The sequence below is a fragment of the Nonomuraea sp. NPDC049419 genome (assembly GCF_040676995.1).
Lineage (GTDB): Bacteria > Actinomycetota > Actinomycetes > Streptosporangiales > Streptosporangiaceae > Nonomuraea > Nonomuraea salmonea.
Genome location: NZ_JBFAQB010000015.1, coordinates 112,127 through 203,961 on the forward strand (window position 1 = coordinate 112,127; position 91,835 = coordinate 203,961).

The window sequence follows — 91,835 nt, forward strand, 5'->3', positions numbered from 1 at the left end:
CTCGGCGGCGCGGCGCAGCACCAGCGGCCACAGCTCGTCCGCCAGGCCGGGCACGCCGGGACGGACGAACACCTCGACGTCCAGGAGGTCGCTGTCACCCATGCGGCAGACCCAGGCGTAGCCGTCGGCCCGTCCGTCCCGCGTGAGCGCGAGCCAGCCGTCCTTGTCGCGATCGAAGCCGGGCTCGACCAGCTCGTCCTCGATGTCGGCGAGCGTGGTGTCGGGCTCGCCGATGACCTCCGTGTTGTACGCGCAGACGAGCTCGAAGATGCCGGCGGCGTCGTCCAGCCGGGGCCGCCTGATGGTGTGCATGGTGCCGATTGTCCCGAACCCGCTCCCGAACCGCCTCTCCTTTTCCGCGCGGCGGCCGGAGGCGGACCGGGCCGCCCGTAGAATGAGGCGAACTTACCGGCCGTCAAGTCGAAAAGGTGCAGAGGTGCGCGAAGACACCCGATCCCGGATCCAGGAGATCGCCCTGCGGCGCTTCGCGGAGCAAGGGTACGAGGCGACCTCGCTGCGCGAGATCGCCGAGGAGCTCGGGGTGACGAAGGCCGCACTCTACTACCACTTCAAGACCAAGGACGACATCGTCGCCAGCCTGGTCGAGCAGCGGCTGAGCGAGCTGGAGGAGCTGCTCGCCTGGGTGCGGAGCCGGCCGAAGACGGCGCGGACGCGCCGCGAGTTCGTCGAGCGGTACGCCGCCGGCGTGCGCGCCACCCGCCACCACGGCATCGCCCACTTCCTTGAGCGCAACCAGACCGCGCTGCGCGACCACCCGACCCTGATCGAGATCCGCGAGCGGCTGATGGAGCTGGCGTCGGAGTTCACCGAGCCCGGTGCGACCGCCACCCAGCGTGTCAGTCACTCGCTGGCGCTGTTCGCACTGCACTCCGGCAAGTGGCTGATGAACGAGGACGAGCTGTCGGAGGAGGAGATCCACCAGGCGACGGTCGAGGTGGCGCTCCGGCTGCTGGAGACCTGAGCGGTTTCCGGCCTGACTCCGCCTATACGGACGATTGGGGCGGGATTTTCGGGGCAGTGGCTCGTCACGCATCCATATGGGGAGGAGACGTGGTGGAGGCTACGATAGCGCTCCGATTGCCCAGGGATGCGGCGAGCGTGCCGCTGATCAGGCAGCTGCTGGACGGCACGCTGCGCTCGCTCGGCGTCGAGCCACAGGTACGCGACGACATCGAGCTGATGCTCACCGAGGCGTGCTCGAACGTCATCAAGCACGCGGGGCCGAGCGACGACTACACGGTCAGCGCGTCCGTCCACGACCACCTGTGCGTGATCAAGGTGGTCGACACCGGCAACGGCTTCGACCCGCGCAAGCTGCTCGACCCCGATCAGAACTCCGAGCACGGGCGCGGCATGCAGATCATGCGCGCCCTCGCCGACGACGTCCGCTTCACCAACCGGCGCGAGCACGGCGCGGTCGTCTGCCTGGAGAAGCGCCTGCGCTACGCCCCCGGCGCGGCCGGCCAGCACCTGACCGCCACCTGACCCCCTCACCTCCGGCCGGACACGCTCTTCTCAGACGCCCCGAGATGGAGACGGCGGCGGATCCTGGGCGCGTGCCGGCTGAGCGTGGCCCGCCTGCGCTCCGGCACCCCCTCACCGCACAACTTCAGCTCCAGCCCGGCCCCCGCACGCGGATGACCCGCCGCGACCGGCTTCACCTCCCGGCCGGGCCCCGCATCCGGCCTCGATGGAGACGCCGTTTCCGGCCCCGCGTCCGAGCCCGCCGCCGGCTCGGATGGGGGCGCCGTAGCCGTCGCCGGGCCCTCCTCTGCGGAGGGCTCTGCGGAGGGCTCCTCTGCGGAGGGCTCCTCTGTGGAGGGCTGGGGCTGCGGCGTGCGGGCAGGGCGGGCTGTGGGGCGGGCTGTTGGGCGGGCTGCGGGCTGGGAGTGGAGCAGGCGGTGGAGGCGGAGGCGGGCCGTGCGCCAGCGGGCCATCGAGGCGGCCAGCCCGAGCAGCACGAGCATGGCGACCGCCGAGATGAGCAGCACCGCGAGGACGATGAGGATGAGGACGACCGTCAGGGTCCCGATCAAGCCGAGCACTGTCATCATTTGCCGGACAATGCCCGCCCACCAGCGCTTTATGCCAAGAATTGAAGATAGATCGGGCTTACTTCGACCCGCCGTCGAGCTGCTCGGGCCACCCCGGCAGGAGATCGAGCCGCCGCAGGATCACGCCCTCGCGCAACGCCCACGGGCACACGTCGAGCCGGTCCACCTCGAACAGGTCCATCGCCGCGTCCGCCACCAGCGCCCCCGCGGCGAGCTGCGCGGCCCGCCCCTGCGACACCCCCGACAGGCGGGCTCGCGCGGCCGCCTCCATGGTGGTGAGCTTGGCCGCCCAGTCGGCCATGTCCTGGCGGGACAGCGAGCGGGTGACGTAAAGGCCCTCGCCGGAGGGCGCCGCGCCGGCGATCCTGGCGAGCTGCTTGAAGGTCTTGGAGGTGGCGACGGCACGGTCGGGGCGGCCGTACCGCATGACGTCGCCGACCGTGCGGGCGATCTCGGCGCGTACGTGCTTGCGCAGGCTCCGCACCTCCTCGGCGGAGGGCGGGTCGGCGGTGAACCAGTCGCGGGTCAGCCGCCCGGCGCCGAGCGGCAGCGAGACGGCGGCGTCGGGCTCCTCGTCCACGCCCGCGGCGATCTCCAGCGAGCCGCCGCCGATGTCGAGGGCCAGCAGCCGCCCCGACGACCAGCCGAACCACCGCCGCACGGCCAGGAACGTCAGCCTGGCCTCGTCGGGCCCCGACAGCACCGCGATGTGCACGCCGCAGCGCCGCTCGACCTCCGCCAGCACCTGCTCGCCGTTGGCGGCCTCGCGTACGGCGGAGGTGGCGAAGCACAGCAGGTCCTCCACGCCCTTGTCCTCGGCGATGCGCACGGCCTCCTCGACGAAGCCGCCGAGCCGCTCGACGCCCTCGGGGCCCAGGTTCTGGTCCTGGTCGAGGTGCTCGGTCAGGCGCAGCTCGTCCTTGTGGGAGTAGGCGGGCAGGGGCCTGGCGCCGCGGTGGGCGTCCACGACCAGTAAATGGACGGTGTTCGAGCCGATGTCCAGCACGCCGAGTCGCATGGGAGAACGCTACCGTCCTGCGGCTTTCGCGAGGTGACCCGGCGGGCGACCAGGACGGCCGCGTGATCGCGGGCACGCTCCAGGCACTACCCTTCCTGATGGCATGACACGTTTGGGGGGACCTTTGAGCGCTTGTTGTGGCCCGAGCAGGGAGGGCACCGCCGGGCCGTATCAGGAAGCCGTCCAGATCACCCGCAGGAAGCCCGTGCTGCGCGGGATGGTACGCATTCCCGGCGGAACGTTCCTCATGGGCGGCGACGATCCGGACGGCCGGCCCGAGGACGGCGAGGGGCCGGTGCGCGAGGTACGCGTCGATCCGTTCCTCATCGACCCGGTCTGCGTGACGAACGCGCAGTTCGCCACGTTCGTCAAGGACACCGGTTACGTGACGGAGGCCGAGCGGATCGGCTGGTCGTTCGTGTTCGCCCAGTTCGCCTCCGCCGGGGTGATGGACGCGAGCGTGCCCGGCGCGCCCTGGTGGGTCGGCGTCGAGGGCGCCACGTGGCGCTCCCCCGAGGGCCCCGGCTCGTCGATCGGCAACCGGCAGAACCACCCCGTCGTGCACGTGTCGTGGAACGACGCCGTCGTGTACGCCACCTGGGCCGGCAAGCGGCTGCCCACGGAGGCCGAGTGGGAGATGGCGGCCAGGGGCGGGCTGGAGCGCAGGCGTTACCCGTGGGGCGACGAGCTGGCCCCGAACGGCCGGCCGCGCTGCAACATCTGGCAGGGCCGCTTCCCGACCGCGCCGAGCAAGGGGACGATGCCGGTCAAGTCGTTCCAGCCGAACGGCTACGGGCTCTACAACGTCGCCGGCAACGTGTGGGAGTGGACGGCCGACTGGTGGGGCACCGAGTGGCAGCCGCACGCCGACAACCCGCTCGGCCCGGCCGACGGCACGGCGAAGGTGATCAGGGGCGGCTCGTACATGTGCCACGACTCCTACTGCAACCGCTACCGGGTGGCGGCGCGCACGTCGAACACGCCCGACTCGTCCACCGGGCACACCGGCTTCCGCTGCGCGGCCATAGTCTGAGCCCATGTCACGAACCCTGCGACTGTTGATCACCGGCGGCGGCACCGGTGGTCACACCTATCCGGCCCTGACGACCCTGTCGGCCGTCCAGCGACGTCAGGTGCCGCACGACGTGCTCTGGGTGGGCACCGCCAACGGCCTCGAGGCCCGCATCACGGCCGAGCACGGCATCCCGTTCAAGGCGATCACCACGGGCAAGCTGCGCCGCCGCCCCAACCTCAAGGAGCTGGGCACCAACATCGCCGACGTGTTCCGCATCCCGATCGGGGTTCTGCAGGCGGTCGCGCATGCCGCCCGCTACCTGCCCGACGTGGTGCTGTCGACGGGGGGTTACGTGGCGGTGCCGATCGGGGTGGCGGCCAAGCTGATCCGCAGGCCGCTGGTGATGCACGAGCAGACGACCGTGGTGGGCCTGGCCAACCGCATCCTGTCGCGGCTGGCGACGCGCATCGCGCTGTCGCACGAGTCGTCGCTGGACCATCTGCCCGCCTCGGCCCGCAAGAAGGCCGTGGTGACGGGCAACCCGATCAGGCCCGAGCTGCTGCAGGGCAGCAGGGCGGCGGCCTACGACCTGTTCGGGCTGACGTTCGAGGTGCCGCTGATCTACGTGACGGGCGGCGCGCAGGGCAGCAAGCAGATCAACACGCTGATCGCGGAGATCCTGCCGCGGCTGCTGCCGCACGCGCAGATCGTGCACCAGTGCGGGCCCGCCTGGATCGACCAGATGCGGGCCGTGCCGCTGCCGCCCGACCTGGCCGACCGCTACCACCCGGTGCCGTACGTCGGGAGCGAGCTGGCCGACCTGTTCGCCGCGGCCGACGTGGTGATCTCGCGCAGCGGGGCGGGCACGGTGTCGGAGCTGACCGCCATCGGCAAGCCGTCGGTGCTGATCCCGCTCATCCCGACCGGCGGCGACGAGCAGCGCAAGAACGCCGGCTACCTGGCCTCGGCGGGGGCGGCGCGGGCGCTGCTGGAGCCGCGTCCCACGGGTGAGATGCTGCTGGCCGAGCTGATGCCGCTGCTGGCCGACCCCGGGCTGCGGCAGACGATGGGGCAGGCGGCGGCCGAGCTGGGCCGCCTCGACGCCGCCGAGGTGCTGTGCGACCTGCTGCTGGAGACCGCCGGCCACGGCGCTCCCGAGGTCTACAGCCGGCGCTAGCGAGCCCGTGCGATCGGGCTCGGGCGTCCATGTCCGTGCGCACGCCCAGGGCCGGGCTCGCGGGTCACGGGTCGAGGGCGCGGAACGCCTCGCGGGCGGAGCTGACGCTCCGCCTCAGCGCCTGTTCCAGCCGGTCGGCGTCCGCGGCCAGGCGCTCCAGCTCCGGCACGGCGAACCCGTCGGCGCCCGTCTCGGCCACCAGTTCCTCGTACTGGTGCATGCGCCCGCGCAGCTCCTCGATCTGGTGGTGGGCCACGTACGCGCGCTCGGCCTCGGTCACGTTGGCGGCGTAGCGTTCGAGTGCCTCGACCCGGGCGAGCACGGCCTCCTCGCTGTTGTCGAGCGCGCGGGCGAGCGGCTCGGCCACGGCCGCCACCTCGGGGGTGAGGCCCTGCGAGACGGTCTCCCTGTGCTTGGTGCGCAGGGCCGACAGCTTGGCCAGCAGCCGGGCGATCTCCCACTCCTGGGCGGGCAGCATGACGGCGTTGCGCACGTCGTCGAGCAGCCCGTCGGTGTTGACGCGGGAGCCGGTCACGGTGGCGATGGCGCGCTGGGCGCGTTCCAGCAGGCGGGCGGCCGACTCGTCGAGGTCGCCGGCGAGCACGTAGCGGCCCTCGTACCAGCGCAGCTGCTCGTAGACCTCGCGCTCGTAGTCGGCCTCCTCGTCGTCGGCCGGGTCGTTGCGCGCGAACAGCACGATGACCAGCGGGATGCCGAGCACGACGAGCAGCAGCAGGTTGACGCCGATGCGCAGGGCGCCGAGGCCCAGCATCAGGCCGAGGAGGACCACCGTGCCGACGGACATCGCGGTGCGGACCCGCCGGCTGGAGACGTGCGGCCGCGGCTCGGGCACCCAGCCGGCGCGCATCTTGAGCAGGACCCGGCGGCTTTCCCTGAGCAGCTGGGCGTCGTCGGGCGGCACACTCGGATCAATCACCATATCCGCCACAAATCCGGATCCTAAGCTACGTCAGTCATCAAGGTGGCGAAAAGCTTCATGCGCGGAGCTGACGCTGTCGCGTAACGCCTGCTCCAGGCGGTCGGCGTCGTCGGACAGCCGGCTCAGCTCCGGCACCCCGGCCCCGTCGGCGCCCGTCTCGGCGAGCAACTCCTCGTAGCGGTGCAGCTTGGCGCTGAGGCGTTCGATCTGGCTGCGGGCGCGGTAGGCGCGCTCGGCGTCGGCGACGTGGCCGGCGTACCGCTCCAGGGCCTCCACGCGCGCCAGCACCGCCTTCTCGCTGCTGTCGAGCGCCCGCGCCAGCGGCTCCGCCACGGCCGCCACCTCGGGGGTGACGCCCTCCGCGACGACCTCCTGGTGCTCGGCGCGCAGCTCCGACAGCTTGGCCACCAGCCGGGCGATCTCCCACTCCTGGGCGGGCAGCATCACGCCGTTGCGCACGCCGTCCAGCAGGCCCTCGGCGTGCACGTGGGAGGACATGACCTGGTCGATGGCCGTCTGGGCGCGCGACAGCAGGGCCCTGGCGGGCTCGTCGAGGCGGTCGCGCAGCACGTACCGGCCCTCGTGACGGCGGGCGATCTCGTAGACCTCGCGCTCCAGCGCGTTGCGCCGCTCCACCTGCACGTCGGGTCTGGGCTTGAGCAGGACGGCCACCATGAGCAGGGCCGACCCCGTCATGATCACTACGAAGGGGGTGTAACGCTCGGCGGTGAACAGCACGAGCCCGTACATCGCCGCGATGAGCGCCGTCACGGCCGCCGCCAGCCGGGCGGCGCGCGCCAGCGGGACGCGGCCGCGATCGGGAGGCGCCCAGCCGGCGCGCATCCGCAGCAGCAGCTTGCGGTTGTCGCGGAGCAGCGTCCCGACATCGTCGGGCACGGACGGATCGACGATCACCTTCGCATATCGTCCGGCCACGTTCTGAGTCCTTCGTACTGATCCTTGGTACGTCTTCCCGTCCGGTCGTCAGCTCTCCAGGTAGCGGAACGCCTCATGGGCGGACTTCACGCTGCGGCGTAAGGTGCGCTCCAGCACGTCGGCGTCCTGCGACAACCGGTCGATCTCCGGCACGGCCAGCTTGTCGGCGCCCGACTCGGCGAGCAGTTCCTCATAGCGCGGCAGCCGGGCGCGCAGCTCCTCGATCTGGCTGCGGGCGTGGTAGGCGCGCTCGGCCTCGGCGACGTGGCCGGCGTACCGCTCCAGCGCCTCCACCCTCGCCACCACCGCGGCCTCGCTGCCGGCCAGAGCGCGTTCGAGCGGCTCGATCACCGCCGCCACCTCCGGCGCGATGCCTCTGGCCAGCAGGTCGCGGTGCTCCAGCCGCAGCGCCGACAGCTTGGCGAGCAGCCGGGCGATCTCCCACTCCTGGGCGGGCAGCATCGTGGCGTTGCGGGCGTCGTCCAGCAGGCCCTCGGCGTTGACGTGGGAGCGCAGCACCGTGCCGATCGCGCGCTGCGCCCTGGCCAGGACGGCCGCCGCCTCCGGGTCGAAGTCCTCGGGGAGCAGGTAGCGGCCGTCGTACCAGCGGGCCTGCTCGTAGACCGCGCGCTCCTGGGGGCGGTGGTCGTCCTCGGCGACCTCGCTCATGGACGCGATCTTCACCAGGACGATGAAGACGTACGTGCCGAGCAGCACGAAACCGGCGGCGGCGTACCGGGAGGCCAGCAGCACCGCCATCAGGGCGATCACGACCGGCGTGGCGGCCAGCAGCAGCGCGCTCGACGGCGTGCGGCGGCGCGCCGGGGCCACCTCGGCGGGCGGCACCCATCCGGCCTTGATCCTGGACAGCAAGGGGGCGTTCGCGCGCAACATTCCGGCCACCTCCGGCGGAACCGCCGGATCTACGACCACACCCACGTTCTGTCCTGGCACCCTGGCGCCCCCAACGCTCGTGATATTGGGATATTACGTTCGTTTCTGCCCAGGTGTCAGCCTCCGGAAGGTCAGTCCAGCGAACCACCAGTTCCGATCATCCAGCACCTTCATCGCCGCGGGCACCAGCACCAGCCGCACCACCGTGGCGTCGACCAGCACCGCGACGGCCGGCCCCACCCCCATCACGCGCAGCGCGCGATCATCGAAGGCGCCGAACGCGGCGAACACGCAGAACATGATGGTGGCCACAGAGGTGATGACCGCCCGCGGTCCGCGCGAGCCCCGTCGGCGACCGCGCGGGGTCGTCCCGCACCACCAGACTCCTGAACACCGGCACGAGCAGCACGAAGGCCGCCGGCGACACGGCACCGACCACCCACGGCAGCCCCGCCCTTCCGCAGCGCTCCCCGGCGTCTCGTACCCGCCCGCGCTCCCCGACGCGGCCACCCGGCTCCAGCTTTCGTGGGGCTCCGGAGGTGGTGGGGTCAGATGCCTGGGCGGATCAGGCCGGTTTCGTAGGCGAGGACGACCAGCTGGGCGCGGTCGTGGACGGCCAGCTTGGTCATCATGCGGTTGACGTGGGTCTTGACCGTGTGCGGGCTCATGGCCAGCTCCTCGGCGATGCGCGCGTTGGTGAGGCCGCGGCCGACGCGGGCCAGGACCTCGCGTTCGCGGCCGGTCAGCGGGGCGAGGCGGCCGGTGTCCAGGGCGGCGGGGCGGGCGGTGAACTCCTCGATGAGCCGCCGGGTGACACCGGGCGACAGCAGGGCGTCCCCACGGGCGGCGACCCGTACGGCGTGGCGGATCTCGGCCGGCTCCGCGTCCTTGACCAGGAAGCCGCTGGCGCCGGAGCGCAGCGCCTCGTACACGTACTCGTCCAGGTCGAACGTGGTGACCACGACGACCCGCACGCCGCTCGCGGTGAGCGCGCGGGTGGCGGCCAGGCCGTCGAGCTCGGGCATGCGGATGTCCATCAGCACCACGTCGGGACGCAGCCGCCGCGCCTCGCGGACCGCCTCCGCGCCGTCGGCGGCCTCCCCCAGCACGCGCAGGTCGTCCTCGGTGTCGAGCAGCGCCCGGAGCCCGGCGCGGACGAGCGGCTGGTCGTCGGCCAGCAGGACGGTGATCATGTGGGCAGCCTGGCGGTGACGCGGAACCCGCCGCCGGGGGCGTTCCCGGTGGCCAGCCGGCCGCCCAGGGCGGCGACCCGCTCGGCCATGCCGGTGAGCCCGTGCCCGCGCCGCACCGGCCCGTCACCCGGGCCGTCGCCCGGCCCGTCATCCGGGCCATCCCCCGGCCCGTCCCCCGGGCCATCCGCCGGGCCGTCCTGGCCGGGCGGGCCGCACGCGGCGTCCTCTGAGGGGATGCCGCGGCCGTCGTCCTCCACCTGGACAGTCACCGCCCCCGGCTCGTACGTCAGCCGCACGGTGGCCGCACCGGCGCCGGCGTGCCGCATGGTGTTGGTCAGCGCCTCCTGAACCACCCGGTAGACGGTCAGGTCGGCGGCCGGAGGGAGCGGACGGCGCTCGCCCTCCACGTCGAAGGACACCGGCAACCCGGCCGTCTCCAGCAGCCGGGGCAACTGCGCGGACCCCGGCTGGGGCGCGTGCCCGGACGTGCCGGGACGCAGCACGCCGAGCACCGCCTTCATCTCGCCCAGCGCCTGCCTGCTGGAGGTGCGGATCACCTGGAGGGCGGCGGCGGCCTCGGGCGGGCCACCGGCTCGCTCGACGGCCTCGGCGGCGACGGCGGCGTGCAGGGCGATCACGGAGACGGTGTGGGAGGTGACGTCGTGCAGCTCCCTCGCCACCCGCAGCCGCTCCTCCTGGGCCCGGCGCAGCGCCTCCTCCTCCCGGCTGCGCTCGGCCTGGGCGGCGCGCCGCTCCACCTCCCGCGTGTACGCCCGCCGCGCCCGCGACACCTCCGCAGGCTGCGCCACCACCAGCACGAGCAGCAGCCACACGAGCACGGCGAGCGCGACGTCGGCCTCCATCCTGCCGAGCGCCGCCACCCCGGGCACGGCCACCAGGAACGCCGCCCCGGCCCACCCCGCGGCCCTGCGCCCGGCGGCGATGGCCGAGAACAGCGCGATCAGCGCGGGCACCGGCCAGAGCGCGATCGCGTACCCACGGGTGAAGATCACCGCCGCGGCGACCGCGCACACGGCGAGCGCCAGGCGGGGCCGCCTGGGCAGCAGCGCGAGCCCGAGCGCCGTGGCGGCGAGCAGCGCATGGCCGAGCAGGTCGAGTGGCCGGGCGTGCGGCTGGTTGCCGTAGGCCATGACGGTGGAGGCGTGCACGCTCACGGCCATGATGAGCACGAGGGCGGTGGTCCGCATACCGGCACCGTAATGCCCGCTTTCCGGCCCGCGCGATACCGCTGTCGCCGTACGAGCGGTACCGCGCATGACGTACGTCATACGCCCCTGGCTGACGCACGGCACTACCCGCGGCACCGCCCGCCCGGCGAAGGTGGGCGCATGAAGGGAAACGCGCTGGAGCTGAAGGCCGTGACCAGGACGTACGGCCAGGTCACCGCGCTCGGCGGCGTCGATCTGGACGTCGGGGAGGGCGAGACGGTGGCGGTGCTGGGCCCGAACGGAGCCGGCAAGAGCACGTTGCTGTCCGTCGCGCTGGGCCTGCGCGCCCCCGACGCGGGCACGGCCACGGTGCTCGGAGGAGCGCCGCCGGAGGCGCTGCGGGCGGGCCGGGTCGGGGTGCTGCCGCAGGAGTCGGGGCTGCTGGAGGACGTGCGGGTGGGCGAGCTGGTGTCGGCGGTCGCCGGGATGTACCCGGGGCGGCCCGATCCCGGGCGGGCGCTGCGCGCGGCGGGGATCGAGGAGCTGGCCCGGCGTCCCGTCGGCCGGTTGTCAGGGGGGCAGCGGCAGCGGGTGCGGTTCGCGCTGTGCGTGGCGGGCGATCCGGAGCTGCTCGTGCTGGACGAGCCGACCGTGGGGCTGGACGTCACGGGCCGCCGCGCCCTGTGGCAGGAGATCAGGGCGAGGACCGCGCGGGGGCGTACCGCCGTCTTCGCCACCCACTACCTGACCGAGGCCGACGACTACGCCGACCGGATCGTGCTGCTGGCCGGCGGCCGGGTCGTCGCCGACGGGACGCCGGCCGAGGTGAAGGCGCTGGTCGGCGGCAACGAGGTGCGGTTCGCGCTCGGCGACGCCGACCCCGCCGAGCTGGAGGGCCTGCCCGGCGTGCGGCACGTCAGCGTGGCGGGCCGCGACGTGCGGCTGCGGACCGGCGACTCCGACGCGACGCTGCGGGCCCTGTTCGCCGCCTACGCCGGCGTCAGGGACGTGCGGGTGGAGAGCGTGGACCTGGAGAGCGCGTTCGTGACGCTGACGGGAGGACGGGACTGATGGGGTCGTATCTCAAGCTGGAGCTGGTGCGCGGGCTGCGCAACCCGGTGTCGCTGCTCATGCTGACGCTCTTCCCGCTGGGCCTCTACCTGCTGTGGACCAAGGTGCTCACCGTGGTGCCGCAGAACCGGATGGACGAGTTCGCGGCGTACTCGATGGTGTCGATGGCCACGTACGGCGCCATGGGCGGCGCGCTGTTCATCGGCGGCGCCATCGCGCTGGAGCGCGGCAAGGGCTGGCTCGACCAGCTCGCGGTGACCCCGCTGCCCGCGTCGGGCTACGTGACGGCCAAGCTGCTGAGCGGCGCGGCGACGGTGCTGCCGAGCATCCTCACCGTGCTCGCCGCCGGGGCGTCGCTGTCGGGCGTGCGGCTGCCGGCCGGGACCTGGCCGCTGCTGGTGGTGCTGATCTGGGCGGGCGTGCTGCCGTTCGCGGCGCTCGGGGTCGCCTTCGGCTACATGCTGAAGGGGCAGGTCGCGACCTTGGCCCTGATGGTGGTCTATTTCGCCATGTCGGTGCTCGGCGGGCTGTGGCTGCCGGTCGAGGCCATGCCGGCCGGGATGCGGGCCGTGGCCGAGCTGAGCCCCGCCTACCAGGCCGGGTCGCTGGGCTGGCGGGCGCTCGACGGCCTCCCGCCGACCGGGACCTCGCTCGCCGTGCTGATCGGCTGGACGCTGCTCTTCTGCGCGCTGGCCGGATGGCGTTACCGTCGGGCACTGTGACCTCGGTGCGGGAGTTCGACTTCAGCAGGGGCCGGGCGGCGGCGAGGGCCGGGGCGTGCGCCTGGCTGCTGCTGATCGTCTGGCCGCTGTGGGTGTTCGCGGGGACGGGCCCTGACCTGCCACGGGTGGTGGCGGTGCTGGGCGGGGTCGCGGTGTTCGCGGCCTGCTGGGTGCAGATCATGTGGCGGATGCTGAGCCACCGGGCCACGACGCCGGACCCGCTCGCGCTGGCGGGGCTGGCCGGTGCGGGGCTGGCGCTGCTGCCGCTGTTCGGGGCGCCGTGGGCGTACGTGTCGTTCGTGTACGCGGTCAGCGCCTGCGCCGCGACCCTGCGCACCCCGGCCTTCGCCGCCTCCGTGGCCGCGATCGCCGGGGTGGAGGCGGCGGCGCTGCTGTCCTTCGGCGTGCCGTTCCCGGGGGTCTGGTGGGTGCCGCTGGTCATCGTCGTGCAGGCCGTCACCGTGCACGGCATCCGGAACATGGGCCTGCTGGTGGCCCGGCTGGACGCGGCCAGGGCGGAGGTCGCCCGGCTGGCCGTGGAGAACGAGCGGCTGCGCTTCGCCCGCGATCTGCACGACACGCTGGGGCACACCCTGACCGCGATCACGATCAGGAGCCAGCTCGCCGCCCGGCTCGCCCCGGCCGACCCGGTCCGGGCCGCCGCTGAGATGGGCGAGGTGGAGGGGGCCGCGCGGCGGGCGCTCGACGAGATGCGGCAGGCGGTCACGGGCTACCGGGCGGCGTCGCTGGCGCAGGAGCTGGAGGGGGCGACGCGCAACCTGGCGGTGGCCGGGATCGAGGTGACCGTCCTGCCCATGGCCACCGACACCGCCGACCGGCCGGTCCCCGCCGCCGCCGAGACCCTGCTCGCCTGGTCCGTACGCGAGGCCGCCACGAACGTCCTGCGCCACAGCCGCGCCCGCCGCTGCCGCATCACCCTGCGCGCGGACGAGACGTGCGCCGAGGTGGAGGTCGTGGACGACGGCCGCGCCCGCCAGAGCACCGGGGACGGCGCCCCGGGGACCGGGAACGGGCTGGCCGGGCTGGCCGAGCGGGTCGGGGCCGCGGGCGGGCGCGTGGAGGTCGGGCCGCTGCCCGGCGGCGGCTACCGGCTGCTGGTGCGCGTGCCGCTGGAGGCCGGGCCGGGGACGGGAACCGGCTCCGGGGTGGGGGCGGGCTCCGGGGCGGGGGCGGCGTGATCCGGGGCGGGGGCGGCGTGATCCGGGGCGGGGGCGGCGTGATCCGGGGCGGGGGCGGCGTGATCCGGGTGCTGCTCGCGGATGACCAGGAGCTGGTCAGGGGCGGCCTGGCCGCGCTGCTCTCGCTGGAGGACGACATCGAGGTGGTGGCCGAGGTCGGGCGGGGTGACGAGGTGCTCGCGGCGGCGCGGGAGCATGAGCCCGACGTGATCCTGCTCGACATCGAGATGCCGGGGATGTCCGGCCTGGAGGTGGCCGAGGAGTTGCGGGGGCATCGGGTGGTGATCGTCACGACGTTCGGCAGGCCCGGCTATCTCAGCAGGGCGCTCGACGCGGGCGTGGCCGGTTACGTGGTCAAGGACGCCCCCGCCGCCGAGCTGGCCGCCACCGTACGCCGGGTGATGGCCGGCGAGCGGGTCATCGACCCCAAGCTGGCCGTGACCGCGCTGACCACGGGCCCGAGCCCGCTCACCCAGCGGGAGGCGGAGGTGCTGCGGGTGGCGGCGGACGAGCCCACGGTGGCGGCCATCGCCCGGCGGCTGTTCCTCACCGAGGGCACCGTGCGCAACTACCTGTCGTCGGCGATCGGCAAGACCGGCGCCGCCAACCGCGCCGAGGCCGTCCGTGTCGCGGAGTCCCGCGGCTGGCTCTGACCCGCCGCGCCGCCCCGCACCGCCTGCACCGCTTTGCACCGTTCGCACCGCCTGCACCGCCGGAACCACCGCACCGACCCCGGGACCCCCAACAGGCGTCAGTCACCCTGTAAGAGGGCGTTCTGGTGGATCTCCCACAAAGCCGTCTCCGGGATGCCCGCCTTGACCAGTTGCTCCCACGTCGCCATCCGGTCGGCCGGGTCGTCGAGCAGGGTGCGCAGCAGGGGACGCAGGACGGCGCGGTCGCCGCCCTCCTCGTACCACATGGCGCCCAGGGCGCGGTACAGGGCGGGTGAGCGGACGCCGGCCGTCCGCATCAGCTCCTCCACGAGCGCGACCCGCTGGCGGAACGGCAGCGACTCGCCCGCCCCGAGCGCCCGCAGCAGCAGGTCGAGCAGCCGCCGGTGCTGCGGGTCGTGCCCGGTGGCGACCGCGGCGACGACGTCGCCCATGCCGGTGGGCTCGGCGCCGCCGCCGAGCACGACGTCCTCGCGGCCGTCCACGACGACGCGGCGGGCGGCGAGGGTGGTGACGAGCCCGGTCCAGCCCTCCTGGCCGAGCTGCCCCTTCCACAGGTGGGTGAGCGAGGACCAGCGTTCGAGCGCGTCGGGGCCGGGCAGCAGGGCCGAGACCGAGACGGGCTGCTCGGAGGCGGTGACGATGAGCAGGGTGAGGTTCGCCGAGTACGCCGCCAGGCGCCGGGTCAGCGGGTGACGGACAGGACGGAACCCGGTGAAGTGGCGGCGGGTCCGCTCGTGCAGGGCGCGCCGCAGCAGCCCGGTCAGCAGGTCGACGCAGCGGGCCCGCACCACGGACGGCACCTCGGCCAGCAACTCCAGGACGAACCCGACGGTCGGGCCGCGCTCGGCCAGGCAGGAGTGGGAGGTGACGGCGTACAGCAGGTCGTCGTCCACGGCCTGGACGATGGCGAGCGGCTCGTCCCCGGCCAGGCGGCGGCGCCGGTCGAGGTCGCGCAGCGCGTACATGGTGATCCAGGCGACGAGGAACTCGGCGAACGTGGAGTGCAGGAACGCGTGCCCGCCCCGGCGGACGAAGAAGAACCGCTCGGTGGCCTTGCGCGCCCAGCCGCCCGGCGCGTCCTCGTCGCGCGGGTCGTCCTCGCCGCCGTGGCAGAGGGCGGGCAGGTCGCGTTCGAGCTGCTCGTCGGTGATGACCTGGCTGCCGCGGGCCAGCATGGACAGCGCGACCGCGCCGAGCAGCACCAGCTCCTGGTCGATGGCCACCCGGTGGGCGCCGCCCGTCTCGCGCTCGGTGTAGTCGCGCAGCAGCACCTCGTAGAGGCGGGCGCGGCCGAGCGGGCCGTGGTCGCGCTGGAGCGCGTTGCCGCCGGCGTCGTAGAGGGCGAGCAGCAGCAGGAGCAGCGGCTGCCTGGCCATCTCGCCGTGGGCCAGCGCCGCCTCGGGAGGCAGCGGGGTCAGGTCGCGCCGGGCGAGCAGGGCGCGGTTGGCCTGGTCCCAGACGTCGAGCCACTGGCGTACCTGGTCGTCGTCGAACGGCCGCAGCTCCAGGGCGAGCAGCCCGTCGGGGAAGCGGACCCGGTCGGCCACCACCGTCCTGCTGGTGACGACGACCGCGACGGGCCGGCCCAGCCCGGCCTCCCTGACCTGGAACTCGCGTACGTGCTCCAGGTAGTCGTAGCGGGCGGCGGCGCCCTGCACCAGCTCGTCGAACCCGTCGAGCAGGATGACCGGCATGGCGCCGTCGGCGGCGGCGACGAGGTCGGCGTAGGCCACCTCCTCCCCCAGCACCCCGGCCATGGCCTGCTCGATCTGCTCGGTGATGCCCGCCCGCGCCCGCACCCCGCGCAGCTCGACCCTGATCGGCAGGAACTCCGAGCGGGCCAGCCGCGCGGCCAGCACCTCGGTCAGCTTGGTCTTGCCCGAGCCCGGCTCGCCGAGCACGAGCAGCGGCACCTGGGTGGCGCGCAGCGAGGTGAGGTGGCCGACCAGGAACGCCTCGGCGTCGGCCAGCAGCCGCTGCCCCTCCCACCAGCCGCGCAGCGCGGGCGTGGACTCCTGGGTCAGCTCGGCGACCCGGCAGCGCGGGCTCAGGTAGCCCTCGCCGAGCAGCGGCAGGTAGACGTCCTCGGGCAGCTTGCCGACCACGAGCAGCGGCTGGTCGAGGGCGTTGGCGGCCATCCTGACCCGGTGGATCATGGGACGGTCGCCCGCGCGGGGCGGCGCCAGCTCGGCCAGCAGCCAGGCCACCCTGGACAGCGCGGTGGCGGGCGGCGGCGGCTCGGTGACCAGGCTGCGCACCCCGAACTCGTGGCTCTCGAGCGCCAGCGACCGGTAGTCCTCGTCGTAGATGCGCAGCGCGTGCGCGGGCGGGCCCTCGGCGAGCAGGCGGGGCAGCTGGAGCTGGTCGTCCACGGGCAGCTCGTCCCACAGGGACAGGCCGCTCACGTACGCGGCCAGGCATTCCGACATGCGCAGGTAGGCACGTTCCACGGCGGCGCGGGTGTCGGCGTACGGGATGTGCGGCTCGGGGATGGGCAGGCGGACCAGCAGCAGCTCGGCGACCAGCCGGGCGAAGCGCTCCGCGGTGGGGACGCCGCGGGAGATCTGCTCGGGCCGGTCGAGCCGGTCGAGCGTGAACGGCAGCTTGGCCTCGCCGAGCGCCTCGAAGTAGGCGGAGACCACGACGGCGGCGTGCGCGGCGGCCAGGCGGCGGGTGCGGGTGTGCCGGTCGACGCCCGCCCTCAGCTCGGGCAGGCGGCGTACGACGTCCTCGCCGTAGGCCACGATGGCGTCGCGCAGGCCGCGTAATCCGGCCGCGAGCTGGGGCCCACCGGACAGGGCCCAGCCGGTGCGCTCGGCCGCCGACGCCAGCCCGATGACCTTGACGAGCCTGCCGTCCTTGCATCCGAGAATCCTCAGGGCGTCGGCGTAGCTCGGGGTTTCGATCATGGCCTTCTCCCGGGGGACTGGGGATGTCCCATCATGCGTTGTCCGCCCCGATCGTGCAGGCTGTTGGCCAGGATGGTCGGGACCTGCCCGTCATGTACCCTTCAACGCCGTCTCGATCTCAGGCAGCGCCGCGGGATCCTCGATGGTGGACGGGGCGGTGTACGGGCGGCCGTCGGCGATGTCGCGCATGGTGGCGCGCAGGATCTTGCCTGATCGGGTCTTCGGCAGCCGGGACACCACGACGGCGCGGCGGAAGGCGGCGACCGGGCCGATGCGCTCGCGTACGAGGGCGGTCAGCTCCCGCTCGACCTCCTCGGGGTCGCGGTCCGCGCCCGCCTTGAGCACCACGAACCCCATGGGGAGCTGGCCCTTCAGCTCGTCGGCGACGCCGATCACGGCGCACTCGGCGACGTCGGGGTGTGCGGCGATGACCTCCTCCATCGAGCCGGTGGACAGGCGGTGTCCTGCCACGTTGATGACGTCGTCGATGCGGCCCATGACGTAGAGGTGGCCGTCGTCGTCGAAGTGGCCGCCGTCGCCGGTGAGGTAGTGGCCGGGGTAGCGGTCGAGGTAGGAGCGGGCGAAGCGAACGGGGTCGCGGTAGAGGGTGGGCAGGGCGCCGGGCGGGAGCGGCAGCCTGACGGTGACCGCGCCTTCGACGCCGGGCGGGCAGTCGCGGCCGTCGGCGTCGAGGATGTGGACGTCCCAGCCCGGCACGGGCTTGGTGGGCGAGCCCGGCTTGATCGGCAGCGGCTCGATGCCGACGCAGTTCGCGGCGATGGGCCAGCCGGTCTCGGTCTGCCACCAGTGGTCGATGACGGGGATGCCGAGCAGGTCGGAGGCCCAGTGGTAGGTGTCGGGGTCGAGGCGCTCGCCGGCCAGGAAGAGGTGCCGCAATCCTGACAGGTCGTACTTCTTCGCGAAGGCGCCGGAGGGGTCCTCCTTCTTGATGGCGCGGATCGCGGTCGGGGCGGTGAACAGCGTGCGCACGCCATGCGCGGCCACCACCCGCCAGAACGCGCCGGGGTCGGGGGTGCCGACCGGTTTGCCCTCGTACAGCACCGTCGTGCAGCCCGCGAGCAGCGGCGCGTAGACGATGTAGGAGTGGCCGACCACCCAGCCGACGTCGGAGGCGGCCCAGTAGACCTCGCCCGGGGCGGCGCCGTACACGTTCGCCATGCTCCAGTGCAGCGCGACCACGTGGCCGCCGTTGTCGCGCACGACGCCCTTCGGCGCGCCCGTCGTGCCCGAGGTGTAGAGGATGTAGAGCGGGTCGGTCGCGGCCACGCTCACGCAGCCGGCCGGCTCGGCCGCCGCCACCGCCTGCGCCCAGTCGAGGTCGCGGCCCTCGGCCAGGTCGGCGCGGCACTGCGGCCGCTGCAGGATCACGCACCGCTCAGGCCGGTGCGCCGCCTGCTCCAGCGCGTCGTCGAGCAGCGGCTTGTACGCCACCACCCGGCTCGGCTCGATGCCGCACGACGCCGACAGCACCACCTTCGGCTGGGCGTGGTCGATGCGCACCGCCAGCTCCCTGGCCGCGAACCCGCCGAACACCACCGAGTGCACCGCGCCCAGCCGCGCGCAGGCCAGCATCGCCACCACGGCCTGCGGCACCATGGGCATGTAGATGACCACGGTGTCGCCGGCGGTGACGCCGAGGCCGCGCAGCATGCCCGCGGTCCTCGCCGTCTCCTCCAGCAGTTCCGCGTAGGTGTAGGCGCGGATGACGCCGGTGACGGGACTGTCGTACATGAGCGCGGGCTGATCGCCCCGGCCCGCCGCGACGTGCCGGTCGAGGGCGTTGTGGCAGGTGTTGAGCCGCCCGTCGGGATACCAGCGGCCGTCGGCGTACACGGTCCGCGGAGCCGTGTCCCAGTCGATGCCGCTTGCCGCCTCGCCCCAGAACGCCTCGGGCTGCTCGATGCTGCGCCGGTAGACCGCCTCGTAACCGCTCACCTGTCGATCAGAACAGCCGTGGGGCGATGGCGCAAGACGTGCCACGCGAGAGATCGGCGGACCGTCGTGGGCGGTCGGCAGGCGGTCGGTGGACGTCGCCGAGCCGCCGGTCCCGTCAGGTTCCCGTGGCGGGTGACAGCACCAGGCGGACGGCGAAGTCTCGGTAGCCGGCCCGCTCGAACGCGCGCGCCATCGGCACGTTGCCCACATCGGTGTCGGCGACGATCCGCTGGACGCCGCGCTCCGCGTGGGAGCGGGTGATCTCGCCGAGCAGGTCGTCCACGTAGCCCCGGCCGCGCCGCTCCGGCACCACGCCGATGTAGCCGACCACGGGTCCCGCGTCGTTGGCCGACGGCAGGGCCACCCCGACGAGGTCGCCGCCGTGGTCGTACGCCAGCCGCCACCACCTCCGGTCGCCGCGCATGGACCGGTTGTCGCGCACGTCCTCGCGGGCCTGCGTCTCCGGGTCGGTGACGGCCAGCGCCTGGCGGGTGTGGAAGTCGAGCGTGCCCACCGCCACCCGCCGGAACGCCGCCACGAACGCCTCGTCGTCGTCATCGGCGCGGAACACCAGCCGCTTCGACGGCTCGGGCACCGGGGCGTCGCCGTCGGTCCAGGCGTAGCGCAGGCGTTCGAGCTCCTCGGTCAGCCCGGCCCGGCCCGCCGCCTCCCAGCGCCAGCCGATCGCCGCCCGCGCCTTCGGGTCGTCGCGCCAGCCGTTGAGCAGGAACACGTGGTACGCCGGCGCCTGCCCGTACGCGTCGTGGGCCCGGCGCAGCAGCTCGGCCGCCAGGCCGCGGCGGTCGGCCACGGACGGATGGACGTACAGGCAGTCGAGCGCGAGCGGCCGGTCGCCGTCGGCGAAGCTCCACCAGACGGCGCGGGCCAGGATGTCGCCGGTGTGCTCGTCCTCGGCGAGCCAGATCCGGTCATAGCGGTAGTTGCCGCTCTCCAGGAACGACAGCAGCCGCTCCGGATGGGACCAGCTGATCGACTCGTCGACGACGCAGCCGAGCAGGCGGTCTAGATCGTCCTCGGTGGCGGGACGCAAACGCATGAATCCTCCGGCAAGCAGAAGCGGGCGCGGAGCGCGCCCATGAACGTGCTGGACACCTCTACGCCTCCTTTCTTCCGACTTTTCGGCATCGGAGGGCACTCTAGCTGAAATATCGCGACAGGATGTTCGGGTGAGCTCCTACGACGACGACACACTGCCCCTGCAGCCCCCGATCAGGCTGCCCGCAGCGGCCACGCTCGCATCCTCCGTACGATCCGCGCCCTTCTTCGAGGAAGCGGCCGGTGAGCTGAAGCCGGACGCCGAGGACGCCGAGGTGCTCGGCGTCTGGGCCGCGCACTGCCGCGAACGGCTGGCCGCCGACGAGGGGCTGCTCCTGGAGCTGATCAGGATGTTCCTGTCCAGGGAGCCCGTCACGGGCGAGCCGCCCGCCGCGCTGACGGGGCTCGGGCTGGTACGGCAGGAGGAGCCGTACACGCTGAGCTGGCTCGGCCTGTGGGTGGCGCGGCAGATCATCGCCGAGACCACCGGGCAGGAGATCCCCGTCATGGGCTCGCTCGCCGAGGCGGACGCGGCGACGCTGCTGCACGGGCTGCGCGCCTACCCGGAGGCCGAGCGGGGCGAGGAGCTGGCCGGGTGGCTCAAGGACCGCGACCCCGCCGAGGCGGCGGACGAGCTGGCCGCCGCGCTCGCCTCGGTGAGCCCGCTGGCCCGCGCGGTCGGCGTGGAGGTGCTGTCCACGGCGCTCGGCGACACCGGGCGGCTGGCGCTGACCCGGCTGCTCGACCAGCCCAGGCTGGGCGCGGTGATCGCGGCGAGGACCGGGCGCGACAACCGGCGTCCCGCGCCCGAGGAGATCGCCTGGGTGCTGGTGGACATGGCGGCGGCGCTGCTGGAGTTCGGCGGGGAGATCGGGGAGGTGATCGAGTCGATGGCGATGGGCATGAACGCCGACGAGCAGGCGGGCACGATCGCCATCCTCGCCTTCGGCGACCACCCGTGGACGAGCCAGGTGCTGCGCGTCCTCATCGACCACCACCCGGACGACAAGGTGCGGGCCTCCGCCCGCAAGGCTCTGCGCCGCCTCCGCGGCCTGGCCGACGCCCACCTCTGACCGCGCACGTGACGGGCGCGCCCGCGGGACGGGCGGGGCTGTGGGGTGTCGATCACCGGTAGAGTCGGCTCGGTGACCAAGCATGCGATCTCCCCACAGACCGGCATCCTGGGTGACACGTTCGCCTGCGACTGCGGCGCGCTGATGGTCGGCCGGATGACGGCCGAGGTGCACGCCGCCGAGAGCGGGCTGTGCTCGGCCTGTCTCGGCACGACGCGGGAGGAGGTGGCGCCCGGCCTGGTGCGCCCCTGCACCTCGTGCGCCGGCTCCGGCCGCCGCAAGGAGCAGGTGACCTGGCAGCTCGCCCACGCCGAAGCCGAGCACCTGATCACGATGACCATCGTGCGCGGCGTCGTCGCCGGGTTCGACGGCCCGTTCCACCTGTCGGAGGTGGCCGACACGGTCAGGAACGGCCTCGGCCTCCCCACGGGCCGGCTGCCCGTCGGCCCCCGCGTCCGCGACCTGCTGCTCCAGCTGCAGGCGGCGGGCGAGATCGCGATGGTGTCGGCCCCCGACGAGATGGTCGGCACGGACATGGTCCTCTACCGCGACCCCCAGTGGCAGCGCGTCCGCGCCGTCGGCCGCTAAATCCCCTCTCAGCACGGCGGCCCCGAGCGGGGAGCCCGGGGCCGCAGGCGGCGGAGGTCAGTAGACGCAGGTGCTGCTCGACAGGATCTCGATGCCGGCGATCTTGCGGGGCTGCGCGTACGTCATCGAGTCGCCCGGCTTCAGGCAGCTGACCGTGATCCCCTCGGCCGGGCGCACCCGTGCCGCGTAGGTGCTGAGGTTCTGGGCCCCCGTGACGGTCGCGCTGAGCGCCTTGAAGCCCGGCTCGCCGGGGACGCAGAGGCGGCCGGAGGGCGAGACCGTGGTCACGCACACCGAACCGGCGGCGGCCTGCCCCGACGCGGACCGCGCTGCCTGTGCCGGCACGGCCGACAGGGCTGTCAGCGACAGTGCGGCGACGATCGCTCCGGTGACGCCTCTGGCGAATGCGGACATCCTTGCCCCTTTCCCTGGACTTGCGCTGGATCCGCCGGAATGGCGGGCTGGTGTAGGGCGGGGAGAGGGAGGTCTCCCCGCCCGCTCAACCCTCCAATGGATCAGGCGTCTTGGCCAGGGCTGCGGCCGGGCATTGTGCGGTCATTACGCACCCGATGCCACACCTTCCATCCGGGGGCCATCCGGGGGCCATCCGGGGGCCGTCCGGGGGCCACCAGGGGCCCACCGCCCCACCGGCGCTCAGCCGGGCAGGCGGCAGATGACCTCGCCGTGCAGGATGGAGAACCAGCCGTCCTCGGCCGCCGCCCACTCCCGCCACCCCGCCGAGATGCGCCGCAGGTCGGACTCGGTGGCGGCCCCGGTGGCGAGTGCCTGCCGGGCCATGGCGGAGGACAGGATGCGATCGGCCCACATGCCGCCCCACCACTCCCGGTCGGCGGGGGTGGCGAAGCACCAGGTGGAGGAGGTGGAGGTGACGTCGTCGAAGCCGGCGGCGCGGGCCCAGGACAGCATCCGCCGCCCGGCGTCCGGCTCGCCGCCGTTGCCGCGGGCGACCTTCTGGTAGAGGGCCAGCCATTCGTCCAGCGCGGGCACCCGCGGCCACCAGGTGAAGGCGGCGTAGTCGCTGTCGCGGGCGGCGACGAACCCGCGCGGCTTGGTGACCCGGCCCATCTCGCGCAGCGCTTGTACGGGGTCGCCGACGTGCTGGAGCACCTGGTGGGCGTGCACGACGCAGAACGTGTCGTCGGGGAAGGGCAGGTCGTGCACGTCGGCCACGGCGAAGTCGACGTTGGTCAGCCCCCTGGCGGTGATCTCGCCTCTGGCGAGGGCGAGGGCGTCGTCGCTCACCTCGGACGCCGTCACGTGTCCCACGCGGCCCGCCAGGTCGGCGGTGATGGTGCCAGGCCCGCTGCCCACGTCGAGGAGCTTCATGTGCGGGAGCAGGTGGGGCAGCAGGTAGGCGGCCGAGTTCTCGGCGGTGCGCCAGCGGTGCGAGCGCAGCACGGACTCGTGGTGGCCATGCGTGTAGACGGCGTTCATCGGCGAACTCCCTCATATCGGCGTACGGCCACCCTAACTCTCATCTCATCATTCAAGAGAATATGTCTCAAATTTCAAGACATAGCGGGATGTCCGTAGACTTTGCGCGACGACGTACGACATCTCGTGGAAAGGCGGAGTCCGTGGCAGAGGTCCGGCCGATCACCCTCGTGGGCGACCCCGTGCTGCACAGCCCCTGCGAGCCGGTCACCCGGTTCGACGGCGAGCTGGCGACGCTGGTGGAGGAGATGTTCGCCAGCATGTACGCGGCCGAGGGCGTGGGCCTCGCCGCCAACCAGATCGGCGTGCCGCTGCGCGTGTTCATCTACGACTGCCCCGACGCGGAAGGCACCTCGCGCAAGGGCGTGGTCGTCAACCCGGAGCTGGAGCTGCCCAGCCTGGGCGCGCGGCGGCTCGACGCGGGCGACGAGGGCTGCCTGTCGGTGCCGGGACAGTACGCCCCGCTCCCCCGCCCCGACCGGGCCACCGTGCGCGGCTTCGACGTGACCGGCGCGCCCGTCACGGTCGAGGGCACCGGCCTGCTGGCGCGCTGCCTGCAGCACGAGACCGACCACCTCGACGGCTACCTCTACATCGACCGGCTGCCGGCCAAGCGGCGCAAGCAGGTGCTGGCGGCGTACCAGGCATCCCAGGCATCCCAGGCGTCCCAGCCATCCGACGCATCCGAGGCATCCGCTAAAGCGGACAAAGCATCGCTATAGTGGAGGAATGAGCGAAGGGGTCCTGTCCAGCGGCCTGTCCATGGCCGAGCTGGGCCTGCGGATCCGCGGTGAGCGGCGGGCGCGCGGGCTGTCCATCGAGCGGCTGGCCGAGCTGAGCGGCATCAGCAGGAGCATGGTGTCGGAGGTCGAGCGGGGCGCCAAGACGCCGACCGTGCTGGTGCTCGACCGGCTGGCCACGGCGCTCGGCACGTCCATCTCGCGGCTGCTCGACGAGCCCGCGCACGGCGGTGTGCGGGTGCTGCGGCACGCCGAGCAGCGGGTGCTGCGCGACCCGTCCGGCTGGGAGCGGCGGGTGCTGTCGCCGGTGCTGGGCGAGGTGGAGTTCGAGTTCATGCGGACGACCATCGGTCCCGGCGTGGACGCGGGCGAGTTCGCGCCGCACGCGCCGGGCTCGCGCGAGTACCTCGCCGTCGAGCAGGGCGTCCTGCTGCTGACGATCGACGGGCAGCCGTACGAGCTGGCGGCCGGCGACTCCGCGTACTACCCGGGCGACCGCCGCCACGCCTTCGCCGGCGACGCGGAGACGGGCTGCGTCCTCTACCTCGCCATGGAGCTGGCGCCTGGACACCACGGGAGGGAGGGGCACGATGGATGAGCTGCGGACGGTCGCCGATCTGGTCGCCGACCACCTCGACGGCATCGCCGGGAGGCCCGTGTGGCGGCCGGTGCCCGACGAGGAGCGGGCCTGGCTCACCGGGCAGGAGCTGCCCGAGACCGGCCGGCCGCTGGACGAGCTGCTGGCGGACACGCGGGAGCACATCCTGCCGTACCCGATGGGCAACGGCCACCCGCGCTTCTTCGGCTGGGTCAACCCACCGCCGAACCGCGCGGGCGTGCTGGTCGAGCCGCTGGCCGCGGCGTTCAACCCGAGCTGCGCGGGCGGCGACCACGCGGGCCCGCACCTGGAGCGCACGGTCGTGCGCTGGCTCGCGGAGCTGGCCGGCTTCCCGCATACGCCCGGCGGCGGGCTGCTGACCAGCGGCGCGTCCATGGCGACGGTGATCTGCCTGGCCGCCGCCCGGCAGCGCGCGGCGGTGGCCGACGGCTGGGACGTCCGCCGCGACGGGCTGTCCGGGCGGGCGCCGATGGTCCTATACGTCACCGGGGAGGGCCACAGCTGCCTGCACAAGGCGGCCGAGCTGCTCGGCCTGGGCGCGCGGCACGTCAGGACGGTGCCGGCGGACGAGGCGTACCGGATGGACGTGGCCGCGCTGCGCCGCATGATCGCCGAGGACCTCGACGCCGGGCTGCGGCCGTTCTGCGTGGCGGGCAGCGCGGGCACGGTGAACTCCGGCGCGGTCGACCCGCTCGACCAGATCGCCGACGTGGCGGCCTCGTACGGGATCTGGTTCCACGTGGACGGCGCCTACGGGGCGCTCGGCGTGCTGGCCGGCGAGGCGGCGCCGCACTACCGGGGTCTCGACCGGGCCGACTCGCTGGCCCTCGACCCGCACAAGTGGCTGGGCGTGCCGGTGGGCTGCGGGTGCGCGCTGCTGCGCGATCCTGGGGCGGCGCGGGCGGCGTTCAGCCTGGTGCCGTCGTACCTGGTGGACGACAACGCGGGTGACCTGGGGTGGTTCGCCGAGTACGGGCCGGAGCAGACCCGCCCGTTCCGTGCGCTGAAGACCTGGGCGACCCTGTCGCACCTGGGCCGCCGGGGCGTCAAGGACCTGGTCGAGCACACCTCGGGGCTGGCCCGCACGCTGGCCGCGATGGTCGAGGAGGCCCCCGACTTCGAACTGCTGGCCCCGGTCACCACCTCGATCACCGCCTTCCGGCACATTCCGCACACCGAAGGGCGCACCGAGGAGCGCACCGAGGAGCGCACTGAGGAGCGCACCGAGGGGCTCGACGCGCTCAACCGGGCGATCCCCTATGCGGTGCAGGCGCGCGGCAACGCGTTCATCACCGGCACCCGGCTGGGCGGGCGCGACGCGCTGCGTGCCTGCTTCCTGCACCCGGACACCACAGAGGCGGACCTCGCGGTGCTGCTGGAGGAGATCAGGCTGGCCGCCAAGGACCTGTAGCCTGGCGGGCGTGGTCACAGTCGAGGACGTCCGCCGGTTCGCGCTGACGCTGCCGCGCACGACCGAGCACCTCATCCGCGACCGGGTGAAGTTCCGGGTGGGCAGGATCGTCTACGTGGCGTTCTCGCGCGACGAGACGATCATGGGGTTCGGCTTCCCGAAGGAGGAACGCGCGGCGCTGGTGGCCGCCGGCCCCGGCACGTTCCTCCTGCCCCGCGAGTCGGACCTGCGCTACCACTGGGTGGAGGCGCGCATGGCGGCCCTGGAGCCCGACGAGATGCGCGAGCTGGTGCTGGAGGCGTGGCGGATGTGCGTACCGAAGAAGGTCCGCCTGGAGCAGGAGCGCGCCGCCGCCCCATAGCCGCCGCCCCGTAGCCGCCACCCCGTGGCGGCGCGGGTCAGCGCGAGACCGTGCGGTAGAGGTCGCGGGCGAGCGTGGTGACGCGCTTGACCGAGGCGTTCCACGTGCCGCCTGCCGGGTGCGCGGTGAGCAGCGCCATGACGTAGCGCTCGCCGCGGCCCACGAGCCCGGTCGTGTGCAGCACGGGGCGTCCGTAGTCGGGCACGCCCGAGCCGGTGGCGCGCTGCGCGATCCACGACAGGGGCGCCCCGATCGCGCCGCCCGCCGCGGCGGTGCCGGCGGCGTGGGTGGCGTTGCCCGAGCATCGCACGGGCGGCTTCGTGCCGAAGCCCGACCAGCCCTGCTTGACGGCGTGCGGCTTCGGCACGCCGTCGGGGATGCCGAAGGTCTGGTCGAAGCCGTCGGTGCCGCACGGCGTGGCCTTGCGCAGGTGGCCGAGGATGGTGTCCCTGACCCTGGGTTCGGCCCGGTCGAGCAGGTAGCGGTAGGTGCGCACGATGTCGTACGCGCTGAGCGAGACGTACCCCCAGAACCCGGGCTTGGACGCGGGCGGCGGGGTGGTGTCGGCGAGGCCCAGCCTGCGCGCCTGCCGCACGATGATCTGCCCCTTGCCGAGCCGGTCCCAGAAGGCGGAGGCGGCGTCGTCGTCGCTGGACCGCAGCATGATCTTCAACAACGTGGCGTCGGCCGGCGGCACGGTCCTGCGGCCTTCCAGGTAGTCGATCGCAATGAGGATCTTGACGACGGAGGCGGAGCGGAACTTGCGGTGCGCGTTGCGCACCGCGACGAACGTGCCGGCCTGGCGGTCGAAGACCACCCACGCGGCGGTCGTGCCCGCGGGCACGCGGGGTGCCGCGGCGGCCTGGGCGGGCGTCGCGAGCGCCAGCGTGAGGCTGCCGGCGAGGAGCAGGGGTGCCAGGGGCTTGGTTCGCATTCGCCTATAACTACCAGATTCCGGCAGTGGGCTCTTGACCCGCCAACGAAAGCGGGTATAAACACAGAGGAAACCAACTCGAAACGGCGGTGAATCAACATCATGTACGCCGAGGAGCGGCAGCAGGAGATCCTGCGACGTGCGCGGGCCGCGGGCCGCGTCGACGTGGTGACGCTGGCCGCCGAGCTCGACGTGACCACCGAGACGATCCGCCGCGACCTGACGTCGCTGGAGCGGGCCGGCGTGCTGCGCCGCGTGCACGGGGGCGCGATCCCCGTGGAGCGGCTCGGCTTCGAGCCCGCGCTCGCCACCCGCGACGAGGTCATGACGGCCGAGAAGGAGCGCATCGCCAAGGCCGCGCTGGCCGAGCTGCCCGAGGACGGCTCGATCATCATCGACGCGGGCACCACCACGGGCCGCCTGGTGAAGGTGCTGCCCGCCGACCGGGAGCTGACGGTGGTGGTCAACTCACCGCCGCTGGCGACCGCGCTGGCCGCCCGCCCCAACCTGCACGTGATCATGCTGGGCGGCCGGTTGCGCGGCAAGACGCTGGCCACCGTGGACGACTGGGCGCTGACCCCGCTGGCCACGCTCAACGTGGACGTCGCGTTCATGGCGACCAACGGCTGCTCGCTGACCCGCGGCCTGACCACCCCCGACCCCGCGGAGGCCGCGATCAAGCGTGCGATGGTCAAGGCCGCGCAGCGCAGCGTGCTGCTGGCCGACCACACCAAGTTCGGCAACACCTACCTGGCCACGTTCGCCGACCTGAGCGAGATCGACGTGGTGATCACCGACACCGGGCTGGACGTGACGCAGGCCGCCGACGTGGCGGCCGCCGGTCCGGAGGTGATCAGGGCGTGATCCTCACCCTGACGCTCAACCCCAGCCTCGACCGCACGATCGAGATCTCCTCACTCGACAGGGGCGCGGTCATCCGCGCCGCCGCCGCCCGCCTCGACCCCGGCGGCAAGGGGGTCAACGTCTCGCGCGCGCTGCTGGCCAACGCGGTGGCGAGCCGGGCGGTGGTGCCGTACGGCGGCGACGAGGGCAGGCAGCTCGTCCGCCTGCTGGCCGCCGAGGGCCTCGACATGGTGACCGTGCCGGTGGCCGGCGCGACCAGGTCCAACGTCACGCTGGCCGAGCCCGACGGCACCGTCACCAAGGTCAACGAGCCGGGCACGGCGCTGTCGCCGGCCGAGCTCGACACGATCGCCGAGGCCGTGCTGGACGCGGCGCACTCCGGCGGCCAGGGCGCCGACTGGGTGGTCGCCTCCGGCAGCCTGCCGCCCGAGGTGCCCGCCGACGTCTACGCGCTGCTGTGCCGCCGCTTCGCCGGGGCGGGCATCAACGTCGCGGTCGACACCAGCGGGCCCGCGCTGTCGTGCGCGCTGCCCGCCACTCCCACGCTGGTCAAGCCCAACCTGGAGGAGCTGTCGGCGGCCACCGGCCTGCCGATCAGGCGGCTCGGCGACGTGGTCGCGGCCGCGGGCGAGCTGCGTGCGGCGGGGGCCCGTACGGTGCTGGCCAGCCTCGGCGCCGACGGCGCCGTCCTCGTCGAGGAGTCCGGCGTCTGGTACGGCGAGGCGCCCGCCGCCGTGCCGCGCAGCTCGGTCGGCGCCGGCGACGCCATGCTCGCGGGGTTCCTCGCCGCGGGCGGCACCGGCCCCGGCGCACTCACGCAGGCGCTGGCCTGGGGAGCCGCCGCCGTCCAGCAGCCCGGCAGCCGCATGCCGGGCCCCGCCCACATCGACCTCAGCGCCGTCACCGTGTGCCGGCCCGACCCCGACCGTCCGCTCTCCACCGCTGTCCCCGCGGCACTCCCGCAACCCGGCTGATCTCCTGCTCATCCTCCAAAGGAGCACGTCCCATGGCCGACACCTACACTCCCCCGGTCACCGGAACCGGGGTCAAGGCCACCATCCAGCGCATCGGCGGCCATCTGGCCGGCATGATCATGCCGAACATCGGCGCGTTCATCGCCTGGGGTCTGATCACCGCGCTCTTCATCCCCACCGGCTGGCTGCCGAACGAGTCGCTCGCGCAGATGGTCGACCCGATCATCCGCATCCTGCTCCCGGTCCTCATCGCCTACACCGGCGGCCGGATGGTGCACGGTCAGCGCGGAGCCGTCGTCGGTGCGGTCGCGGTGATGGGCGTCGTGGTGGGCACGGAGTCGCCGATGTTCCTCGGCGCCATGATCATCGGCCCGCTCACCGCGCTGATCCTGAAATATGTGGACAAGTTCACGGAACAGCGGACCAAGGCCGGCTTCGAGATGCTGGTCGACAACTTCTCCGCCGGCATCGTCGGCGGCGCGATGGCCATCGTCGGCTACTACGCTATCGGCCCGATCGTGCAGGCCGTCACCACCGGCGCCGGCAACGCCGTCGAGTGGCTGATCACCAACAACCTGCTGCCGATCGCCTCGGTGCTGATCGAGCCGGCCAAGGTGCTGTTCCTCAACAACGCCATCAACCACGGCGTGCTCAGCCCGCTCGGCGTCGCCGAGGCCGCCGAGAGCGGCAAGTCGATCCTGTTCATGCTGGAGTCGAACCCCGGCCCCGGCCTCGGCCTGCTGCTGGCCTTCCTGCTCTTCGGCCCGCGCGCCATGCGGCCCACCACCCCCGCCGCCATGATCATCCACTTCTTCGGCGGCATCCACGAGATCTACTTCCCCTACGTGCTCATGAAGCCCCGCCTCATCCTGGCCGTCATCGCGGGCGGCGCGGCCGGCGTGTTCACCTTCATGATCACCGGCGCAGGGCTGGTCGCCACCCCCTCGCCCGGCAGCATCTTCGCCTACCTCGCGGTCACCCCCAAGGGCGGCTGGCTCAGCTCCAGCCTGGGGATCCTCGTGGCGACCGGCGTCTCGTTCGCCATCGCCGCCATCCTGCTCGGCTTCGGCAGGGGCGAGAAGGCCCAGCCCGAAGAGGCCGAGACCGCGCAAACCACCCAGAAAGAGAGCTGACCCATGGCCGGCATCGACAGCAAGGACATCCACAAGATCATCGTGGCCTGCGACGCGGGCATGGGCAGCAGCGTCATGCTCGCCTCCACGCTCAAGAAGCAGCTCAAGGACACGGGCGTGACCGTCGAGCACACCCCCGTCAACAACATCCCGGACGACGCCGACGTCATCGTCTGCCACTCCGGCCTGGCGGCCCGTGCCAAGGCCGCCGCCCCGGGTAAGGTGCTGATCCCGTTCCAGATCTTCCTCGGCGACCCGGCGGTGACCCGGCTGGTGAACACCATCAAGAACGGCGGCACGGTCGATGCGTGACGACCTGCTCGACCCCCGGGCCGTCCTGCTGCACGAGAGCGCCCCCGACCGCACCGCGGCCATCCGCCGGTGCGGGCGGGCGCTGGTCGAGGTGGGGGCCGTCGAGGAGCCGTACGTGGAGGCCATGCTCGAACGCGAGCGGACGATCTCCACGTACGTCGGCGAGGGCGTCGCCATCCCCCACGGCACCGCCGCCTCCAAGGGCACCGTCAAGCGCGACGCCATCTGCGTGGTGCGCTTCCCGGGCGGCGTCGACTGGGACGGCGAGCAGGTGACGCTCTGCGTGGGCATCGCGGCCAAGGACGACGGGCACGTGCCGCTGCTGGCGGCGCTGGCCGACATTCTGCTCGACCCGGAAAGGGCGCGGGCGTTGCGGGAGGCCACCGAGGTCTCCCAGGTGATGAAGGAGCTGAGATGAAGGTCGCGCGTTTCCACGCGCCAGGTGACATCCGGATCGAGGAGGCGCCCGAGCCGGTCGCCGGTCCGGGCGAGCTGAAGATCCGGGTACGCAACTGCTCCACGTGCGGCACCGACAACAAGATCTTCAAGTTCGGCCACCACCACATCGTGCCGCCGCGCGTCATGGGCCACGAGATCGCCGGCGAGGTCGTCGACACCGGCGCCCGCGTGCAGGTGATCGCCGCCATCCCGTGCGGCACCTGCGGGGAGTGCCGGCGCGGGCGGCTCACCGTATGCCCCAACCAGGAGTCCATGGGCTACCACTACGACGGCGGCTTCGCCGAGTACATGATCGTGCCGGCCAAGGTGCTCGCCGTGGACGGCGTCAACGCCATCCCCGAAGGGGTGGGCTTCGCCGAGGCGTCGGTGGCCGAGCCGCTGGCGTGCGTGCTGAACGGCCAGGAGCTGGCGCGCGTCGGGCCCGGCGACGACGTCGTCGTGATGGGCGCGGGTCCCATCGGCTGCCTGCACGTACGCCTGGCGCGGGCGCGCGGCGCCTCCCGGGTGTTCCTGGTGGACGTCAACGCCGAGCGCCTGGCCATGGCCGCGGAGCTCGTACGTCCCGACGCCGCCATCGACACCGACCCCGTCGAGCAGGTGCTGAAGCTGACCGGCGGGCGCGGCGCGGACGTCGTCATCACCGCCGCCGCCTCGGGCGCCGCCCAGGAGCAGGCGGTGCGGATGGCGGCCAGGCAGGGGCGCATCAGCTTCTTCGGCGGGCTGCCCAAGGACAACCCGATCATCTCCCTCGACTCCAACCTGGTCCACTACCGCGAGCTGACCATCGTCGGCGCCAACGGCTCCAGCCCCGCCCACAACGCCCAGGCGCTGAAGCTGGTCGCCGAGGGGTCGGTGGTGGTGTCCGACCTGATCACGCACCGGCTGCCGCTGCCGCGCGTGCTGGACGGCATCGACCTGGTCAGCAGGGGCGAGGCCATCAAGGTCACCATCGAGCCCTAGGAGGGTCTGTCATGGCACAACGTACGGTGGTCGTCGCCTCGGCCAGCGGCCTGCACGCCCGGCCCGCCAAGCTGTTCGTGCAGTCGGCGGTGAAGGCCGGGGTGCCGGTGACGATCCGCGCCGGGGACAAGGCCGTGCCGGCCAAGAGCATGCTGGGCGTGCTGTCGCTGGGAGCGGTCCAGGGCACGGAGGTCACGCTGGAGGCCGACGGGCCGGGCGCCGAGGAGGCGCTCGACGCGCTGGCGGCCCTGCTCTCCCGCGACCTCGACTCGGAAGAGGCCCTCGATGCCTGACACCCCGCCGGCCCCCGGCTCCCCCACCACCGAACCGACCACCCCCGTCCTCGCCGGCGGATCGACGACCTCCGCATCCGCCGCCTCCGGTTCAGCCACCTCCGGACCCGCCACCTCCGGACCGGCCGGTTCCGGACCGGCCAGTTCCGGACCGGCGGCCGCTGAGCCGGCCGACGCTGGGCCGGCCGACGCTGGGCCGATGGACGGTTCCTCCCCCGCCTCCGGGAACGGTCCGATGGGCGGGGAGTCGTGGGAGGGGAGCGCCGGGCGGCTTGCCGGGCTGGGAGTCAGTCAGGGGCGGGCGGCCGGGCCGGTGCTCCGGATGGCGGGACCGCCCGCGCTGCCCGCGCCCCGGGCCGTCGGCGACCCCGGCGCGGAGGTGGCCGCCGTCGGCAAGGCGCTGGAGTCGGTGGCCGCGGACCTGAACAGGCGGGCGGCGGAGGCGGGCGGCGAGGCGGCCGAGATCCTGGAGGCCCTCGCCATGATCGCCGACGACCCGATGCTGCGCGAGGACGCCGAGGCCAGGGCCGGGTCGGGCGTGGACGCCGCCCACGCCCTCGACGCCGCCTTCGCCCAGCACCGCGAGGCCCTGGCCGCGCTCGGCGGCTACCTCGCCGAACGCGCCGCCGACCTCGACGACCTCAGGCACCGGGCCATCGCGTCCGTGCTCGGGCTGCCCATGCCGGGCCTGCCCGACCCCGGCCACCCGTACGTGCTGGCCGCCGACGACCTCTCCCCCGCCGACACCGCCGGTCTGAGCGACGACGTGCTGGCCCTGGTCACCGAGCGCGGCGGCCCCACCAGCCACACCGCGATCCTCGCCCGCGCCCGCGGCCTGCCCGCCGTGGTGGCCTGCAAGGGCGTCATGGACCTGGACGACGGCACCGTCATCGGCGTCGACGGCACCACGGGCGAGATCGCCGTCGGCCTCACCGGCGCGCAGGCGGCCTCCGTCGCCGAGGAAGAGCGGGCGCGCAGGGCCAGGCTCGCCGCCGGCACCGGGCCTGGCAGGACCGCCGACGGCCACCCCGTCAAGCTGCTGCTCAACATCGGCTCCGCCGCCGACCTGCGGCCGGGCGCGGAGGGGGTCGGGCTGTTCAGGACGGAGTTCCTGTTCCTCGACCGCAAGCAGGCGCCCGCGTACGAGGAGCAGGTGGCGGCGTACGCCGACGTGTTCGCGCAGACGGGCAGCGTCATCGTGCGCACCCTCGACGCGGGCACCGACAAGCCGCTGCCCTTCCTCGGCCTCCCGCACGAGGAGAACCCGGCGCTCGGCGTACGCGGGCTGCGCGTGGACCGGCTGCTGCCCGACGTCCTCGGCACCCAGCTCGACGCCATCGCCGAGGCCGCCCGCCGCACCGGCACCGAGCCCTGGGTGATGGCCCCCATGGTCACCACGATGGCGGAGGCCAGCGCGTTCGCCCGCCAGGCCAAGGCCAAGGGCATCGCCAAGGTGGGCGTCATGATAGAGGTGCCGGCGGCGGCGCTGCGGGCGTCCCGGCTGCTGCAGGAGGTCGACTTCCTCAGCATCGGCACCAACGACCTCGCCCAGTACACCTTCGCCGCCGACCGCCAGCACTCCGCCCTCGCCGACCTCCTCGACCCGCGCCAGCCCGCCCTGCTGGAGCTGATCGGGATGTGCGCGAGGGCCGGCCGCGAAGCAGGCAAACCGGTCGGGGTCTGCGGCGAGGCCGCCGGCGATCCCCTCCTCGCCCCCCTGCTGGTGGGGCTGGGGGTGACCAGCCTGTCGATGGCCCCGGTCTGCGTCCCCGCCGTACGCGAGGCCCTGTCCGGCCTGACGCTTGCGGAGTGCCGCGAACGCGCCGAAGCCGCCCTGGAGTAACCGAACCGCCCACGCGTTCCAGCCCGGTCGCCCGGATCAGTCCACGCCCAGGCCGCACCCGGCCGGGTCACCCGGGCTCTGGCCGTCTCCGGCCTCACCCGGCCGGAGACGGCCCCGCTTCGGGCTGGTCCGGCCGGGCAGAAGGCTCCCGGACCACGAACGTCACGGCTGAACCCGCCCGTCAGGATCACGCGGCTGCGGGCCCACCGCCGGCCTCGCCACAGCCGGTCATGAACTCCTGTGGGGGGAGCTCACGACCGTGGTCCGGTCTGAAAGGTCAGCCGAGTGGCCGTTGGCGAGTCATCGCGCAGAACCGCTCGGCGGCTCAGGCGGGCGGGCGGGCGTGACGGAGTGCAGAAACCGCTCGGCGGGTCAGGCGGGCGGGCGGGCGTGATGGAGTGCAGAAACCGCTCGGCGGGTCAGGCGGGCGGGCGGGCGTGATGGAGTGCAGAAACCGCTCGGCGGGTCAGGCGGGCGGGCGGTCGTGGTTCATGGGGAAGAACCGCTCGGTGGCGGCCATCCAGGCCGCGAACGTCACGCATCCGGTCTCGAATGCCACCAGCCGCCCGTCCCACGCATCGCCGGGACGCTCGGCCCTGGCCGCCGAACGCAGCAGCACGAGCCCGCCGGCCAGGTTGGCCAGCCCCCACACCAGGTTCACGCCGGGGCCGGAACGCCGGCCGGCGAGCGGGGTGAGATGGCGGCGCCCGGTGACGGCCGTGGCCAGGTGGGGAGCGCTGTTGCTCACCAGCAGCCCGGCCACGAACGAACGGGCCCGGGGCGAGAACCTCACGATCCCACTTTCCAGCCGTGCAGCTTCATGAGCCGGGCCGCGACCCTGGCGAACCGCTCGCCGTCCAGCACCGCGCCCTCCCGGCGGATGTCGTCCTCGTCGAGCTCGAACACCCGGTCAAGACGTACGTACGACACCCGGTCCTCGCGCCCCCACGCGCCCAGCTCCAGCCAGTCGGGCCCGTCGTCGCCCTTGCTGGACAGCATCATGCCGAGCAACCGCCGCCCGGTGCGTCCCACGACCAGCAACGGCCGATCCTTGCCCCGGGACGGGTCCTCCTCGTACGGCACCCACGCCCACACGATCTCCCCCGGATCGGCCAGGCCGTCGAGGTCGGGAGAATAGGCCAGGGTGGCGGTCCCGCGCAGGGAGTGAATCTCACGTACGGCACCCCGGGCAGGGCGGGGGTCCTCACCTAGATCACGCATTGAGGGAGCTTACGACCCACCCCAACAGAAAATCCACCCACCCCCACACGAACCCCCTCACCACCCACCGAGAACCCGTTCCCCACAGCAGGGACCTTGGATAGCAGCCGCCACACGGACAGGGCGGCAGCCCCGCAGGGACGGGGTGGCAGCCCCCCAGGGGGGCAGTCCCGCGGGGACGAGGTGGCCGCCCCGCGGGGACGAGGTGGCCGCCCCGCGGGGACGAGGTGGCCGCCTCGTGGGGCGCCACGGTCGGAGTGACGGCCACCGCCAACCGATCAGCCCGCCAGCAGACACCACATACCGCCGCAACCTGCCGTCGCATGAGCGGTGGTCGCCACCGCCCATGCGGTCATCAAGATGGGTGAGTGGTGAGGAGCCGGCGTGATGCCTCGGGGTGTGGCGGACGTCATCAAGATGGGTGAGTGGTGAGGAGGTGGCGTAAGGCTGTTGGGGTGTGGCCGACGTGGTGGCGGATGGTTCGGGTGAGGTGGGCCTGGTCGGCGAAGCCCAGGTCCGCCGCCAGCTCGGCCAGGCTCGGCGCGCCTGCTTCCAGGCGATCGAGGGCGCGGCCGACCCGCACTCGGTTGCGGTAGTGGGTCAGGGAGACGCCAAGTTCGCGGGTGAAGGCCCGGCTCAGCTGGTAAGGGGACACGCTCAGGTGGGCGGCCAGCGAGGTGAGGGTGGCGGTTTCCGGGATGTCGGCGGCGAAGGCCTCGCGGGCGGCGTCGACGATGCCGGCCGTATTGCTCTTCCGGGCCGGATCGCGGGGGCCGGGTGGGGTGAGGGCGGTCCGGAGGAGGAGCGTCATGGTCTCGGGCAGCGCGAAGGCGGTGTCGCCGTCGCGGGCCGCCCGGAGGAGGCGGCGGTGGGCCAGGTCGAGGCGGGCGTCCACGTAGAACGCCGGCGCCGTCAGCGCCGTCAGCGCCGTCAGCGCCGTTGCCGTGGCGGTGGGCGTGGCGGAGCGGGTGTGGCGGCCGGTGCCGTCGTGGAGCGGCATCGCGGCGGTGAGCGCACGCCACAGGCCGGGTGAAAGGGACAGGGACGTGCACACGTCGCCGCCCGCCGGGTGGGCGAAGCGTTGCTCCTCGCCGGGCACCCCGACGTATGCCATCGTCGGGTCGCTGATGACGGCCCGCCCTCGCGTCATCCGCCGGAACACGCCTCGCCGCACCAGCACCACGTGGTAACGGTCGCTCACCTCCGGAGCCGACCAGCCCCGGTGGTCGGCCACGCAGGAGACGGCATCGAGCCGGAACCCGGGCCCGGAGGCCAGACACACTGCGGAGAGCATGCGGGAAACGCTAGCCACCGCCTCCGACAATTCCCGCCCGGACGTTTCCCATGCCCAGTACACCGCCGTGGTGATCGTCCAGTGCCGGCCGCCGGCGGGCACGAAGCGGCGTAACCGGGCAGCACCACGGCAGGCGAGGGAGGGGGCGGGTGGCGCGATCGCGAGAGGCCCGATCCTGGGCGGTGACATCGCGGCCCGCTGGACAGCGGAAGGCGCGCTCCGGAAGGGTGCAATCGCGGGCGGCGCATCGGGGCAGGGCGCCCTCGCGGACAACAGTGCGTAGGCGGCGCAGGCGCAGAAGGTGCCAGCGCAGAAGGTGCCAGCGCAGAAGGTGCGAGCGCGGGCCCTGCCATCGCGGGTAGTGCGTGGGGCGTGCTGACAGTGAAAGCGAGGGGTGGTGCAAGGATGTTCAAGACCCCATCGTGCCGGCCCGGCAGGCTGGGGCGCATGACAGCGAATCTTTCTTCCATCGTGTTCGACTGCGCCGACCCGGTCGCTCTGGCGGGCTTCTACGCCAAGGCGACCGGCTGGACGCGGACCGACGGTGACGCGGACTTCGTGACGCTCGAGGGTGGGCCCGTGCCCGTGTCGTTTCAGCGGGTCGGGGGGTACCGGGGGCCGGGGTGGCCGGACGGTGGCAAGCACGTGCATCTCGATCTCACCGTGCCCGACGTCGAGGCCGCCAAGAAGGAGCTGGCGGCGCTGGGCGCGGCCGTGCCGGAGTTCCAGCCGGGCGGTGACGGGTGGACGGTGCTGGTCGACCCCGAGGGTCACCCCTTCTGCATCATGGCCGCCGGTTAGGACAGGGAGGCGAAGAACGTCCGGAGGTCGTCGGCCAGCAGGTCGGGAGCCTGGAGCGCGGCGTAGTGGCCGCCCCGGTCGAACTCGGACCAGTGCACCACGTTGTGCACCTGTTCCGCGTAGCGCCGTACGGTCGTGTCGCCGGGGAAGACGGCGATGCCGGTCGGCGTGGGGTCGGGCGCGGCGGGCGGCGCCCAGTCGGGCATGCTCTCCTTGTACAGGCGGCCGGCCGAGCCCGCCGTGCCGGTGAACCAGTAGAGGGCGACGTTGGTGAGGATGTCGTCGGGGTCGAGCCCGCCGGCGTCCTCGCCCCATGAGGCGAACGCGTCCAGGTTCCAGGCGAGCAGCCCGGCGGGCGAGTCGGCGAGGGCGTAGGAGAGCGTCTGGGGCCTGGTGCCCTGGATGACGGCGTACCCGGAGATCTTCTCCCACTCCCGCACGCCGGCGGCGCGCTCCTGCTCGGCCTCCGTGAGGCCGGCGCCGTCGTCGGTGGGGAAGGCGGTCACGGACGCGTTGAGGTGCACGCCGCTGACCCGGCCGGGGGCGGCGCGGCTGACGGCGGCGGAGATGAGCGAGCCGAAGTCGCCGCCCTGCACGCCGTACCGGTCGTAGCCGAGGCGGTCCATCAGCGTGACCCAGGCGGCGGCGACGCGGCGCACGCCCCAGCCGGATTCACGGGTGGGCCCGGAGAAGGTGAAGCCGGGGATGGACGGGATGACGAGGTGGAAGTCGCGGCTGAGCGGGCCGGCGAGGTGGGAGAAGTCGGCGAAGGAGCTGGGCCAGCCGTGGGTGAGCAGCAGCGCGGGCGCGTCGGCCCGGTCGCTGCGCACGTGCACGAAGTGCACGCGCTGGCCGTCGATCTCGGTCGTGTACTGGGGCAGCTTGTTGAGCCTGGCTTCGTGGGCGCGCCAGGAGTAGCCGTCCCTCCAGTACGCGGCCAGCTCCCGCACCGCCTCGGGCGGCACGCCGTAGGCCCAGCCGACCCCGTCGAGCGCGTCGGGCCAGCGGGTCCTGGCGAGCCGTTCCCGCAGGTCGTCGAGCTTGTCCTGAGATATGTCGATGACGTGGTCGTCGATGAGCATGGCAGGGACGGTAGGAGGCGCTCCGGTCAGTTCCCGGCCGCAATGGCGTCGCCGAGGGGCACGACGGCAAGCCTGCTCTAGAATCTCATTCTGTGTCGTCAGAGTCAGCGTTTTTCACGCTTAAGCGGGACGAGTTCGTGCCCGCTCCGCACGCCCGTGGCCCCTGGTCCCCCGACATGCTGCACGGCCGCCTGCTCGGTGGCCTCGCCGCCCGCGCGCTCGAACAGCAGCACGCCCAGCCCGGGCTGCGCTTCGCCCGGCTGACCGTCGATCTGTTCCGCAACAGCCCGATGCTGCCGGTCACCGTGGAGACGTCCCTGATCAGGGACGGCCGCAGGATCCGCGTGGCGGACGCGACGATCTCCACCGTCCAGGGCGTCATCGCGCGGGCGAGCGGGGTGCTGCTGCGGGAGGGCGAGCAGCCCGACGGCGAGCGCTCGCTCGTCACGCCCGCCTGGGACGAGCCGCCGCCCTCGGGCCCGCCCGCCGGTGCGGGCGGACCCTGGACGCCGCCGTTCGACCTGTGGCGGGTGACGCCGTGGGGCGCTCCCGGGCCGGGCCGGGTGTGGCTGCGCGAGAAGTTTCCGCTGGTGGACGACGAGCCGCTGACCCCGATCGTACGGGCCGCGCTGGCCGCCGACTTCGCCAGCCCGATCAGCAACGCCCAGGCCGACGGCCTGCGGTTCATCAACGCCGACTACACGCTGACGCTGGCCAGGCCGCCGGAGGGCGAGATCGTCGGCATGGAGGGCACCGGCCACGTCAGCGCCGACGGCGTCGCGACCGGCCAGGTGACCGTGCACGACACCGCGGGGCCGATCGGCTTCTGCGTGGTGACGGCCCTCGCCAACGGCTCCGCCATGGCGGCACAGGCCGCCCGCACCCGCACCACGGAGAGCACAAGGCCAGGAGCGACGCCACGGCCCACCCAGGCATAGCGCCAGGAGCGCCGCCGGAAGGCGGGGCGCCGGCGGCACGAGTGCGGGCCGGACGCGCGGGTCAGAGGGCTACGCCGGACGTTCCGTGCGGTCGCCGGACCAGTCGGTGTGGAAGGTGCCCTCCTTGTCCACCCGGTGGTAGGTGTGCGCGCCGAAGAAGTCGCGCAGTCCCTGCACCAGCGCCGCCGGGAGGCGGTCGCGGCGCAGCCCGTCGTAGTAGGCCAGGGCGGAGGAGAAGCCGGGCGTCGGCACGCCGATCTGCACGGCCGTGGTGACGACGCGCCGCCACGACTCCTGCGCCGCCTCAAGCGCCCCGGCGAACGTCGGGTCGGCCAGCAGCGTCGGCAGGTTCGGGTTCGCGTCGTACGCCGCTCTGATCCGGTCGAGGAACTTGGCCCTGATGATGCAGCCGCCCCGCCAGATGGTGGCCATGGCGCCGAGGTCGAGGTCCCAGCCGTACTCCTTGGAGGCCGCGGCCATCTGGTCGAAGCCCTGGGCGTAGGCGACGATCTTGGAGGCGTACAGGGCCTGGCGGACGTCCTCGATCAGCTCGCGGCCGCCGACGCCGGACAGGTTCGGCCCGTGCAGCGACCTGGCCGCGGCGCGCTGCTCGGGGTGGCCGGACAGGGCGCGGGCGAACGTCGCCTCCGCGATGCCCGTCACCGGCACGCCCAGGTCGAGGGCGCTCTGCACTGTCCAGCGGCCGGTGCCCTTCTGCTCGGCCTGGTCGACCACGACGTCCACGAACGGCTTGCCGGTCTCGGCGTCGACCTGGTCGAGCACCTCGGCGGTGATCTCGATCAGGTAGGAGTCGAGGTCGCCCCTGTTCCACTCCCTGAACACCTCGGCCAGCTCGGCCGGGGTCGCGCCCAGCGCCTGGCGCAGCAGGTCGTAGGACTCGGCGATGAGCTGCATGTCGGAGTATTCGATGCCGTTGTGCACCATCTTGACGAAGTGCCCGGCGCCGTCGGGGCCGACGTGCACCGAACACGGCACGCCGTCCACCTTGGCCGAGATGTCCTGCAGGATCGGGCCGAGCGCCTCCCACGACTCCTTCGACCCGCCCGGCATGATGCTCGGGCCGAGCAGCGCGCCCTCCTCGCCGCCGGAGATGCCGGTGCCGACGAAGTGCAGGCCGCGCTCGCGCAGCGCGGCCTCACGGCGGCGGGTGTCCTCGAAGTGCGCGTTGCCGCCGTCGACGATCATGTCGCCCGGCTCCATCAGCTCGGCGAGCTGCTCGATCACCGCGTCGGTGCCGGCGCCCGCCTTCACCATGATGATCGCGCGCCGTGGCCGCTTCAGTGAGGCCACGAAATCGGCCATCTGCTCCGACGGCACGAACGTGCCCTCGGAGCCGAACTCCTTCACCAGCTGCTCGGTGCGGCTGTGGGACCGGTTGTGCACGGCCACGGTGTAGCCGTGCCTGGCCAGGTTCCTCGCCAGGTTGCGCCCCATGGTCGCCAGGCCGGTGACGCCGATGTCTGCCAAGTCCATTAGTCAGCTCCTCTGTGGGGAATACGCATGCTCCAGCTCGGAGGTTCGCGGGGATATTCCCGTCAGTCACTCTGGCGTACGCCCAGCTCGTCGAGCCGGTCCAGCATGTCCGCCGGGTCGGCGTACACCCGGAAAGCCCCCGCGCGCTCCAGCTCGTCCCTGCCATACCCGCCGGACAGCACCCCGATGCCCAGCGCGCCGGCCCGGCGGGCGGCGAGCAGGTCCCAGACGCTGTCGCCCACCACCATGGCATGCGCGGGCTCGACGCGGGCCAGCGCCGCACCGGCGAGGAACAGGTCGGGGTCGGGCTTGGCGCGCCGCACCAGGTCGCGGGTGACCATCGGCGTGTTCTCCGGCAGCCCGAGCAGGCCGAGCGCGAGCCGCGCCGTACGGGCGTAGCCGCTGGTGCAGATGGCCCACGGCACGCCGCGCGCGCTCAGCTCGGCCAGCAGCTCCGCCGAGCCGGGCAGCGGCCTGACGGAGTGGGCCTGCTGCTCGTACGCCTCGGCGTGGTGGGTCTGCAGCTCGTCGATCTGCTCCCTGGTCAGCTTGAGCCCGGTCTCGCGCAGCAGCGCGCTGACGAACAACCCGCCGCTCATGCCGATGCGGCGGTGGATCCGCCACACCGACAGGTCGATGCCCATGCCGGACAGCGCCTGCCGCCAGGCCACCACGTGCTGGTAGACGCTGTCGATCAGGGTGCCGTCGAGGTCGAAGAGGAACGCCGGCGTGGGCGCCTGCGGGAAGTCACGCATGCGTCCATGACACCATGGCCGACATGCGGATCATCATCGCGGGTGGACACGGGAAGATCGCGTTGCGGCTGGCGGAGCGGCTCAAGTCGGGAGCCGTCGGGCTGGTACGCAACCCGGCGCACGTCGCCGACGTCGAGGCGACCGGCGCGCAGGCCGTCGTGTGCGACCTGGAGCGGGCGAGCGTCGACGAGGTCACCCGGATCGTGGCGGGGGCCGACGCCGTGGTGTTCGCGGCGGGGGCGGGGCCGGGCAGCGGCGCGGCTCGTAAGGACACCGTGGACCGGGCCGCCTCCGTGCTGCTCGCCGACGCGGCCGAGCGGGCCGGGGTGCGGCGCTTCATCCAGATCTCGGGCATCGGGGCCGGCAAGCCGGTCGATCCGGAGCGCGACGAGGTGTGGGCCGCGTACATCAAGGCCAAGACGGAGGCGGAGGAGGACCTGCGCCGCCGCGACCTCGACTGGACGATCCTGCGGCCCGGCCGACTCACCGACGAGCCTGGCACGGGCCTGGTCCGGCTGGAGGCGGAGGTGCCGCCCGGCGCGGTGCCGCGCGACGACGTGGCCGCCGTCATCGTCGCCCTGCTGGCCAACCCGGGCACCGCCCGCCAGACACTCGAACTCGTCTCGGGCGACACCCCGATCATCGACTTCGTCGCAACGGAATGAGCCGGCCGGCCTGAGCCCCGAGGCGCGGTCAGCCGGGGAAGACGGCGGCGAGTTCGGGGATGCGGGCGCGGTAGCCGTCGAGCAGGCGGTGCGCGGTCGGTACGGAGTCGACCAGCGGGTGCAGGGCGAACGCCGCGACGGCGAGGCGTGACGATCCCGTCATGGCGGCCTCGATGGCGGTCTGCTCCACCTCCTTGACCTGCTGCATCAGCCCGAGGAACCGCCCGGGCAGCGGCCGGGTGGCGAGCGGCCGGACGCCGGAGCCGTCGACGGCGCAGGGGATCTCGACGACGGCGTCATCGGGCAGGCCGGGGACGGCGGCGCCGTTGCGCACGTTGAGGATCATGGTGGCGGGCTCGCCCCTGGCGATGGCGGCCATGAGGGCGAGCGCGATGCCCTCGTACCCGCCGGCCTCCAGGTCCTCGGCGGAGCGCTCGCCGGCGTCGGTGGCCTCGCGCGCCTCCGCCATGTACGACTCGTCCCGCTCCTTGCGGGCCCGCCGCCAGGCGTCGAGCGCGTCGCCTGGCCGCTCGCGCACGGCGGCGTAGAAGCGGCCCTGCTGCTCCAGCAGCGCCTCTCCCCTGGTGGTCCCGGCGCCGGCGGCGACGGCCTGCCGGGCGAAGTAGTAGTAGTACAGGTATTCGTTGGGCAGCGCGCCCAGCACCCGCACCCAGTCGGCGCCGAGCAGCCTGGCCTCCTCGACCTGGTGCAGCGCGGCGTCGTCGGCGAGCAGCGAGGGCAGCACGTCGCGGCCGTCGTGCACGAGCCCGCGCAGCCAGCCGAGGTGGTTGAGCCCCACGTAGTCGGGCGAGACGCGGGCGGGGTCGAGCCCGAGCGCGCCGGCGGCCCGCCTGATGAGCCCGATGGGCGAGTCGCAGATGCCGATGACGCGGTCGCCGAGCACGCTGCGCATGGCCTCGGTGATCATGCCGGCGGGGTTGGTGAAGTTGATGACCCAGGCACGGGGCGCGCGGGCGGCGACGCGTTCGGCCACGCGGACGGCGACGGGCACGGTGCGCAGCCCGTACGCGATGCCGCCTGGCCCGGTGGTCTCCTGCCCGACGAGCCCCAGCTCCAGCGCCACCCGCTCGTCGGCGGTGCGCCCGGCCAGGCCGCCCACGCGGATGGCGGAGAAGACGAAGTCGGCTCCGGTGAGCGCGTCGTCGAGGTCGGTGGTGACGCGCACCGCGGGCGGGTCGTCGTGGCCCGCGGCCATGCCGCGCAGCACGTGGGAGATGGCTTCGAGCCGTTCGGGCGAGACGTCGTAGAGCACCACCTCCTCCACCCGGGGCTTGGCGGTGTCGCGCAGGAGCGCGCCGTAGACGAGGGGGACGCGGAAGCCCCCGCCGCCGAGTACGGCCAGTCTCATCCTCAGCCTTTCACGTGAGCAGCACTTCGGCGCCGGCGGCGGCGCAGGCGCGCAGCGTCGCCTCGTCGGCGCCTTCGTTCGTGACCAGCACGTCGACGTCCTCGGGGCCGCACACGCGCAGCGCGCCGGTGCCGGGGAACTTGTGCCGGTCGGCCAGCAGCACCACCTGCCCGGCCGCGGCGATCATGGCCCGTTTCAGCGGCACCTCGGCGAGCGTGGTGTCGACGAGCTGCCCGTCGGGGCGTACGCCGCTGGCTCCGAGGAACACCCGGTCGGCGACGACCTGGGCGAGCGCCGCCTCGGTCAGCACGCCGACGAGCGAGTGGTAGGGCCGGCGCACCATGCCGCCGAGCAGCAGCAGCTCGACGGCGGAGTCGGTGCGCAGCACGTCGAGCACGGCCAGGCTGGAGGTCACCACGGTGACGCGGCGGCCGCGCAGCCTGCGGGCCAGCCGCATGGTGGTCGTGCCGATGTCGAGCAGGACGACGTCGCCGTCGCCGACCAGCTCGGCGGCGCGGGCGGCCACGGCCTCCTTGTCCTGCTCGTCGGTGGCCGCGACCTCGGAGAACGGCCGGTCGGCGTCGGCGTCCACCGTGGCCAGGGCGCCGCCCCTGACGCGCCGCAGGGTGCCGTCGCGGTCGAGCACCTCGAGGTCCCTGCGGATGGTGGACGGGCTCACACCGAGCTGGCTGGCGAGGTCACGCACGCTCGTGGCGCCCGAGCTGCGGACGCGGCGCATGATCTCGGCATGCCGGAGGCGCTGGAGCACGGCCGGAGTCTAACATTCAAATTCGCGCGCAAGTAAGCAACTTGCGCCAAACAATTGCGCGAGCACTTGCAGAGTGCGAGCAAACGTGCAAGATTGCGCAGAACCTGGTGTGTCGAGGAGGACTTATTCCCGTGTCTGTCCAGGCGTACGACCCTCTCGCCGGCGAGCGGACCCCCGAGGGCCCGCAGTTCGATGTCTTCCTGGCCGGCACCGTCTTCCTCGACATCATCTTCACCGGCCTGCCCGCCATGCCGGCCGCGGGCACGGAGATCTGGGCCGAGGGCATGGGCTCCTGCCCTGGCGGCATCGCCAACCTGGCCATCGCGACGAGCCGGCTGGGGCTGCGCACGTCGCTGGCGGCGGCGTTCGGCGACGACGACTACGGCGACTTCTGCTGGCGCACGCTGGAGGAGCAGGAGTCGGTCGACCTGTCGCGCTCGCGGCGCTTCGAGCACTGGCACTCGCCGGTGACGGTGTCGATGGCGGTGCACCGCGACCGCAGCATGGTGACCCACGGCCACCCCTCGCCGATGCCGGCCAACGAGATGATCGGCAAGCCGCCGCGCTCGCGCGCGGTGATCGCCACGCTCTCCCCCGACGAGCCGCTCGGCTCGCCCGACGCCGCCTGCAACTGGGCCGAGCTGGCCTCCCGCGAGGGCGCGCTGATCTTCGCCGACGTGGGCTGGGACCCGTCGGGCGCATGGTCGCGCTCGCTGCTCGACCAGCTCGAGTTCTGCCACGCGTTCATGCCGAACGCGACCGAGGCGATGGCCTACACCGGCACCGAGACACCGCGCGACGCGCTCTACGTGCTCGCCGACAAGGTGCCGCTCGCCGTGGTGACCGACGGCGCCAACGGGGCGATGGCGATCGACTCCTCGACGGGCGAGGAGGCGTTCGTGCCGGCGCCCCGGGTGACGGCGCTCGACCCGACGGGCGCGGGCGACGTGTTCGGCGCCGCGCTCGTGCTGGGCACGCTGTGCCGCTGGCCGCTGAACGACCGGCTGGCGTTCTCGGGGCTGTGCGCGGGGCTCGCGGTGCAGCAGTTCGGCGGCTCGCTGGCGGCGCCGGGCTGGGGCGACATCGCCGACTGGTGGCACGAGGTGCGCGAGACGGCCCCGTACGGCGGCGCGTACGGCAGCTCGCTGGCCCGCCGCTACGCCTTCCTCGACCGGCTGGTGCCCACCGACCCGGTGGGCGCGGTGCGCCGCGCTGCCGCCACCATCGCCAGGTACGCCGACGTGGGCATGACACCCGGCATGGCACCCCCCGCTTCCGGGCAGCGGCCGGAAGCGCCGCAATCCCCGCCCGAGGATGACGACCCGGACACTCCTCGCGCACCTGTTCATAAGGAGTAACGCATGACCGCCCCGACGCGACGACCGCGCGGTCCGAGAGCCTTCTCCCTGCTCGCCGCCGGCGCCCTGACCCTCACCGGGGTCCTGACCGGGTGCGCGCCCGGCTCCTCCGCCCCGCCCTCCTCGCCCTCGGCCCAGCCGTCCGCCTCCGCGGTGCGCACCGACGCCGCCTCGCTCGGCGAGGTCACCCTGACCGTGTGGGATCAGGAGGTCCGCGGCGGCCAGGCGGCTCAGATGGAGCAGCTCAACAAGGCGTTCCAGGCGAAGTACCCCAACATCAAGCTCAACCGGGTCTCCCGTTCGTTCGACGACCTCAACACCACGCTGCGCCTGGCGCTGAGCGGCAACGAGCCGCCCGACGTGGTGGAGGCCAACAACGGCCGCTCGTCGATGGGCGCGTTCGTCAAGGCGGGGCAGCTGCTACCGCTCGACGCGTACGCCGAGGCGTACGGGTGGAAGCAGCGCTACCCGGAGTCGGTGCTGAAGTACTCGCGCTACAGCGCCGACGGCAAGGTGTTCGGCGAGGGCAACCTGTACGGCCTGCCGCAGGTCGGCGAGGTCGTCGGCATCTTCTACAACAAGGCCAAGCTCGAGAAGCTGGGCGTCGAGCCGCCGGCGACGTGGGCCGGCTTCGAGTCGGCGCTGGCCGCGGCCAAGGCGGGCGGCGAGGTGCCGCTGCAGTTCGGCAACCTCGACAAGTGGCCCGCCGTGCACGTGTTCGGCACCGTGCAGGGCCGCGAGGTGCCGAAGGACCAGATCGGCACGCTGGCATTCGGCAAGAAGGGCGCGTCCTGGACCTCGCCGGAGAACGTCAAGGCGGCCGAGCACCTGGTGAGCTGGGTGGACAAGGGCTACTTCGCCAAGGGCTTCAACGGGCAGGGCTACGACGCGTCCTGGCAGGCGTTCGGCAAGGGCCAGGGCGTGTTCCTGATCGCCGGCACCTGGCTGCTCGCCGACCTGGACAAGGCTCTCGGCTCCGACCTGGGCTTCATGCTGCCGCCCGGCGCGGCCGCCGACGCGGCGCCGGTGGCGACGGGCGGCACGGGGCTGCCGTTCGCGGTGACCGCGAAGAGCCCGCACCCCGACGCGGCGGCGGCGTACATCGACTTCATCACCAACCCCGACGCCATGAAGGTGCTCACCGAGACCGGTAACCTGCCGGTCGCCGACACCTCCGCGCAGAGCGTGAAGGAGGGGCCGCAGAAGGACGTCTTCACCGCGTTCGGCACGGCCACCGAGAAGGACGGGCTGGTGCCGTACCTCGACTACGCCACCCCGACGTTCGCCGACACGCTGGGCGCGGCGCTGCAGGACCTGCTCGCGAAGAAGGCCACGCCGCAGGAGTTCCTGCAGACGCTGGAGAAGGACTACACGGCGTTCACCGAGAGCAACGGAGGATGACCCGTCCGCCCGGAGAGCCCCGCCGCGTCGCCTACCTTTACATCCTGCCCGCCTTCGCCGTCTATGCCGCGTTCCTGCTCTGGCCGATCGGGCGGGCCGTGCAGTTCTCCCTCTACGACTGGGACGGGCTGAGCGTCGGCACGTGGGCGGGGCTGGACAACTACCTCGCGATCATGGCCGACGAGGGGCTGCGCGGGGCGTTCGGGCACGCGCTGGTGCTCATCGTCTTCTACTCGGTTTTCCCGCTGGTCATCGGGCTGGCGCTGGCCGCGATCCTCAACCACGCCAAGGTGCGCGGGCTCGGCTTCTTCCGCACGGTGGTGTTCCTGCCGCAGGTCATCGCGATGGTCGTGGTGGCGGTGGCCTGGCGGCGGGTGTACGCCCCCGACGGCTCGCTCAACTCGCTGCTGAGCGCGCTCGGGCTGGACGCGCTGACCCGCGGCTGGCTGGGCGACTACACCTTCGCCCTGCCGGCCGTCGGCGTGGTGGGCACCTGGTTCGAGACGGGCCTGGTGACGGTGCTGCTGCTGGCCGGGATGAGCCGGGTGCCCGCCGACCTGTACGAGGCGGCCCGCCTCGACGGCGCGGGCGCGGTGCGCGAGTTCTTCTCGGTCACGCTGCCGTCGGTGCGCGCGGAGATCGCGGTGGCGCTGACGCTGACGATGATCGCCGCGCTGCGCACGTTCGACCTGGTGTACGTCACCACCCGCGGCGGCCCCGGCGAGTCCACCTCGGTGCCGTCGTACGAGGTCTACCACCGGGCCTTCGGCCTGGGCCAGGTCGGGTCGGCGGCGGCCATCGGGGTCACGCTGACCGTGCTCATCTTCATCGTGTCGTTCGGCGTGAACCGCTTCGCGGACAGGAGGCTGACGTGATCTCGCGCGGTGAGCGGGTGGCGAACTACGTCATCCTGTCGGTGTTCGCCGCGTTCGCGCTCTACCCGATCGTGGTGATCCTGTCGGCCGCGCTCGGTCCCGCCGACAGCGGCGGCACGTCCGGCCTGGCGAACTTCGCGGCGGCCTGGGACATCGGCCACTTCGGCTCCTACCTGCGCACCAGCCTCGCGGTGTCGGCGTTCACGGTGGTGGTGAGCGTGGTCCTGTCGATCATGAGCGGCTACGCCTTCGGCACCATGCGCTTCCGCGGCAGGACGGCGCTGTTCTACCTGTTCATGCTGGGCATCATGATGCCCAGCGAGGCGGTGGCCGTGCCGCTCTACTTCGACCTGCGCTCGCTGGGGCTCATCGACACGTTCTGGTCGATCACGCTGCCGCAGGTCGCGATGTCGGTGGCGTTCGGGACGTTCTGGATGCGGGCCTACTTCCTGGCCTCCAACCGGGCGATCGTCGAGGCCGCGCGCATCGACGGGGCGTCGAGCTGGCGGGTGCTGTGGCAGGTGCTGCTGCCGCCGGCCAGGCCCGCGATCGTCACGCTGACGCTGCTGGTGTTCATGTGGACGTGGAACGAGTTCCTCATCCCGCTCATCATGGTGACCAGCGAGTCGTTGCGTACGGCGCCGCTGGGGCTGGCCTTCTTCCAGGGCCAGTACACCTCCGGCTTCACGCTGCTCGCGGCCGGGTCGGTCATCGTCGCGACGCCCGTCGTCATCTTCTACCTGTTCCTCCAGCGCCACTTCGTCCGCGGACTGCTTCAGGGGGCGGTCCGCGAGTAACCCCCCGGAGGTTCGATGCCCATCAACGTATCCGCCGCGCGGCGGAGCGCGGCTCCGCTGGCCGCCGCCGCGCTCGTCCTCGGTCTTCTCCCCGCACTGCCGGCGAGCGCCCTGCCGGCGAGCGGCGCGCCGGCTCCCGTCGATCTCGACGCGCTGTTCGTCGGCGCGCATCCCGACGACGAGTCGGGCACGCTGTCCACGCTCGGCCAGTGGAACGAGGACCACGGCGTGCGCGCCGGCGTGGTGACCGTGACCAGGGGCGAGGGTGGCGGCAACGCCGTCGGCCCCGAGGAGGGGCCCGCGCTCGGGCTGCTGCGCGAGTCGGAGGAGCGCGCGGCCGTCGGCAAGGCGGGCGTGCGCGAGGTGTTCAACCTCGACGACGTCGACTTCTACTACACGGTGAGCGCGCCGCTGACCGACCAGGTGTGGGGCGGCGACACGCTGGAGAAGGTGGTCAGGGTCGTCCGCCAGACCCGGCCGGAGATCATCCTCACCATGGATCCGGCTCCGACGCCGGGCAACCACGGCAACCACCAGGAGGCGGCCAGGCTGGCGATCGCGGCGTTCTACGCGGCGGCCGACCCGAAGGCGTTCCCCGACCAGATCAAGAAGGAGGGGCTGCGGCCGTTCGCGCCCGCGCGGCTGTTCACCGGCGGGGCGCGCGGCAGCGGGCAGGTCGGGCCGTCGTGCTCCTCGACGTACAAGCCGAACAATCCCGCGCAGAACGTGTTCGGCGTCTGGAGCGGGCGCACCTCGCCGAGCAGGGGCAAGACGTGGGCCGCCGTCGAGCGTGAGGCGCAGCGCACGTACGCCTCGCAGGGCTGGGCCGGCTTCCCCGACGTGCCGTCCGACCCCGCGCGGCTCGGCTGCGACTTCTTCACCCAGGTGGACGCGCGGGTGCCGTTCCCGGAGCCGGGCAGCCCGGCCGCCGCCGCGCCCACGAACATCCTCGACGGCGCGCTGACCAGGGCCGAGGGCGGCGTGCCGCTCGGCACGCAGTTCGCCCTGCGCACGGGTGAGTTCGACGTGCGCCCGGGGGCGGCGTTCACGGTCGAGGCCGAGGTGAGCGCGCCGCGGAAGGAGGAGCTCGGCCGCTCCAAGGTGGCGCTGCGGGTGCCGGACGGCTGGCAGGTCAGCGGCTCCGGCGACCTCGGCAGGCTGCGGGCCGGACGCCCCGGCAAGACCGCCTTCAAGGTGACGCCTCCCGCGCAGGCCGCGCCCGGCCGGGTACGCCTGGCCGCCACCCTCACCACCGAGCGCGGCGGCGGCTACACCGACCGGCAGGTGGAGGTGAGCCCGCCGGTCCGCGCGGCGCAGCAGCCGCTCCCCCAGGTCGCCCAGTACGAGAAGTGGACGGCCGAGGTGGGCGTGCCGCAGCTCGGCGGCATCGTCCCGCCCGTGCTCACACTCCCGTCCGGCGGCGGCCGCGAGGTGGGCGTGGTCGTCACCAACGTGAGCGGGGAGACGCGGTCCGGCACCGTACGGCTCGACCTGCCCGGCGGGTTCACCGCCGAGCGGACCGAGGCGCCCTTCGAGGATCTCGCCGCGGGCGAGTCGACGACCGTGCCGTTCAAGGTGACCAACTCCGACCCGTCGCTGAAGACGTCCAACGAGGGCGGCGACTACGCGTACACGATCACCACGACCATCGACGGCGGCGGCTCCGCCACTGCCAGGCCCGCCCTCGAACTCGTGCCCGCCACCACGGTGGCGCAGGCCGAGACCGCGCCGGCCGTGGACGGCGCCGAGGGCGACGGCGAGTACACCGGCGACCCGATCGACATCTCCCGCCTGTGGGAGGGCAGCGCGTGCGCGTCGGCGGCCGACTGCTCGGGCACGGCCCGGGTCGCCTGGCACGACGACACGCTCTACCTGCTGGTGCACGTGAAGGACGACGTGCTCGGCACGCCGCTCGCCGCCTCCGACTGCAAGCGGCACTGGCGTACCGACGCGGTGGAGGTCACCCTCGACCCGCGCGGCACGTCCGAGAACACCTCCACCACCTTCAAGACCGCGGTCCTGCCGGTCACCGCCGAGGGGCCGCCGTGCTTCCTGCGCGACGCCGACAACCGCCAGGGCCCCGGCGAGGAGACCGCGCCCGGCATGAAGGTGGCCTCCACGACGGGCGACGGCGAGTACACGGTGGAGCTGTCCATCCCGATGGAGGTGCTGCCGGGCGCGGTCGACCCCGGGCACCTCGGGCTGAACATCCTCGTGTACGACTCCGACACCCAGGACAAGACCGGCCAGACCCGGATCGGCTGGTCCACGTGGGGCGGCGTGCAGGGTGACCCGTACCGGTGGGGCGTGGCCACGCTGCCCGGCTACCAGCCGCCCGCCGACCGGCCCACGACGCCGCCCGACCCGGTGATCCCCGACACGGCGCTGTCCTCCCTGGACTCGCCGCAGACGCTGGAGCAGGCGGTGCGCGTGCACGTGCCGCCCGCGGGCGCGCCGGCCGCCTCTTCGGCCGCGCGGGTGCTGACCGCCTCGCCCGGGCGCGACGCCGTACGGGTGCGGCTGCAGGCCGGTGGGCCCGGCAAGGCGCACCTGTTCGTCCGTGACACCGAGGGCACGGCCGGCAGCAAGGTCGTGACCGTCTCCCGCAAGGGCGTCACCACCGTCACCGTGCCGGTGACCCGCGCCCCGGGCAAGGGCGCGAACGTCCTGGCCGGATGGGAGGACCGCGGCGGCGGCACGGCCGCCTCGTCCGTCACGGTGCGCTGAGCGCAAGGGGGACGAAAGGCTCCTGTCATCACTCAGAGTGATTGTTCGACTACATTCTGGGTAGATGTGCAGGAGCCAACCGTCCCCCCTGCGCGGCTCTCCGCCGCGCGCACCGAAAGGGAACCCCCGTGCCCGACACCGACCGTTGCGCCACCATGCCCGTCCATCGCCGCCTGCTCGCCTCCTCACCTCGCTACGCGCTGGCGCTGGCCGCGATCGAGAACGAGACGTTCGCCAGGAAGACCGCCAGGGCCGCGGCCCGGGACGAGGTCGTCACCATCCCCGTGGTGGTGCACGTCGTCCACCGCACCCCCGAGCAGGACATCGGCCAGGAGCAGATCGACAGCCAGCTCGAGGTGCTGAACGCCGACTTCCGCAAGGCCAACCCCGACGTGAGCAAGGTGCCGCAGGTGTGGCGGAACGTCGTGGCCGACGCCCGGCTGGAGTTCCGGCTGGCCTCGACCGGACCGGACGGCGAGCCCACCTCCGGCGTCGTCCGCGTCTCCACCGATGCCGCCGGGTTCAGCACCGACGACAGGGTCAAGTTCAGCGCGCAGGGCGGCTCCGACGCCTGGCCCGCCGACCGCTACCTGAATGTCTGGGTGTGCGAGCTGACGGACGCGCTCGGGTACGCCGCCTTCCCCGGCGGGCCGCCCGAGCTCGACGGGGTGGTCATCCGGCACAGCGCGTTCGGCACCACCGGGACGGCGGCCGCCCCGTACGACGGGGGCCGGACCGCCACCCACGAGGTCGGCCACTGGCTGAACCTGCGCCACATCTGGGGCGACGACGGCGACGGCTGCTCGGGCAGCGACTTCGTCGACGACACCCCCAACCAGGCGGGCCCCAACCGCGGCTCCCCGTCCTTCCCGGCCGTGAGCTGCGGCAACGCGCCGAACGGCGACATGTTCATGAACTACATGGACTACGTCGAGGACGCCGCCATGTACATGTTCACCCTCGGCCAGGCCGAGCGCATGGACGCAGCCCTGGCCGGCCCCCGCTCATCGTTCCTGACGCCGCAACTGCGGCAGAGCATGCGCGCCTCGGCGTAGACCCCGGTGTAGACCCTGGCCCGGTCATCGGTCCTGCTCACCCCGGCTGCGAACATGGAGAGCATGCGTGTTGTGGTGATCGGAAGCGGCATCGTGGGGGCCGGTGCGGCCTACCACCTGAGCCGCAGGGGCGCGGCGGTGACCGTCGTGGACGGCGGCTACCCGGGCGAGGCGACGCAGGCGGGGGCCGGCATCGTCTGCCCGTGGGTGGACCACCCCGAGGACGACGACTGGTACCGCCTGACCCGCGAGGGCGCCCGCCACTACCCCGGCCTGGTGGAGGAGCTGGGCGAGGACATCGGCTACGCCAAGGTGGGCGCGCTGCTGGTGGCCGAGGACCCGGTGGACCTGGAGCCGGTTCGGGCGCTGCTGCGCCGCCGCTACGCAGGTGCGCCCGAGATGGGCGAGGTCGTGGATGTGGCGACCCCTGCCGAGCTGTTCCCGCCGCTGTCCGACACGCTGAGCGCGCTGCTGGTGCCGGGTGCGGCCAGGGTGGACGGCCGCTCGGTGCGTGACGCCCTGCTCGCGGCGGCGGTGGCGAGGGGCGCCGAGGTCCGTACGGGCACCGCCACCCTCACCCAGGACGGCCACGTCCTCCTCCACCCCGCCGACCACCCGGAGACCTCGGCCCCCGCCCCTCCCCCGCCGGCCCCCGCCACCTCCGGAACACCCCTTCCCGCCCTCTCCGGGACGGCCCCCTCCGGGACGACTCCCGCCGGGACCGGCTCCTCCACAACGGTCCCGGCCGGGGAGGCGTCGTGGCGGCAGGCGGCGCCGCTTCACCCTGATGCGCCGGCGATGCCCGGCGTCCAGCAAGAACCCATGGGTGAGGGGGTGCCGCTCGATGCGGACGCGGTGATCGTGGCGGCCGGGGCGTGGACGGGTGAGGTGTGCCGGCCGCTGGGCGTCGAGCTTCCGGTCTTCCCCCGCCGGGGCCAGATCCTGCACGCCACGCTGGAGGGCGTGGACACCGCGTGGTGGCCGATCATCCTGCCCCGCATGGGGCCGTACCTGCTGGGCTTCCCCGACTCGCGGGTGGTGGTCGGCGCGACCGTCGAGGACGTCGGGTTCGCGCCGCGCGTCACCGTGGGCGGGCTCGACGAGGTGATCGAGGCGGGGCTGCGGGTGGCGCCGGGGCTGGCCAGCGCGACGGTCTCGGAGACGCGGGTCGGCCTGCGCCCGGTCTACGCTCCCGGCTCCGCCCTCATCGGGCCGGTGACGGATCGCGTGGTGGTGGCGACGGGGCTGAGCGCGTACGGGCTGACGGCGGGCCCGTTCACCGGCGAGCTCGCCGCCGCGCTGGCGCTCGGGGAGCGGCCGCCCATCGACCTCACCCCGTACCGGCCGCCCACCGGCTGAATTCGGGCACCGAGCGCAATAAGCCACCCTGGCCGTCAAGTGCGACAAGCGGCAACGTAAGATCGGATACCTCCCCACCGGTGACGTCGTGGGGAGGCCGCCTTGCCGCTGCTCGCACTGCTCCTGCTGCTGCTCGCGGCACTGGCCGGCTGCGCGGACCCGGAGGCCACGGCGCCCCCGCCCCCCTCGATCACGCCCCCGCCCTCGCCTGCCCCCAAGCCGCTGGCGCCCCGCCACCGCGAGGACGCGCCCGAGCAGGAGGAGGTACGGATCCCGAACGCCGCCTCCGGCCGCTACGCGATCGTCCCAGGCTCGGCCCCCGCCAGGCCCGGCCGTGGCGCGGCGGTGCGGTACCTGGTGGAGGTGGAGCGCGGACTGCCGTTCGAGCCGCGCGCGTTCGCCGCCGAGGTGCACAGGACGCTCAACGACGTCCGCGGCTGGGCCCGCTTCCGCCGCGTGGACCACGGCCCCGTACGGGTGCGCGTCGCACTGTCCAGCCCGCGCATGACCATCCGCCAGTGCCTGCCGCTGCGCACCGGCGGCGAGCTGTCCTGCTGGAACGGCCGCCGCTCGGTCATCAACGCCCTGCGCTGGGCGAAGGGCGTCCCGCAGTACGACGGCGACCTGGTGTCGTATCGGCACTACCTGATCAACCACGAGGTCGGCCACGCCCTTGGGCACGACCACCGCCACTGCCCGGGCCCCGGCCGCCTGGCCCCCGTCATGGTCCAGCAGTCGAAGTCCCTCGGCCGCTGCCGTCCGAACCCATGGCCCCACCCCCACCGCGACCAACGCCGCTGACTCACAGGTGGGGGTGGCGTTCCGGGGATTCGGCGCGACCGATAGGTTTCCTTCAACCGGACGAGGTCGCCGCTTCGGTGACGGGGCCCGGCATCGCCGCGCACGCCGCCCCTACGCGGGCGCGCCCGGCGGTGGCCGGATTCGGTCAACGCCGGTGGAGCGATCACGCCCGTCTGACCTATCGCGATATATCGTAGAAGTGAAACACCGGGGAGTCCCGATCGCACCGATCGGGACGTGAAAGATCTTCCAGGGGAGTGTGAGCGATGGCAGGGATGCGGACGGCACGGCGGATCCTCGCGGGCGGCGCGGTCCTGGCCGCAGCCGGCTGGGCGCTGCGCGAGGTTCCCGCCGAGCTGGGCGTGCGGCCACTGCGGTCGGGGCCCGACCGGGTGGCGCGGATCAGGCGCTCGGCGCAGTTCAGGGACGGCGCGTTCGTCAATCCGATGCCCGAGGCGGCGACCGTGCCGTCAGGACCGCCCGTCAGCATGCTCGGCGAGTTCGCCCAGGACCGCGAGCAGCGGCACCCGGCAGGTCCCATCCCGCTGCGCATCCCGCCGGCCGACGCGCCGCCCGCCGACGGCGTGCGCGCGGTCTGGTACGGCCACGCCTCCACACTGGTGGAGATCGAGGGCAGGCGGGTGCTGTTCGACCCGGTGTGGAGCCGCCGGGTCTCCCCCACGCGGTTCGTCGGCCCCAAACGGCACCACCCGGTGCCGGTGGAGCTGAACGAGCTGCCCGAGGTGGACGCGATCGCCATCTCCCACGACCACTACGACCACCTCGACATGGCGACCGTGCGCAGGCTCAACAGGACGCAGAAGGCGCCGTTCATCGTGCCGCTGGGCATCGGGGCGCACCTGGAGCGGTGGGGCGTGGCCGCGTACCGGATCATCGAGCTGGACTGGGACGAGGAGGCCGAGGTGGCGGGGCTGCGCTTCGTCGCCACGGCGGCCCGCCACTTCTCCGGCCGCACCCTGAGCCGCAACGACACGCTGTGGGGCTCCTGGGTGGTGGCCGGGCCCACCAAGCGGGTGTTCTACGCGGGTGACTCCGGCTACTTCGAGGGCTACCAGGGCATCGGGAGCAAGCACGGCCCGTTCGACCTGACGCTGATGCCGATCGGCGCCTACAGCCCGGCCTGGCCGGACATCCACATGAACCCGGAAGAGGCCGTCAACGCCCACCTCGACCTGGGCGGAAAGCTGCTGCTGCCGGTGCACTGGGCCACGTTCACGCTCGCCCTGCACCCCTGGGCCGAGCCGGTGGACCGGCTGTGGCGCGAGGCCAAGGCCCGCGACGTCCGCATCGCGGTCCCGCGTCCCGGCGAGGCGGTGGACGCCTGCGCCGCCCCCGCGGTCGAGGGCTGGTGGGAGATGCTCACCTGAGTCGTCGCCCGCCGGGCGCCACGACGTAGAGTTCGGGCGTGAGCAACCTGGAACGGGACCCCCGCGAGATCCGCTGCACCGCCGGCCCGGCCGGCGGGCCCGCCACCGAGGCAGAACGTGCGGCGGCCGTCCCGGCGCCTGACGCGCCGGCGGAAGGCGGGGCGCCGGACGAGCGAGAGGTCCTGATCGGGCGGGAGGTGCCGCTGGGCGGGCCCCGGGCGATGACGGTCAGCAGGACCCTGCCGGGCGTGCACCGCCGCATGATCGGCGCGTGGTGCTTCGTCGACGCCTACGGGCCGCAGCTCGCCACCATGCGGGTGCCGCCCCACCCGCACACCGGCCTGCAGACCGTCAGCTGGCTGGTCGAGGGTGAGGTGCTGCACCGCGACAGCCTGGGCACGCTGCAGGAGATCCGGCCCGGCCAGCTCAACCTCATGACGGCCGGTCGCGGCATCTCCCACTCGGAGGAGTCGCCGCAGACCGTGCTGCACGGCGTCCAGCTGTGGGTGGCGCTGCCCGGCGAGCACCGCCACACCGCGCCCGCCTTCGAGCACCACCCCGAGCTGCCCGTGCTGGACGGCACCGGCCACCGGGCCCGCGTCCTCATGGGCGCGCTCGGCGGGGTGACCTCGCCCGCCACCGCCTACACCCCGCTCGTGGGGGCCGAGCTGGCGATCGACGGCGCCGCCGAGGTGCCGCTCGAGCCGGGCTTCGAGCACGGGCTGCTGCTGCTCGACGGCGAGGTGGCCGAGGTGGAGCGGGGCCCGCTGGTCTACGTGCCGCCGGGCCGCACGTCGATCCGCCTGTCGGGCCGGGGCCGGGTGCTGCTCATCGGCGGCGAGCCGTTCGGCGAGGAGATCGTCATGTGGTGGAACTTCGTCGGCCGCTCCCACGAGGAGGTGGCCGCGTACCGCAAGGAGTGGATGGACGGCGAGGGCTTCGGCGTCGTCGAGGGCTTCGACGGCGCGCCCCTGCCCGCGCCGGTCCTCCCCGGCACCCGGCTCAAGCCCCGCGGCCGCGTCCGCTGACCGCCCCCGGTCAGCTGAAGGGTCAGGTGAGGCGCTGGGCCTTGCTGAGGAGGCGTTGGGCCACCACCACCAGAGCCAGGAAGAGACCGCTGACCACCTGCTGGAACGCCGACGTCAGGTTCCCCACCTGGTTGATGAGGCTCTGGATGACGCCCAGCAGCAGCACCCCGGCCACCGACCCGGTGATGCCGCCTGCGCCGCCGGTCAGCAGGGTTCCGCCGATCACGACGGCCGCGATGGCGTCGAGTTCGAGGCCGATGCCGAGGATCGTGACGCCGGAGGAGAGCCGGGCGGCGTTGAGCGCGCCGGCCAGCCCGGCCAGCAGGCCGGACATGACGTACACGTACACCTTGGTGCGCACGACCGGCACGCCCATCAGGGCCGCCGCCTGCTCGTTGCCGCCGATGGCGTAGACGTTCTGGCCGAAGCCGGTGCGCTGCAGCAGCACCATGGCGAGCAGCGCGAGGGCGGCGGTGATGTGGACGGGGTAGGACAGGCCGAGGATCTCGCCCTGGCCGAGGGCGGCGAAGGCGCGGTCCTCGACGAGGTACGTGGTGGCGCCCTCGTCGGAGATGGCCAGCATCAGCCCGCGCACGCCGAGCAGCCCGGCCAGCGTCACGATGAACGGCGCCATCCCGGTACGCGCGATGACCAGCCCCTGCAGCAGCCCGACGGCCCCGCACACGGCGAGCGGCAGCAGCAGCGCCACGAGCAGGCCGTACCGGGAGCCGTAGGCGGCCAGCACGCCGCCGAGGACGAACAGCGACCCGACGGACAGGTCGATGCCGCCACTGATGATCACGAACGTCATCCCGACGGCGATGATCGCGAGGAACGACGAGGAGACGACCACGCTGGCGGCGTTGGCGGTGGTGGCGAAGGAGTCGAAGGCCAGGCTGCCCACGACGACCAGCAGGCCGAGCACCATGACGGCGCCGTGCTGCTGGAGCAGCCTGCTCACCTGTTCGCGGTTCATCGGGTCCCCCGCTTCCTGGTGGCGTAGACGGCGGCCAGGATGATGACCGCCTGGACCATCTGGGTCCATGACTGGGGGAGGTTGTGCTTGATCAGCGTGGCGGCCAGGAGCTGCATGAGCAGCGCGCCCATGACCGTGCTGAGCACCCTGATCCGGCCGCCGGTCAGCGGCGTGCCGCCGACGACGACGGCGGTGATCGCCGACAGCTCGATGAACAGGCCGAGCGAGGTGGGGTCGCTGGCCTGCAGCCGGGCCGTGGCCAGGACGCCGGCCAGGGCGGCGAGCAGGCCGGAGATCACGTACACGATCAGCAGCACCCGCTTGACGGGCAGGCCGGACAGCTCGCTGGCCGAGCGGTTGCCGCCGATGGCGACGACCTGCCGGCCGAACGTGGTGCGCCGCACCACGAACAGCACGATCACGGTGAGCGCCGCCGCGATGAGCACGATGACCGGGACGCCGGCCACGGAGCTGCTGCCGAGCGCGATGAGGTCGGGGTTGCGGAACTCGACGAGCTGCGGCACCAGCACGTTGGCCAGGCCGCGCACGCCGACCAGCAGCGCGAGCGTGGCGACGATGGGCTGCACGCCGACGTACGCGACCAGCGCCCCGCCCGCCGCGCCCACGACGGCGCCGCCGATGACGGCCACGATGACCGCGGGCAGCCAGCCGTAGCCGAGGTAGAGCACGGTCAGCGCGGCGGCCAGCGCCATCACGGACCCGACCGACAGGTCGATGCCCTGGGTGCCGATGACCAGCGCCATGCCCAGCGAGACGATCACGATGGGCGCGACCTGGACGAGCTGGGTGCGGAAGTTGGAGGCGTCGAGGAAGTGCGGGGTGAACAGCACGTTGAACAGCAGCAGCACGAGGACGGCGGCGTACACGCCGTAGTCCTGCACCCACGCGTACACCTGGGGTTTGAGCACGGCGACCCGGGCGCTCCCCCGGGAGGTCAGCTCAGCCATCGGCCTGCTCCGCGATCGTCGCCATGATCCTCTCCTCGGTCACCTCGTCGCCGGACAGCTCGCCCACGACCGTGCCCTCGCGCAGCACGAGGATCCTGTCGGCGCCCTCGACCAGCTCCTCCAGGTCGGAGGAGATGAGCAGCACGCCCAGCCCTTCCTGGGCCAGCTCGTCGATCAGCGCCTGCACCTCGGCCTTGGCGCCGACGTCGATGCCGCGGGTGGGCTCGTCCAGCAGCAGCACCTTGGGCCGGACGGCGAGCCAGCGGGCCAGCAGCACCTTCTGCTGGTTGCCGCCGGACAGCTCGGAGACGAGCTGGTGCTGCGAGGCGGCCTTGATCCGCAGCCTCCGCATGAAGATCTCGACCACCCGGTCGATCTTCGCCTCGGACACCACGCCGGCCCGGCCGAGCGCGGGCAGGGCGGCCAGGGCGATGTTCTCGCGGACGGACAGCGTCGGGATGATGCCCTCGGCCTTGCGGTCCTCGGGCAGCAGGCTGACGCCGGCCTTGATGGCGGCGGCGGTGGAGCCGCCGCGCAGCGGCAGCCCGGCGACGAGCACCTGACCGCCGTCGAGCGGCAGCGCGCCGACGATGGCCTTGGCGGTCTCGGTACGTCCCGCGCCGAGCAGGCCACCGAGCCCGACGACCTCGCCGGGCTCGACGCTGACGTTCACCCCGTCGAGCACGTGCCTGCGGGTCAGGCCGCGGGCCTCGACCACGGGCGCGTCCGCGCCGGAGCCGTGCCGGTCGCGGCTGAAGCGGGTCACGCCCTGGGCGCGGACCTCGTCGAGGTCGCGGCCCAGCATGAGGGAGATGAGCTTCAGCCGGTCGAGCGCGGCCAGCGGCCCGGTGTGCGCGAGCCGGCCGTCGCGCAGCACGGTGACCTGGTCGCACACCTGGTAGAGCTCGTCGAGGCGGTGGCTGACGTACATGACGGCGATGCCACTGTCGCGCAGCCGCCTGATCACGCCGAACAGCGTCTCGACCTCGCGCGGCTCCAGGGAGGAGGTGGGCTCGTCCATGATGACGACGCGGGCGTCCACGGAGACGGCGCGGGCCAGGGCCACCATCTGCTGGGCGCCGACGCCGAGCGTGCGCAGCGGGCGGCGGACGTCGGTCTCGACGCCGTAGCCGGCCAGCACCCGCTCGGCCTCGCCGTACAGGGCGGCGGCGTCGATGACGCCGAACCTGCCGCGCGGCTCGCGGCCGAGCAGCAGGTTGCGGGCCACCGACATCATGGGGACGAGGTTGACCTCCTGGTAGATGGTGGAGATGCCGGCCCGCTGCGCCTCCATGGGGCTGCCGAAGGCGGCCGTGCCGCCCTGGTAGCGCAGCTCGCCCTCGTCGGGGCGGTAGACGCCGGTGAACACTTTGATCAACGTGGACTTGCCCGCGCCGTTCTCGCCGACGAGGGCGTGCACCTCGCCAGGACGCAGGGCGAGGGACACGCCGTCGAGCGCGAGGACGCCGGGGAAGCGTTTGCTGACGGCGCGGGCCTCGAGAACCGCTCCCACCTCAGTACGCCTCTCCGAGGGAGTCCTTGGCGTTGGTGGTGTCGTAGTCACGGTCGGAGATGATCACCTTGTCGGGGATGGCCTCGCCGTCGAGGAACTTCTGCGCGGTCTCGAAGGCCAGCGGCCCGAAGCGCGGGTTGGACTCGATGACCGCGTGCAGCCAGCCGTCCACGATGCCCTGGACGGCGCTGCGGGTGCCGTCGACCGAGACGATCTTGATGTCGCCGGGCTCCTTGCCCGCGCCCTTGAGCGCGGTGACCGCGCCGAGCGCCATCTCGTCGTTCTCGGCATAGATGCCGTTGATGTCGGGGTTGGACTGGATGAGCTGCTCGGTGACCTGCTGGCCCTTCTCGCGGGCGAACTCACCGGTCTGCTCGAACGAGATCGTGATGTCCGGCGCCTTCTCCTTGACGCGGTCCTTGAAGCCGTTGGTGCGCTCGGTGGTGACGTTGTTGCCGGGCGCGCCGAGCAGGATGGCGACCTTGCCCTTGCCGCCGAGCGCGTCGATCATCCGGTCGGCGGCGCGCTTGCCCTGCTCGTAGAAGTCGGAGCCGATGAAGGTCAGGTAGTCGCTGCACGGCTTGGCGTTGATCTTGCGGTCGACCGTGATGATGGGGATCTTCTTGGCCGCGGCCTGCTGGAGCACCGGCTCCCAGCCGTCGGAGTTGAGCGGCGCGATGACCAGCAGCTGCACGCCCTGGGCGATGAGCTGCTGCACGTCGGTGATCTGCTTGGAGAACTGCGACTGGGCGTTGGTCACCTTGAGGTCGCCGATGCCGAGCTCGGCCGCCTCGTCCTTGATCGACTTGGTCTCCGCGATGCGGAACGGGTTGGCCTCCTTCTCCGACTGGGAGAAGCCCACGGTGGCCGTCTTCAGGTCGAACTTCGTGCCGCCGAACTGCTCCAGCGTGCAGGTCGGGCCGGCCGTGCCCGCAGGCGTCTGGACGACCTGCCGCCCCGCGGTGCCGGTGGGGGCGGGCACGCTCTGCGGCTCCTCCGCCTTGGCGCAGGCCGTCGCGGTGAGGAGGACGGCCAGGGTCAGGGCGGCCGTCCGGAGATGGGGGGTCATCGCGGTTCCCTTCTTATCAGGTCCTGCCGGTGCGCGCCCCGGCCCCCGCGGGCGGGGCCGGGGCGCGGCGGTGGTTCAGTCGCAGGTGGGGTTGATCGCGCGGGTCAGCGCCTTGTGGGCGTCGTGGAGGCGCTTGACGTCGGGCTTGGTGATCGCCCTGTCGTACGTCATGAGGCCGTTGATCTCGGTCTCGACGTCCGTCGTCTGCGTGTAGATGGCGGCGCTGAGCTGCTCGCAGGCGTGCAGCCGCTCCAGCTCCCCGACCATGCCCACGTAGCGGTTCGTGAGGGCCTCGGGGTCGGGCTCGACCGCGTAGCCCCAGCCGCCGCCCGACCAGGTGTGGCCGACCAGCGGCAGGGCCAGGCCGCCGTACTCGCCGATCACGGTGGCGCGGACGCCCTCGGGCTTGCCGGGGTTGCCGGGGCCCGGGTAGATGTGGAAGTCCTTGACGTCGCCGTTGCCGCCGTCCACGGCGCCGCAGCAGTTGACGCCGCTCATGTTGTTCACCAGGCGGCTCGGGTCCCAGCTCTTGACCAGGTCGGCGATGCGGGCCTGGTCGTACTGGCCCCAGCCCTCGTTGAACGGCACCCACATGACGATCGACGGGCTGCTCCTGTGCTGGTCGATCATCGCGCGCAGCTCGGTCTCGAACTGCTGCCTGTCGTCGGTCTTGAAGGCCGACGGCATGTCCTGCCAGACCAGCAGGCCGAGCTTGTCGGCGTAGTGGTACCAGCGGTCGGGCTCGACCTTGACGTGCTTGCGCACCGCGTTGAAGCCGAGCGCCTTGGTCTGCTCCAGGTCGTAGCGCAGGGCCTCGTCGGTGGGCGCGGTGTAGATGCCGTCCGGCCAGAAGCCCTGGTCGAGCGGGCCGATCTGGAAGACCGGCTTGCCGTTGAGCAGCATCCGGTTGCCGGACAGGGTGATCTCACGCATCCCGACGTACGACTCGACCTTGTCGCCCTTGAGCCTGACCTCCAAGTCGTACAGGTGCGGGCTCTCCGGCGACCAGAGCTTGGGCTTGCGCACCGGGACGCGCAGCTTCTCGCCGGTCTTGCCGTGGGCGGTGCCGATGACGCGGCGGCCGTCCCTGACGATCACGGTGGCGGTGCCCGGGGTGCCGTGCACGGTGACGTCCACGGCCTGGCCGCGCACGTCGGGGGTGGTGTCGACGCGGTCTATGCGGTCCCTGCCGACCGGCTCGATCCAGACGGTCTGCCAGATGCCGGACACGGGGGTGTACCAGATGTTGCCGGCTTCGAGCCGCTGCTTGCCGACGGGCTGCGCGCCGCGGTCGGTCGGGTCGTACACGCCGACGACGAGCTCCTGCGGGCCTTTGCGCTTGAGCGCGCCGGTGACGTCCACGCTGATGCGGTCGTAGCCGCCCTTGTGGGTGGTGACGCGCTCGCCGTTGACGTAGACGGCGGCGTCCCAGTCGACGGCGTCGAGGTGCAGCATCAGCCGCTCGCCGCTCCAGGAGCGCGGCACCTCGAACGTGCGCCGGTACCACATGCGCTCCTCGTGCCGGCCGATGCCGGACAGCTGCGACTCGACCGGGTACGGCACGGTGATCCGCTCGGGCAGGGCGCGGCCGATCGGCGCGGCATCGCCCTCCTTGGCCGTGGCGAACTGCCAGACGCCGTTGAGGCTGCGCCAGCGGTCGCGGACGAGCTGCGGCCGCGGGTACTCGGGCAGCGGGTTGTTCTTGTCGACCTTGTCGGTCCAGCGGGTCTTGAGCACGTACGCGGACAGGTTGACCACGCTCGCGAACGGATAGGCGGCCAGCGGGGTGCCGTCGGCGTAGGTGATGCCGCCGCTGCCGTCGTAGGAGGTGCGTACGGTGCCGCCGGCCTTGGCCGGGACCGGGTACTTGAGCCTGAGCTCCAGGGTCTCCGGGCTCTTCTGCTCGACCGAGGTGACGGGCCAGGAGGCGGCCCCGACGGTCAGCGCGAGCTTCTCCGCCGCGCCGGCGGGCAGCGGGGCGAGGGGCTGCGGGTAGGTGAGCGTCACGACGTCGCCGGTGGTGGCGAGCCGGGCGTCGTACGGGCCGTCCGGCTGGAAGTCGGCCGGGACGGTGAGCGCCTCGGCGGGCACGATGGCCTTCGGCTGGCTCGGGCTCTGCCAGCGCAGGCGCAGGTTGGCGCCGCCGTAGTGCTCGAAGTACTCGACCTTGATGTCGTACTCGCGGCCGGCTTCGAGGGCGATCGGGGTGCCGGTCTGCTCGATGTCCCAGTCGTCCACCCAGTGATCGATGATCAGCTGATCGTCCACCCAGAGGCGGAACCCGTTGTCACCGATGATCGAGAAGGTGTAGGTCTCGGAGTATTCCGGGGTGATCTGCCCGGTCCAGCGGACCGAGACGTCGTCCTCCCTGCCGGTAAGCAGCTGGAAGACGGGGTTGAGGTCGGTCAGCTCCAGCTTCGGGTCGATGATGCTCGCCTTGAGCTCGGCGAAGTCGAACGTTCCCGCCCCTGAGGCGAGGTAGTAGTCGCCGCGCAGCCCGTTCCGCTCGGGGAGGGCCGCCGTTGCGGCGGAGGCGGGTGCCGGCAGCTGCCATAACACGGACATCAGTACGGCCAGCAGCAACGCGAGGCGCTTACGCACGGGGAGTGTCCTTTCGGAAGGCGCCGATCAGGTTCGGACAGCTTTTGACCCTGACACGCTCCAAAGTAAGCACCGCCGGACCGAGGCGGTCAAGATTTCCGATCAAATTCGTTCTCGTTCGGTCAGAGGTGAACTCATGTTGGCCTGTCGACTATGATCGGCCCGTGAGCGACACGCAGAGCGACGGACGCAGGCCCGTGTTCGCCGCGGAACGCCGCCAGCGCATCCTCGAGCTGGTACGTGCCAACGGCGCCGTGTCGCTGCGCGAGCTGGCCCAGGCCGTCCACTCCTCCGAGGTCACCGTCCGCCGCGACCTGCGCGCGCTCGAGTCGGAGGGCCTGCTCAACCGCCACCACGGCGGCGCCACGCTGCCCGGCGAGCTGTCCCGCGAGGCCGGCTACGCGCACAAGGTGTCCCTGGAGTCGGCCGAGAAGGCCGCCATCGCCGACCTCGCCGCCGCGCTCGTCGAGGACGGCGACGCCATCGTGGTCGGGCCGGGCACCACCACGCAGGAGTTCGCCCGCCGCCTGACCAGGCAGTCCGAGCTGGCCGTGGTGACCAACTCGCTGCTGGTCGCGCAGGTGCTGGCCGGCTCGCCGCGCGTCGAGGTGATGCTGACCGGCGGCACGCTGCGCGGCTCCATCCTGGCCCTGGTCGGCAGCGCGGCCGAGCACTCGCTGGCCGGGCTGCGGGTGCGCAGGGCGTTCATCTCGGGCAACGGCCTGACCGCCGAGCGCGGCCTGTCCACGCCCAACATGCAGGTCGCGGGCGTCGACCGGGCCCTGGCCGCCGCCGCCGAGGAGGTCGTGGTGCTGGCCGACCACACCAAGGTCGGCGTCGACACCATGGTGCAGACCGTTCCGCCCGACCGCATCGACCACCTGGTCACCGACGACTCCGCGCCCCGCGACGTGCTCGACGAGCTGAGCGCGCGCGGCGTACGGCTGCACGTCGCCCAGTTCTGATCGCGCACTGATCGAATGTGACAAGCCCGTTACTATAATGTTTCCTTCCTCGACCACCATCGAGGCGGAGGCAACCGTGCTGCAGGTGGCTGGCGTTCTCAAGGCGTTCCAGGGTGTCACCGCCCTCGACCACGTCACCCTGTCCGTACGCGCCGGCGAGGTGCACGCCCTCATCGGCGGCAACGGCGCGGGCAAGTCCACCCTGGTGAAAGTGCTCTCGGGCGTCTACCCGCCCGACGCGGGCGAGCTGCGCTTCCTCGGCGAGCCGGTCCGCTTCGCCGGGCCCGCCGACGCCAAGAAGGCCGGCATCGCCACCATCCACCAGGAGACCAACCTCGTCCCCACCATGAGCGTGGCCCGCAACCTGCTGCTCGGCAGGGAGCCGCGCGGGCGGCTCGGGCTGATCGACTCCGCCGCCGTGCACGCCAGGGCCGCGGAGGTGCTGGCGGCGTACGGGCTGGAGGTGGACGTCCGCCGCCCGATCGGCTCGCTCGGCGAGGGCGCGCGGCAGATCGTCGCGCTCGCGCGGGCCGCCTCCGCCGACGCCCGCCTGGTCATCATGGACGAGCCCACCACCGCGCTCGACCACGGCGAGCTGGAGGTGCTGTTCGGCGCGGTGACCCGGCTGCGCGAGCAGGGCCGCTCGGTCATCTACGTCACCCACCGCCTCGAGGAGCTCTACGGCATCTGCGACCGGGTCACCGTGCTGCGCGACGGCCGGGTCGTGCACACCGGGCCGCTGGCCGGGCTCGACCGGCTGCGGCTGGTCTCGCTCATGCTGGGCCGCCCCTTCCACCCCGCCGCGCCGCCCCTGCCCGCCGGCGAGCCCGACCCGCCCGGTGACGCGCCCGTCCTGGAGGCCAAGGGCCTGACCAGGCACCACATGCTCGACGGGGTGTCGCTCGCCATGCGGGCCGGCGAGGTCGTCGGCCTCGGCGGGCTGCTCGGCGCCGGGCGCAGCGAGACGGCCCGCGCCATCGCCGGAGTGCTGCCGGTGGACGCCGGTCAGCTCACCGTCGCGGGCGCGCCGGTGCGCAAGTGGTCGATCAGGAGCGCCGTACGCGCCGGGATCGGCCTGGTGCCGGAGAACCGCAGGACCGAGGGCATCGTGCCCACCCTGTCGGTGCGCGACAACATCGCCCTGGCCGCGCTCCCCCGCCTGTCGCGGGCCGGCATCGTGTCCGACGCGCAGGTGGACAACATCGTCGCGACCTTCATGCGGCGGCTCGGCATCAAGGCCGTCTCCCCCCGCCAGCCGGCCGGCGAGCTGTCCGGCGGCAACCAGCAGAAGGTGCTGCTGGCCAGGTGGCTGGCCATGCACCCCAAGGTGCTGCTGCTCGACGAGCCCACCAGGGGCGTCGACGTCGCCACCAAGGTGGAGATGCAGGCCCTGCTGGACGAGCTGGCCGTGGACGGGCTGGCCATCCTGCTCATCTCCTCGGACGTGAGCGAGCTGGTGGAGAACTGCGACAGCGTCGTCGTGCTGCGCGACGGGGCCATCACCGAGCAGCTCAACGGGCCCGAGGTCACCGAGGACCGCCTGCTCGCCGCCCTCGCCAAGGACTAGTAGACCGAGACGTGCGGGTGGTCGTAGTGGTTGGCCGTCGTGCCGCCGCGGTCCGACATCACCCGCCACCCGCCCGTCCTGGCGTGCCAGATGCGCTGGCGGTAGATGACGTACATGATGCCGAGCCGCTTCGCGTTCTTGATCACCCAGGCGGCGATCTCGTCGCCGCGCTTCAGCTCCTCCCCTGACGGCATCGCGCCGCCGCGGCTCAGCATGAAGTCGCAGGCCCGCCCGAGCGGATGCTCGCCGCCGTCCTGGATCGGCCGGTAACACCCGATCCCGTACGGCACCTCGAACCGCTCCTGGATGAGCTGCCTGACCAGCCGCATCCTGGGCGTGATGTTGTCGGGTCCGTCCGGCAGCTGCGGCACCCACGTGCCGTCGGGACGCCGCACCCCCGGCGCCGTGTAGAGCAGGTCGATCCTGTCCTTGATCTTCTCGATCTGCTTCTCGGCCTTCTTCCTGCGCCGCTCCAGCTCGCCGACCGTGCGCTTCAGCTCCTCGGCCTTGGCCGCCGCCTCCTCCTCGGCCCGCGCGCGGGCGTCCCTGACCTGGGCGTGGCCGCGCAGCCTGGCGTCCTGGCCGTCGATGAGGTGCTGGGACAGCGCCATTCTGTTCAGCAGTCGCGCGGGGTCGCCGCCCTGCCCGCTGACGAGGATGGCGAGCGGTCCCGGCGTGCCGCTCATGTACTCCGCCGTCGCGATGGCCCGCAGCTCCGTCGAGTGGCGGTCGTAGGTCTCCTGCGCCTCGGCCAGCCGCTCGCCCGCCGTCTTCGCCTCCTTGTCCGCCTTCTGCTGGGCGACGCGGGAGGCGTAGTAGTCGGTGATGAGCTTGTCGGCGTCCTTCTGCATCGTGGCCAGTTCCTTCTTGAGCTGCTTGGCCGTCGGCTTGGGCGCCGCGTGCGCGGGGGCCGCGGTGACCAGCAGCAGCTGGGCGAGGACGATGCAGAGCACGGACGTACGGACGGGGGAGGCTTCCGCCACGCTTCTCCTTACCCCGGGCCACAGGGCAGGTTCCGGGCATGAGCTGTTCAGGCCGGGGGTCGCCCTCTATTCGACGCACGATAGTAGAGGATCAAGCCTCCTCACCCGCAAGTCACGATATTTCGCGATCACGGCCTTTTCGTACTCTGCGCACCACGATCTGCCGTCCGAGCAGCACCGAGCCCGGCACCACCACGAACCCCAGCAGGCTGGTGCCCAGCCCGAGCCCGATGTCGGCGTCCACGAGCCGGTCGCCGCCTCTCAGCACCGGCAGGCCGAGCGAGACGCTCACCGAGACCGACAGCAGCGGCTCCCGTTCGCGGGGCGGGTCCGGCTGGTTCGTCGCGGGCGGCGGCTCCTGATCGCCCGGCGGACCGGGCGGGTCGTCGGCAGGATCGTCGGCAGGGGGCGGCGGGGTCGGCCGGACGGTGGTCGGCGCCGCGGTCGTCGGGGGCCTCCTGGTGGGGCCGCTCGTCGCGGTCGGCCTGCCGGTCGGCTCCCTGGTGGGCCTCGTGGTCGTGGGGCGCTGCGTGGGCCTGGAAGCCGTGCTGGTCGGCTGGGCGGTCGGCCTGCTCGCCCGGGGAGGCGCGCTCTCCGCAGGGCGGCCCGCCGAGGTGACCGGCGGCGTCGCCACGGCCGGCTCACTCGCGGTAGGGGGCTCCTCGGTGCGCGCCAGCCCCGTCGTCGGTGTCGTCGTCGGGGTCGTCGTCGGGGTCGCGGCCGGCTCCGGCGGCTCAGGCGAGGAGGGGGCGGGCGTGACCGGCGGGGCCACGCTGGGCGGCGGCACGGCCACGCTGCGCGGCTCGGGCGCGTCGCCCAGGATCGCGAACGCCGACACCACCGCGGCGGCCGTCGCCACCACCAGGCCGCCGGTCATGGCGAGCTTCCCGGCCGGCGACAGCGCGTTGTGGAACAGGCTCGTGCCCGTGCCGGGCTCGGAGGCGGGCGGCGGGTTGGGCAGCAGCCCGGCCAGCGGCACGGCCAGTAACGCCAGGGTCGCCCGGCCACGGGCCTCCCAGTCGTCCCCGTACGCGGCCCGCGCCGTCTCCTCCAGCTCCTCCAGGAACGACAGCGCCGACTCCGGCCGCCGCCCCGGCTCCTTGGCCAGGCCGTGCTCGATCAGCGGGCGCAGCGGCGCCTCGATGTCGTCGATCGGCGGCGGCAGGTGCTGGTGCTGGTAGGCGAGGGCGGCGATGTTCTCGCCGTGGAAGGCGCGGTGGCCGGTCAGGCACTCGTAGAAGACGAGGGTGGCGGCGTAGACGTCGGTGGCGGGCCCGGCCGGGGCCTCGTCCCACTGCTCGGGCGCCATGTACGACGGCGTGCCCGCCAGCGGGGCCGTCTCCCCGACCTTGGCCGCCACGCCGAAGTCGACGAGCTTGCTGTCGCCGTCCTGGGTGATCATCACGTTCTCTGGCTTGAAGTCGCGATGCACGACGCCGTGCCGGTGCGCCTCCGCCAGGCCGAGCAGCGAGCCCTTCAGCACCGTCAGCGCCGCCTGCGGGCCCGTCGCGCCCTCGCCGGCCAGCAGACGCCGCAGCGTGAGACCGTCGACCAGCTCCATCACGATGACCGCGTCGTCCTCGCCCTCGACGTAGTCGAGCACGCGCGCGGTGTGCGGGCTGTCGATCTCCAGGATGTGCCGCGCCTCTTCCCTGAACCGCGCCACGAACGCCTCATCGTCGCGCAGCGGCTCGGCGAGGTGCTTGATCGCGACCTGTAAGCCGTCGGAGTCTCGGACGGCGAGCATCACGCGGCCGGTCCCGCCGTGACCCAGTTCCCGGATCTCCGTGTAGCCGGGAACCTCCATGGAGCCCTCCTGACCGGATAAAGATCCTTATAGCGGGACGCTAACCTGATGTCACCGGATGTGTCGACCCCCTTCACCACAGTGATCGGATCGGTATGGACACTATGCCGCGTAGTAGCCCACGGACCCCTCGGCGGCGTCGCGCAGGAGCACATGAGGATGCCTCAGGCGCGCAGGCGGCGGGCCACCGCGCCCGCGCCCAGAGCGAGGGCCACGCCCAGCAGGATGAGGAGGGCCAAGACCAGCGTCTCGCGCCACGGCCAGGCGCCGCCGCGCAGCTCGACGTCCATCACCGGGTATTCGAGCGTCTTGGCGGCGAAGCGGGCGGTCGGCACGTCGTAGGTGCGGGCGATGTCGCGGATCACCGCGTCGAAGGCGAACTCGTCGGTCGTGTGGACGTACTCCGGCCTTCCCGTGCCCGCCGCCTGGGTGCGGGCCGCTTCGTGGCCCGGGACGAGGAGCCGGTCGAGGTCGCCGGACGCGGCGGCGAGGGTCTTGCGGGGGACGAAGGTCAGGCCGTGCTCGGAGCGGATGGGGCCGTCGCCGACCGCGATCGTGTGCCCGACCACGGACTGCTCGGTGTAGGAGTTGAACACCGACGCCAGCTCCAGCTCCCCGGCGCCCTCGACGAGCTGGACGCCGATGGCCGACGGGCGGGTCTGGTAGGAGGAGTTGAGCGGGGCCACCAGGTCCGCCGGCTCCAGCCCCTGGACGGGCATGCGCGCGGACGCTCCCGGCGAGTAGTGCCGCCAGTGCACGGCGTCGGCCGCCTGGCGGGCCGTGTCCGTGCCGGCCAGGCGTTCGACGATGCGCAGGGCGCCGTCGATGGCCGACAGCACGCCCGCCGCGGTGATCACGTCGCCGTCGTCCACGTACCGCAGGCCGCTCTGCCACTTCACCGCCGGGAAGTCCGCGCGCAGGCCGCGCATGCGCAGCCAGTGCGAGGTGGCGGGCCGGCCGTCCAGCAGGCCGCTGCGGGCCAGCGCGCGGGCGCCGTTGCAGACGCTGACGGTCAGCGCGCCGGCCGCCGACTGCCGCCTGAGCCAGGCGTTGATGGCGGCGAGCTCGGCGGGCTCCGGCTTCTCCATGGCGGGGACGAGCACGGCATCGAGAGTGTCGCCGCGCCCGGTGAGGAGCTGCCGTAACTCCTCGAACGTCAGATCGGGGACGAGGTCCAGCCCGCCGGTCAGGTTGATCAGCCGGGGGCCCGCGGAGACGACGTAGGTGTTGAAGCGGCCGGTGCTCGCCAGCACCTCGTACGGGCCCAGGAGGTCGGCGGCGTTGGTGCCCTTGCCGCCGGTGAGGAAGGCGACGGTGGGCTTGGCCGGGTCGTGGGGCTTGGCGGCGGGCTCGGCGGAGACGGCGTCGGGGCGTGCCCGGTAGATGTCGCCGAACCTGCCGATCGTGCTGGCCGCCGACACCCCGGCCGGCACCAGCAGCGCGACCATGACGACGGCCGCCGTTCTGACCCACCTGCCCCGGACGGTGAACCGCCGCCTACGTACGCTCTCGTCGCGCCGCCCGCCGCGCGTGTCCCTCGGCGCATCCCCACGCATGATCGCCCCTCCTCCCGGCGCATATGTGCCTCACCGGGATGGTGTTCGACCAGCGCCTTGGGGACAAGGACGTGAACCGGACATCCGGCGGACGTTTCCGCTGGTACGGCCTCAGGCAGCCGGAAGCGCGGAGGAGGCGGGCGCCGGAGCTGCGGGGGTGGCGGGTGGATGCGCGAAGGTAGCCGCCGCGGGCGCGGCGGCCGGAGGTGCGGGGGTGGCGGTGAGGAGGCGGTGGACTTCGCGGGCGGCCATGCGGCCCGCGCGGTTGGCGCCGATCGTGCTGGCCGAGGGGCCGTAGCCGACCAGCTGCACCCTGGGGTCGCGGACGACCCGGGTGCCGTCGACGCGGATGCCGCCGCCCGGCTCCCGCAGGCGCAGGGGTGCGAGGTGGTCGAGCGCCGAGCGGAATCCGGTGGCCCAGACGATGGTGTCGCAGGCCAGGAACGCGCCGTCGTCCCACTCCACGCCGGTCTCGGTGATGCGGCGGAACATCGGGCGCCGGCGCAGAGCCCCCTTGGCCAGCGCCTCGCGGACGACCGCGCTGTAGGTGAGCCCGGTCACGGCGACGACGCTCTGCGGCGGCAGCCCGGCGCGTACGCGGTCCTCCACCATGGCGACGGCCTCGCGCCTGGCGTCCTCGCCGAAGTCGTCGTCACGGAAGACAGGTGGCCGCCGCGTCACCCACGCGGTCGCGGCGGCCACCCCCGCGATCTCCGACAGGACGTGCGCCGCCGACGTCCCGCCGCCCACCACGACCACCCGCCGCCGTCCCGCGAACTCCGCCGGCCCCCGATAGTCGGCGTAGTGCAGCTGGCGGCCGGCGAACGTGGCGGCCCCCGGGTAGTACGGCCAGTAGGGACGGGTCCACGTACCGGTCGCGTTGACCAGCGCGGCGGCGGACCACTCCCCCGCGTCCGTCGCGACGAGCAACCGCCCCCTGGCGCCCTCGCGCACGGACGTGACCCGCACAGGCCGCACGACGTGCAGCCCGGCCGCCCGCTCGTAGGCGTCGAAGTACGCGGGCACGACCTCGGCGGCGGGCCGCACCCCGCCGCCGTCCGCGGGCTTGGGGTGGCCCGGCAGATCGAAGATGCCGTGCACCTTGTCCATCGTCAGCGAGGGTGACCGGTGCCGCCACGCCCCGCCGGGCCCGTCCTCCGCGTCGAGCACGACGGCCTCGACCCCGAACCGCCGCAGAAAGTACGCACTGGACAGGCCGGCCTGCCCGGCCCCGATGACGACGACCGCACTCTCCTCCACGCTCACCCTCAACCACCCTCACCCCGCCCCTCTTCCCACCGCCCCCGAAAACCCGAAACGCTTTCGCCAGGCGTGGCCCGGCCGCGAACCCCCGAACGGCGTGGCCAGGGCAAGAGCCACCAGGTCAGACGAGCCAGGGCGGCGTGAGAAGAAGCCCCGAAGGATCGAAACTTTTCGCCAGAAGAGTCAGAGGTGGCCCTGTCACGAAAGCAGGGGCGATCGAGGCAGACATCCACCGCCGCACGCCTCCCTCGCCGAATACCGAGACGAAGATCCATCACCCCGTCTCCTCCACCAAAGCCGGGAAGGGGATCCGAGACGAACAACTACCGCCTCACCCCTCCCCGGCAAAGGACGGGGAGAGGTGAGGCGGTGGGTCAGGGGCGGTGGGGGACGGGGGCGGTGGAGCCGCGGACCACGAGCTCGGTGGCCAGCTCCACGTGGTGGGAGTCCACACGTTCGCCTTCCGCCAGCCGCAGGGCCGTGCGGAGAGCCGCCTGGCCCATCTCGCGGAGCGGCTGCCGGATGGTGGTCAGCGGGGGCGAGGTGACCTTGGCGATCTGGGTGTCGTCGAAGCCGACGATGCTCAGATCCTCCGGGATGCGTAGCCCGCGCTCCCGCGCCGCCTCCATGATGCCGACGGCCATCTCGTCGCTGCCGGCGAAGATGGCGGTCGGCGCGTGGGGCAGGTCGAGCACGGCGGCTCCGCCCTCGACGCCGTCCCGGTAGTGGAAGTGGCTGGAGCGCACGTAGCCGGGCAGCACGGGCGCACCCTCGGCCTCCATGGCGGCCCGGTAACCGTGCAGCCGCGCCTGGTTGCACGCGGCGGTGGCTGGCCCGCCGACGTAGGCGATGCGCCGGTGGCCGAGCGAGAGCAGGTGCTGGGTGGCGGCCAGCCCGCCGGCGAAGTTGGTGGAGCCGATGCTGGTCACCCGGGTGCGCGGCAGGTTGAGCGGGTCGATGAGGACGAGCGGCAGCCGCGCCCGGTTGAGCGCGGCGGGCTGCCCGGCGGTCAGCTCGCTGGTGACGGCGATCAGCGCGCGCCGCCCCGCGGCGACGAGGCCGCGCGCCCAGGCGGTGGTGCGGGCCTGGCCGCTCCTGATGCTGACCACGATGCCGACCCCTGCCTCGGCCCCTGCCTCGACGGCGCCCTGGATGATCTCCGTGGAGTAGGCGTTGAGGTCGGTGTCGAACTGCACCTCGACGGTGCCGAGCCCGGCCTGCTCGCGGCGCGGCGCCGGGGCGACGTAGTCGTGCTGCTGCAGCAGCGACTGCACGAGCGAGCGGGTGGCCGGCGAGACGTCGCTGCGGCCGTTGAGCACCTTGGAGACGGTCGCGACCGACACCCCTGCGGACGCCGCGACCGTCGCGAGCGTGGCACGTCTAGGACTGGGCGGCATCTGCACCCCCTTGCCGAGACTGCCCGGCGGCCGCGCCGGCGCTCACCTCCGCGGGTGTGACGAGCCGGCGGTCGTGGCCGACGTGGCGGGCCCGGCCTGTCAATCGTACGACGGCGCGGCACGGCAGGTCGGCGGCCGACGTGCCGGCCAGCACCTCGATGTCGCCTGGTTCGACGACGCGGCGCAGGTCGCGCCCGGTGAAGGCGGTGCGGTCGGCGTGTATGCGGAAGGTGACGTCGGCGCTTTCGCCAGGTTCGAGCGGAACTCTGGCGTAGCCGGTGAGCTGCAGGACGGGTCTGGTGACCTGGGCGACGAGGTCGTTGAGGTAGAGCTGGACGACCTCCTCGCCGGCCCGCCCCCCGGTGTTGCGCACGGTGACGGTGGCGGTGAACTCGCCGTCGGTGGGCACCTCGGTGGCGCTGAGCCGCAGGCCCGACACCTCGAAGGTGGTGTAGGAGGCGCCGTGGCCGAAGGGGAACAGCGGGGTGGGGTCGAGGTTGCTGATGCCGTGGCTGTCGGTGCCGAGCGGCGGCTGCAGGTAGGTGCCGGGCTGGCCGCCCGGCGCGCGCGGGATCTGCACGGGCAGCCGCCCGGTGGGCTGGACGCGGCCTGACAGCACGCCGGCGATGGCGGCGCCGCCCTCCTCGCCGGGCATGAACGCCTGGACGAGCGCGGCGGCGCCGTCGCGGATCTCGCCCAGCGCGTACGGCCGGCCCGAGACCACGACGACGACCACGGGCGTGCCGGTGGCGGCCAGCTCGGCGAGCAGGTCGGCCTGCACGCCGGGCAGCCGCAGGTCCTCGGCGTCGCAGCCCTCGCCGGAGGTGCCCTGCCCGAACAGCCCGGCCAGGTCGCCGACCACGGCCACGCACACGTCGGCGTCGCGGGCGGCCTCGACGGCGGCGGCGAAGCCGGAGCGGTCGTCGCCGCGCACCTCGCAGCCCTTCTCGTAGCGCAGCTCGGCGCCGGGCAGCTCGGCGGTGAGCGCGTCGAGCACGCTGGGCGCCTCGATGCCGAGGCCGAGTCCGGGGTGGCGGGGCAGCACATGGTTGGGGAAGGCGTAGCAGCCCATGAACGTGCGGGGGTCGTGGGCGGCGGGCCCGACGACGGCGACGCGGCGCGGCGCGGTGCGGCCGTCGGGGCCGCTGCCGAGCAGCGGCAGCGCGGTGCCGGCGTCGAGCAGGATGATCGAGCGCTCGGCCAGCTCTCTGGCGAGTGCGCGGTTGGCGGGCGAGTCGAGGTCGACGTCCGCGGCGCCGGCGACGGACTGCTCGGGCGTCCACCCGGGGTCGAGCAGCCCGAGCTCGACCTTCTGGGTGAGCAGGCGGCGCACGGCCCGGTCGATGAGCTCCTCGTCCAGCTCGCCGCGGCGTACCCGGTCGGCGAGGTCCTGGCCGAAGCCGAGGGTGTCGGGCAGCTCGACGTCGATGCCGGCGGTGAGCGCCTGCACGCCGGCCTCGCCGGTGTCGGCGGCGACGCGGTGCATGGTGGTCAGGAACGGAACCGCCCAGTAGTCGGAGACGACGGTGCCGGTGAAGCCCCAGTCGTCGCGCAGCACCTCGGTGAGCAGCCACGGGTCGGCGCCGGCGGGGACGCCGTCGACGTCGGAGTAGGAGTTCATCACCGAGCGGGCGCCGCCGAGCGCGATGGCGGTCTCGAAGGTGGGCAGGATCATGTCGAGCAGCTCGCGCCTGCCCATCGGCACGGGCCCGTGGTTGCGCGCGGCGCGGGAGGCGGAGTAGCCGGCGAAGTGTTTGAGGGTGGCGATGATCCCGGCGTTCTCCAGCCCGCGTACGTAGGCGGCGCCGAGCGTCGCGACCAGGTACGGGTCCTCGCCCATGGTCTCCTCGACCCGCCCCCACCGGTAGTCGCGCACGACGTCGAGCACCGGCGAGAGCCCCTGGTGCACGCCGACGGCCCGCATGTCGCGGCCGATGGCGGCGGCCATGCGCTCGACCAGGCCGGGGTCGAACGTGGCGGCCCAGGCGATGGCGGCCGGGTAGACGGTGGCGCCGTAGGCGGTGAAGCCGGTCAGGCACTCCTCGTGGACGATGGCGGGGATGCCGAGCCGGGAGCGTTCGATCACGATGCGCTGCTGGCGGACGACCTCGGCCGCGCCTTCTTCCGGCGTGACGGGGACGCTGCCGTGGACGCGGGTCAGGTGGCCGAGCCCGTGCCGGGCGGCCTCCTCCAGCGGGATGGTGCCGGAGGCGGCGAAGACGTCCTGCATGGGGGCCACGTTGAGCGGCTCCGCGCCCGGCTCCGGCTCCTCGGCCTGGCTCATGTCGTTGCCGACCCACCTGCTGCCGAGCTGGCCTATCTTCTCCTCCAGGGTCAGCTCGGCAAGGAGGGCTTCGACTCGGTCGGCCACGGCGAGCGCCGGGTCCTGCCACGGGCGCAGCGCCCGGTTCGCCGTGGGGGTCCGATCTAGAGCCGTCATGTACTGCGCTCCTTAAAGAGGTGCGGTCTTTTCGTAACTTTTCGAAGACGTTTCGCCAGCGGTGCCGACCTCGGCGCGCGACCGTCGCTGTCCCAGACCTCCAGCTAAGAGCACGCGCGGTAGTACCTTACACGCGCCTCATCAGAACGCCAGATGTTTGTCTGATCGACAACCTCTTGACACCACTATTCCCGAAACCTAGATTGGCGACCCCCGCGGTCATGTCGAAAATGTTTCGATGAGCTGACACTAGGAGGAGTGGAAGAGTGGCACTAGGGTGCCAATCCACGACCGCCGGCCATCGCATCCGATGATCAACGAGCCGCGACCCCCAGCCCGCGGCACTCACGTACGGAGATCAGCGTGGAGTCCAGGACTACCTCTCGCCGCAACTTTCTCAGCCTCGTCTCCATGGGAGTCCCCCTAGGAGCCGCACTTGCCGCCTGCGGCGGCACAGGACCCACCCAGACGGGCGCCGGTGGCGACCCCGGCGCCGGCGCGACCGCCGGTGGCGGCGGCGCCAACAGCGCCACGTACTGGTACCTGTCGACGCAGCCCCAGGAGGGCGTGCGCACCAGGACGATCGAACGGCACAACAAGGCCAACGCCAACGGGACGATCACCGGCACGACGTTCCAGAACGACGCCTTCAAGACCAAAATCAAGACGGCCATCGGCGCCGGCCAGGCCCCCACGCTCATCTGGGGCTGGGGTGGCGGCACCCTGCGCAGCTACGTGCAGGCCGGCCAGGTGGACGACCTGACCGACTGGTTCGAGCAGAACCCGGCCGTCAAGGACAAGCTGTTCCCGTCCTCCTTCGGCGCCGCGACCATCGACGGCAAGATCTACGCGATGCCGTGCGAGACCCTGCAGCCGATCGTCCTCTACTACGACAAGCGGGCCTTCGACAAGATCGGCGCTCAGCCGCCCCAGACGTGGGGCGACATCCTCGACCTGGTGCCCAAGTTCAACGCCAAGGGCATCGCGCCGTTCTCGCTGGGCGGCCAGTCGCGCTGGACGAACATGATGTGGCTGGAGTTCCTCTTCGACCGCATCGGCGGCCCCGAGGTCTTCCAGGCCGTGTTCGACGGCGAGAAGGACGCCTGGTCCAACCCGGTCGCGATCCAGGCGCTGGGCGAGATGCAGAAGCTGATCAAGGCCGACGGCTTCGTCAAGGGCTTCTCCTCCATCACCGCCGACTCCAACGCCGACCAGGCCCTGCTCTACACCGGCAAGGCCGCCATGATGCTGCACGGCGGCTGGACGTACGGCAGCATGAAGGCCGACGGCGGCGACTTCGTCTCCGGCGGCAACCTGGGCTACATGAACTTCCCGCCGGTCGACGGCGGCAAGGGCGACCCCGGCAACACCGTGGGCAACCCCGGCCAGTACATCTCCATCTCCTCCAAGGCCACGCCCGAGCAGAAGGAGATCGCCAAGAAGTTCTTCGCCGGCGCGCTGATCGACGACACCGCGGTCAAGGAGTGGGTCGGCACGGGCGCCGTGCCGATCATCAAGGGCGCGGACAAGGAGTTCGCCAACTCCGAGGACAAGGACTTCCTCGGCTTCGTCTACAACATCGCGGTGAACGCCAAGACCTTCGGTCAGTCCTGGGACCAGGCGCTCAGCCCGACGGCCGCCGAGGTGCTGCTGGACAACATCGCCAAGCTGTTCCAGCTGTCCATCTCGCCTGAGGAGTTCGCCACGAACATGAACGCGGTCATCGGCAAGTGAGCGCCGTCATGACCACCGCCAGGCCCGCCCGCAGGGCGGGCCGTGGCGGCTCCATCAAATGGATGACCATTCCGGCGCTGGTGTTCTTCGTCGGTTTCGCCCTCATCCCGCTGGTAGGGGTGCTCGCCCTCAGCTTCGCGCAGTGGGACGGGCTCGGAGAGATCGGTATCGCCGGGTTCAGCAACTGGAGCGCCATCCTCGCCGATCCCGGCCTGCCGCACGCGCTGTGGATCACCTTCCTCGTCATGGCCGTCTCGTGGGCGGTGCAGACGCCCGCGAGCATCCTGATGGGGGCCTTCCTGGCCGGGCAGCAGAAGTACCGCGCGGTCCTGTCGGTGGTGTTCTTCATCCCGCTGCTGCTCAGCTCCGCCGCGCTGGCGATCACCTACAAGGCGCTGCTCGACCCGAACTTCGGTCTCGGCGCCGGGCTCAACATCCCGTTCCTGGTCCAGGACTGGCTGGGCGAGCCGGTGCTCGCCTTCGGCGTGGTGATCTTCGTGGTGTCGTGGCAGTACATCCCGTTCCACTCGCTGATCTACCAGGGCGGCATCCGGCAGATCCCGCGCTCGATGTACGAGGCCGCCGAGCTCGACGGCGCGGGCCGGGTGCGCAGGTTCTTCAGCATCACGCTGCCGCAGCTCAAGTACACGATCATCACGTCGTCCACGCTGATGGTCGTCGGGTCGCTGACCCTGTTCGACCTGATCTTCGTGCTGACGGCGGGCGGCCCCGGCGACGCCACCCGGGTGCTCGCGCTCGACATGTACAAGCGCGGTTTCCAGGCCAACCTCATGGGTCCGGCCAGCGTGATCGCGGTCATCCTCGTCCTCGTCGGCCTCGGCCTGTCGCTGCTCCTGCGCCGGCTCGGCGGCCGAGACCAAAGCCACAGCCAGCTTGAAGGGGCCTGACGCATGACGACCGCCCCCACCAGGGCTCCCCAGCGCGACACCATCTCCGCCGGCCCTTCGCACCGCCGCAAGGTCGGCCGCAGCCAGGAGCGCCCCAACTGGATGGCCGGCGTGACCAGCGTCATCTGGCTGGTCATCGTCGCCGTGCCGATCTACTGGATCGTCATCACCAGCTTCAAGTCGCAGTCGAACTACTACCAGGAGAACCCGTTCGCCCCGCCGGGAGAGCCGACGCTGGCGAACTACCGCCTGGTCATCGAGTCCGACTTCATCCAGTACTTCGTCAACAGCGTGATCGCGACCCTCGGCGCCGTGGTGCCGGCCGTGCTGGTCAGCTTCATGGCGGCGTACGCGATCGTGCGCGGCGGCAGAAGCAGGTCGCTGCGCTGGACGAACTCGCTGTTCCTGATGGGTCTCGCGATCCCGCTGCAGGCCGTGGTGATCCCGATCTACCTGATCATCATCCAGCTCGGTCTGTACGACTCGCTGATGGCGCTGATCCTGCCGTCGATCGCGTTCGCGATCCCGCTGTCGGTGCTCGTCCTGTCGAACTTCATCAGGGACGTGCCCAAGGAGCTGTTCGACTCCATGCGGATCGACGGCGCCTCCGAGACCGAGATGCTCTGGAAACTGGCGTTCCCGCTCACCCGCCCCGCCGTGGTGACGGTGACGATCTACAACGCGCTGCAGATCTGGAACGGCTTCCTGCTGCCTCTGGTGCTCACCCAGAGCCCCGACAAGCGCACGCTGCCGCTGGCGCTCTGGTCGTTCCAGGGCCAGTACAGCATCAACGTGCCCGCGGTGCTCGCCTCCGTCGTGCTCACCACGCTGCCCATCCTGGTGCTGTACGTGGTGGGCCGCCGCCAGCTCCTTGCCGGTCTCACCGCGGGGTTCGGCAAGTGAGCCGGCCGGCGTGCCGTCTCAGGTGCGCCATGTCCGTCTCGTAGCAGCGGTCGTCCCCGCGGGCGACGTGACCGGCGAAGGCCGCGTCGCCCGCGGCGGCCCGCTCCCGCATGAACCGCACCAGGTGCTCCAGCCTGGTCACCGCCGTGCCGGGCAGCGCCGCGAGGTCGTCGCCGCCGAGCCCGTACGCGGCCGCGAACAGCGCGAGCCGCCGCGCCTGCTCCGCCACCGGCAGCCCTTCGGTGTGCCGCGGGTCGTTCAGCGGCACGAACCGGTAGGCGGCGTAGGCGACGTCCCACAGGCGCGGCCCCGGGTGCGCGGTGTCGAAGTCGATGAACGCGACCGGCGCGCCGTCCCTGAACACACAGTTGTACGTGGCCACGTCGCCGTGGCAGATCACCTCGGCCGGCTCGACCGGCGGGAGGTACCAGGTGGCGCCGGGCGGCGGCACGAAGCCGGCGGTGGCGTCGTGGTAGCGGCGCAGCAGCCGGGCCGCGCCGGTCAGCGCCTCGTCCGTACGCGCCCAGCCCGGCAGCGGATGGTCGGCCGTCTCCCCCGGCACGAAGCCGAGCACCTCGCGCCCCTGCTCGTCCACGCCGTGGGCTCTGGGCGCGCCGGTGAAGCCGCGGCCGGCGAGGTGGCGCAGCAGCGCGTGCACGGCCGGGGTCCACGGGCCGGTGGGGCGGCGTACGGTGTCGGCCACCTTCACCACGTGGTTGACGCCCCCGCCTGTCAAGATCTCCTCGTCCGCCACCCCTCCCTTCTACCGGTCATGCCGCGGACCGCACCACTTGTTTTATGCGCACGACGGCCGCATCGAGGCGCGCAGCGCGCCGGGCCACCGCACCGCGTTCCGCGTCCTGCTGCCCGTGGAGGGCCGCCGGGTCAGCCCGAGCGGCGCACCATCTCCTCGATCCAGACGGGCGCGTAAGGGGACGTGCAGCCCGGCGAGGTCGGGTAGTCCTTCAGCACCTCCAGGCGCTCCCCGATGGCGACGGCGCGGGCGCGGTGCTCAGGGTGGTCGATGCCGATCTGGGCCAGGCAGTGGTTCATCGCCCACTGGAGGCGCTCATGGGCGTCCTTCATCTCCGCCTCGATGACGTCCAGCAGCCCCGCCAGGTCGAGGCCCTCAGGTTTCCTGGACACCCGTTCGGTGGTCAGCGCCCAGCCCGCGCTCGCCACCACCGGGTCGTGGTCGGCGAACCACGCCACCCGCAGCCCTTCGGCGTGCGGGCTCTTCTTCACCACGTAGTTGACCAGCCAGTCCTGCACCTTGGGCGTGCGGGCCTCCCGCAGCATGCGGTCCAGCTCGTCCGCCTCGAGCGCCTTCGGCCGGCAGACCAGCAGCGCCAGCAGCCGCGCCGCGCTGTCACCCGTCTCCCACAGTGCGCGGGCGAGGTCCTGCCGCGTCTTGAGCCGCTTGGCGATGGCACGCAGCTTGCCCAGGTTCACGGCGTGGTCGTCGCCGTGCCGCTCGTTCACCTCGCGGATCTTCGGGTCCGCGAGGGCGGCCAGCTCGGCCATCACCTCTGCCAGCTCGTCGGCCAGTGTCCCGGTCGTCGCCGTCTCGGCCACGTCCACCTCCCTGTCGGACTTCAGCGTAAGCGGGAGCTCACACACTATTCCCAGCTTGTCGCGGTCTCATATGGACTGGCACGGAAGGAGAGACATGCTGCGCAGATTCCGCAGGCGTACCAGCTGATCATCATGATCACGCACCGGTTCACCTGGTTCCAAGTGCACGTGCGGCGGCAGGTCGTCAAGGTGCGGGTGCCCTCCGACGTCGACTCCACGCCCGCCGTCGCGCTGTGCGCGGTGTGGGCGCGGTCAGCGGCGGGCGCGGAAGGCGACGGCGGTGGTCGAGGTGATCGCCGTCACCAGGACGACGGTGAGCAGGACGCTGCTCAACGGGTTGCGCCGCCGCTCCGCCGGCTCGGCGCGGATGACGCGTGACCGCGAGGACGGCGTCGGGGACGGCGTGGGAGTGGGCGTGAGCGTCGGCGTGGGCGGCAGGACCACCTCAGCCGGTACGAGCGGCGGCACGCCCCGCTGCACCTGCCGGGGCCGCCCGCGCGGGCACTCCCCGAGCTGAACGTCCCCCGCACACAGCCCGTCCGGATAGACGGTCACCTGAGGCACCGTCACCTTGGGCGCGGCATGCCGCTTCGCGTCCGGCATCGCGATCGACACCCTGGGCCGCGGCGAACTCTGCACCCACACCCGCGGCACCCGCACGTCCCGCCCGACTCTGACCCGCTTGGGCGGCGCGGGCGGCCGCACGGACACTTTGGGCACAGGCTGCGGCTTGGGCACCGCACGCGGCTTGGGCACCGGCCGCTGCTTGACGACCGGCCGAACCGGCTTACGAGGCGGCGGCACCCGCCCCGGCTCCGTCACACGAGCCGCCATCCGCACCCGCCGCGAGGCCACCCGCACCACCCCTTCCCGCCCACCACCGGGCTGTACGCGCTCCGGCCCCGCCACGCCCCGCGCCGCCGCCATCGGCACGTGCGACGCAGCGGGCGCGTGCCGCGCCGGCACGTAGCGCGACAGGCGCTGCGCTTTGGGCGGGAGCGGTGCTGTGGCCGGAGCGTGCGCCTGGTGGGCGGCTCGGTCGGCTGCGGTCGGCGCGCCACGTTGCGGAGGAGCGTTGAGGTCGGTGGTGGCGGGGCCGGTGAACGTGGCGGTGATCAGCGCGGTGGCCAGCAGGAGCGGGCCGCGCCTTGCTCCCACGGTCACACCTTTCCGGTGATCCGGGCGAACTCATCCAGGGCTCCCCTGAACGCCTCCGGCCCCACGGCCAGGGGTCCGTCGAAGGCGCGGGAGATGTCCCACGTCAGGTAGGTGCCGAACCCGATGAGCCCGGCGGTCGCCACCAGCGGCAGGATCGCGAGCCCGCGCGGCCTGGCACCGGCGAGGAACGGGAAGATCACGACCAGCACCCCGGTGAGGATGGTCAGGAAGAGCAGGCCGTCCGGGGGCCGGGCGGCGGCGTCGGCGGTGCGCTGGGCGCGGGCGGTGGAGATGGCGCGGAGGTGTTCGAGCACCTGCGCCTTGGCGTCCTCCTCGTCGTCGTTGGCCGCCGGCAGCGCGGTGACGCGGGCGCGGAGGTCGTCCATGCGCTCGGCCCCGACGGGGTGCATGCGGCCCTCCCTCATCAGCGGCCACTCGTCCCTGACCACGAACGCCACATATTCCCGCAACGACCTGCGCACCTCTTCGGACGCGCTGCCGGGCAGCTCGGCGGCGGCCCAGTAGGCGTCGACGGCGGCCTGGCTCTCGGCGTGGGTGTTGAGCCTCGCGGCGTCGGCCGTCGTCCAGGGGACGATGATCGCTATGGCGAACACGAGCAGGAACATCGCCGACAGCATCGCCCCGGCGTGCGCGGCGGACGGGCCGCTCGGATCACGATCCTCGCCTGCTCTCTTGACCCGTCTGAACACCAGCGCGGCGAGCGCCACCGCGCCCACCGCCGCCAAGATCGAGAGCGTGTACGCCATGAAGATCTCCCGGACCTCTTTCGGATACGCAGTGTCACATTACTATCACACAGTGCAATGATGGCGTCAGGCGCTCAAAGGTAAAGTCCCGGGCAAGCCCATACCTCCGGCGAGCCGCCGCGAAGATCACTACGTTAAAGGACCCGGGGCCCTACCCCGGGGTAATCCCTGGGCCGGCCCCTGAGGCGCAATCGTACGAAAAATCGCAATATGTGAGCGTCCCCCGGTGGGAGGGGCGCGGGTGAGGACGTCCAGGCCGTTCGCGGAGGGACGGCCGGTGTCCTCGCCGGCGCAGGGGATGGTGCTCGCAGGACCCCGTGGAGCAGCTGCCACGTCGCAGCGCCGGCCCTCGCCGAACCGGCGCCGGGTCCCCGCGGTCACGCCAGAGCGGTCGCCGCACGTAGCCATGCCGCCACCGCCCCGGACCCACACCGCCTCCCATGACACTCCACCGCCCGAAGGGACTCCGAAGGCGTGGGCGCCGCGTACCGCCTTCCGTGGTGCGCCACCGGCTGAAGGCGGGTGGACTAGCCGTGTGGCGGCGCGGTGGAGAGGCGGTGGCGGACTGGACGGATTGCCGGGAAGTTGACGTGATGTCTCACAAGATGTCCAGCCGAATGATGAGATTTCGGGATTGTCGGGACCATGGACCGCGTGAATCTCAACGGTCGTAAATTCGTCATGGTCAGCTCGACGGCGAGCAAGGTCAACCCCGATGGTCCCACACGGTTCGAGTACTGGGAGGACGACGGGCTCGTGTGGGGCAGCTACACCGGCGACACCGTGACCCAGGGCCGCTTCGTGGGGACGCGCGACGGCGCCGAGGTGACGATCTCCTACGTGCACGCCCTGGTGGCCGGCGGCAAGGCGGCGGGGAAGAGCACCAGCCGCATCGAGACCGGCGACGACGGGCGGCTGCGGCTGGTGGAGGAGTTCAGCTTCGAGGGCGACGACACCCCGCACGTCAGCGTCTGCGCCGAACTCCCCTGACCGCCCAGAAGCCGGGGGTGGCCTCCCCGAAAGGGGCGGCTCACCCCGGCGAGCGCGCGAGGTCAGGCGTCCTTGCGGAGGGCGGCGCGGCCCTCCGCCGCTCCGACGAAGCGCATCTTGCCCAGAGGCACGTCGCCCTGGGCCTCCGGGGTGGGGCGGCGCTGGGCGCGGGCGGCCTGGTCGCGGTCTCTGGGCAGCACGTACGGCCGCTTGAGCACCTCGTCCAGGATGAACACCGTCTCGGTGGCCTTGACGGCCGGGATGTTGGCGAGCCGGTCGGTCACCATGGTGTGCACGGCGGCCACGTCGGAGACCCGCACCTGGATCATCGCGTCGTGCTGCCCGGTGGTGATCGCGCAGTACTCGACCTCCGGCATCCGCGCCAGCTCGGCCCTGAACTGCTTCCACATCTGCTGCCGTACGGTGACGAAGATGAGCGCGGTGATGCCGAGCCCGGTCCTGACGTGGTCGATCTCGGCGGTGAAGCGCTTGATGGCGCCGTCGGCGCGCAGCGCCTCGAAGCGGGTGTAGGCGTTGGCGCGGGAGATGCCGACGCGTTCCGCGAGGGCGGCGACGGAGATGCGGCCGTTCTCCCTGAGCACCTCGAGGATCTTCATGTGGATCTCGTCCAGCTCGAGCCCGATTCCGATCCGTCCAGGCTGACCGCCACCCGTGGCACCATTTCTGGAAATTTCACTCATCATTACCTCACCGCTCTTTATATCCGTCTCGCCGACCGCACGGAGCCTGGACGTTCTGCCGCACAATCCTCGACATCCTTCTGCCGAACGTCCAACCTTGGAGGACCTACATGGCGACCCGCTCGCAGACGGCGGCTGTGCTGCTCGCCGGTGCACTCGCCCTCGCCGCCTGCGGAAGCGGCGGCACCACTCCCACCTCCGGAGCATCGGGTGCCGCCGGGGGCAAGACCCTCGTCATCGACACCTCCTTCGACCTGAAGACCGCTGACCCCGGCCGCACGTACGAGCCGACGGGGCTCATCGTGGGCAAGGCGATCTATGAGACGCTGCTGACGTTCGACGGGGCCGACGTGACCAAGCCGGTGCCGGCGCTGGCCGAGTCGTACGAGCTGTCGGAGGACGGCAAGACGCTGACGCTCAAGCTGAAGCAGGGGGCCACGTTCGCCGACGGGTCTCCGCTGACGGCCGACGACGTGGTGTTCTCGCTCACGCGGGTGCGTGACATGAAGGGTACGCCGTCGTTCCTGCTGGACGGCGTCGAGGTGGCCAAGGAGGGCGACTCGACGATCACGCTGACGTCGAAGACGCCGAACCCGGCGCTGCCGTACATCCTGCCGAACCCGGCGCTCGGGATCATCAACAGCAAGGTCGCCAAGGAGCACGGCGCGACCACGGACCCGCAGGACAAGGCCGAGCAGTACCTCAACTCGACGTCGGCCGGGTCGGGCCCGTACGTGATCGAGTCGTTCAACGTCAGCAGCCAGGTCACGCTGAAGGCGAACCCCAAGTACCACGGCACGAAGCCCGCCTACGACAAGGTCGTCATCCGCAACGTCGAGGCCGCCACCCAGAAGCTGAACGTGCAGCGCGGCGACAGCCAGGTGGCGCTCAACCTGTCGGGCGACCAGGTCACCGGCATGCCGCCGACGCTGCAGGTGAAGAAGACGCCCTCGGCGAACGTGCTCTTCCTGCTCGCCAACCAGGACTCCGCGGTCAGCAAGACCACCACGAACCCGAAGTTCGTCGAGGCCGTGCGCAAGGGCGTGGACTACGCGGGCCTGCTTGAGCTGGCCGGCGAGGGCTCGACGCAGGCGCCGGGCATCATCCCGTCGCAGCTGCTCGGCGCGCTGCCGCCCGACCAGGGCGCCAAGCGGGACGTCGAGGGCGCCAAGGCGGCGCTGGCCGAGAGCGGGCTGTCGAACCCGACCGTGAAGCTGGAGTACCCGAGCGAGCTGACCGTGAACGGCCTGTCGTTCCAGCCGCTGGCCGAGCGCATCCAGGCCAACCTCAAGGAGGTCGGCATCACGGTCGACCTGCAGCCCGCGCCGGTCACGACGGCGCTGGACAACTACCGCAACGGCAAGGAGGAGATGGGGCTGTGGTACTGGGGCCCCGACTACCCCGACCCCAGCGACTACCTGGCGTTCCTGCCCGGCAAGACCGTGGGGCTGCGGGCCGGCTGGAAGGAGGGGGCGTCGAAGGAGCTGGAGTCCGCCGGTGAGCAGGCCGCCGCGGCCATCGGCGACGACGCCCGCAAGGCCGCCTACGTGGACGTCCAGACGAAGCTGAACGCCTCGGGCCCGTTCGTGCCGCTGATCCAGCCGAGCCAGAACATCGTGACGGCCGCGTCGGTGACCGGGCTCGAATACCACCCGGTGTGGACGGTGGACGTCGCCGACCTCGGCGTGAAGTAGGGGACGTCCCAGGTGTCGGAGACCCAGGAACCGGCGGCGGGCCCGCCCGCCGCCCCCGCTGAGCAGAGTGCGGGCGCGGCACGGCGGCCCAGCCGGCGGCGCGGCGGGCATCCGCTGGCGCGGTTCCTCGTGCGGCGCGTGCTGCTGGCCGTGCTCATGGCGTGGGGCATCACGCTGGTGACGTTCGTGCTGACGAACCTCGTCCCCGGCGACCCCGTGGCCGCGAACCTCGGCCAGCGCGCGCTCGGCGACCCCGCCATCGTGGCGCAGTGGCGGGCCGAGCACGGGCTGGACAAGCCGCTGTGGCAGCAGTACCTGATCCACCTGCAGGGCCTGGTCCAGGGCGACCTGGGCACGAGCCAGCAGAGCCACCGCCCGGTGGCGCAGGACCTGGCCGAGTTCGTGCCGGCGACGCTGGAGCTGGCCGGCGCGGCGATCCTGGTCTCGCTGGTGCTGGGCGTGGCGTTCGGGGTGGTGGCGGCGCTGCGCAGGGACCGGCTGTCGGACCACGCGCTGCGGGTGCTGAGCCTGATCGGCATCTCGGTGCCGACGTTCTGGCTGGCGCTGGTGGCGTTCTACGTCTTCTTCTACCGGCTGCAGATCACGCCGGGCAGCGGCCGCGTGGACGCCGCGCTCGGCTCGGCGCCGCCGGTGACGGGCCTGCAGACGGTGGACGCGCTGCTGGCCGGCCGCTGGGACATCTTCACCTCCGCCGTCGGCCACCTGGTCACGCCGGCGCTGGTGCTGGCGCTCTACACGATCGGGCTGCTGACCCGCTTCACCCGCTCGGCGGTGCTGGAGGTGCTGGGCCAGGACTACGTGCGCGCGGCCAGGGCGAAGGGCCTGCCCGGGCGGACGATCCTGTTCCGTTACGTGCTGCGCTCCGCCCTCGTGCCCGTCATCACGGTCGCGGGCCTGGCGTTCGGCAGCCTGCTGTCCGGCACGGTGCTGGTGGAGGCCATCTTCGCCTGGCCGGGCGTCGGCCAGTACGCCTACAAGAGCGCCACCACCCTCGACCTGCCCGCCGTGATGGGCGTCGGCCTGGTCGTCGGCGTGGTGTACCTGGTCATCAACCTGATCGTGGACGTCCTGTACGGCGTCATCGATCCGCGAGTGAGGCTGCAATGAGACGGCGGGACCCCCTGGCCCGCAGGGGGCTGCTGCGGCGGCTGCCCGAGGCGTGGCGGCAGCCGCTGGCCGTGGTCGGCGCGGTGCTGGCGGTGGCCTGGCTGGTGATCGCGCTGGCGGCGCCCGCGCTGGCGCCGCACGACCCGCTGGCCCAGGAGCTGCCGCGGCTGGCCGCCCCCGGGCCCGGCCACTGGTTCGGCACCGACCAGCTCGGCCGCGACATCCTGAGCCGGGTCATGTACGGGGCGCGCGTGTCGATCCCGCTGACGCTGCTGCTGGTGGTGCTGTCGGTGCTGATCGGCGGGCTGCTGGGCGCGTGCGCCGGCTACTTCGGCCGCTGGGTGGACGAGACGATCATGCGGGTGGCGGACCTGGTGTTCGCGTTCCCGACGGTGATCCTGGCCATGGTGGTGGCCGCGGCGCTGGGCGCGAGCCTGACGAACGCGGTGCTGGCCGTGCTGGTCGTGGCCTGGCCGGCGTACGCGCGGGTGACGCGCGGGCTGGTGCTGGGCGTGCGGGAGCGGGAGTTCGTGCTGAGCGGGCGGCTGCTGGGCTTCTCGGTGTGGCGTTCGCTGCGGGTGGACGTGCTGCCGAACGTGACCGGCCCCGTCCTGGTGCTCGCCACCCTCGACATCGGCACGGCGCTGCTGCTGCTCTCGGGCCTGTCGTTCCTCGGCCTGGGCGCCAAGCCGCCGTCGCCCGAGTGGGGGGCGATGGTGGCGTCGGGCGTGGAGGTGTTCGACAGCTGGTGGGTGGCGACGTTCCCCGGCCTGGCGATCCTGACCGTGGTGCTGGCGTTCAACTTCCTCGGTGACACGCTGCGCGACGCCCTCGACCCCCGCACGGCCCGCGCGATCAAGGAGCGTGCCCTGTGACGCTGGACATCGCGGACCTGAAGGTGACGATCGGCGGCAAGGACGTCCTGCGCGGCGTGGACCTGCGGCTGGAGGCCGGGAAGGTGCACGGGCTGGCCGGCGAGAGCGGCTCGGGCAAGACGATGACCGGGCTCGCCGTGCTCGGCCTGCTGCCGCACGGCGCCAAGGCGTCGGGGTCCATCACGCTCGGCGAGCGCGACCTGCTGCGGCTGCCGCCCAAGGAGCTGAACAAGGTGCGCGGCGGCGAGGTCGCCATGGTGTTCCAGGACCCGGCGACCAGCCTGCACCCGATGCTGACCATCGGCACGCAGCTCACCGAGCACATGCGGCACCACCTGCGGCTGGGCAAGGCCGAGGCGAAGGAGCGGGCGGTCGAGCTGCTCGGCAAGGTCCGCATCCCCGGCCCCGCCGAGGCGTACGGGCGCTTCCCGCACCAGTTCTCCGGCGGGATGCGGCAGCGCATCGCGATCGCCATCGCGCTGGCCTGCTCCCCCAAGGTGCTGATCGCCGACGAGCCGACCACGGCGCTGGACGTCACCGTGCAGGCCGGCGTGCTGCGGCTGCTGCGCGGGCTCTGCGACGAGCTGGGGCTCGCCGTGCTGCTGGTGACGCACGACCTCGGCGTCATGTCGGCGGTGGCCGACGAGGTGAGCGTGATGAAGGACGGCCTGGTGGTGGAGTCGGGCCCGCGCGGGCGCGTGCTGCGCGAGCCCGAGCACGCCTACACGCGCTCGCTGCTGGACTCGCTGCCCGACACGGAGGTGCGCTGAGCATGCTGACCATCGACGACCTGGTGGTGGAGCACCGCTCGCCCGGGCGTCCCGTGGTACGGGCCGTCGCGGGAGCCAGCCTGGAGGTGCGGCCCGGCGAGGTGGTCGGGCTCGTCGGCGAGTCCGGCTGCGGCAAGTCGACGCTCGCCCGCGCGGTCTGCGGGCTGAACCCGGTGACGGCCGGGTCCATCGCGTTCGAGGGCGAGCCGGTGACGCCGCTCGGGCTGCGGCGCAGGAAGCTGACCGGCATCCAGATGGTGTTCCAGGATCCGTACGCGTCTCTGAACCCCCGGCGCCGGGTGGGCGACCAGATCGCCGACGGGCTGCGCACCTCAGGGGACACCTCCACGACGCCCGCCGACCTGCTCGAACGCGTCGGGCTGCCGCGTGACTTCGCCGGGCGGCATCCGCACGAGTTCTCCGGCGGGCAGCGGCAGCGCATCGCCATCGCCAGGGCTTTGGCCGCGCGGCCCCGGCTGCTCATCGGCGACGAGCCGATCTCCGCGCTGGACGCCTCCGCGCAGGCGCAGGTGGCTCGGCTCATGCGCGACCTCGCCGTGTCGTCGGGAGCCGGGCTGCTGTTCATCAGCCACGACCTGTCGGTGGTGCGGCTGATCGCGGACCGGATCGCGGTCATGTACCTCGGCAAGATCGTCGAGGTGGGCGACACGGCCGAGGTGTGGGCGCGGCCGCGGCATCCGTACACGGAGGCGCTGCTGGGCGCCATCCCCAAGCCGGACGGCCTCGGCGTCCTGCCCGCCGAGCTGCCCGGCGACGTCCCTGACCCGGCCTTTCCGCCGTCGGGCTGCCGCTTCAACCCGCGCTGCCCCTCGGTGATGGACGTGTGCCGCGAGAAGGAGCCGGCCTTCGGGCCGGTCGCCTGCTGGCTCCACGAGCCCCAGTGACCCCGCCACCCCCTGATCCCTTCGGCGCGGACCTCACGCCGGATGAGCGTCCCGGGCCGGAGGGTGCGGCGGCGGTGGGCGGGCCCTGGCTGGCTGGACCGGGGGACGGCCCCGCGACCGGGCCGATGGCGGGGCCGATGGCGGGGCCGATGGCGGGGCCGATGGCGGGACTGGTGGCCTCGCGGGTGGTCGCGGTGCGGGAGCGGATGGTGGCGGATGGGGTGGATGCGCTGGTTCTGCGACCCTCGCCCGATTACCGGTTCCTGGGGGGCGGTGAGGGGGCGTTCCTCGTGGTGACGGCCGAGGTGGTGGCCGAGACGGACGACCCCGCCTCGGTGGTGCCCTCAGAGGCGCGGCGGGTCGGGGTGGACGCCGAGATGCGGGTGCGGGAGCTGTTCGGGCTGGCGATCGAGGCGGAGTTCGTACCGGCCTCGACGGTGCTCGCGCCGCTGCGGCTGTGCAAGGAGCCGGGCGAGGTGGCCGCCATCAGGCGGGCCGTTTCTGCGGCGGAGGGCGTGCTGGCGGGGGCGCGGGAGCTGTCCTGGTTCGGGGCGACCGAGCGGGAGATGGCCAGGCGGCTGGGGCTGCTGCTGGTCGAGTCGGGGTGCGAGGACGTGGCGGCGCTGCGGGTAGCGGCGGGTGAGCACACGGCCAGGCCCTCGCACGTGCCCGGCGACCGGGTCGTCAACCCCGGGGACGCGGTGACCGTGTCGGTGTGCGGGCGGTGGGGCGGTTACTGCGCGGAGGCGGCCCGGGTGTTCGTGGTGGCCGAGCCGCCGGAGGACTTCGACGCGATGTACTCGGTGGTGCCGGCGGCGTACCGGGCGGGGCTGGCCGCCGTCCGTCCCGGCGTCCCGATGTCGGAGGTGGCCAGGGCGGTCACGGAGGTGATCGACGGCAGCGGCTACGGCCGCTACGCCTCCCCGCACGTCGCCCACGGCATCGGCCTCGGCCCCGACGAGGGCCCCCGTCCCGGCGAGGACACCGTCCTGTCCGCGGGCATGACGTTCTGCCTGGAGCCGGCGATCCACGTACCGGACCTGTTCGGCGCCCGTCTGGCCGACGTCATCGCCTGCACGGAGTCAGGCGCCCTCCCCCTGGGCTCCCTCCCCCACACCCTCCACATCCTCGACCGTTGACCCCCCTCCCCAACCCAGAGAACGCAAGCCCGAGAGGGTGGCGGTTCCCCATCCCGCCCCCGAAGGACACAAGCCCGTGAGGCGGGGTAGCTCCGAAGGACGCAAGCACCCGAAAGGGTGGAGCCTCCACCCCACCCCCGAAGGACGCGAGCCCGTCCCACGGGAGAGCCTCCGAAGGGCGCGAACACCCGAAAGGGTGGAGCCTCCACCCCACCCCCGAAGGACGCGAGCCCGTCCCACGGGAGAGCCTCCGAAGGGCGCGAACACCCGAAAGGGTGGAGTC

The 91,835-nt window shown here is 72.7% G+C and carries 86 protein-coding genes (1 of these 86 cut by a window edge); 47 read left to right on the plus strand and 39 right to left on the minus strand.

What is annotated here, in order from left to right; genetic code table 11:
• Positions 1–312: the start of a GNAT family N-acetyltransferase gene (locus tag AB0K12_RS33995; RefSeq protein ID WP_364570587.1), read on the minus strand. It extends 654 nt beyond the left edge of the window; only the first 312 of its 966 coding nucleotides appear in the window; it begins with the start codon at positions 310–312; the stop codon falls past the left edge of the window.
• A gap of 124 nt (positions 313–436) precedes the next feature.
• Here AB0K12_RS33995 and AB0K12_RS34000 point away from each other — a divergent pair, with 124 nt between their 5' ends.
• Both AB0K12_RS34000 and AB0K12_RS34005 read left to right on the plus strand, forming a co-directional pair.
• Positions 437–982 carry a TetR family transcriptional regulator gene (locus AB0K12_RS34000; protein ID WP_364570590.1) on the plus strand — a complete coding sequence of 182 codons (546 nt, stop codon included), beginning with the start codon at positions 437–439 and terminating at the stop codon, positions 980–982.
• Positions 983–1,098: 116 nt separating this feature from the next.
• Complete coding sequence (locus AB0K12_RS34005; protein ID WP_364570593.1) at positions 1,099–1,506, plus strand: ATP-binding protein; 408 nt, start codon at positions 1,099–1,101, stop codon at positions 1,504–1,506.
• Between the two features lie 5 nt (positions 1,507–1,511).
• Here AB0K12_RS34005 and AB0K12_RS34010 read toward each other — a convergent pair whose 3' ends face one another.
• Both AB0K12_RS34010 and AB0K12_RS34015 read right to left on the minus strand, forming a co-directional pair.
• Entirely contained in the window at positions 1,512–2,057 is a 546-nt protein-coding gene (locus AB0K12_RS34010) for a hypothetical protein (protein WP_364570596.1), read from the minus strand.
• 76 nt (positions 2,058–2,133) lie between these two features.
• Positions 2,134–3,093 (minus strand): Ppx/GppA phosphatase family protein, encoded by a 960-nt coding sequence (locus tag AB0K12_RS34015; protein ID WP_364570599.1) that lies wholly within the window; start codon positions 3,091–3,093, stop codon positions 2,134–2,136.
• 103 nt (positions 3,094–3,196) lie between these two features.
• Between AB0K12_RS34015 and AB0K12_RS34020 the strand changes: the two genes are divergently transcribed.
• Together AB0K12_RS34020 and AB0K12_RS34025 are read left to right on the plus strand one after the other, a co-directional pair.
• Positions 3,197–4,126 carry a formylglycine-generating enzyme family protein gene (locus AB0K12_RS34020; protein ID WP_364570602.1) on the plus strand — a complete coding sequence of 310 codons (930 nt, stop codon included), beginning with the start codon at positions 3,197–3,199 and terminating at the stop codon, positions 4,124–4,126.
• A 4-nt stretch (positions 4,127–4,130) separates the two neighbouring features.
• Positions 4,131–5,285, plus strand: a complete 1,155-nt coding sequence (locus tag AB0K12_RS34025) for a UDP-N-acetylglucosamine--N-acetylmuramyl-(pentapeptide) pyrophosphoryl-undecaprenol N-acetylglucosamine transferase (RefSeq protein WP_364570605.1) — start codon at positions 4,131–4,133, stop codon at positions 5,283–5,285.
• A 64-nt stretch (positions 5,286–5,349) separates the two neighbouring features.
• On the opposite strand, the gene AB0K12_RS34030 is transcribed toward AB0K12_RS34025, so the two are convergent.
• The 6 genes from AB0K12_RS34030 to AB0K12_RS34055 all read right to left on the minus strand — a co-directional run bounded on the left by AB0K12_RS34030 (position 5,350) and on the right by AB0K12_RS34055 (position 10,456).
• The gene (locus AB0K12_RS34030) at positions 5,350–6,225 is read right to left on the minus strand and encodes a hypothetical protein (RefSeq protein ID WP_364570608.1); all 876 of its coding nucleotides are present in this window, start codon (positions 6,223–6,225) and stop codon (positions 5,350–5,352) included.
• Between the two features lie 30 nt (positions 6,226–6,255).
• Positions 6,256–7,161 carry a hypothetical protein gene (locus tag AB0K12_RS34035; protein ID WP_364570611.1) on the minus strand — a complete coding sequence of 302 codons (906 nt, stop codon included), beginning with the start codon at positions 7,159–7,161 and terminating at the stop codon, positions 6,256–6,258.
• A 48-nt stretch (positions 7,162–7,209) separates the two neighbouring features.
• Positions 7,210–8,055: a hypothetical protein gene (locus tag AB0K12_RS34040; protein ID WP_364570614.1), complete on the minus strand. Its 846-nt coding sequence runs from the start codon at positions 8,053–8,055 to the stop codon at positions 7,210–7,212.
• A gap of 93 nt (positions 8,056–8,148) precedes the next feature.
• A complete protein-coding gene (locus AB0K12_RS34045; RefSeq protein ID WP_364570617.1) occupies positions 8,149–8,367 on the minus strand; it encodes a hypothetical protein in 219 nt (72 codons plus the stop codon).
• A gap of 236 nt (positions 8,368–8,603) precedes the next feature.
• Positions 8,604–9,248, minus strand: a complete 645-nt coding sequence (locus AB0K12_RS34050; protein WP_364570620.1) for a response regulator transcription factor — start codon at positions 9,246–9,248, stop codon at positions 8,604–8,606.
• Positions 9,245–10,456, minus strand: a complete 1,212-nt coding sequence (locus AB0K12_RS34055) for a histidine kinase (RefSeq protein WP_364570623.1) — start codon at positions 10,454–10,456, stop codon at positions 9,245–9,247. Before AB0K12_RS34055 ends, AB0K12_RS34050 begins: the two co-directional genes overlap by 4 nt.
• A 141-nt stretch (positions 10,457–10,597) precedes the next feature.
• Here AB0K12_RS34055 and AB0K12_RS34060 point away from each other — a divergent pair, with 141 nt between their 5' ends.
• Genes AB0K12_RS34060 through AB0K12_RS34075 form a run of 4 tightly spaced genes read left to right on the plus strand, consistent with a single transcriptional unit; the run spans position 10,598 to position 14,062 of the window.
• Positions 10,598–11,488: an ABC transporter ATP-binding protein gene (locus AB0K12_RS34060; RefSeq protein ID WP_364570626.1), complete on the plus strand. Its 891-nt coding sequence runs from the start codon at positions 10,598–10,600 to the stop codon at positions 11,486–11,488.
• Positions 11,488–12,210, plus strand: coding sequence for an ABC transporter permease (locus tag AB0K12_RS34065; protein WP_364570629.1), 723 nt, complete (start codon positions 11,488–11,490; stop codon positions 12,208–12,210). The genes AB0K12_RS34060 and AB0K12_RS34065 overlap by 1 nt, the downstream gene beginning before the upstream one ends.
• A complete protein-coding gene (locus AB0K12_RS34070; RefSeq protein ID WP_364570632.1) occupies positions 12,207–13,409 on the plus strand; it encodes a sensor histidine kinase in 1,203 nt (400 codons plus the stop codon). The genes AB0K12_RS34065 and AB0K12_RS34070 overlap by 4 nt, the downstream gene beginning before the upstream one ends.
• Before the next feature lie 59 nt (positions 13,410–13,468).
• Positions 13,469–14,062, plus strand: a complete 594-nt coding sequence (locus tag AB0K12_RS34075; protein WP_364570877.1) for a response regulator transcription factor — start codon at positions 13,469–13,471, stop codon at positions 14,060–14,062.
• Positions 14,063–14,160: 98 nt separating this feature from the next.
• On the opposite strand, the gene AB0K12_RS34080 is transcribed toward AB0K12_RS34075, so the two are convergent.
• The 3 genes from AB0K12_RS34080 to AB0K12_RS34090 all read right to left on the minus strand — a co-directional run bounded on the left by AB0K12_RS34080 (position 14,161) and on the right by AB0K12_RS34090 (position 20,005).
• Positions 14,161–16,992, minus strand: a complete 2,832-nt coding sequence (locus AB0K12_RS34080) for a hypothetical protein (protein ID WP_364570634.1) — start codon at positions 16,990–16,992, stop codon at positions 14,161–14,163.
• 90 nt (positions 16,993–17,082) lie between these two features.
• On the minus strand, positions 17,083–18,948 hold the full coding sequence (locus tag AB0K12_RS34085) for a propionyl-CoA synthetase (protein WP_364570637.1): 1,866 nt from the start codon (positions 18,946–18,948) through the stop codon (positions 17,083–17,085).
• A 115-nt stretch (positions 18,949–19,063) separates the two neighbouring features.
• A complete protein-coding gene (locus AB0K12_RS34090) occupies positions 19,064–20,005 on the minus strand; it encodes a GNAT family N-acetyltransferase (protein ID WP_364570640.1) in 942 nt (313 codons plus the stop codon).
• A gap of 130 nt (positions 20,006–20,135) precedes the next feature.
• Here AB0K12_RS34090 and AB0K12_RS34095 point away from each other — a divergent pair, with 130 nt between their 5' ends.
• Together AB0K12_RS34095 and AB0K12_RS34100 are read left to right on the plus strand one after the other, a co-directional pair.
• Positions 20,136–21,077 carry a hypothetical protein gene (locus AB0K12_RS34095; protein WP_364570643.1) on the plus strand — a complete coding sequence of 314 codons (942 nt, stop codon included), beginning with the start codon at positions 20,136–20,138 and terminating at the stop codon, positions 21,075–21,077.
• A 72-nt stretch (positions 21,078–21,149) separates the two neighbouring features.
• A complete protein-coding gene (locus tag AB0K12_RS34100) occupies positions 21,150–21,665 on the plus strand; it encodes a hypothetical protein (RefSeq protein WP_364570646.1) in 516 nt (171 codons plus the stop codon).
• A 57-nt stretch (positions 21,666–21,722) separates the two neighbouring features.
• On the opposite strand, the gene AB0K12_RS34105 is transcribed toward AB0K12_RS34100, so the two are convergent.
• Both AB0K12_RS34105 and AB0K12_RS34110 read right to left on the minus strand, forming a co-directional pair.
• A complete protein-coding gene (locus tag AB0K12_RS34105) occupies positions 21,723–22,079 on the minus strand; it encodes a hypothetical protein (RefSeq protein ID WP_364570649.1) in 357 nt (118 codons plus the stop codon).
• 240 nt (positions 22,080–22,319) lie between these two features.
• Positions 22,320–23,120 (minus strand): methyltransferase domain-containing protein, encoded by an 801-nt coding sequence (locus tag AB0K12_RS34110; protein WP_364570652.1) that lies wholly within the window; start codon positions 23,118–23,120, stop codon positions 22,320–22,322.
• A 143-nt stretch (positions 23,121–23,263) separates the two neighbouring features.
• Between AB0K12_RS34110 and def the strand changes: the two genes are divergently transcribed.
• The 4 genes from def to AB0K12_RS34130 are packed head-to-tail and all read left to right on the plus strand — an operon-like array spanning position 23,264 to position 26,251.
• Positions 23,264–23,842: a peptide deformylase gene (gene def / locus AB0K12_RS34115; RefSeq protein ID WP_364570655.1), complete on the plus strand. Its 579-nt coding sequence runs from the start codon at positions 23,264–23,266 to the stop codon at positions 23,840–23,842.
• A gap of 7 nt (positions 23,843–23,849) precedes the next feature.
• On the plus strand, positions 23,850–24,458 hold the full coding sequence (locus AB0K12_RS34120) for a helix-turn-helix domain-containing protein (protein WP_364570659.1): 609 nt from the start codon (positions 23,850–23,852) through the stop codon (positions 24,456–24,458).
• Positions 24,451–25,890 carry a pyridoxal-dependent decarboxylase gene (locus AB0K12_RS34125; protein WP_364570662.1) on the plus strand — a complete coding sequence of 480 codons (1,440 nt, stop codon included), beginning with the start codon at positions 24,451–24,453 and terminating at the stop codon, positions 25,888–25,890. The genes AB0K12_RS34120 and AB0K12_RS34125 overlap by 8 nt, the downstream gene beginning before the upstream one ends.
• A gap of 10 nt (positions 25,891–25,900) precedes the next feature.
• A complete protein-coding gene (locus AB0K12_RS34130) occupies positions 25,901–26,251 on the plus strand; it encodes an MmcQ/YjbR family DNA-binding protein (protein WP_364570665.1) in 351 nt (116 codons plus the stop codon).
• A gap of 37 nt (positions 26,252–26,288) precedes the next feature.
• Here AB0K12_RS34130 and AB0K12_RS34135 read toward each other — a convergent pair whose 3' ends face one another.
• On the minus strand, positions 26,289–27,185 hold the full coding sequence (locus tag AB0K12_RS34135) for a hypothetical protein (protein ID WP_364570668.1): 897 nt from the start codon (positions 27,183–27,185) through the stop codon (positions 26,289–26,291).
• A gap of 102 nt (positions 27,186–27,287) precedes the next feature.
• Here AB0K12_RS34135 and AB0K12_RS34140 point away from each other — a divergent pair, with 102 nt between their 5' ends.
• From AB0K12_RS34140 to ptsP, 8 genes are all read left to right on the plus strand, one after another.
• A complete protein-coding gene (locus tag AB0K12_RS34140) occupies positions 27,288–28,049 on the plus strand; it encodes a DeoR/GlpR family DNA-binding transcription regulator (protein ID WP_364570671.1) in 762 nt (253 codons plus the stop codon).
• Positions 28,046–29,023: a 1-phosphofructokinase gene (gene pfkB, locus AB0K12_RS34145; RefSeq protein ID WP_364570674.1), complete on the plus strand. Its 978-nt coding sequence runs from the start codon at positions 28,046–28,048 to the stop codon at positions 29,021–29,023. The genes AB0K12_RS34140 and pfkB overlap by 4 nt, the downstream gene beginning before the upstream one ends.
• Before the next feature lie 32 nt (positions 29,024–29,055).
• Positions 29,056–30,156 carry a PTS mannitol transporter subunit IICB gene (locus tag AB0K12_RS34150; RefSeq protein ID WP_364570677.1) on the plus strand — a complete coding sequence of 367 codons (1,101 nt, stop codon included), beginning with the start codon at positions 29,056–29,058 and terminating at the stop codon, positions 30,154–30,156.
• 3 nt (positions 30,157–30,159) lie between these two features.
• Positions 30,160–30,468, plus strand: coding sequence for a PTS lactose transporter subunit IIB (locus AB0K12_RS34155; protein WP_355422895.1), 309 nt, complete (start codon positions 30,160–30,162; stop codon positions 30,466–30,468).
• Complete coding sequence (locus AB0K12_RS34160; protein ID WP_355422898.1) at positions 30,461–30,886, plus strand: PTS sugar transporter subunit IIA; 426 nt, start codon at positions 30,461–30,463, stop codon at positions 30,884–30,886. The genes AB0K12_RS34155 and AB0K12_RS34160 overlap by 8 nt, the downstream gene beginning before the upstream one ends.
• Positions 30,883–31,887, plus strand: coding sequence for a zinc-dependent dehydrogenase (locus AB0K12_RS34165; RefSeq protein ID WP_345403312.1), 1,005 nt, complete (start codon positions 30,883–30,885; stop codon positions 31,885–31,887). The genes AB0K12_RS34160 and AB0K12_RS34165 overlap by 4 nt, the downstream gene beginning before the upstream one ends.
• 11 nt (positions 31,888–31,898) lie before the next feature.
• Positions 31,899–32,180, plus strand: coding sequence for an HPr family phosphocarrier protein (locus AB0K12_RS34170; protein ID WP_364570683.1), 282 nt, complete (start codon positions 31,899–31,901; stop codon positions 32,178–32,180).
• 199 nt (positions 32,181–32,379) lie between these two features.
• Positions 32,380–34,023 (plus strand): phosphoenolpyruvate--protein phosphotransferase, encoded by a 1,644-nt coding sequence (gene ptsP / locus AB0K12_RS34175; RefSeq protein ID WP_364570686.1) that lies wholly within the window; start codon positions 32,380–32,382, stop codon positions 34,021–34,023.
• 466 nt (positions 34,024–34,489) lie between these two features.
• Here ptsP and AB0K12_RS34180 read toward each other — a convergent pair whose 3' ends face one another.
• From AB0K12_RS34180 to AB0K12_RS34190, 3 genes are all read right to left on the minus strand, one after another.
• A complete protein-coding gene (locus tag AB0K12_RS34180; protein WP_364570688.1) occupies positions 34,490–34,816 on the minus strand; it encodes a hypothetical protein in 327 nt (108 codons plus the stop codon).
• Entirely contained in the window at positions 34,813–35,244 is a 432-nt protein-coding gene (locus AB0K12_RS34185) for a type II toxin-antitoxin system PemK/MazF family toxin (RefSeq protein WP_364570691.1), read from the minus strand. The genes AB0K12_RS34180 and AB0K12_RS34185 overlap by 4 nt, the downstream gene beginning before the upstream one ends.
• 412 nt (positions 35,245–35,656) lie before the next feature.
• Positions 35,657–36,538 carry an AraC family transcriptional regulator gene (locus AB0K12_RS34190; RefSeq protein WP_364570694.1) on the minus strand — a complete coding sequence of 294 codons (882 nt, stop codon included), beginning with the start codon at positions 36,536–36,538 and terminating at the stop codon, positions 35,657–35,659.
• 447 nt (positions 36,539–36,985) lie between these two features.
• Between AB0K12_RS34190 and AB0K12_RS34195 the strand changes: the two genes are divergently transcribed.
• Complete coding sequence (locus tag AB0K12_RS34195) at positions 36,986–37,339, plus strand: VOC family protein (protein ID WP_364570697.1); 354 nt, start codon at positions 36,986–36,988, stop codon at positions 37,337–37,339.
• Here AB0K12_RS34195 and AB0K12_RS34200 read toward each other — a convergent pair.
• Positions 37,336–38,421 carry an epoxide hydrolase family protein gene (locus tag AB0K12_RS34200; RefSeq protein ID WP_364570700.1) on the minus strand — a complete coding sequence of 362 codons (1,086 nt, stop codon included), beginning with the start codon at positions 38,419–38,421 and terminating at the stop codon, positions 37,336–37,338. The two genes, AB0K12_RS34195 and AB0K12_RS34200, sit on opposite strands and share 4 nt — an antisense overlap.
• Positions 38,422–38,558: 137 nt before the next feature.
• Here AB0K12_RS34200 and AB0K12_RS34205 point away from each other — a divergent pair, with 137 nt between their 5' ends.
• Positions 38,559–39,359, plus strand: a complete 801-nt coding sequence (locus AB0K12_RS34205; protein ID WP_364570703.1) for an acyl-CoA thioesterase domain-containing protein — start codon at positions 38,559–38,561, stop codon at positions 39,357–39,359.
• Positions 39,360–39,428: 69 nt separating this feature from the next.
• Here the strand turns inward: AB0K12_RS34205 and gndA are convergent, their stop codons facing one another.
• Both gndA and AB0K12_RS34215 read right to left on the minus strand, forming a co-directional pair.
• A complete protein-coding gene (gene gndA, locus AB0K12_RS34210) occupies positions 39,429–40,853 on the minus strand; it encodes an NADP-dependent phosphogluconate dehydrogenase (protein WP_345403296.1) in 1,425 nt (474 codons plus the stop codon).
• Positions 40,854–40,915: 62 nt separating this feature from the next.
• Entirely contained in the window at positions 40,916–41,608 is a 693-nt protein-coding gene (locus AB0K12_RS34215) for an HAD family hydrolase (RefSeq protein WP_364570707.1), read from the minus strand.
• 23 nt (positions 41,609–41,631) lie between these two features.
• On the opposite strand from AB0K12_RS34215, the gene AB0K12_RS34220 reads away from it, so the two are divergent.
• The gene (locus tag AB0K12_RS34220; protein WP_364570710.1) at positions 41,632–42,273 is read left to right on the plus strand and encodes an SDR family oxidoreductase; all 642 of its coding nucleotides are present in this window, start codon (positions 41,632–41,634) and stop codon (positions 42,271–42,273) included.
• A gap of 28 nt (positions 42,274–42,301) precedes the next feature.
• Here AB0K12_RS34220 and AB0K12_RS34225 read toward each other — a convergent pair whose 3' ends face one another.
• The gene (locus AB0K12_RS34225) at positions 42,302–43,642 is read right to left on the minus strand and encodes a 6-phospho-beta-glucosidase (protein ID WP_364570714.1); all 1,341 of its coding nucleotides are present in this window, start codon (positions 43,640–43,642) and stop codon (positions 42,302–42,304) included.
• Positions 43,643–43,652: 10 nt separating this feature from the next.
• The gene (locus AB0K12_RS34230) at positions 43,653–44,411 is read right to left on the minus strand and encodes a DeoR/GlpR family DNA-binding transcription regulator (protein ID WP_364570717.1); all 759 of its coding nucleotides are present in this window, start codon (positions 44,409–44,411) and stop codon (positions 43,653–43,655) included.
• A gap of 131 nt (positions 44,412–44,542) precedes the next feature.
• On the opposite strand from AB0K12_RS34230, the gene AB0K12_RS34235 reads away from it, so the two are divergent.
• The 10 genes from AB0K12_RS34235 to AB0K12_RS34280 all read left to right on the plus strand — a co-directional run bounded on the left by AB0K12_RS34235 (position 44,543) and on the right by AB0K12_RS34280 (position 57,200).
• Positions 44,543–45,769: a PfkB family carbohydrate kinase gene (locus tag AB0K12_RS34235; RefSeq protein ID WP_364570720.1), complete on the plus strand. Its 1,227-nt coding sequence runs from the start codon at positions 44,543–44,545 to the stop codon at positions 45,767–45,769.
• Positions 45,770–45,772: 3 nt separating this feature from the next.
• The gene (locus AB0K12_RS34240) at positions 45,773–47,170 is read left to right on the plus strand and encodes an extracellular solute-binding protein (RefSeq protein ID WP_364570723.1); all 1,398 of its coding nucleotides are present in this window, start codon (positions 45,773–45,775) and stop codon (positions 47,168–47,170) included.
• Positions 47,167–48,045 carry a sugar ABC transporter permease gene (locus AB0K12_RS34245; protein WP_364570726.1) on the plus strand — a complete coding sequence of 293 codons (879 nt, stop codon included), beginning with the start codon at positions 47,167–47,169 and terminating at the stop codon, positions 48,043–48,045. Before AB0K12_RS34240 ends, AB0K12_RS34245 begins: the two co-directional genes overlap by 4 nt.
• Positions 48,042–48,842, plus strand: coding sequence for a carbohydrate ABC transporter permease (locus tag AB0K12_RS34250; protein WP_364570729.1), 801 nt, complete (start codon positions 48,042–48,044; stop codon positions 48,840–48,842). The genes AB0K12_RS34245 and AB0K12_RS34250 overlap by 4 nt, the downstream gene beginning before the upstream one ends.
• 15 nt (positions 48,843–48,857) lie before the next feature.
• On the plus strand, positions 48,858–51,569 hold the full coding sequence (locus tag AB0K12_RS34255; RefSeq protein ID WP_364570732.1) for a sugar-binding protein: 2,712 nt from the start codon (positions 48,858–48,860) through the stop codon (positions 51,567–51,569).
• A 128-nt stretch (positions 51,570–51,697) separates the two neighbouring features.
• Positions 51,698–52,624: a zinc metalloprotease gene (locus AB0K12_RS34260; RefSeq protein ID WP_364570735.1), complete on the plus strand. Its 927-nt coding sequence runs from the start codon at positions 51,698–51,700 to the stop codon at positions 52,622–52,624.
• A gap of 63 nt (positions 52,625–52,687) precedes the next feature.
• Positions 52,688–53,983, plus strand: coding sequence for an FAD-dependent oxidoreductase (locus tag AB0K12_RS34265; protein ID WP_364570738.1), 1,296 nt, complete (start codon positions 52,688–52,690; stop codon positions 53,981–53,983).
• A 102-nt stretch (positions 53,984–54,085) separates the two neighbouring features.
• Positions 54,086–54,784: a DUF3152 domain-containing protein gene (locus AB0K12_RS34270; protein WP_364570741.1), complete on the plus strand. Its 699-nt coding sequence runs from the start codon at positions 54,086–54,088 to the stop codon at positions 54,782–54,784.
• A 266-nt stretch (positions 54,785–55,050) separates the two neighbouring features.
• Positions 55,051–56,172, plus strand: coding sequence for an MBL fold metallo-hydrolase (locus AB0K12_RS34275; protein ID WP_364570744.1), 1,122 nt, complete (start codon positions 55,051–55,053; stop codon positions 56,170–56,172).
• Between the two features lie 38 nt (positions 56,173–56,210).
• Positions 56,211–57,200, plus strand: coding sequence for a pirin family protein (locus AB0K12_RS34280; protein WP_364570747.1), 990 nt, complete (start codon positions 56,211–56,213; stop codon positions 57,198–57,200).
• 22 nt (positions 57,201–57,222) lie between these two features.
• Here AB0K12_RS34280 and AB0K12_RS34285 read toward each other — a convergent pair whose 3' ends face one another.
• The 5 genes from AB0K12_RS34285 to AB0K12_RS34305 form a co-directional block, all read right to left on the minus strand.
• Positions 57,223–58,176 (minus strand): ABC transporter permease, encoded by a 954-nt coding sequence (locus AB0K12_RS34285; RefSeq protein ID WP_364570750.1) that lies wholly within the window; start codon positions 58,174–58,176, stop codon positions 57,223–57,225.
• Entirely contained in the window at positions 58,173–59,144 is a 972-nt protein-coding gene (locus AB0K12_RS34290; protein WP_364570753.1) for an ABC transporter permease, read from the minus strand. The genes AB0K12_RS34285 and AB0K12_RS34290 overlap by 4 nt, the downstream gene beginning before the upstream one ends.
• Complete coding sequence (locus AB0K12_RS34295; RefSeq protein ID WP_364570756.1) at positions 59,137–60,657, minus strand: sugar ABC transporter ATP-binding protein; 1,521 nt, start codon at positions 60,655–60,657, stop codon at positions 59,137–59,139. The genes AB0K12_RS34290 and AB0K12_RS34295 overlap by 8 nt, the downstream gene beginning before the upstream one ends.
• A 1-nt stretch (position 60,658) precedes the next feature.
• Positions 60,659–61,726, minus strand: a complete 1,068-nt coding sequence (locus AB0K12_RS34300) for an ABC transporter substrate-binding protein (RefSeq protein WP_364570759.1) — start codon at positions 61,724–61,726, stop codon at positions 60,659–60,661.
• A 75-nt stretch (positions 61,727–61,801) separates the two neighbouring features.
• Positions 61,802–64,327: a PA14 domain-containing protein gene (locus tag AB0K12_RS34305; RefSeq protein WP_364570762.1), complete on the minus strand. Its 2,526-nt coding sequence runs from the start codon at positions 64,325–64,327 to the stop codon at positions 61,802–61,804.
• 164 nt (positions 64,328–64,491) lie between these two features.
• Between AB0K12_RS34305 and AB0K12_RS34310 the strand changes: the two genes are divergently transcribed.
• Positions 64,492–65,292 (plus strand): DeoR/GlpR family DNA-binding transcription regulator, encoded by an 801-nt coding sequence (locus AB0K12_RS34310; protein WP_364570765.1) that lies wholly within the window; start codon positions 64,492–64,494, stop codon positions 65,290–65,292.
• 76 nt (positions 65,293–65,368) lie between these two features.
• On the plus strand, positions 65,369–66,859 hold the full coding sequence (locus AB0K12_RS34315; RefSeq protein ID WP_364570768.1) for a sugar ABC transporter ATP-binding protein: 1,491 nt from the start codon (positions 65,369–65,371) through the stop codon (positions 66,857–66,859).
• Here AB0K12_RS34315 and AB0K12_RS34320 read toward each other — a convergent pair.
• The 6 genes from AB0K12_RS34320 to AB0K12_RS34345 form a co-directional block, all read right to left on the minus strand.
• A complete protein-coding gene (locus AB0K12_RS34320) occupies positions 66,856–67,842 on the minus strand; it encodes a hypothetical protein (RefSeq protein ID WP_364570771.1) in 987 nt (328 codons plus the stop codon). The genes AB0K12_RS34315 and AB0K12_RS34320 overlap by 4 nt on opposite strands.
• Positions 67,843–67,954: 112 nt before the next feature.
• Positions 67,955–69,649, minus strand: coding sequence for a protein kinase (locus AB0K12_RS34325; protein ID WP_364570774.1), 1,695 nt, complete (start codon positions 69,647–69,649; stop codon positions 67,955–67,957).
• 164 nt (positions 69,650–69,813) lie between these two features.
• Positions 69,814–71,205, minus strand: a complete 1,392-nt coding sequence (locus AB0K12_RS34330; protein WP_364570777.1) for a DJ-1/PfpI family protein — start codon at positions 71,203–71,205, stop codon at positions 69,814–69,816.
• Between the two features lie 111 nt (positions 71,206–71,316).
• Complete coding sequence (locus AB0K12_RS34335) at positions 71,317–72,471, minus strand: FAD-dependent oxidoreductase (RefSeq protein WP_364570780.1); 1,155 nt, start codon at positions 72,469–72,471, stop codon at positions 71,317–71,319.
• Positions 72,472–72,842: 371 nt separating this feature from the next.
• A complete protein-coding gene (locus AB0K12_RS34340) occupies positions 72,843–73,865 on the minus strand; it encodes a substrate-binding domain-containing protein (RefSeq protein WP_364570783.1) in 1,023 nt (340 codons plus the stop codon).
• Positions 73,849–76,305: a glycoside hydrolase family 3 N-terminal domain-containing protein gene (locus AB0K12_RS34345; RefSeq protein ID WP_364570786.1), complete on the minus strand. Its 2,457-nt coding sequence runs from the start codon at positions 76,303–76,305 to the stop codon at positions 73,849–73,851. The genes AB0K12_RS34340 and AB0K12_RS34345 overlap by 17 nt, the downstream gene beginning before the upstream one ends.
• Before the next feature lie 411 nt (positions 76,306–76,716).
• On the opposite strand from AB0K12_RS34345, the gene AB0K12_RS34350 reads away from it, so the two are divergent.
• The 3 genes from AB0K12_RS34350 to AB0K12_RS34360 are packed head-to-tail and all read left to right on the plus strand — an operon-like array spanning position 76,717 to position 79,850.
• Positions 76,717–78,039 (plus strand): extracellular solute-binding protein, encoded by a 1,323-nt coding sequence (locus tag AB0K12_RS34350; RefSeq protein ID WP_364384861.1) that lies wholly within the window; start codon positions 76,717–76,719, stop codon positions 78,037–78,039.
• Positions 78,040–78,047: 8 nt separating this feature from the next.
• A complete protein-coding gene (locus AB0K12_RS34355; RefSeq protein ID WP_355423005.1) occupies positions 78,048–78,947 on the plus strand; it encodes a sugar ABC transporter permease in 900 nt (299 codons plus the stop codon).
• A gap of 3 nt (positions 78,948–78,950) precedes the next feature.
• Positions 78,951–79,850: a carbohydrate ABC transporter permease gene (locus AB0K12_RS34360; protein WP_364570790.1), complete on the plus strand. Its 900-nt coding sequence runs from the start codon at positions 78,951–78,953 to the stop codon at positions 79,848–79,850.
• Here AB0K12_RS34360 and AB0K12_RS34365 read toward each other — a convergent pair.
• The 4 genes from AB0K12_RS34365 to AB0K12_RS34380 all read right to left on the minus strand — a co-directional run bounded on the left by AB0K12_RS34365 (position 79,828) and on the right by AB0K12_RS34380 (position 83,350).
• Positions 79,828–80,604 carry an aminoglycoside phosphotransferase family protein gene (locus AB0K12_RS34365; protein WP_364570793.1) on the minus strand — a complete coding sequence of 259 codons (777 nt, stop codon included), beginning with the start codon at positions 80,602–80,604 and terminating at the stop codon, positions 79,828–79,830. The two genes, AB0K12_RS34360 and AB0K12_RS34365, sit on opposite strands and share 23 nt — an antisense overlap.
• A 131-nt stretch (positions 80,605–80,735) precedes the next feature.
• Positions 80,736–81,374 carry a DNA alkylation repair protein gene (locus tag AB0K12_RS34370; RefSeq protein WP_364570882.1) on the minus strand — a complete coding sequence of 213 codons (639 nt, stop codon included), beginning with the start codon at positions 81,372–81,374 and terminating at the stop codon, positions 80,736–80,738.
• A gap of 303 nt (positions 81,375–81,677) precedes the next feature.
• Entirely contained in the window at positions 81,678–82,583 is a 906-nt protein-coding gene (locus AB0K12_RS34375; RefSeq protein ID WP_364570796.1) for a hypothetical protein, read from the minus strand.
• 2 nt (positions 82,584–82,585) lie between these two features.
• Entirely contained in the window at positions 82,586–83,350 is a 765-nt protein-coding gene (locus AB0K12_RS34380; protein ID WP_364570799.1) for a hypothetical protein, read from the minus strand.
• Between the two features lie 645 nt (positions 83,351–83,995).
• On the opposite strand from AB0K12_RS34380, the gene AB0K12_RS34385 reads away from it, so the two are divergent.
• On the plus strand, positions 83,996–84,340 hold the full coding sequence (locus AB0K12_RS34385) for a hypothetical protein (RefSeq protein ID WP_364384831.1): 345 nt from the start codon (positions 83,996–83,998) through the stop codon (positions 84,338–84,340).
• Between the two features lie 62 nt (positions 84,341–84,402).
• On the opposite strand, the gene AB0K12_RS34390 is transcribed toward AB0K12_RS34385, so the two are convergent.
• A complete protein-coding gene (locus AB0K12_RS34390; protein WP_364570803.1) occupies positions 84,403–85,044 on the minus strand; it encodes an Lrp/AsnC family transcriptional regulator in 642 nt (213 codons plus the stop codon).
• 107 nt (positions 85,045–85,151) lie between these two features.
• Between AB0K12_RS34390 and AB0K12_RS34395 the strand changes: the two genes are divergently transcribed.
• From AB0K12_RS34395 to AB0K12_RS34420, 6 genes are all read left to right on the plus strand, one after another.
• Entirely contained in the window at positions 85,152–86,735 is a 1,584-nt protein-coding gene (locus AB0K12_RS34395) for an ABC transporter substrate-binding protein (RefSeq protein WP_364570806.1), read from the plus strand.
• Between the two features lie 12 nt (positions 86,736–86,747).
• Positions 86,748–87,863 carry an ABC transporter permease gene (locus tag AB0K12_RS34400; protein ID WP_364570809.1) on the plus strand — a complete coding sequence of 372 codons (1,116 nt, stop codon included), beginning with the start codon at positions 86,748–86,750 and terminating at the stop codon, positions 87,861–87,863.
• Entirely contained in the window at positions 87,860–88,738 is an 879-nt protein-coding gene (locus tag AB0K12_RS34405) for an ABC transporter permease (protein ID WP_355423046.1), read from the plus strand. The genes AB0K12_RS34400 and AB0K12_RS34405 overlap by 4 nt, the downstream gene beginning before the upstream one ends.
• Positions 88,735–89,508: an ABC transporter ATP-binding protein gene (locus AB0K12_RS34410; protein ID WP_364570813.1), complete on the plus strand. Its 774-nt coding sequence runs from the start codon at positions 88,735–88,737 to the stop codon at positions 89,506–89,508. The genes AB0K12_RS34405 and AB0K12_RS34410 overlap by 4 nt, the downstream gene beginning before the upstream one ends.
• A 2-nt stretch (positions 89,509–89,510) precedes the next feature.
• Positions 89,511–90,413 carry an ABC transporter ATP-binding protein gene (locus tag AB0K12_RS34415; RefSeq protein ID WP_364570816.1) on the plus strand — a complete coding sequence of 301 codons (903 nt, stop codon included), beginning with the start codon at positions 89,511–89,513 and terminating at the stop codon, positions 90,411–90,413.
• 74 nt (positions 90,414–90,487) lie between these two features.
• Positions 90,488–91,552, plus strand: coding sequence for a M24 family metallopeptidase (locus tag AB0K12_RS34420; RefSeq protein WP_364570819.1), 1,065 nt, complete (start codon positions 90,488–90,490; stop codon positions 91,550–91,552).
• Positions 91,553–91,835: the final 283 nt, after the last annotated feature.

Bases quoted from the DNA above. Each gene is read 5' to 3' on its own strand.
- AB0K12_RS34015 (WP_364570599.1), bottom strand. From the start codon at position 3,093: ATGCGACTCGGCGTGCTGGACATCGGCTCGAACACCGTCCATTTACTG.
- AB0K12_RS34020 (WP_364570602.1), top strand. From the start codon at position 3,197: ATGACACGTTTGGGGGGACCTTTGAGCGCTTGTTGTGGCCCGAGCAGG.
- AB0K12_RS34025 (WP_364570605.1), top strand. From the start codon at position 4,131: ATGTCACGAACCCTGCGACTGTTGATCACCGGCGGCGGCACCGGTGGT.
- AB0K12_RS34030 (WP_364570608.1), bottom strand. From the start codon at position 6,225: ATGGTGATTGATCCGAGTGTGCCGCCCGACGACGCCCAGCTGCTCAGG.
- AB0K12_RS34040 (WP_364570614.1), bottom strand. From the start codon at position 8,055: ATGTTGCGCGCGAACGCCCCCTTGCTGTCCAGGATCAAGGCCGGATGG.
- AB0K12_RS34050 (WP_364570620.1), bottom strand. From the start codon at position 9,248: ATGATCACCGTCCTGCTGGCCGACGACCAGCCGCTCGTCCGCGCCGGG.
- AB0K12_RS34055 (WP_364570623.1), bottom strand. From the start codon at position 10,456: ATGCGGACCACCGCCCTCGTGCTCATCATGGCCGTGAGCGTGCACGCC.
- AB0K12_RS34060 (WP_364570626.1), top strand. From the start codon at position 10,598: ATGAAGGGAAACGCGCTGGAGCTGAAGGCCGTGACCAGGACGTACGGC.
- AB0K12_RS34065 (WP_364570629.1), top strand. From the start codon at position 11,488: ATGGGGTCGTATCTCAAGCTGGAGCTGGTGCGCGGGCTGCGCAACCCG.
- AB0K12_RS34080 (WP_364570634.1), bottom strand. From the start codon at position 16,992: ATGATCGAAACCCCGAGCTACGCCGACGCCCTGAGGATTCTCGGATGC.
- AB0K12_RS34090 (WP_364570640.1), bottom strand. From the start codon at position 20,005: ATGCGTTTGCGTCCCGCCACCGAGGACGATCTAGACCGCCTGCTCGGC.
- AB0K12_RS34105 (WP_364570649.1), bottom strand. From the start codon at position 22,079: ATGTCCGCATTCGCCAGAGGCGTCACCGGAGCGATCGTCGCCGCACTG.
- AB0K12_RS34110 (WP_364570652.1), bottom strand. From the start codon at position 23,120: ATGAACGCCGTCTACACGCATGGCCACCACGAGTCCGTGCTGCGCTCG.
- AB0K12_RS34120 (WP_364570659.1), top strand. From the start codon at position 23,850: ATGAGCGAAGGGGTCCTGTCCAGCGGCCTGTCCATGGCCGAGCTGGGC.
- AB0K12_RS34125 (WP_364570662.1), top strand. From the start codon at position 24,451: ATGGATGAGCTGCGGACGGTCGCCGATCTGGTCGCCGACCACCTCGAC.
- AB0K12_RS34135 (WP_364570668.1), bottom strand. From the start codon at position 27,185: ATGCGAACCAAGCCCCTGGCACCCCTGCTCCTCGCCGGCAGCCTCACG.
- AB0K12_RS34140 (WP_364570671.1), top strand. From the start codon at position 27,288: ATGTACGCCGAGGAGCGGCAGCAGGAGATCCTGCGACGTGCGCGGGCC.
- AB0K12_RS34150 (WP_364570677.1), top strand. From the start codon at position 29,056: ATGGCCGACACCTACACTCCCCCGGTCACCGGAACCGGGGTCAAGGCC.
- AB0K12_RS34155 (WP_355422895.1), top strand. From the start codon at position 30,160: ATGGCCGGCATCGACAGCAAGGACATCCACAAGATCATCGTGGCCTGC.
- AB0K12_RS34160 (WP_355422898.1), top strand. From the start codon at position 30,461: ATGCGTGACGACCTGCTCGACCCCCGGGCCGTCCTGCTGCACGAGAGC.
- AB0K12_RS34165 (WP_345403312.1), top strand. From the start codon at position 30,883: ATGAAGGTCGCGCGTTTCCACGCGCCAGGTGACATCCGGATCGAGGAG.
- AB0K12_RS34170 (WP_364570683.1), top strand. From the start codon at position 31,899: ATGGCACAACGTACGGTGGTCGTCGCCTCGGCCAGCGGCCTGCACGCC.
- ptsP (WP_364570686.1), top strand. From the start codon at position 32,380: ATGGACGGTTCCTCCCCCGCCTCCGGGAACGGTCCGATGGGCGGGGAG.
- AB0K12_RS34185 (WP_364570691.1), bottom strand. From the start codon at position 35,244: ATGCGTGATCTAGGTGAGGACCCCCGCCCTGCCCGGGGTGCCGTACGT.
- AB0K12_RS34190 (WP_364570694.1), bottom strand. From the start codon at position 36,538: ATGCTCTCCGCAGTGTGTCTGGCCTCCGGGCCCGGGTTCCGGCTCGAT.
- AB0K12_RS34195 (WP_364570697.1), top strand. From the start codon at position 36,986: ATGACAGCGAATCTTTCTTCCATCGTGTTCGACTGCGCCGACCCGGTC.
- AB0K12_RS34200 (WP_364570700.1), bottom strand. From the start codon at position 38,421: ATGCTCATCGACGACCACGTCATCGACATATCTCAGGACAAGCTCGAC.
- gndA (WP_345403296.1), bottom strand. From the start codon at position 40,853: ATGGACTTGGCAGACATCGGCGTCACCGGCCTGGCGACCATGGGGCGC.
- AB0K12_RS34215 (WP_364570707.1), bottom strand. From the start codon at position 41,608: ATGCGTGACTTCCCGCAGGCGCCCACGCCGGCGTTCCTCTTCGACCTC.
- AB0K12_RS34220 (WP_364570710.1), top strand. From the start codon at position 41,632: ATGCGGATCATCATCGCGGGTGGACACGGGAAGATCGCGTTGCGGCTG.
- AB0K12_RS34225 (WP_364570714.1), bottom strand. From the start codon at position 43,642: ATGAGACTGGCCGTACTCGGCGGCGGGGGCTTCCGCGTCCCCCTCGTC.
- AB0K12_RS34240 (WP_364570723.1), top strand. From the start codon at position 45,773: ATGACCGCCCCGACGCGACGACCGCGCGGTCCGAGAGCCTTCTCCCTG.
- AB0K12_RS34245 (WP_364570726.1), top strand. From the start codon at position 47,167: ATGACCCGTCCGCCCGGAGAGCCCCGCCGCGTCGCCTACCTTTACATC.
- AB0K12_RS34255 (WP_364570732.1), top strand. From the start codon at position 48,858: ATGCCCATCAACGTATCCGCCGCGCGGCGGAGCGCGGCTCCGCTGGCC.
- AB0K12_RS34265 (WP_364570738.1), top strand. From the start codon at position 52,688: ATGCGTGTTGTGGTGATCGGAAGCGGCATCGTGGGGGCCGGTGCGGCC.
- AB0K12_RS34275 (WP_364570744.1), top strand. From the start codon at position 55,051: ATGGCAGGGATGCGGACGGCACGGCGGATCCTCGCGGGCGGCGCGGTC.
- AB0K12_RS34285 (WP_364570750.1), bottom strand. From the start codon at position 58,176: ATGAACCGCGAACAGGTGAGCAGGCTGCTCCAGCAGCACGGCGCCGTC.
- AB0K12_RS34290 (WP_364570753.1), bottom strand. From the start codon at position 59,144: ATGGCTGAGCTGACCTCCCGGGGGAGCGCCCGGGTCGCCGTGCTCAAA.
- AB0K12_RS34300 (WP_364570759.1), bottom strand. From the start codon at position 61,726: ATGACCCCCCATCTCCGGACGGCCGCCCTGACCCTGGCCGTCCTCCTC.
- AB0K12_RS34325 (WP_364570774.1), bottom strand. From the start codon at position 69,649: ATGGAGGTTCCCGGCTACACGGAGATCCGGGAACTGGGTCACGGCGGG.
- AB0K12_RS34330 (WP_364570777.1), bottom strand. From the start codon at position 71,205: ATGCGTGGGGATGCGCCGAGGGACACGCGCGGCGGGCGGCGCGACGAG.
- AB0K12_RS34340 (WP_364570783.1), bottom strand. From the start codon at position 73,865: ATGCCGCCCAGTCCTAGACGTGCCACGCTCGCGACGGTCGCGGCGTCC.
- AB0K12_RS34345 (WP_364570786.1), bottom strand. From the start codon at position 76,305: ATGACGGCTCTAGATCGGACCCCCACGGCGAACCGGGCGCTGCGCCCG.
- AB0K12_RS34350 (WP_364384861.1), top strand. From the start codon at position 76,717: ATGGGAGTCCCCCTAGGAGCCGCACTTGCCGCCTGCGGCGGCACAGGA.
- AB0K12_RS34355 (WP_355423005.1), top strand. From the start codon at position 78,048: ATGACCACCGCCAGGCCCGCCCGCAGGGCGGGCCGTGGCGGCTCCATC.
- AB0K12_RS34360 (WP_364570790.1), top strand. From the start codon at position 78,951: ATGACGACCGCCCCCACCAGGGCTCCCCAGCGCGACACCATCTCCGCC.
- AB0K12_RS34370 (WP_364570882.1), bottom strand. From the start codon at position 81,374: ATGGCCGAGCTGGCCGCCCTCGCGGACCCGAAGATCCGCGAGGTGAAC.
- AB0K12_RS34380 (WP_364570799.1), bottom strand. From the start codon at position 83,350: ATGGCGTACACGCTCTCGATCTTGGCGGCGGTGGGCGCGGTGGCGCTC.
- AB0K12_RS34385 (WP_364384831.1), top strand. From the start codon at position 83,996: ATGGACCGCGTGAATCTCAACGGTCGTAAATTCGTCATGGTCAGCTCG.
- AB0K12_RS34390 (WP_364570803.1), bottom strand. From the start codon at position 85,044: ATGATGAGTGAAATTTCCAGAAATGGTGCCACGGGTGGCGGTCAGCCT.
- AB0K12_RS34395 (WP_364570806.1), top strand. From the start codon at position 85,152: ATGGCGACCCGCTCGCAGACGGCGGCTGTGCTGCTCGCCGGTGCACTC.
- AB0K12_RS34405 (WP_355423046.1), top strand. From the start codon at position 87,860: ATGAGACGGCGGGACCCCCTGGCCCGCAGGGGGCTGCTGCGGCGGCTG.
- AB0K12_RS34415 (WP_364570816.1), top strand. From the start codon at position 89,511: ATGCTGACCATCGACGACCTGGTGGTGGAGCACCGCTCGCCCGGGCGT.